92 protein-coding genes, 1 tRNA gene and 2 pseudogenes (2 of these 95 only partly in view) are annotated in these 115,343 nt (G+C 50.1%); 26 read left to right on the forward strand and 69 right to left on the reverse strand.

Going from position 1 to position 115,343, the window contains the following annotated elements; genetic code table 11:
* The 4 genes from ACO0K8_RS05675 to ACO0K8_RS05690 form a co-directional block, all read right to left on the reverse strand.
* Positions 1 to 207 carry the 5' end (the start) of a response regulator gene (locus tag ACO0K8_RS05675; protein WP_422945644.1) on the reverse strand. Its footprint begins 324 nt before the window's first position, so the window shows 207 of its 531 coding nt (coding positions 1–207); the start codon lies at positions 205 to 207; its stop codon lies beyond the left edge, outside the window.
* Entirely contained in the window at positions 207 to 1,520 is a 1,314-nt protein-coding gene (locus ACO0K8_RS05680; RefSeq protein ID WP_422945645.1) for an HD domain-containing phosphohydrolase, read from the reverse strand. The genes ACO0K8_RS05675 and ACO0K8_RS05680 overlap by 1 nt, the downstream gene beginning before the upstream one ends.
* Positions 1,517 to 3,082: an ATP-binding protein gene (locus ACO0K8_RS05685; RefSeq protein WP_422945646.1), complete on the reverse strand. Its 1,566-nt coding sequence runs from the start codon at positions 3,080 to 3,082 to the stop codon at positions 1,517 to 1,519. Before ACO0K8_RS05685 ends, ACO0K8_RS05680 begins: the two co-directional genes overlap by 4 nt.
* A gap of 61 nt (positions 3,083 to 3,143) precedes the next feature.
* Positions 3,144 to 4,472 (reverse strand): ATP-binding protein, encoded by a 1,329-nt coding sequence (locus ACO0K8_RS05690; protein WP_422945647.1) that lies wholly within the window; start codon positions 4,470 to 4,472, stop codon positions 3,144 to 3,146.
* A gap of 238 nt (positions 4,473 to 4,710) precedes the next feature.
* Between ACO0K8_RS05690 and ACO0K8_RS05695 the strand changes: the two genes are divergently transcribed.
* The gene (locus tag ACO0K8_RS05695) at positions 4,711 to 5,778 is read left to right on the forward strand and encodes a phosphotransferase (RefSeq protein ID WP_422945648.1); all 1,068 of its coding nucleotides are present in this window, start codon (positions 4,711 to 4,713) and stop codon (positions 5,776 to 5,778) included.
* A 98-nt stretch (positions 5,779 to 5,876) separates the two neighbouring features.
* Here ACO0K8_RS05695 and ACO0K8_RS05700 read toward each other — a convergent pair whose 3' ends face one another.
* Positions 5,877 to 9,668: an EAL domain-containing protein gene (locus ACO0K8_RS05700; protein ID WP_422945649.1), complete on the reverse strand. Its 3,792-nt coding sequence runs from the start codon at positions 9,666 to 9,668 to the stop codon at positions 5,877 to 5,879.
* Between the two features lie 179 nt (positions 9,669 to 9,847).
* On the opposite strand from ACO0K8_RS05700, the gene ACO0K8_RS05705 reads away from it, so the two are divergent.
* From ACO0K8_RS05705 to ACO0K8_RS05730, 6 genes are all read left to right on the forward strand, one after another.
* On the forward strand, positions 9,848 to 10,540 hold the full coding sequence (locus ACO0K8_RS05705; protein WP_422945650.1) for a glutathione binding-like protein: 693 nt from the start codon (positions 9,848 to 9,850) through the stop codon (positions 10,538 to 10,540).
* Positions 10,541 to 10,546: 6 nt separating this feature from the next.
* Positions 10,547 to 11,773 (forward strand): DUF2863 family protein, encoded by a 1,227-nt coding sequence (locus ACO0K8_RS05710; RefSeq protein ID WP_422945651.1) that lies wholly within the window; start codon positions 10,547 to 10,549, stop codon positions 11,771 to 11,773.
* 216 nt (positions 11,774 to 11,989) lie between these two features.
* Positions 11,990 to 13,192: an acyl-CoA dehydrogenase family protein gene (locus ACO0K8_RS05715; RefSeq protein WP_422945652.1), complete on the forward strand. Its 1,203-nt coding sequence runs from the start codon at positions 11,990 to 11,992 to the stop codon at positions 13,190 to 13,192.
* Positions 13,193 to 13,249: 57 nt separating this feature from the next.
* Positions 13,250 to 14,389, forward strand: a complete 1,140-nt coding sequence (locus tag ACO0K8_RS05720; RefSeq protein ID WP_422945653.1) for an acyl-CoA dehydrogenase family protein — start codon at positions 13,250 to 13,252, stop codon at positions 14,387 to 14,389.
* Positions 14,390 to 14,475: 86 nt separating this feature from the next.
* A complete protein-coding gene (locus ACO0K8_RS05725) occupies positions 14,476 to 14,973 on the forward strand; it encodes a MaoC family dehydratase (protein ID WP_422945654.1) in 498 nt (165 codons plus the stop codon).
* Between the two features lie 22 nt (positions 14,974 to 14,995).
* Positions 14,996 to 15,448 carry a MaoC family dehydratase gene (locus ACO0K8_RS05730; RefSeq protein ID WP_422945655.1) on the forward strand — a complete coding sequence of 151 codons (453 nt, stop codon included), beginning with the start codon at positions 14,996 to 14,998 and terminating at the stop codon, positions 15,446 to 15,448.
* A gap of 156 nt (positions 15,449 to 15,604) precedes the next feature.
* Here the strand turns inward: ACO0K8_RS05730 and ACO0K8_RS05735 are convergent, their stop codons facing one another.
* Positions 15,605 to 16,078, reverse strand: a complete 474-nt coding sequence (locus ACO0K8_RS05735; RefSeq protein WP_422945656.1) for a CYTH domain-containing protein — start codon at positions 16,076 to 16,078, stop codon at positions 15,605 to 15,607.
* 59 nt (positions 16,079 to 16,137) lie between these two features.
* Positions 16,138 to 17,262 (reverse strand): M14 family metallopeptidase, encoded by a 1,125-nt coding sequence (locus ACO0K8_RS05740; RefSeq protein ID WP_422945657.1) that lies wholly within the window; start codon positions 17,260 to 17,262, stop codon positions 16,138 to 16,140.
* A 219-nt stretch (positions 17,263 to 17,481) separates the two neighbouring features.
* Here ACO0K8_RS05740 and ACO0K8_RS05745 point away from each other — a divergent pair.
* Positions 17,482 to 17,558: transfer RNA gene (locus ACO0K8_RS05745), tRNA-Pro, on the forward strand.
* Between the two features lie 252 nt (positions 17,559 to 17,810).
* Here ACO0K8_RS05745 and ACO0K8_RS05750 read toward each other — a convergent pair.
* The 5 genes from ACO0K8_RS05750 to ACO0K8_RS05770 all read right to left on the reverse strand — a co-directional run bounded on the left by ACO0K8_RS05750 (position 17,811) and on the right by ACO0K8_RS05770 (position 20,779).
* Positions 17,811 to 18,440, reverse strand: a complete 630-nt coding sequence (locus tag ACO0K8_RS05750; protein ID WP_422945658.1) for a DUF6988 family protein — start codon at positions 18,438 to 18,440, stop codon at positions 17,811 to 17,813.
* A gap of 72 nt (positions 18,441 to 18,512) precedes the next feature.
* Complete coding sequence (locus tag ACO0K8_RS05755) at positions 18,513 to 19,562, reverse strand: hypothetical protein (protein ID WP_422945659.1); 1,050 nt, start codon at positions 19,560 to 19,562, stop codon at positions 18,513 to 18,515.
* Between the two features lie 194 nt (positions 19,563 to 19,756).
* Complete coding sequence (locus tag ACO0K8_RS05760; RefSeq protein ID WP_422945660.1) at positions 19,757 to 19,972, reverse strand: hypothetical protein; 216 nt, start codon at positions 19,970 to 19,972, stop codon at positions 19,757 to 19,759.
* Positions 19,973 to 20,078: 106 nt separating this feature from the next.
* Positions 20,079 to 20,402 (reverse strand): hypothetical protein, encoded by a 324-nt coding sequence (locus ACO0K8_RS05765; RefSeq protein WP_422945661.1) that lies wholly within the window; start codon positions 20,400 to 20,402, stop codon positions 20,079 to 20,081.
* The gene (locus ACO0K8_RS05770; protein ID WP_422945662.1) at positions 20,399 to 20,779 is read right to left on the reverse strand and encodes a hypothetical protein; all 381 of its coding nucleotides are present in this window, start codon (positions 20,777 to 20,779) and stop codon (positions 20,399 to 20,401) included. The genes ACO0K8_RS05765 and ACO0K8_RS05770 overlap by 4 nt, the downstream gene beginning before the upstream one ends.
* 211 nt (positions 20,780 to 20,990) lie before the next feature.
* On the opposite strand from ACO0K8_RS05770, the gene ACO0K8_RS05775 reads away from it, so the two are divergent.
* From ACO0K8_RS05775 to ACO0K8_RS05795, 5 genes are all read left to right on the forward strand, one after another.
* Positions 20,991 to 21,350, forward strand: coding sequence for a hypothetical protein (locus ACO0K8_RS05775; RefSeq protein ID WP_422945663.1), 360 nt, complete (start codon positions 20,991 to 20,993; stop codon positions 21,348 to 21,350).
* A 447-nt stretch (positions 21,351 to 21,797) separates the two neighbouring features.
* Positions 21,798 to 22,274, forward strand: coding sequence for a hypothetical protein (locus ACO0K8_RS05780; protein ID WP_422945664.1), 477 nt, complete (start codon positions 21,798 to 21,800; stop codon positions 22,272 to 22,274).
* 161 nt (positions 22,275 to 22,435) lie between these two features.
* On the forward strand, positions 22,436 to 22,822 hold the full coding sequence (locus ACO0K8_RS05785; protein ID WP_422945665.1) for a BPSL0067 family protein: 387 nt from the start codon (positions 22,436 to 22,438) through the stop codon (positions 22,820 to 22,822).
* Positions 22,767 to 23,276 carry an STY0301 family protein gene (locus ACO0K8_RS05790; RefSeq protein ID WP_422945666.1) on the forward strand — a complete coding sequence of 170 codons (510 nt, stop codon included), beginning with the start codon at positions 22,767 to 22,769 and terminating at the stop codon, positions 23,274 to 23,276. Before ACO0K8_RS05785 ends, ACO0K8_RS05790 begins: the two co-directional genes overlap by 56 nt.
* A 307-nt stretch (positions 23,277 to 23,583) precedes the next feature.
* Complete coding sequence (locus ACO0K8_RS05795; protein ID WP_422945667.1) at positions 23,584 to 24,108, forward strand: SOS response-associated peptidase; 525 nt, start codon at positions 23,584 to 23,586, stop codon at positions 24,106 to 24,108.
* A 721-nt stretch (positions 24,109 to 24,829) separates the two neighbouring features.
* Here the strand turns inward: ACO0K8_RS05795 and ACO0K8_RS05800 are convergent.
* Positions 24,830 to 25,486, reverse strand: a complete 657-nt coding sequence (locus ACO0K8_RS05800; RefSeq protein ID WP_422945668.1) for a PEP-CTERM sorting domain-containing protein — start codon at positions 25,484 to 25,486, stop codon at positions 24,830 to 24,832.
* Between the two features lie 241 nt (positions 25,487 to 25,727).
* On the opposite strand from ACO0K8_RS05800, the gene ACO0K8_RS05805 reads away from it, so the two are divergent.
* The gene (locus tag ACO0K8_RS05805) at positions 25,728 to 26,960 is read left to right on the forward strand and encodes a cyanophycinase (RefSeq protein WP_422945669.1); all 1,233 of its coding nucleotides are present in this window, start codon (positions 25,728 to 25,730) and stop codon (positions 26,958 to 26,960) included.
* A 295-nt stretch (positions 26,961 to 27,255) separates the two neighbouring features.
* Here the strand turns inward: ACO0K8_RS05805 and ACO0K8_RS05810 are convergent, their stop codons facing one another.
* The 6 genes from ACO0K8_RS05810 to ACO0K8_RS05835 all read right to left on the reverse strand — a co-directional run bounded on the left by ACO0K8_RS05810 (position 27,256) and on the right by ACO0K8_RS05835 (position 44,117).
* Positions 27,256 to 36,267, reverse strand: coding sequence for a putative Ig domain-containing protein (locus ACO0K8_RS05810; RefSeq protein ID WP_422945670.1), 9,012 nt, complete (start codon positions 36,265 to 36,267; stop codon positions 27,256 to 27,258).
* Between the two features lie 44 nt (positions 36,268 to 36,311).
* The gene (locus ACO0K8_RS05815) at positions 36,312 to 36,911 is read right to left on the reverse strand and encodes a hypothetical protein (RefSeq protein WP_422945671.1); all 600 of its coding nucleotides are present in this window, start codon (positions 36,909 to 36,911) and stop codon (positions 36,312 to 36,314) included.
* Positions 36,912 to 37,396: 485 nt separating this feature from the next.
* Positions 37,397 to 38,128 carry a transposase gene (locus tag ACO0K8_RS05820; protein WP_422945672.1) on the reverse strand — a complete coding sequence of 244 codons (732 nt, stop codon included), beginning with the start codon at positions 38,126 to 38,128 and terminating at the stop codon, positions 37,397 to 37,399.
* Between the two features lie 53 nt (positions 38,129 to 38,181).
* A complete protein-coding gene (locus tag ACO0K8_RS05825; protein ID WP_422945673.1) occupies positions 38,182 to 40,332 on the reverse strand; it encodes a hypothetical protein in 2,151 nt (716 codons plus the stop codon).
* 165 nt (positions 40,333 to 40,497) lie between these two features.
* A complete protein-coding gene (locus ACO0K8_RS05830; protein ID WP_422945674.1) occupies positions 40,498 to 41,937 on the reverse strand; it encodes an HlyD family type I secretion periplasmic adaptor subunit in 1,440 nt (479 codons plus the stop codon).
* A 29-nt stretch (positions 41,938 to 41,966) separates the two neighbouring features.
* The gene (locus tag ACO0K8_RS05835) at positions 41,967 to 44,117 is read right to left on the reverse strand and encodes a peptidase domain-containing ABC transporter (protein WP_422945675.1); all 2,151 of its coding nucleotides are present in this window, start codon (positions 44,115 to 44,117) and stop codon (positions 41,967 to 41,969) included.
* Positions 44,118 to 44,796: 679 nt separating this feature from the next.
* On the opposite strand from ACO0K8_RS05835, the gene ACO0K8_RS05840 reads away from it, so the two are divergent.
* On the forward strand, positions 44,797 to 45,219 hold the full coding sequence (locus ACO0K8_RS05840) for a hypothetical protein (RefSeq protein ID WP_422945676.1): 423 nt from the start codon (positions 44,797 to 44,799) through the stop codon (positions 45,217 to 45,219).
* A gap of 213 nt (positions 45,220 to 45,432) precedes the next feature.
* Positions 45,433 to 46,557, forward strand: coding sequence for a Fic family protein (locus tag ACO0K8_RS05845; protein WP_422945677.1), 1,125 nt, complete (start codon positions 45,433 to 45,435; stop codon positions 46,555 to 46,557).
* A gap of 528 nt (positions 46,558 to 47,085) precedes the next feature.
* Here ACO0K8_RS05845 and ACO0K8_RS05850 read toward each other — a convergent pair.
* On the reverse strand, positions 47,086 to 47,301 hold the full coding sequence (locus ACO0K8_RS05850) for a hypothetical protein (protein WP_422945678.1): 216 nt from the start codon (positions 47,299 to 47,301) through the stop codon (positions 47,086 to 47,088).
* 23 nt (positions 47,302 to 47,324) lie between these two features.
* The gene (locus ACO0K8_RS05855; RefSeq protein WP_422945679.1) at positions 47,325 to 47,741 is read right to left on the reverse strand and encodes a DUF2384 domain-containing protein; all 417 of its coding nucleotides are present in this window, start codon (positions 47,739 to 47,741) and stop codon (positions 47,325 to 47,327) included.
* Positions 47,742 to 48,230: 489 nt separating this feature from the next.
* Between ACO0K8_RS05855 and ACO0K8_RS05860 the strand changes: the two genes are divergently transcribed.
* The 9 genes and pseudogenes from ACO0K8_RS05860 to ACO0K8_RS05900 form a co-directional block, all read left to right on the forward strand.
* The gene (locus ACO0K8_RS05860; RefSeq protein WP_422945680.1) at positions 48,231 to 50,426 is read left to right on the forward strand and encodes a type VI secretion system Vgr family protein; all 2,196 of its coding nucleotides are present in this window, start codon (positions 48,231 to 48,233) and stop codon (positions 50,424 to 50,426) included.
* A gap of 11 nt (positions 50,427 to 50,437) precedes the next feature.
* A complete protein-coding gene (locus ACO0K8_RS05865) occupies positions 50,438 to 51,928 on the forward strand; it encodes a DUF2169 family type VI secretion system accessory protein (protein ID WP_422945681.1) in 1,491 nt (496 codons plus the stop codon).
* On the forward strand, positions 51,921 to 53,441 hold the full coding sequence (locus ACO0K8_RS05870) for a PAAR-like domain-containing protein (RefSeq protein ID WP_422945682.1): 1,521 nt from the start codon (positions 51,921 to 51,923) through the stop codon (positions 53,439 to 53,441). The genes ACO0K8_RS05865 and ACO0K8_RS05870 overlap by 8 nt, the downstream gene beginning before the upstream one ends.
* A gap of 2 nt (positions 53,442 to 53,443) precedes the next feature.
* Positions 53,444 to 54,418 (forward strand): WD40/YVTN/BNR-like repeat-containing protein, encoded by a 975-nt coding sequence (locus ACO0K8_RS05875; RefSeq protein WP_422945683.1) that lies wholly within the window; start codon positions 53,444 to 53,446, stop codon positions 54,416 to 54,418.
* A 13-nt stretch (positions 54,419 to 54,431) separates the two neighbouring features.
* Positions 54,432 to 55,292, forward strand: a complete 861-nt coding sequence (locus ACO0K8_RS05880) for a hypothetical protein (protein WP_422945684.1) — start codon at positions 54,432 to 54,434, stop codon at positions 55,290 to 55,292.
* Positions 55,289 to 56,293, forward strand: coding sequence for a hypothetical protein (locus ACO0K8_RS05885; RefSeq protein WP_422945685.1), 1,005 nt, complete (start codon positions 55,289 to 55,291; stop codon positions 56,291 to 56,293). The genes ACO0K8_RS05880 and ACO0K8_RS05885 overlap by 4 nt, the downstream gene beginning before the upstream one ends.
* A complete protein-coding gene (locus ACO0K8_RS05890; RefSeq protein WP_422945686.1) occupies positions 56,290 to 56,823 on the forward strand; it encodes a hypothetical protein in 534 nt (177 codons plus the stop codon). The genes ACO0K8_RS05885 and ACO0K8_RS05890 overlap by 4 nt, the downstream gene beginning before the upstream one ends.
* 455 nt (positions 56,824 to 57,278) lie before the next feature.
* Positions 57,279 to 57,878: pseudogene (locus ACO0K8_RS05895) on the forward strand (bacteriophage T4 gp5 trimerisation domain-containing protein); the annotation flags it as partial.
* Between the two features lie 53 nt (positions 57,879 to 57,931).
* A pseudogene (locus ACO0K8_RS05900) lies at positions 57,932 to 58,015 on the forward strand (bacteriophage T4 gp5 trimerisation domain-containing protein); the annotation flags it as partial.
* A gap of 764 nt (positions 58,016 to 58,779) precedes the next feature.
* Here ACO0K8_RS05900 and ACO0K8_RS05905 read toward each other — a convergent pair.
* Genes ACO0K8_RS05905 through ACO0K8_RS05915 form a run of 3 tightly spaced genes read right to left on the reverse strand, consistent with a single transcriptional unit; the run spans position 58,780 to position 70,992 of the window.
* Positions 58,780 to 59,883 carry an OmpA family protein gene (locus ACO0K8_RS05905; protein WP_422945687.1) on the reverse strand — a complete coding sequence of 368 codons (1,104 nt, stop codon included), beginning with the start codon at positions 59,881 to 59,883 and terminating at the stop codon, positions 58,780 to 58,782.
* A 38-nt stretch (positions 59,884 to 59,921) separates the two neighbouring features.
* Positions 59,922 to 63,389, reverse strand: coding sequence for a hypothetical protein (locus ACO0K8_RS05910; protein ID WP_422945688.1), 3,468 nt, complete (start codon positions 63,387 to 63,389; stop codon positions 59,922 to 59,924).
* Positions 63,379 to 70,992, reverse strand: a complete 7,614-nt coding sequence (locus ACO0K8_RS05915; protein ID WP_422945689.1) for an SdrD B-like domain-containing protein — start codon at positions 70,990 to 70,992, stop codon at positions 63,379 to 63,381. The genes ACO0K8_RS05910 and ACO0K8_RS05915 overlap by 11 nt, the downstream gene beginning before the upstream one ends.
* 794 nt (positions 70,993 to 71,786) lie before the next feature.
* Between ACO0K8_RS05915 and ACO0K8_RS05920 the strand changes: the two genes are divergently transcribed.
* Positions 71,787 to 73,370 carry a Fic family protein gene (locus tag ACO0K8_RS05920; protein ID WP_422945690.1) on the forward strand — a complete coding sequence of 528 codons (1,584 nt, stop codon included), beginning with the start codon at positions 71,787 to 71,789 and terminating at the stop codon, positions 73,368 to 73,370.
* A 511-nt stretch (positions 73,371 to 73,881) separates the two neighbouring features.
* Here the strand turns inward: ACO0K8_RS05920 and cysC are convergent.
* The 45 genes from cysC to ACO0K8_RS06145 all read right to left on the reverse strand — a co-directional run.
* Positions 73,882 to 74,493, reverse strand: coding sequence for an adenylyl-sulfate kinase (gene cysC, locus ACO0K8_RS05925; RefSeq protein WP_422945691.1), 612 nt, complete (start codon positions 74,491 to 74,493; stop codon positions 73,882 to 73,884).
* A gap of 17 nt (positions 74,494 to 74,510) precedes the next feature.
* Positions 74,511 to 75,725, reverse strand: a complete 1,215-nt coding sequence (locus tag ACO0K8_RS05930; RefSeq protein ID WP_422945692.1) for an HlyD family efflux transporter periplasmic adaptor subunit — start codon at positions 75,723 to 75,725, stop codon at positions 74,511 to 74,513.
* On the reverse strand, positions 75,715 to 77,925 hold the full coding sequence (locus ACO0K8_RS05935; protein WP_422945693.1) for a peptidase domain-containing ABC transporter: 2,211 nt from the start codon (positions 77,923 to 77,925) through the stop codon (positions 75,715 to 75,717). The genes ACO0K8_RS05930 and ACO0K8_RS05935 overlap by 11 nt, the downstream gene beginning before the upstream one ends.
* A gap of 3 nt (positions 77,926 to 77,928) precedes the next feature.
* On the reverse strand, positions 77,929 to 79,182 hold the full coding sequence (locus ACO0K8_RS05940) for a TolC family protein (protein WP_422945865.1): 1,254 nt from the start codon (positions 79,180 to 79,182) through the stop codon (positions 77,929 to 77,931).
* A 2-nt stretch (positions 79,183 to 79,184) separates the two neighbouring features.
* Positions 79,185 to 81,848, reverse strand: a complete 2,664-nt coding sequence (locus ACO0K8_RS05945) for a sulfotransferase (protein ID WP_422945694.1) — start codon at positions 81,846 to 81,848, stop codon at positions 79,185 to 79,187.
* Positions 81,849 to 82,071: 223 nt separating this feature from the next.
* Entirely contained in the window at positions 82,072 to 87,672 is a 5,601-nt protein-coding gene (locus tag ACO0K8_RS05950) for a beta strand repeat-containing protein (protein ID WP_422945695.1), read from the reverse strand.
* Positions 87,673 to 88,599: 927 nt separating this feature from the next.
* On the reverse strand, positions 88,600 to 89,151 hold the full coding sequence (locus tag ACO0K8_RS05955; RefSeq protein WP_422945696.1) for a hypothetical protein: 552 nt from the start codon (positions 89,149 to 89,151) through the stop codon (positions 88,600 to 88,602).
* A gap of 92 nt (positions 89,152 to 89,243) precedes the next feature.
* The gene (locus ACO0K8_RS05960; RefSeq protein ID WP_422945697.1) at positions 89,244 to 90,035 is read right to left on the reverse strand and encodes a DNA adenine methylase; all 792 of its coding nucleotides are present in this window, start codon (positions 90,033 to 90,035) and stop codon (positions 89,244 to 89,246) included.
* On the reverse strand, positions 89,983 to 90,192 hold the full coding sequence (locus ACO0K8_RS05965) for a Com family DNA-binding transcriptional regulator (protein ID WP_422945698.1): 210 nt from the start codon (positions 90,190 to 90,192) through the stop codon (positions 89,983 to 89,985). The genes ACO0K8_RS05960 and ACO0K8_RS05965 overlap by 53 nt, the downstream gene beginning before the upstream one ends.
* Positions 90,193 to 90,325: 133 nt before the next feature.
* Entirely contained in the window at positions 90,326 to 90,610 is a 285-nt protein-coding gene (locus ACO0K8_RS05970; protein ID WP_422945699.1) for a hypothetical protein, read from the reverse strand.
* Positions 90,607 to 90,990, reverse strand: coding sequence for a hypothetical protein (locus ACO0K8_RS05975; RefSeq protein WP_422945700.1), 384 nt, complete (start codon positions 90,988 to 90,990; stop codon positions 90,607 to 90,609). The genes ACO0K8_RS05970 and ACO0K8_RS05975 overlap by 4 nt, the downstream gene beginning before the upstream one ends.
* A gap of 12 nt (positions 90,991 to 91,002) precedes the next feature.
* Positions 91,003 to 91,530, reverse strand: a complete 528-nt coding sequence (locus ACO0K8_RS05980; protein ID WP_422945701.1) for a hypothetical protein — start codon at positions 91,528 to 91,530, stop codon at positions 91,003 to 91,005.
* The gene (locus ACO0K8_RS05985) at positions 91,530 to 91,847 is read right to left on the reverse strand and encodes a hypothetical protein (RefSeq protein WP_422945702.1); all 318 of its coding nucleotides are present in this window, start codon (positions 91,845 to 91,847) and stop codon (positions 91,530 to 91,532) included. The genes ACO0K8_RS05980 and ACO0K8_RS05985 overlap by 1 nt, the downstream gene beginning before the upstream one ends.
* Before the next feature lie 9 nt (positions 91,848 to 91,856).
* Positions 91,857 to 92,105: a hypothetical protein gene (locus ACO0K8_RS05990; protein ID WP_422945703.1), complete on the reverse strand. Its 249-nt coding sequence runs from the start codon at positions 92,103 to 92,105 to the stop codon at positions 91,857 to 91,859.
* 2 nt (positions 92,106 to 92,107) lie between these two features.
* Complete coding sequence (locus ACO0K8_RS05995) at positions 92,108 to 92,641, reverse strand: putative phage tail protein (RefSeq protein WP_422945704.1); 534 nt, start codon at positions 92,639 to 92,641, stop codon at positions 92,108 to 92,110.
* The gene (locus ACO0K8_RS06000; protein WP_422945705.1) at positions 92,638 to 93,693 is read right to left on the reverse strand and encodes a baseplate J/gp47 family protein; all 1,056 of its coding nucleotides are present in this window, start codon (positions 93,691 to 93,693) and stop codon (positions 92,638 to 92,640) included. Before ACO0K8_RS06000 ends, ACO0K8_RS05995 begins: the two co-directional genes overlap by 4 nt.
* A gap of 20 nt (positions 93,694 to 93,713) precedes the next feature.
* Complete coding sequence (locus tag ACO0K8_RS06005) at positions 93,714 to 94,097, reverse strand: phage GP46 family protein (protein WP_422945706.1); 384 nt, start codon at positions 94,095 to 94,097, stop codon at positions 93,714 to 93,716.
* Complete coding sequence (locus ACO0K8_RS06010; protein ID WP_422945707.1) at positions 94,097 to 94,666, reverse strand: phage baseplate assembly protein V; 570 nt, start codon at positions 94,664 to 94,666, stop codon at positions 94,097 to 94,099. The genes ACO0K8_RS06005 and ACO0K8_RS06010 overlap by 1 nt, the downstream gene beginning before the upstream one ends.
* A complete protein-coding gene (locus ACO0K8_RS06015) occupies positions 94,666 to 95,802 on the reverse strand; it encodes a phage baseplate assembly protein (RefSeq protein ID WP_422945708.1) in 1,137 nt (378 codons plus the stop codon). The genes ACO0K8_RS06010 and ACO0K8_RS06015 overlap by 1 nt, the downstream gene beginning before the upstream one ends.
* Positions 95,786 to 97,180: a DNA circularization protein gene (locus tag ACO0K8_RS06020; protein WP_422945709.1), complete on the reverse strand. Its 1,395-nt coding sequence runs from the start codon at positions 97,178 to 97,180 to the stop codon at positions 95,786 to 95,788. The genes ACO0K8_RS06015 and ACO0K8_RS06020 overlap by 17 nt, the downstream gene beginning before the upstream one ends.
* Positions 97,181 to 97,275: 95 nt before the next feature.
* Positions 97,276 to 99,318, reverse strand: coding sequence for a phage tail tape measure protein (locus ACO0K8_RS06025; RefSeq protein ID WP_422945710.1), 2,043 nt, complete (start codon positions 99,316 to 99,318; stop codon positions 97,276 to 97,278).
* 246 nt (positions 99,319 to 99,564) lie between these two features.
* Positions 99,565 to 99,870 carry a hypothetical protein gene (locus ACO0K8_RS06030; RefSeq protein ID WP_422945711.1) on the reverse strand — a complete coding sequence of 102 codons (306 nt, stop codon included), beginning with the start codon at positions 99,868 to 99,870 and terminating at the stop codon, positions 99,565 to 99,567.
* Between the two features lie 82 nt (positions 99,871 to 99,952).
* On the reverse strand, positions 99,953 to 100,324 hold the full coding sequence (locus ACO0K8_RS06035) for a phage tail protein (RefSeq protein ID WP_422945712.1): 372 nt from the start codon (positions 100,322 to 100,324) through the stop codon (positions 99,953 to 99,955).
* Between the two features lie 49 nt (positions 100,325 to 100,373).
* The gene (locus ACO0K8_RS06040) at positions 100,374 to 101,798 is read right to left on the reverse strand and encodes a phage tail sheath C-terminal domain-containing protein (RefSeq protein ID WP_422945713.1); all 1,425 of its coding nucleotides are present in this window, start codon (positions 101,796 to 101,798) and stop codon (positions 100,374 to 100,376) included.
* A gap of 2 nt (positions 101,799 to 101,800) precedes the next feature.
* Positions 101,801 to 102,055: a DUF2635 domain-containing protein gene (locus tag ACO0K8_RS06045; RefSeq protein WP_422945714.1), complete on the reverse strand. Its 255-nt coding sequence runs from the start codon at positions 102,053 to 102,055 to the stop codon at positions 101,801 to 101,803.
* A 49-nt stretch (positions 102,056 to 102,104) separates the two neighbouring features.
* Complete coding sequence (locus tag ACO0K8_RS06050; protein WP_422945715.1) at positions 102,105 to 102,665, reverse strand: phage protein Gp37; 561 nt, start codon at positions 102,663 to 102,665, stop codon at positions 102,105 to 102,107.
* Entirely contained in the window at positions 102,665 to 103,099 is a 435-nt protein-coding gene (locus tag ACO0K8_RS06055) for a gp436 family protein (protein WP_422945716.1), read from the reverse strand. Before ACO0K8_RS06055 ends, ACO0K8_RS06050 begins: the two co-directional genes overlap by 1 nt.
* A 5-nt stretch (positions 103,100 to 103,104) precedes the next feature.
* Entirely contained in the window at positions 103,105 to 103,350 is a 246-nt protein-coding gene (locus tag ACO0K8_RS06060; RefSeq protein WP_422945717.1) for a hypothetical protein, read from the reverse strand.
* 87 nt (positions 103,351 to 103,437) lie between these two features.
* Entirely contained in the window at positions 103,438 to 104,394 is a 957-nt protein-coding gene (locus ACO0K8_RS06065) for a phage capsid protein (RefSeq protein WP_422945718.1), read from the reverse strand.
* Positions 104,395 to 104,495: 101 nt separating this feature from the next.
* Positions 104,496 to 104,873, reverse strand: coding sequence for a capsid cement protein (locus ACO0K8_RS06070; protein WP_422945719.1), 378 nt, complete (start codon positions 104,871 to 104,873; stop codon positions 104,496 to 104,498).
* 77 nt (positions 104,874 to 104,950) lie between these two features.
* Positions 104,951 to 106,099 (reverse strand): peptidase, encoded by a 1,149-nt coding sequence (locus ACO0K8_RS06075; RefSeq protein WP_422945720.1) that lies wholly within the window; start codon positions 106,097 to 106,099, stop codon positions 104,951 to 104,953.
* A 290-nt stretch (positions 106,100 to 106,389) separates the two neighbouring features.
* Complete coding sequence (locus tag ACO0K8_RS06080) at positions 106,390 to 106,908, reverse strand: phage virion morphogenesis protein (RefSeq protein WP_422945721.1); 519 nt, start codon at positions 106,906 to 106,908, stop codon at positions 106,390 to 106,392.
* A gap of 176 nt (positions 106,909 to 107,084) precedes the next feature.
* Complete coding sequence (locus ACO0K8_RS06085) at positions 107,085 to 108,311, reverse strand: phage minor head protein (RefSeq protein WP_422945722.1); 1,227 nt, start codon at positions 108,309 to 108,311, stop codon at positions 107,085 to 107,087.
* Entirely contained in the window at positions 108,308 to 109,789 is a 1,482-nt protein-coding gene (locus ACO0K8_RS06090; RefSeq protein ID WP_422945723.1) for a DUF935 domain-containing protein, read from the reverse strand. The genes ACO0K8_RS06085 and ACO0K8_RS06090 overlap by 4 nt, the downstream gene beginning before the upstream one ends.
* Positions 109,790 to 109,846: 57 nt before the next feature.
* On the reverse strand, positions 109,847 to 111,466 hold the full coding sequence (gene terL / locus ACO0K8_RS06095; RefSeq protein ID WP_422945724.1) for a phage terminase large subunit: 1,620 nt from the start codon (positions 111,464 to 111,466) through the stop codon (positions 109,847 to 109,849).
* 3 nt (positions 111,467 to 111,469) lie between these two features.
* Entirely contained in the window at positions 111,470 to 111,718 is a 249-nt protein-coding gene (locus ACO0K8_RS06100) for a hypothetical protein (RefSeq protein WP_422945725.1), read from the reverse strand.
* Between the two features lie 4 nt (positions 111,719 to 111,722).
* Positions 111,723 to 112,223, reverse strand: a complete 501-nt coding sequence (locus ACO0K8_RS06105) for a DUF1804 family protein (RefSeq protein ID WP_422945726.1) — start codon at positions 112,221 to 112,223, stop codon at positions 111,723 to 111,725.
* 3 nt (positions 112,224 to 112,226) lie between these two features.
* On the reverse strand, positions 112,227 to 112,430 hold the full coding sequence (locus ACO0K8_RS06110; RefSeq protein WP_422945727.1) for a hypothetical protein: 204 nt from the start codon (positions 112,428 to 112,430) through the stop codon (positions 112,227 to 112,229).
* On the reverse strand, positions 112,427 to 112,729 hold the full coding sequence (locus tag ACO0K8_RS06115) for a hypothetical protein (RefSeq protein ID WP_422945728.1): 303 nt from the start codon (positions 112,727 to 112,729) through the stop codon (positions 112,427 to 112,429). Before ACO0K8_RS06115 ends, ACO0K8_RS06110 begins: the two co-directional genes overlap by 4 nt.
* Positions 112,719 to 112,949, reverse strand: a complete 231-nt coding sequence (locus ACO0K8_RS06120) for a TraR/DksA C4-type zinc finger protein (RefSeq protein WP_422945729.1) — start codon at positions 112,947 to 112,949, stop codon at positions 112,719 to 112,721. The genes ACO0K8_RS06115 and ACO0K8_RS06120 overlap by 11 nt, the downstream gene beginning before the upstream one ends.
* The gene (locus tag ACO0K8_RS06125; RefSeq protein WP_422945730.1) at positions 112,942 to 113,490 is read right to left on the reverse strand and encodes a hypothetical protein; all 549 of its coding nucleotides are present in this window, start codon (positions 113,488 to 113,490) and stop codon (positions 112,942 to 112,944) included. The genes ACO0K8_RS06120 and ACO0K8_RS06125 overlap by 8 nt, the downstream gene beginning before the upstream one ends.
* Positions 113,487 to 114,008: a transglycosylase SLT domain-containing protein gene (locus tag ACO0K8_RS06130; protein ID WP_422945731.1), complete on the reverse strand. Its 522-nt coding sequence runs from the start codon at positions 114,006 to 114,008 to the stop codon at positions 113,487 to 113,489. Before ACO0K8_RS06130 ends, ACO0K8_RS06125 begins: the two co-directional genes overlap by 4 nt.
* 107 nt (positions 114,009 to 114,115) lie before the next feature.
* Positions 114,116 to 114,460: a putative holin gene (locus ACO0K8_RS06135; protein WP_422945732.1), complete on the reverse strand. Its 345-nt coding sequence runs from the start codon at positions 114,458 to 114,460 to the stop codon at positions 114,116 to 114,118.
* 163 nt (positions 114,461 to 114,623) lie between these two features.
* On the reverse strand, positions 114,624 to 114,950 hold the full coding sequence (locus ACO0K8_RS06140) for an HNH endonuclease signature motif containing protein (protein ID WP_422945733.1): 327 nt from the start codon (positions 114,948 to 114,950) through the stop codon (positions 114,624 to 114,626).
* Positions 114,947 to 115,343, reverse strand: partial view of a hypothetical protein gene (locus ACO0K8_RS06145; RefSeq protein ID WP_422945734.1) — the 3' portion only. Its footprint extends 368 nt past the window's final position; only the last 397 of its 765 coding nucleotides appear in the window; its start codon lies beyond the right edge, outside the window; its stop codon occupies positions 114,947 to 114,949. Before ACO0K8_RS06145 ends, ACO0K8_RS06140 begins: the two co-directional genes overlap by 4 nt.

A 115,343-nucleotide genomic window follows, 5' to 3' on the forward strand; every position in this document is an offset into this window, starting at 1 on the left:
CCTTAACACCTCGACGCCATTCATGCCTGGCATGTGGTAATCCGAAATCACGAAATCAAACGCCATCTCATTGAGGCGCTGCACTGCCATTTCTGGCGCAGTAAAGGCTTCAATTTTAAGATCCATGTCCTTAAAAATTTGCCGCAAACTGCGTTGCAAAGCCTGCAAAACATTTTGTTCGTCGTCCAGTAATAAAATGCGCCGCATTATTTTCTCCTGTTAGTACGAATACGTACCGTCAATTTACCATTCCCGGATACGTCATACAACATCAGTCGCTCTATCACATGCGGCTCTAAGACATGATCCGCAGGCAATAATAGTAATCCTTCTTTAGAAATTACGTCGGCACACAGTATCATTCCGGGGAGTAAATTTTTCGCAGCGATTTCCTGATACTCAGGCTCATCGATGCCACCGTTAAAGACATGCTTAAAGGCCGCAACTACCTTCTCGTCGTAGCGATTACCGGCCCCATGAATAATCAAAGCCTGGGCGTCATCGGCATGCACCCGTTTCGCCGTCAAGCCGCCAATTTGTAAATTATCATAGTCACTAGCCAGCGCCAGTATGCGCGCCCCAAGCGGAATTGCCTCGCCCTGTAAACCATCCGGAAAACCCCTGCCGTCAAAGCGCTCGTGCTGGTAGCGCAGCATTTTCGCGGTTCCTTGCAAATCCTCTAGCGGCATCAGCAACTGCTCTGCACGTATCGTGTGCTTATGAAATACGCCCAGCTGATCGCCACTTAATTGACTGACCGGAGTATCTAGCAATTCATCCGAAAATCCAATTTTCCCTATGTCGGCCAATAAACCAGCGACAAAAATTTCTTGAATTTCACGCGCTTCCAGCCCCATATTTTTGGCGATCTTGCGTGCAAGATCTGCAACCCGGCGTGAGTGCCCGGCCAACTTACCGCCACGCATTTCTATAACATTCGAAAAGACTTTAATTGAGGTTAAAAAACTGTTTTTTAGTTTTTCGTTAACATGCAGCAAGGAGTCATGCGCCGCTCTAAGTGCGACGGTGCGCTCTTCCACCTTGGCTTCCAGACTCGCATTTAAAGATTTTAATTCTTCATTTTGCCTATGCGTGAGTTCTTCCAGTCGCTTTTTTTCTATCTCTAGCGCTTTGCGCTCCAGCGCCTGGCGTACCACCAGGATGATGTCGTTGTCATCCCAGGGCTTGGTGATGTAACGGTAAATTTCGCCACGATTTATGGCATCGATAATCGATTGCACATCGGAATAACCGGTCAATAACAAGCGTATGGTGTCCGGCCAGCGCACCCTGACCTGCGCCAAAAATGCGGCACCGTCCATGATAGGCATACGCATGTCCGAGATCACTAAATCGATAGGCTGCTCCTCCAACACCGCCAAACCTTCCTGACCTCCAAGCGCAGTCAAGACCTGATAGCCCTTACTGCGAAACAAACGCCGCAGCGAGGACAAAATATTCGGCTCATCATCCACGCAAAGAATTTTAGGTAGTGGATCCGTGCTGATATCTAGGCTCATGGGATAGCACTTTCATTGGCATCATCGGCAAACACATGTTTAATCGGCAGGCAAATCGTAAAACTTGTTCCCTTACCCAGTTCACTGGCAACGCGAATATCGCCATTATGTTTTTTAATTATTCCGTACGAAAGAGACAGGCCAAGGCCAGTTCCTTTGCCTATCGGTTTGGTGGTAAAAAACGGATCAAAAATACGCGTAACGATCTCCTTAGGGATGCCACTGCCGTTGTCGCTCACTTCGATATACACGTGGCTAGTATCGGCCGACGTGCGCACCTTAATTTGTCCTCTGGTCTCGCCTATCGCATGGGAGGCATTTACCACCAGATTCATAATCACCTGATTGATTTGCGATTGCAGACACTCAATATCCGGAATATCGCCATACTCTTTAATGACATCGGCTTTATACTTTATTTCGTTATTCACCACATTTAAGGTGGAATCGATGCCCTGATGCAGATTCGCCCATTGCCACTCAAGATTGGAATCGACACGAGAAAAATCTTTCAGATCCTGCACAATTTTCCTGACGCGCTCTATCCCCTCTTTCGATTGCAGCATCAGTTCAGGAATATCTTCTTTCAAAAAATCCAATTCAATTTTTTCTTTTATTTTTTTCAGTTCGGCAACCACAGTCGGCTGTCCGATATGGGATTCTATCGACTCATAGTATTGGATGATTTCAAACAAATCATCCATGTAGTTTTCCAGGGTGCCAAAATTAGAGAAAATATACCCGACCGGGTTATTAATTTCATGCGCGACACCGGCGGCCAGTTGCCCTATCGATGCCATTTTTTCAGATTGCAGCAATTGTTCCTGGGCTTTGGAAAATTGCACATTGAGGTCGGTCAGCTCGTTATTGCGACGAATTAATTCATTTTCTATCGCTTCTCTTTGCTTGATATCCGCTTCCAGTTTCTGATTGAGCTCACCCAACTGTAGCGTGCGCCTGACCACCAGTCCCTCCAGATTATCGTGCGCTTGACGCAAAGCTTCTTCGGCCTCGTACCGTTCCGTAATGTCTTCTAAAGTCTCGATTGCACCGATCACCTCGCCACGATTATTGTATAAAGGCGCAGCGGTAAAGTGTAACCACAAACCACTTTGACCAAGATTAGGAAAAAAATCAGTAGCCTCGTAGGCTCCTTTAATTAATTGCGATGTTTTAAATTTACTTTCATAAAATTGGCCTATGCTATTTTCAACTTGTACGTCCAGAATAAGATCGGCCAGTACAGGTCGGCTCATCTTATAAAACGGTTTCCATTGTCTTTGCGTGGAAACCATCGTCGCGGCCGAGTAACCGAGCATATACTCGCAGGCCTTATTCCAATGAGTGATGACGTGATTGGCATCGAGCACAAAAGTGGCCACCGGACTGCTGTCGAGGAATTGAGACAACTCTATACCCATCTTATCTAAAGCCTTGGTATCGGGCTTGTCTTCAGAAAACAATACGGTATGCGAATGATCGCTAGCTTCAATTTTGATACGTGCAGTATCTCCAGTGACGGATGCCTGTTCCGTTGGCAAGGACATATTCTTCTCTGACACGTCATTCCCTTTCACAAAAATACCTTGGTTGCTGCAGCGAAGTATTAGACGAACTTAAACATTATGAAACATTAGTCACAAGTTCGGGATGTAGCGGCAGATGGATAGTAAAACTACTGCCCTTCCCGACTTCGCTCTGTACTTCTATTCTGCCACCATGTTTTTTTACGATGCCATACGACAGTGAGAGGCCCAATCCAGTCCCGCTACCGACTGGTTTGGTGGTAAAAAAAGGTTCAAAAATACGGTTCAGGTTTTCTGGAGCAATTCCACCTCCTGTGTCGGCAATTTTGATCCAGATCCCGGCATCATTACTCCCCGTGCTGACTGTAATCACGCCTGTCTCTTTTATCGCATGGGCGGCATTCACCAATAAATTCATGAAGACCTGATTCAGTTGTGAAATAAGGCATTTCACTAGCGGCAATTGGCCATAGTCTTTGACTACACTGGCCTTGTATTTAATCTCATTCATGACAATATTTAAGGTGGTATCGATACCTAGATGAATATCTGCCTCAATTAATTCGGTTTCGCCCACATGCGAAAAATCTTTTAATGACTGCACGATATCCTTCACGCGCTTGAGTCCATCCATAGATTCGTTCACCAGATCGGCGACATCGTCTTTTAAAAATTCTATGTCGGCATTTTTTCTGATTTCTATAAATCGCTTGGTCACCTCATGCCCTTCGGGGAATTTTTTTACCAAGCCATCATATTGATCCAGAACATCAAATAAAGTGGCCACATAGGTTTTGAGCGTCCCCATATTTGAATTCACAAATCCAACCGGGTTATTGATCTCATGAGCGATACCTGCCGCTAATTGCCCAACCGATGCCATTTTCTCCGATTGCACAAGTTGTTCTTGCGCCTCCTGAAGTTTGCCTATCAATGTTTGTTGTTCTTCGCCTTTTTTTTGCAGGGCACTCTCCATTTGCTTACGTTCCGTGATATCGGTTAAGGAACCAACCACCTCGACCGGATTACCTGCCTCGTCACGTATTAGCCGCAACATATCGTGCATCCAGACATAATGTCCCGACTGGCTCATAAAACGATATTCGTAGGTGCGCTGCCCCTCAGAAAAGAGCATTGCTAAACTGGAAAAAATTTGCGCTACATCGTCAGGATGAATGTGGTTAAACCAAAAATTGGGATCAGAGACCATCTCTTCAGGGTGATAACCAAGCACGTGGTAAGCGTTACCGCTAACGAAGGTCATTTTAAAATCGCCAGTCGGGACGCTGGTATAGATAATTGCGGGAGTATTATCAAGCAGGTATTGCAAACGGTCGCTGTTTGATGTCGCAACGAGGCCATCTGAAATTAGGTGCGTTTCAGTTTTTGAAGCATCAAAACTAAAATCATCAAACTGATCAGCCATGCTTGGTGCCCCGATCCACATGTTAAAAAGAAATGTTGGAACAATGAGGTAATAACCAATACCAACTCATCATACCTAAGTTAAATCAAAATTTTGGGAAAATAATTACTTCCGTATGTTTTTTTAGAATTTGAAACACAGATCAAGAAATAAAATAGTACGATCGTACGATTTATTGTTATAAAATGCTCTAATATGATGAGAAAATAAGCCAACAAACCACCATAGCGGAGACACGATGTTTGAAGAATTCATGGGCACCATGGCAGTAAATGATAGACAAAAATTTGATATCGCGGCATTGGCAGACTATATGCGCCAGCACGTTGAAGGTTTTGATGCCAGCTCCGCCGATAGCCTGATCGTCGAGCAATTTAAGGGCGGCCAATCGAATCCAACTTTTAAGTTGACCGCAGGTGATCAACGCTATGTGATGCGTGCCAAGCCTGGCCCCAGCGCCAAGCTACTGCCCTCCGCTCACGCCATTGAACGCGAGTTCAAAGTCATGAATGCCTTGAATAAAGCCGGATTCCCGGCGGCCAAACAATATGCCCTATGTAGCGATGAAGCGGTGATAGGTCGCGCCTTCTACATCATGGAATTTGTCGATGGTCGTGTGCTTTGGGATCAGTCACTACCAGGCATGACACCGTTGCAACGTGGTGAAATTTATGACGAATTGAACCGCGTGATCGCTCAGTTGCACAACATCGATTACGCAGCGATAGGCTTAGCCGAATTCGGCAAACCCGGTAACTATTTTGCGCGCCAGATTGATCGCTGGACCAAACAATACCGCGCCTCGGAGACCGAAAAAATCGAGGCCATGGATAACTTAATTGCATGGCTCCCACATCATATTCCGCAAGGTGAAGATACCAGCATAGTGCACGGCGACTACCGTCTCGACAACATGATGTTCCATCCCACCGAACCGCGCATACTGGCCGTACTCGACTGGGAACTCTCCACATTAGGGCATCCTTTAGCAGATTTCTCTTACCATTGCATGAGCTGGCATGTGACACCAGGCCAGTTCCGTGGCATCGCCGGGCTTGATCATCAGGCATTAGGTATCCCTAGTGAACAAGAGTACATCGCCAAATATTGCGAGCGCACCGGAAAAACTATACGACCAGAAGATTTCAACTTCTATCTCGCCTACAATTTATTCCGTATGGCGGGTATTTTGCAAGGCATTATGAAACGCTACGTAGACGGCACCGCATCTAGTGCCCAGGCAAAAAAATCTGGCGAGGCGGCACGTCCGATGGCGGAATTGGGCTGGAGCTACGTGAACAAATAACAGCTTGCCCCCTTTTCCAGACGCAGGCAAAGGGGGCATTATCTGATGGTTTAGAGTGCGGATATTTATTGCATACCCTAACAAGTATCCTGCTATCGTCAATTAATTATGACGCTACTAAATATGACGAGTTTGCCGCTCGATTGCGAAAACTCCCCCATGCGACGCCATTTGAAATCGTAGTAATGATCGCTGATTTTAAACAGCACATCGGCACCCTCATCGGCCTCAGAAATTGCCTCGTCTAACTCAGGCAATATCAAGGCCAACTCTTCTCCCAACAATGATCCTATGCCGTCAAACAACGTCACGGCCGCATCATTAACAAAGGCCACGACATTGGCGTCATCCAAACCGATAACGGCCATCGGTGTATGTTGCAATACTTCCCTAACGATATTGAGACTCATGGCATCACGAGTAATTTGCTGTTGCTTTTGCTGCAACACCTCGGCTAAATGGCGATTTGCTATCGCCAATTCATGGTTACTAGTTCTCACCTTTAAAGAAAGCTGGCGATTATCATCCGCCAATTCTTTGTATCGAAATGCGTCTTTAATATTCTCTCGCAGTTTTTCATCATCCCAAGGTTTAGTCAAAAATCGGAACACTGCGCCTTCATTAATCGCATCCGTCACCGAATTAAGTTCGGTATACCCTGACAACACCATTCTTACCGTTTCTGGATAGCCTTCTTTTACATTGCGTAAAAATTCCACCCCTGTCATTCCCGGCATGCGTTGATCAGAAATAATGACGTCAACCTTGTTTGCGGCAAGAATCTCCAGCCCTTCTGCACCGCTATTCGCGGTCAAAATATGATAGCCATCTCTACGCAATAAGCGCTTCAATGAGGAGACGATATTTTGCTCGTCATCCACCAAGAGCAGAGTCTTTTCTGGTTTGCTCAGGCGTAACAAGTGCGGCGCCAAATGACGATCATCCTTCATAAGCAATTCGGCAGCGTCAAACGGGATCGGTTTGGAATAGAAATAGCCCTGAATCTCGTCCGCCATATTATCCCGTAAAAATTCGCATTGAGCTTCGGTCTCTACGCCCTCTGCCAGCACTTTAATACCTAGACTGTGCGCCATACCGATCACTGCGATCACGATCGATGCATCTTGCGTACTTGAGGTAATTTCACGTACAAACGATTGATCAATTTTAACTTTATCAAATGGGAAAAGTTTTAAATAACTCAGGGATGAATAGCCGGTGCCAAAATCATCCAGGGACAGCGTAATGCCCAATTGTTTTAAGGCCCGCAGGGTAATTTGGCTGACATTGGCATTTTCCATCAACACGCCCTCGGTAATTTCTATGCATAGTGCGCTGGCAGGAAGCTGATAGCGGTCGAGCGCCGCTTGTATATGCATGATTGCGTTCGGATTGCGAAATTGACGCGGAGAAAAATTAATCGCGATTTGCGGTACGGCTAGTCCGCGATCCATCCATTGTCGAATATCCTTGCATGCCCGATCTAAAACCCAGGCACCGATGGCGTTGATCACTTCACATTCTTCTGCCACAGGGATAAACCGGGTCGGGCTAATCGCACCCAACGTGGGATGAGTCCAACGTATCAAGGCTTCAAAACCGGTAATTTTTCCTGTTTGCAGATCCATCAATGCCTGATAATGCAAATCAAATTGATCCTCGCCAATTGCTAGATATAAAGCGTTTTCAAGTGCAACTCTTTCGTTGACTTGATTAGACATGGCTCCTTCGTAAAATTGAAAATTATTCCGTCCTTGTTCTTTGGCGTGGAATAAGGCGGTATCGGCACACTTAAATAAGTCGCCAAAATCAAGTCCATCATGTGGATATAAGGCAATCCCGATCGAGGTGCTTATTTTCAGCGTGTGTTGCTGAATGATGAAAGGCTCCCAGATTGCATCGAGAAGTTTTCTTGCGACTCGCGATGCGCCCTTTTCCCCGGCTCCAGGCAATAACACAATGAACTCATCACCGCCTTGCCTCGATAACACATCACCTTCACGCAGCAAGCTTTGGAAGCGTTTGGCGACCTCAATTAATAATAAATCACCTATGTAATGGCCTATGGTGTCGTTAACATCCTTGAAGTGATCCAAATCCAGGAACAGAACCGCCAAACTAGATTGATTTAAACTGGCAGCCTTCACCGCCTTAGCACTTTGATTTTGCATAAACAGCAAATTCGGCAAACCAGTGAGCGTATCAAAATTAACCAGACGCTCAATATCTTCTTCGGCTTTTTTGTGCTGGCTTAGATCGACAAACATACCTATGTAATTGGTAATTTCTCCCTCAGAATTGACAACCGCATTTATTTGCAACCATTCCGGATAGTGTTCGCCATTTTTACGGCAATTCCAAATTTCGCCCTCCCAGCGGCTTTCTTCTTTAATTTTTTGCCACATATCGGCATAAAAGCTGCGATCATGACGCCCCGACAAAAGCATATGAGGTTTGCGGCCTATCACTTCGTTCGCCTCATATCCGGTAACGTTCACGAAACTGGCATTCACCATCACAATGTTTTGCTCTGCATCGGTCACTGCGATGCCGTTCGGATTATTTTCAAATACAGCCTTAGCCAGCGTAGCGCGCGACTCTGCCAGTTTGCGGTGCGTAATATCATGGTGAACTGCCACGAATTGCTCAAATTCACCAATCGCATTTTTCACAGAATTGAGCGAAATCTCATTCCAAAAGGTAGTGCCGTCTTTGCGGTAACTGAGAACTTCGCCAAAAAACGCTTGCCGATTGCCTAAGCTAGCTTGAATTTTTTTCACCGCATCGGGCGCACTGTGCTCCCCCAAGACGACGCCGCAAGGCCGTCCGAGTATTTCGTCCTCGCTATAACCGGTCATCTCTTGAAAGGCCCGATTTACATAGACAATGTGGCGCTGATCGTCGCTGATTAAAATACCTTGGGAAATGGCATCAAGAGCCTGCCCTTTAGACTGCAACTCTTTGAGTTTCGAAAGCAAGGTGTTTTTATGATCAATCTGTTCACTGGCATAGAGTGCCAGCGACATCCCGAGAAAACAGGCAATAAATGTAAAGAAACCGTAATTACTTAAGCCAGTCAAAATCATGTCTTCGCCAAAAGCGCCGGTCCCGATGATAGAACCCCAAAACGATTGTATCGCTACAAAAAGCAAAACTACTGAAGTGATCCTGGCACCAAGAACAATCGCGATCCAGGAAATAAAAAGAAACATCCAGTACGATCTGGCGATGTTTCCCAACTCCAGTTGAAACCAATCAAAAAAGATCACCTGTCCAGCGAAAAAACAAATAGAACAAAAAATACATGCTTGTATCGTTTTTCGGACAGACGGTAATGACCATTTATCACGGAATACGCTCAAAACCACTGGTATCACTAGCACGCAGGCAACCGCATCGCCCAACCAGAGAGTCGAAAATCGAAGGAAGAAAAATTCTGATGAGAGATTGCCAAAGAAGAGTAAAGCAAGGGAGATGCAAACAGGGCGAATAAGGGTACTAATAAAGCAGACTAAAATAATTAAGAAAAAATAATCTTTTAATGATTTTAACGATAATGACGAGGTATTTTTTTTGCGGTAAAAACCATACAAATAAAAACCCAACAATGCCTGGCAGGTCGCGCCCACGGCATACGCGAAAATGACGAAGTTTGATGCGTCCAGAAAGATGAGCGCGACTATAGAACCAAGCAAAATCCCCATCGCATATTGAGCACCCCATAAAATGAGTACGGAAACTGCGAATCCGCTGGCTAAATAAGGAACGGCAACAAATTTCAGAACTGAAAAATAATGCAAGTTAAGGTAAGCGAACAAGGCATAAAATAATGCGACACTTGCTTGTTTTAACATTGTCTCGAAGGAAAATTGAATCTGTAAACGCGGCATATTGCATGTCCCCGGTATTTTCACTGCAAAATAGACAACGATCCATCTTAAAGATAGCACATTGTAAATTAAGAGTCATTGTTTTTTCCATGAAGCATTTTTAATAAGCATCACAACACATCTCGGAAAAATTCTGCATAATAAGCACAACATAATTTTCACCTAAGTAAGGAAACAAAATGATAGATGCTTACTCCTGGCCTACGCCTAATGGACACAAAATTCATATCATGCTGGAAGAATGCGGCCTGCCGTATCGCGCCATCGGTGTAGATATCGGCGCTGGCGATCAGTTTAAGCCTGAGTTTCTGGCGATCTCGCCAAATAACAAAATCCCGGCTATCGTCGATGCCGATGGCCCTGATGGCAAACCGATTTCGCTGTTCGAGTCGGGTGCAATTTTGGTGTATCTGGCTGGCAAGACAGGTAAATTTCTAGGCGAAACCGACCGTGAAAAATACAATGCATTGCAATGGCTCATGTTTCAGGTCGGCGGCTTTGGCCCCATGCTGGGTCAGGCCCATCATTTCCGTATTTACGCACCCAAAAAAATAGACTATGCCTTTGATCGCTACACCAACGAGGCTAAACGGCTGTATAGCGTAATCGAAACGCAGCTATCACAAACGCCGTATCTCGCCGGAAATAGTTACAGCATTGCCGATATCGCGGTCTACCCCTGGGCCCGTTCGGCCGACAATCAAGGGATAGACTGGGCCGATTATCCGCATGCCAAACGCTGGTTCGATACCATCAGCAAACGCCCTGCAGTCCAACGCGGCGTCAAAGTCTTGAGTGATTTACGCAAGCCCCTGAATGACGCTAAAGCCAAAGATGTCTTGTTTGGTAAAACCCAATATTCAAAAAAATAGAAACACATGCGACGATCACCAGAAAAAAAATCAAGTAAATTAGTTGCCGATGGTCTGCGACTGGCCAATCTGTCGCTAGCAGTAGCGCAATCGGCCAGCCGTATCGAAGATATTGCCTGGCAAGCACAGCTAGATACGCTAGTTGCCAAAAATTTACAGCAAAAACATCAAAGCGTGCTCGATGCTGCCGCCGAACATTTATTCAAGAACCATCCAAATGCCTATGAAGTGCTGCTCGAAACAATGGAGTCCATTTGCACCTCTAGCCGCATCGAGTATAAGAACGAACAATACGATGTATTGTTGATGGTGGCACCGGTATTGGCATGGAGCCGCTTTGAGATCGCCTCTGGCGCAATCCCTGCCGCCAAGATCGACGCCATCACCAGTTTATGGCAGCAACTTTTACTTTCTGAGCAAGCCCGTTTGCGGGTATTGCCGCATCTGTTCGCCATCGATCAGTTGCCGCCTACCCACTGCGACGCCTATGGCTTAATGGAAAAAACCGTATTTAATCTATTGAAGCAAGAAGCACCGATTGCACCGCAAGAATTACCGCAAACCGTGCCGTTTCTAGCCGATAGCCGCTATTTGCTAGGCGTGGTGGTAGTGCCAGCGGGCCAGCCACTATTTCGCTGGCAGAGTATCTCATCGCCGTTTGATTGCGCCCTGGCAAAGAGCGAAATTTTGGCCAAATGGCAGGAACAGGCTGCGCCCGTACTGATGCGTCTCTTGCCCGGATGCAGCGTAGAACTATTACTACCCGAGGCGTATTACACCGGCTGCCGCGAAGCCGATATACGGATACGCCCTATTTCTATCCGCTCTGCGGTGTTTTACCTGACCCAAACCCTAGGTGTAGAAGCAAGTGAACTCACTGCCATCGTGGCCGGCTTTGGGGTACAGGAAATGCCTGGGCAAATCGATGAATATCGCGTCAGTTTTACCCTGAGCGATGCCCCAGAAGTCATTTACGGTGTGGTATGGCCCTTATACCAGCAAGATGATGAGATCAACGCCATGGGCAATGCCGATGACGACAATTTACCGGGAGAGCTTCCTGCCATTTTGACCGAGTGCGGCGTCAGCAAACTCCTGCGCATTGCGGATATTTTCGCGATGGAATTTTGCGACGATTGCAGTGCGCCCTTGTTCTCCGATAAAGAGGGTGATCTGGTCCATACCGAAATGCCTGAGAGCGCCCCCCCCCAGGGTTCTGAGCATTTTCATTAAAAATCGATCAGATTTAATCCACTACTGATCTCACGGCAAGTACGAGAAAGAGCCGGCGATACTGTTGTATCTCCGGCTCTTTTTTATACCCAAATTTAAGAATCTCAATTTCTACTGGCATTGCATGAAATTTCTTGTACAATTCAATTCGAACGGTCGTGCTTTTATTTGTTATTGTCATACCTATTCAACGACCGCAATCCTAGTGGAGACGAAATGGATTTAAATTACAACGCCGAAGATCTGAGTTTTCGCGATCAGGTGCGCAGCTATCTGGAAGCTAACTTACCGGCCGACCTCAAACACAAAGTACTCCAACATAAACGCCTGCACAAAGAAGATTACGTGCGCTGGCACAAGATACTCGCCAAGCAAGGCTGGGTCGCCACTGGCTGGCCTGCCGAGTACGGCGGTACAGGCTGGAACGCCACCCGTCGCCACATCTTTGAAGAAGAATGCGCACGTGCCGGCACCCCGCCTATCTTGCCCTTCGGTGTTGCGATGGTGGCGCCGGTGATCATGGCCTTTGGCAACCAGGCGCAAAAAGACTATTTTTTACCCCGCATTTTAAATTGCGATGACTGGTGGTGTCAGGGTTACTCGGAACCTGGTTCCGGCTCCGATTTGGCTTCAATCAAAACCCGTGCTGAGCGCGTCAACAGTGATGAAGGCGATCACTATGTGGTGAACGGACAAAAGACCTGGACCACACTGGCGCAGCACGCCGACATGATCTTTTGCCTGGTGCGCACCGACACTGGAGTGCGCAAACAAGAAGGAATTTCCTTTCTGTTGATAGACATGAAAACCCCTGGCATCACGGTGCGCCCTATCATCATGCTGGACGAAGATCATGAAGTCAACGAGGTGTTCTTTGACAACGTCAAAGTACCTGTACAAAACCTGATCGGCGACGAGAACAAAGGCTGGACTTACGCTAAATATTTACTCGGCCATGAGCGCACCAATATTGCGGCGGTCGGCCGAGCCAAACGCGAGTTGCAATTTCTGAAGCGCTACGCCAGTGAGCAACAAAAAAATGGTGCGAGCTTACTGAGCGATCCGATTTACGCCAGCAAAGTAGCGACTCTTGAAATCGAATTGATGGCGCTGGAGATCACCGTCTTGCGCGTGATTTCACAAGACAGCGGCCGCCCCGGCCCGGAGGCGTCTTTGCTCAAGATTAAGGGTACCGAGATTCAGCAAAGACTGACCGAACTGATGATGGAAGCAGCCGGGCCGTATAGTCTGCCTTTTGATGCCGCGTTTTTAGACGGTGAGAACGAACACAGCATAGCCGGTGACGACGATGCTGCACCACTAGCCTCTTACTATTTCAACTACCGCAAGACCTCGATCTACGGCGGCTCGAATGAAATACAAAAAAATATCATCACCCAAATGATCTTGGGCTTATGAACGACCCGCGCACATTTAGCGCTATCAGCACAATGAGCCACATCAGGAGATAAAAAAATGGATTTCAATCTAACGCAAGAACAAAGCCAGTTTGCCGATGCGCTGCGCCGCTGGGTAGAGAAAGATTACAATTTCGAACAACGCAAACAGATCATCGCATCCGCGGCAGGTGTGTCGCAGCCAGCCTGGGAAGCGCTGGCCGAACTTGGTGCACTGGCCTTGCCTATTCCGGAAGCGCAAGGCGGCTTTAGCGGTAGCGCCATCGATATGCTGGTGATCATGCAAGAACTGGGGCGCGGCCTGGTGATAGAGCCGTATTTCGCCACCGTAATGGCCGCCGAATTTTTAAAACTCGCTGGCCAAAACGATCATTTACTTGAGCAAGTCGCCACTGGCGAACTACAAATGGCAGCGGCGCTTAACGAGAAACAAGCGCGCCACGAGCTGTTTAAAATCGCCACCAGCGCCAGCCAAACTGCCGATGGTTTTGTGATTAATGGCGTCAAAACCGTGGTGCTACACGGTGCGCAAGCCGGGCAATTAATCGTCTCGGCGCGCAGCAGCGGTGCGCAGCGCGACACCGACGGCATCAGTCTATTTGTGCTTGATGCAAACGCCGCAGGCATTAGCCGGCGCGAGTATCGCACCATCGACGGCTATCGCGCTGCCGACATCACGTTCAACCAGGTCCAGCTGCCACCATCGGCCTTATTGGGTATGCAAGGTGCAGGCTGGCCACTATTAGAGGCTGGCTGTGATTATGGCGTTACCCTTCTCTGCGCCGAAGCGATAGGCGTGATGGAAGCGATCTTCGCCGCTACTCTGGATTACTTAAAGACCCGCCAGCAATTTGGCGTGCCTATCGGCAAATTTCAGGTGCTGCAGCATCGTATGGCAGAGATGTTTATGGAACTGGAGCAGGCACGCTCAATGGCGACTTTGGCGGCCGTCAAACTAAGCTCAGACGACCCCGAAGAACGACGCCGCACGGTCTCTGCTGCCAAAGCACGCATAGGGCAAGCGGCACGCTATATCGGCCAGCAAGCGGTGCAACTGCATGGCGGCATGGGCGTTACCGACGAACTGCCGGCAGCACACATGTTTAAACGCCTGACCATGATAGAGTTGTCGTTGGGCGACACCGATCATCATCTGGCACGTTTTATCGCTCAGCCGGGCTTTAAGGCGGCCGCCTAATTTTGCTGTACGCGTGTCTGGCGCACTCAGTTGCAGAGTCTGCGCCAGATTATTTCTAGCTTCGCTTTTTGTTTCAGGAGTAAGGTATGTCTAACCATCCAGTAGTTCCAGAAAATCTCGCAAAACCGGCAAAAACTTATAAGTGGTATTTTGAAGACTTCATTCCGGGGCATGTTATAGAACTAGGCCAGCGCCAAGTCAGCGAAGCAGAGATCATCACTTTCGCCACTGCGTTTGATCCGCAGCCCTTCCACATCGATAAAGAAGCCGCCTCTGACTCCATCTTTGGCGGCGTCATCGCCAGTGGCTGGCACACTTGCGGCATGATCATGCGCATGGTGGTCGATGGCTTTTTAAATGATTCAACCAGTATGGGTTCGCCCGGTGTCGACGAAGTACGCTGGATCTTGCCAGTGCGCCCGGGCGACACCTTAAGCGTCAGCGCCGAGACGCTAGACAGCCGCCCCTCCACCTCCAAACTCGATAGAGGCGTGGTGTTCACCATGTGGCGCGCCGTCAACCAAGATGGCAAGCTGGTCTGCACCATCAAAGGCATGGGCATGTTTGGCCGTCGTCCAGAATAAATCCAACATTGAGGAATGCAGCATGCGTGAAATACACAGTCTGGCAGAACTCACATCCTTGGTAGGGCAAGAGGTGGCGGTATCGGACTGGGTAGAAATATCCCAGCAACGTATCAACACCTTCGCCGAAGCCACTGGTGACATGCAATGGATACACATAGACGTAGAGCGGGCGCAACGTGAATCACCTTTTGGCGCACCGATCGCACACGGTTTTTTGACCTTATCACTGCTACCTATGCTGATGCAAAATGCCATCCACATCAGCTACCTCAAGATGGGAGTGAATTACGGACTCAACAAAGTGCGTTTCCCTGCACCGGTTCCGGTAGGAAGCAAATTGCGCGGTCGAATGAAATTGCTGTCGGTGGAAGAAATTAGCGGTGGTGCGCAAATGGCCTGGGAAATCAGCATAGAACGTGAAGGCGGCGACAAACCGGTCTGCGTGGCAGAATCGATCGCCCGGATTTATTAGCCGAAATTAATCGAGATTATTCGAATTACTCAGCCATTTTTTAAAAACAGGCAAGCCAGAAGCGCATATTCCATGCGGGCAGCAGGCCAGGCATGCCGGAGAGCCGCATGGAATATGCGCTACCGGCCTATCGATATTTGAATTCTGCTGGAAAAATTACGCCTTATCCCAACGGCAGTAAGGATGCCTGAGCAAATTGGCGTTGGCGTAGCGCCTGTCATGGCTCACTTCTGCCCCTATCCAGTCAGGTTTAGTGAACTCTTGCGCCTCGGATTCCAGCTCTATCTCGGCCACTACCAGGCCGGCATTTTCGCCAAAAAACTCGTCAACCTCCCAGACAAAACCGCCAAAGTCTATCCGGCGGCGATTTTTTTCTATCAAAGGTTTTTCGCACATTGTCTCTAGCAATTGCTGAGCATCGGCGAGCGGGATCGGATATTCCCATTCGCTGCGCGAGATCCCCTCGCTCTTGCCTTTGATGGTGAGCATGGCACGCTCGCCCTCGATGCGTACGCGGACGATACGTGAGGCGTCAGAGCAAATATAGCCCTGGCGCATAAACACGCCCTGCCCTTGCTCACGCCAGTCATCGCCGACGACTAAAAACTTACGCTCGATTTCTACGCCCATGCTCACTCACTTTTCACTTAATAATCCACGCTTAACAAGCTAAGCGTAATACACCAAGCTTATTTATTCAAAGCAGTCAAAATTGGCTGCAACATTGCCTCGCCCAACTTCATACTACGCGCACCATCCCAACCGACTTCCAGATCCGGCAAGTTGGCATTGTCCTTGAATGGCAACTCCAGTGTCAGCGATACACACTTGTAATGATGACCTACGTATTTTGATGCCAGGGTCAGCACATCGTCATTGTACTTACTGGCCTCGTAACCAAATTTAGTCTGAAAATCCGGGCTAGCGGCAACAAAACTATCGACAAAAGCTTGCTGCTCTTTCATCTGGGTCTCGCTAAAGCCTTGCAGCATCTCGCTACCGGCTACAAACACATACGGCAAAGCCTCATCGCCATGAATATCTAAAAACAAATCGCAACCGGTTTCTTCGATTTTTTTCTTCACGTAATACACTTCCGGACTGGTCTCTATCGACGGCGTCATCCACTCACGATTCAGGTTAGCACCAGCCGCATTGGTGCGTAAATTACCCCGCACAGAACCATCTGGATTCATATTCGGCACGATGTACAACACCGCTTTATCCAGGATACTGCGGGCAATCGGATTAGCCGGATCGAGTAAGGCGTTCAGTGTGCCTTCAACCAACCATTCAGCCATCGTCTCACCCGGATGTTGACGGGCAATGATCCAGACTTTTTTCTCAGCCTCAGGATTACCAACTACCACCAGATTGAGATCGCGGCCATCGACGGTATTACCCAAATCGAGCACACGCGCCAAGCCGGTTTGCTCTACGCTGCCAAGCAAAGACAGATGACGCTCCCAGCTATACGGCTCAAAATAGGCGTAATACACGCTATCAAATTCAGGCTCGTGATGGATAGTCATCACCTTACCGTCAAACTCGGTATCGACCCTAAACCAGGTCTCGCGGTCATAACTGGCTACCGCACTATAATTTTCCCAACCCTTGGCATAAGTTGCCTCACCGGCATTTAAGATACTGATCACCGTGGCCTGATCGCGTGCCCCTTGCAAGCGGAAATAAAACCACTGTGCGATATCAGCGTGACTATCTTTACGCAAATTTAAACTGATCTCCGCCGCATGCTCAGCACGCACGACCTCGATCGCACCAGCGTCGAAGTTCTGACTAATTTTTATGCTCATACCCTGCCCCTAAAAAGCGAACCTATAGAAAAATGCCGACAACTAAGATGTCCAGCATAGCCCGCACATTGTCACCGCATTTCGCAAAATATGAAAATATTTTATTCAAATTTAAACCTATAACAGCACAATTATTTTCACATTTATTAGAGGCAAGCCCCTCCCGCACTTTTTTATGGATAATTTGCCACTTATAGTCTATAATTTTTGGCTCAGAGTCGGGGCGTAGCGCAGCCTGGTAGCGTACGTGCATGGGGTGCACGGGGTCGAAGGTTCGAATCCTTCCGTCCCGACCAATAAAATCAAGGACTTACAGTTTTTACGCTGTGAGTCCTTTTTTATTTTCTGGCACTTGATAAGAAGTTTGGTAAGAAAAAATCTCAGTCACTAAGCGTCAGCAATGAGCGACGAATTAAACACGAAACAAACACCCGGCCGCCATTAAGTCCACTGCTGCAAGCACGGCAAAGATTATCGCCTGTTGTTCTATATTCCAAGATTTAAAATCCTACGATTAAATAATAACAAGCAAAAAAACTACACTTGGGTTACACCTCAATCTCCGACGGCAGGCAACTCTTGTAAACGTTTCCTAACCTGCCAACGTCTCCAACCAATTGCTGACGACCAGTGAGCACAGCCGCCTGCATAGAGGCCATGACAGCAAGACCATTAGAGTTTCTAAGGCATTGCTCAATAATATGCACTGGATAGCCATGCTCATGCCGCTGTAGCGGATGAATGCCGGCGTGAACAAATGAGTTAAGGGCCTTCCATGAACTCTCTTTGAATCGGCTCAAGGCTTCGTACAGCTGAGCCGGCGCTTTGTTTGAGAGTAATGCCAACATCTCATTAGCAGATGGTAAATTCTTCGCCCCTTGTTCTGCATCCAGCGTCAGCGTGGCACCAAGTTTTTCAATTTGCCCATCCGTCGCGGCATAACAGATCCAGACCGCCCGCACTAGCGCCTCGAACTGCGCCCGCAACACCACCAGACTAGATGAAAATAATCCCACACCCAACAACGCCCGCGTAGCATGAGCGTGTTCAAGCGAGATCGAACACGCCAAATAACTCAAGCGATTACGGGCAGTATTATCATAGCCAGGGACGGATAACACCTCTGCTAGCCTGGCTGCCAATTCTTCAGAATCACGAATGATATTGTTTTGCTTCACTTTATTCTCCTGTCAAATTGACTATATGCTCACAACATTCGCCAGGCAATCACTAATCATTATTCACCAGCACTACCCACCAGCGCCTCCGGCGGTCAAAATATCAAAAACAACATTAAGAAACTTGCTCCCCTTCACAGGATCAGACAACAGCTGCATCATCTGATTCTGATGCGCTGCGCCACTGTCCATTATGGCGTCGTACCCAGCCTTAGAGAAATCACCTAGCATCGCTTGTTCCCGACTATTACTCATTAACTGGCGCATCACCAGTTCGTTCTCGCGTACCTTGTCGCTGATGGTGTTGGCGTAATTCACCATATCAGCCTCAGTCAGTTGATCGGTGATGAATAACTCGTTTAGGCGATACACGATCTGCGATAAGAATTCGACTTTCTTGTCTTTAGCCTTGGCCGTACCTAATGCGTCGCCGGGTTCCAGCTTGTATTCGTCCGACTCTTGCATAAGCAAATGTTGCTGGCGGATTTTGGATACGCGGTAGTGGCTTAGTACAATGCTACTCAGATCGACCTGATCTTCATCCTCGATGGTTTCGCGCAGCATGGGGCGCAGGTTGCGGGCGTACAGGCCTAATTTTTCCAAGTCTTTGTCGTCGTAATCGACGATCTGCGACATGAATTCATAAAAGCGTACAAAAGTACCGAGATCTTTTTTGAAGATTTCTAACGCGTCTTTTTCCTTCTTGCACTCTTTGAAGGCGTTTTCGGCGTTAGTGATCATGATGACGTCATTAAACTTTTTAGTTCGTTCAAACATATCGCGTGCTTGCTTGTAAGCCTCTACCGCCGACTTATAGCGCTTCTGCCAGCGTTCTACGGCGGGTTTGCAGATATTTGCAATTGCCGCATTGCTCTTACTCTTCGCAAAAAAAGCATCGCAAAACTGCTCAACTTCAGTCCAAGTAAAAATGCCGGCAGCACGCAGTTTGTCGTTCAGATCAAAAATCAAATCCGGGTCAGACACATCGGCCAGCTCTGCCGTCTGGAAGTAAGGCTGGAATGCTGCCAGGATTTCTTCCGGTTCGTTAAAGAAATCCAGAATAAAGGTGCCGGTCTCAGCCTTGCTCGGGTAAATGCGGTTCAGGCGCGATAAGGTTTGCACGCATTCCACTCCGACAACTGGGCAGGTTTAATGAAGCCATAGAGGTTTTGGAATCTGCCGGCGAAGAGGAGCAAAAGACACCACTCGCCACCAAAATCATGAGCTTAGCCAAGAGCGGCAATGCTGTAGTGCATGAGGTGTGAAATTTCAACTTTGCCGGAAAAGCCTGACTGCCAGAATAAATTCGCGCAGATTTACGTCATCTTTGCTGACAAGTAGGATCGTAGCAGGCGCAGGCCGTGTATCACAGCGCCAGCCATCAAAAAGCCCACACATAAAGTCTCGGTACCAGAAAGGCCGACAAACGATGCCTTTGCTATTGTCCACTGCGCTTGCGGCACCCCCATGTCGCGGTGATACATACCATCCAAAAACACATGCGAGTAAGTGCCAAATAGGCAGGGCAGCATCAGCACACTCTTGCCGGGTATTGTTTAGTGGTTAATTTTGATTCAGTGTGGATAAATTGAAATGATCATTTTTTCAGTTGTCGACTTTGTATTTCTATTTATTTGGTTAGGATTCACCGTCATATTGAAATTGGTAAAGCTTTCCATCTGGCAAATAAATCTCTATGTAAAATGTCCCTTCGGTAGTTAGATTAAAGATGGGGATTTTCTTCTGTGTTACTGAAAATTTAACTTGGCGATTTGGTGTCAATGCACACCAGAGCATCACTGTCTCACCAGAAACAAGATTTAATGCGTATTCGTTACCGAGGTTTTTTAGACCCGGAATCGATTCATGGTCAACCAAAGTCAGCTCGACAATCGGCGTCACAATGTCGAGTGTTCCCCCGCGCCAGGCACTTTCAATTGTCACCTTGAGTGTTGCAGTCATTTTGACCTCCATTCTTGCTTAACCCTATTTAAAACGTTGGGTATTGCCCAATGCGCTTGCGGCAATCCCATGTCGCGGTGATACATACCATCCAAAAACACATGCGAGTAAGTACCAAATAGGCAGGACAGCATCAGCACGCTCTTGCCGGGTACTGGCTGCGCATATCTGGCCGGCCGGTAGCGCTCCCAGACGCTCCACAGGCCTACCGTCGCGACGGCAATCAAGCTAGCGCCTATCGCATTGTGCGTAATGATGTGCAGGTCCGCCGCCGACCCCGTCAACATTTTGATACCCGGCTCCAGATCCATTACTACCTGCGATAAGGCAAATCCGGCAAAGCTGATACGCGTAGGTGCCACTGCCTTGGCAAGCACGCCCAGACCAAAATGAAAAGGGTTAAATGGAATGATGAATTCAATTCAAAATTGTTTCCGCACTCACAGTGCCAGGCTTGAAATATTTAGACAAAACACACAATGATTGTTTTGTTATGTATAAGGGTATTGTATAGTTTCTCTTATGAAATTAAATCTATATTTAGCTGATTTGCTACGCCCGTGGAAGCTCTTTACCCTTGCACTAGGGATGGCTTGGCTGATTTGGGGATCGTATTACTATCAGGCTAGTGATTGGGATATAGGAATTTGCTTCGTGATGGCGTTTTTCACCTACCTTAGCGCGCCCTGGTGCCTGAGAACGCTGTTGGACGCCTATCACTTTCGCAAACTGTCTTGGTCAATTCCCGGCGCGCTGTTTGCCTGGTATTGGTCGGTCGATGGGTGCTACTGGATCTATCACACGCTGGTTGGCAACGAGATGATCCGCTATGAAAACTTCTTTGCCTCGACCGGCTTGTATTTCATGTGCGCCATAATCTGGCTATTTAACGGCAGCTTAGCTAAACTGTGGCTGGAAATCCGCAATACCAAGATCACTATAAAGTGAAAATATATTCAGAAATTTCAAAATTTTCACGTGTAGGTTATCCAATACCGAGAACTTCTAGAACATGAGAATTTAGCGGTGTTCCACGTGTTCCAAGTGTTCTGAAAAACTCCAAATCATTGTATTCATTGATTTTACGAGTAAATTTAACCACGAGACACCCATTTTCACCTGGAGTGTATCGTGGTGTTCTTAATGTTCACATCAGTGTTTGAAAAATACGAGAAAATCGAAATTATTTACACTCCACGACTGTGTGCTCCGCCTAAGTCCTTGTATTCATTTGCGATGTGAGATCACAGAACACCTGGAACACCTAATTCCCATGCATCCCAGTTTTTTTTACAAAAGAATCTCAGGATATTTCAAGACTCCCACATTTTTGAAGTTAATACACCTTCATTTAAAGTGCTGGAGTCCCGTCTTTCAGCTTCACAGGAAAGGCGATTGACTTTTCCTGCCTATTTCCGCAATGCTATTGGAGTGTTCCCCATTTTGGGCTGCGTTTCTGGAGTGATGGGAAGCGTTTTGACTGCAAGTAAAGGTTCAATCGGTCTCTTAACAGGTGGAACGCTTGTTCTTGCTTCGTTTTTGTATCTTTTTGGCGCTTACTGTGGCATCGCTGCCATTAAGCGACGATTTGGTTGGTTTAGGTTAAATTTTCTCTTCTGGCTAATCCAGGTTCCAGTGCTCGCCAGTCAATTGGTGTCTTATCGTTTCGCGTCTGGATGGCTTTTTAGTATTTGGGTGAAAACTAGTCCAATCGGTGCTGGGTCTGACTTCTGGTTAGGCAGTACTTTTACCCTTAAGTTTTTTAATGCAGGGAATCTCGTTCTAGGTATGAACCTCGTGGCTTTTACGATCGTGATTTACATGCTACAAGTTGCGAGAAAACTGAACACTACGACTACTCAAGGGGGTTAGCATCAACTAATTCCTAATTGGTGCTGTTCCCTTTTGTTCTTTATTCGTAACAAACAATTACATTTGTTTTAAGAGGGGATAAATTTTTAACAATGTTAATGTCATATAATTAACGAAGTTTAGTCGGCAAGTGTTGTCGATACCTAAGAGTGGAAAGAGATATGGCCTATATTTATGCGAAAGTTGCAGACCTTGAGAAGACCGCACGAGTTGGTACTGGTGAATGCGTTGATTTGGTAAAACATTATGCCAGAGCGGGTCAAACATCAACCTGGCGCGAAGGCAAAGAAGTGAAGCGTAATACAATGATTGTGGTCGGTACCGCTATCGCGACCTTTGTCGATGGTAAGTATTTGAGCAGTAAGCATGGTAATCATGCTGCCTTTTATATGGGGCAAGATGCCGGTGGTATGTATATTATGGATCAATGGAATGGTTCGAATAAGCCCTTGGTTTCTAAGCGCTATATTCTCTTCTTGGGTAAGAATAAAGATGGCACATATCGCCAGTCTAGCGACAATGCAGACGCATTCTCAATTATTGAATAGTGAATATATGCGAAGAAATAGTTTGTCATCAATAATGCGCATAGCTTTGGCCTTGAGTGTTGGCGCATGTTCGGTTTCTGCGCTTGCGGTTGAGCAGCAGTTCACTTGTCCAGGAAAAGTCGACTCATCACATTTACAGTTTAGCTATTCTGCTGATGGATGGACGCCGTTTGTTGGTTCACATCTGCGGTTGAGCGGGGTGGGGTTTATGCAGGCCGCTCCTGAAAAAATGGCACACCTCAAACCTGAGGTCAGCTCAAAGTATGTAAAGAATGATTCTGAAACCTGGCGTTTTGAAGGTGAGTATCCCCAGGGGAAATGGCTTACTTGCGGATATGAGCAAAACACGGTGTCCCTCTCTAAGCGTATCGACGATGCTGTCTCTGAATGCACCGTGACTACGGTTATTGAAAAAAAATATCGGAATAAGAATTTTGAGATTCGGTGTAAATAACTTAAATTGTTAGAAAAATTTGCAGTTAAATCCACGCAGCACCTCTGAGGTTGAATGTAGGTAGAATATCTCGATCATCTAGAAATGGAGTCGCCATAGGCGCTCTTGGCGAGCCATATCACATTTTCCAAGATACTTATTGCCTCAAAAAAATCTATGTCTACGATTTTAGTCTGGTAGGACGGATGCAACCTTGGCAGATAGAAATGCAAATGACGCATTTCAATAAATTGCTTGACCTTCCTCATGCCTGCATGACCTCAAAATAGACTATATTTCCCCTATCTGAGAATGATAGGAAAAGTCCATGTGCTCGAACTATACGCCCGGCCGGAGGGAGAAAAACGAAGAGCATTTCGCTGTGCACTTTGATGTCATGGACGACCGGCCTAATCGGATCTTTGCCGGTGCATTTGCGCCCATCATCATCGCTGAGCGTGCCCATACGGGCATGGAAGTCGTGCCGGCCTGTTTCGGCATCGTGCCGCACTGGGCCGATATGAAATTGGCGAAGAGTACGTATAACGCCCGAGCCGAAACTGTCGATAGCAAACCCTCATTTCGCTATGCCTGGAAGCAAAAGCAATTTTGTATTGTGCCGGCAGAGTCATTTTATGAGCCTTGCTACGAAACTGGTAAATCGGTCTGGTGGGAAGTGCGTCACGCCAAGGACAGACCCATGGGGATAGCGGGCATCTGGGAGTGGAAGGCCGATGGTGTCGATGGCAAACCGATGTTTTCTTTTTCCATGATCACCATCAATGCCGATGGGCATGTAGTGATGACCCGTTTTCATAAGCCAGGTGATGAAAAACGGATGATCGTCATTTAGAGCCAGACCAGTACCAAACGTGGTTAGCCGGTGGATTGGTGCAAACGCCTGCACAATTCGAGCAATATCCTGCTGATCAATTAATCGCAAAACCTTTATCCCTGTGAAAAGTGAATAGATAATGAGAAAATTTAGTAGTTAGTGAGAAAAATCAATAGTGTAACAAGCACTAATTTTGACAATAACTCTATAAATTTCAAACACTTATCTACAATATTAGCCCTCCCAAAAGATGGAAAAAATTGGAAAATTGACTGGTTCGGAGAGATTGCCTTTCCGAACCGGTTAATACGCCGCACACAACCCTCAGTTCTAGTTCATTTGTCGCGCGTCATTGACGATCGCCACCAAGATGACCCATCGGTATTGCTTTCCCCAGACGCAACCACTCCCGCAAAATTTCAACGCAAAGTATGGATTTCAGTCGGCACGTTGCCGATGTTGCGTGTTGGCGATATCTGGTGCAACGGCAAACTCGCTGTCAGGCCGGAATACGAAATAGAGTATTTTTTGAATCTGCATATAGACAGATCAACTACCCATCTGATCAAAGCCGGATTGAACCTGGATGAACGTGGTTTTTTATTGCCAATGGCAGAACATCCTTGGCACATGCATTGCACACAATCGTACTGCGTAATGCTTGACTTGCCCGACAATCGACGCTTGATCATTCCCTGCATGGAATTGATTCGCTTTTATTTTGGTTCTTCCAGCCGCTTCAACCAAGGCCAGCGAGGCGAGCATGGTGGCCGTGACGCCGCCGGACAACACCTGCCAGCAATAGCAAACCGACCGCTATCATGGCATAGGTCGGCGGCTCAGGCACTTCAGCGATACCAAAGTTCAGCTTACCGAAATTCCAAATTCCTTCGGGCTCATCAAAGGCAAGGTCCTTATAACCATCATGAAATTCAAGGCGCAAAATGCCATCTATACCCAACTGGAACTGTTGTCCCAGATCGCTTAAATCCTGAAATCCAGCGTAGTATGTAGTGCCGGAAAAATCATCGCCATTGCCAGGTGTAAAAGTTACGCCGTTCCCTAGCGTATCGCCAAACGTAACTTTCATCTCGGACAAATAGCTTCCATCGTAGCTTGTCACATTAACGTCCCACTTGAGACTGGTAATGAATGCGCTGGCGCCGACGTAAAAATCCAGAAGGATGTTGCTAGCCGCGCCTCTTTCGTCGTCGTCAAGAATACCCGTCACATCTACTTGTAACTCACTCTGCGCAGAAGCCTGCCGGGTGATCATCCCAATCGGACTACCCGTGCTTATGTGGTTTGCCTGCGCCACACCAAACTCCATTGCCATAGCGGCGACAACGATCATTAATAAGCGCCGTATGTCCATTACATTCATCATCGTTTTCATTCTTCATCCTTCATCCGTCAGTAAAAAACCCGGCATGCGGGCGAACTCTGCCGCAAAACTGGGCTGCGCCGCACTTCTGCAGAGATTAGGGTAGATCAGCTAAGTAAAACAATTTCAGTGAAACCAATTTATTATATAGTTAACAATGTTGATAGAAAATATTTCAATAAAATTTATTTTACCAATTGATTGTTCGTCCAAAATTGATTATCTACCCATGGATCATTACCGGAGTTACACAATGTCAACACGCTCTTTCTTCCACTCATTCGCACGTTTTTTTCAGCAAGGGATGTTCGTGCTTATCCTGGCGCCGTTTGTGTCCACTACTTCAGCATTTGCAGACGCAACATTTGAGACCGCAAAACCGATCCCGCTGTATTCCTATTTCGCAACAGGTGACATCAATGCTGTGGTCACTGCGCCATCGTCCCTTCCTACGCCGTCATTTGTCCTGATGGGCGGCGGTCCTGACGTTGACCCGGCTTTTCGCTGGTTGATCAAGCGTGCCGGCATTGCGCCGGGCACCGGCGGACGAGTTGTCGTGATACGGGCAACTGGCACAGAGGCCTATAACCCCTATATCTACTATAGCGATGACGCCTTGACGACGTCGACCACGGTCTCCGACTTGTGGGTTGGTGGCGCGTCTCTTGGTGTGACATCGGTTGAGACGCTGGTTGTTCCCAGTGTAAAAGCGGCCAACAGTCCCGCCGTCAATGCCATCCTTTCCAGGGCCAATGTTGTCTTTATTGCGGGCGGCGACCAGAGTCATTACATCCGCTTCTGGAAAGGTACAGCACTCGAACAAACCTTAAAAACGCTGATGAATAAAAATGTTCCGTTAGGTGGTACAAGCGCCGGTCTTGCAGTGCTCGGACAATTCGATTATTCGGCGCTGTATAACTCTGCCACGTCGGAACAATCGATGCTTGACCCTTACTACAAGGACATTACATTCGACCCAAATCCTTTGAGTTTGCAGGGCGGCTTTTTGGCACCACCAACACTGGCAAATCTGATTTTTGATTCTCACTTCGACAGTCGAGATCGCATGGGCCGCTTTATTACTTTCATTTCCAGGATCGTTGCACCGACGACAAAACCAAGCGGCACGCTAGGCTGTAATGGTGGGGTGCTCCCTGCGGCCTCCAGCGGCAACATGACCGCGCGCGGTATAGGTATCAGTGTTGAAACGGCCTTGCTGGTTCAGGGAAATGGCAACGGAAATCCAGTCACCGCGACACGCGTGAGCAATGTGTCGACGACGACGGAAAGCGCAGTCTATTTTGTTCGCCCATCGGTAGCGCCAAGCGTATGCGCGCCAAAAACACCACTGAGCATCTTCGCTGTCGAGGTCAGAAAACTGAGTGACTCCAATACTGTTTTCAATCTTACCGATTGGAGTGGCGTCCCAGTGTATAAACATCTGGACGTCACCTCCGGTCAGTTATCTCCTGTAAACTGGTATTAAAAGCTGGTTGCAACAGCAGTCTGTTGTTGCGGACTGCCGGACGTAAAGTGCCATAGAAGTTGAGACCAGAATAGCGCAGAATTGAGCTTTTCAAGCAAATTTGCCACCTAAGGTGAGACTGACGGCCACGAAAGATGAGATTTTCCTTAATCTTGCCAAAGGAGATGAGACATTCTGAACTAGTCACTTCTGAATGTAAAACAGGCAGTAGTAGGGCAAACTAATTACATATATGCCACTTGCTTTATGGATCGCGATCAACTAGCCCCAGCCTAAGCCGAGGCTAGCTACCAACTTACATCAAGCGCGGTGATGCATCCTGCAAAGCAGCCACATTCTGCAGGCCCTGGGCATTTCCAAACTGCGGGCTAGCTAACAAGCTTTGCGCAGGCATGGCAGAGAAACTCGATAAATTGCCGTTCTTCGCATACTGATACGCCAGATCACCACCGATGGCGGCGGTATCGCTACCTGCCAAATAAAACTCCAGCAAAGACGCAGACAGTGCCCAACTTGTAATGGAAGGCGTGGCAGCCCTGGCTTGATCAAATTTAGTTACCAGGCCATCAAAGTTGAACTGTTCTATCTTCTTGTTATTGAGCTTATTGGTCGACGCTGCCACATAGTCGCTCGTTCCTTCGATGACGATTTGAAGATTGGCGATACTATGGTTGGCGCTGTTGGCATACCAATCTTTAACGGTAATCTGCTCGCTGGCACCAGTGACCAGAATCAAATCATTGGCCGACTTTTTAAACAACAGATCTGCATACTTGATGCCTTTGCCCAAAGACAGGCTATTGTCTTTGATGGTGCTGGCGTTGACGATATCCATGCCATCGCCACGGTTAAAGGCGATCACATCCACACCCTGGCCTGTCGTGATAGTGTCGTTACCGGTGCCACCGAGAATAAAATCATTGCCCACACCAGCCGTGATGATGTCGTTACCGGCACCACCATCGAGCACGTTATTGCCTAGCGTATCAGTTAAGGTATCGACACCGGCAGCACCTTGCAGAATGTCGTTGCCTGCCGCTCCATTTAATGTGTTGATGCCGCTGTTTCCCACCAGTAGATTGTCTATCGCATTGCCAGTACCGTTGATACTGCCAGTACCGGTGAGGAAGAGCGCTTCGATGTTCGCCGAGAGGGCGTAAGTAGCGGAAGACTGCACTTGATCACTGCCTTCCCCTGCGTTCTCGGTCACGATATCACTGCTGCTATCGACCAGGTAGCTGTCATTACCTGCCCCACCGATCATGGTATCGGCACCGGCACCACCATCGAGAATATTATTGCCGCTATTGCCGCTCAGGATATTGACCAAGTTGTTCCCTGTGCCGTTAATGGCGGCCGTACCCATCAAGCTCAAATTCTCCACCTCATTCGACAAAGTGTAATTTGCCCATGCCTGCACCAGATCAGTCCCGCCACTGGCAACTTCGGTCACTACATCCACCGTGTTATCCACCAGATAGATGTCGTTACCAGCGCCACCGATCAAGCTATCAATGCCCGCGCCACCGTCCAGGATATTGTTGCCGCTATTGCCGGTGATGGTGTTGGCCAGCGCATTACCTGTGCCATTGATAGCTGATGTGCCAGTTAAAGTAAGATTCTCCAGGTTTGCGCTCAGGGTATAAATGGCTGAGCTATTCACCAGATCGGTGCCTTCGTTGAGATTCTCGCTCACTACATCGGCGCTGTTATCAACCACGTAAATGTCATTGCCAGCGCCGCCGATTAGAGTATCGACGCCGGCACCGCCATCCAAGATATTCGCGCTGCTATTACCTATGATGATATTGGCGAGGCTATTGCCAGTACCGGAGGCAGCTGTGCCGGTTAGGGTAAGATTTTCTAAGTTGGAGCTGGCACCTAGGGTGTAATTTATCGCGCTTTGGACAGTATCGCTACCTTCGTTGGCAAGCTCGTTCACCACATCACTGGCACTATCAAGGACATAGATATCGTCGCCTGTGCCACCCGTCATGGTGTCGTTACCGGCACCACCATTGAGCGTATCGTTTCCGGCGCCACCAATTAAGATGTCATTTCCTGCCAGACCATTCAAGGTATCGTTACCAGCACCGCCGGTAAGTGTGTCGGCATTGGCAGTGCCATTCAAGCTCAGATTTTGAAGGCTAACGACCACATCAAAAATGTCAGTTGCGGCTAGGTTACTACTATCTTTTGCGACCACTTTTATACTGACAGTACCAGTGCTGGTCGGCGTGCCGCTAAATACACGCGTATTAGCATTAAACGTCAACCACGATGGTAACGCTGAACCATCTGCCTGCGTTGCGCTATAAGTAAGAACATCACCAGTATCGGGATCAGTAAAAGCTGCGCTTGATACGGTGTAGCTAAATAGCGCACCTTGACCAACGGCCTGGTCTGGCAAAGCCGTAGCAAGCACTGGTGCGCGGTTAGCAGCACCTATGTTCATCGTGACATATTCACCTGCAGAAGAACCATAGTTATCCGTGCCCCACAATGTGAGCGAAAGTGTGCCAACATTGCCCGCACCCGGAGTACCGGAGAAGACACGGGTACTCGCATCAAAGTTAAGCCACGCTGGCAAGGCGGAACCATCTTTCATCTTGAAGCTATAGGTAATCGAATCCCAGCTATCAGGATCAGTAATGGTGTTTGCTGCTACCGTATAGCTAAATACGCTATTCGCTTTCGCTTGCAAGGTAGGCAAATAGCTGACAACAGTCGGAGCACGATTGTTAGTCGCACGATCGACCACCGTTTGTATCATCGCCTGATTCCATACCGCGCCATTGCTAAATTCCAGCTTGTCGATCTTGTGGTCGGCAGCTTCCCCATTGATGGTTGTATCGGCAGCGTAGTAATTGACGAGAGCGATCTGGTCTGTAGACCCTTTGATCTTAAAGAACCAGTTATTGCCAGAGCGGAAGGCCTGCACGTCCGACTCGGCAATCCCGGCACCAAACAACAAGATGTCGACGGCAGCGAGAATGTCCGTATTGTCTATCGTATCCTGGCCATCACCGCGATTGAAAAAATAGACATCATTACCTTGCTCACCCGACAGGTAGTCTTTCCCAAGTCCGCCTTCCAACCTGTCATCGCCATCGCCTGCAAGCAATTGATCATCACCGTCGAAACCGCGCAGCAGTTCGCGACTTGCCGTGCCATTCAAATGATTCACTTGCGCATCGCCCGGTAACAGATCGTCATAACCCAGCCAGCTTTGCTTGAGTAGAGCCAGCACGTCTGACGGGCTCCAGACTATGCCATTGGCGAAGGCGATTTCTTTCACGCAATAATCGATAATAGCATCTTCATTATTGATATAGCGCAGGTAATTATCTACGATTAGCTGATCGGTGCTTCCCTTTATGCTGATCAGCAAGTTTCCTAGGCTATCTTTATTTAAGGTGACGTCGTCCGGCCGCAAATCAAGCATCTCGATGCGCCCCTCCATTTTTCGACCGTTACCTTGAGCCGCTTGAACGCCAGAACGTTGAAATGGGGAATTATCGACAGTATCGATCCCATAACCACGCCCGAATCGATAAGTATCGAAACCACTGAACCCTATAAGCAGGTCATTGCCCGTTCCGCCGTCGAGTATATCGTCACCATAGCCACCTTCTATGATGTCATTGCCTGCTAATCCAAGCATTTCCCTACCGTCAGGAGTAAAGTTACTGATGACATCATCACCATCAGAATTTCTCAACGCAGCTGCGATAATCATCTCGGAGGTTAATTTAGTGCCATCCGATAAACGGATAACTCCTTTACTCGGCAAATGCCTTCTGTAGCCTATTCCCGAATCCGAATCCAGATCAAATTCCACTTGATCATTCGTATTTCTACGGATTATGACAAAATCACTGAGCCAAGAAAAACTTTTTTTGAATACCAAATCAGCCAGTTTCACACCATTCCATAACTGAACCGTGTCGCCTGAACCAAAATCCCAAACTTGATCTCCCCCCCCTCCCTCCAAGGCAAAGGTATCGGCACCATCCCCGCCAAAATAGATGTCACTCCCAGCTCCACCGACCAAAACATCGTCACCACCACTTCCCTCCAAGTCTTGATCACTCCCATCCCCAATCAACACATCACTAGAGGCTGTACCGTAAATATACTTCTCCGATCGCACATCACCTGCACTGGCGCCGGCAATCAATTGATTGATATATTGGGCATTGATTTTATCCAAGCTCCAGGTCGAGCCACCGTCAAACACCAAGGAACTAATGCCGCCTGAATTCCAGCTAAAGAAATTGCGGATGGTGACGCTATCAGTGGACAGACTAAAGCCAAATGTTAAATCTGCGGAGTTAGCAAATCTGCTGAAGAATAAATTATTCTCTTGATACTGGTTTGCGAATACCACGACATCGGTACCATCTTCATAGCTATATCTTGTACTGGAAATCGTATCATTCCCGAATCCAGCCCCAAAGCGGTAAGTGTTATTTCCGTTACCACCATCCAAGGTATCGTTACCCGCACCGCCATCAATCACATCATCTCCGTCACCGCCCGAAATAGTGTCGTTACCTGTTCCACCATCGATGATGTCGGCTCTAGCTCTGCCGATCAACACATCGTCGCCTGCCGTGCCCGGTAGCTCGCCACTTAACACGACGAAATCAAAAGTATCTGCGACCGTTAAGCCATCGTTATCACGCGCGACTACCTGCACGCTCGTGCGCCCCAACTCAGGTGCCGCGCCGGAAAACTTCCTGGTCAGCGCATTAAAACTCAACCAGGATGGCAAAGCGCTACCGTCAGCCAAGGTAGCGCTATACGTCAAAATGTCGGCTCTATCTTGATCGACAAATACCCATGACGACAACGTATAGGAAATGATTTCGCCACGCGATACTTCAATATCAGGAATAGGCCCGCCTAATGTGGGTGCATGGTTTGCGCCAACTTCTAAAGTGGCATTGATGGCAGCCTCTAAACCATAGTTATCCCTACCCCAAAACACCATATCGAGATAACCATCATGCCCCTCAGCTGGCGTGCCGCTGACGGTTCTGCTTGCGGCATCAAAATTGAGCCAATCCGGTAAGGCTGAACCGTTGCTCATTTTTACGCTGTAAGCAATCGTATCACCCTGATCCGCGTCGATGAAAGCATCGAGAGGTAAGGTATAACTAAAATATTTGTTTGGAATTGCGTGCAAATTCAACGACGGCAGATTCCCCCCAGGTCCATTATTGCCCTCACCTAGAGCAATAATGCTTTGTATCCTGGCCTGGTCCCACACCATGCCATTGGCGAACTCAACCCGGTCAATTTTCTGATCCGACGTTATAGTGCCTTTGAGCACCTCCTCCGCGTAATAACCCAGAACCCCAACTTGATCGTTGCTACCCTTGATTTTTAAAACCAAATCGTCACCGGACCGATAAGCCGTCACATCAGTATCGGAAATGCCGGCACCAAAACGCAGCACATCGATCGCCGCCAGCAGTTCTGGATGGGCGCTATCATGCGAAAAATCGGTATTATCGATAGTGTCATTGCCGTCACCACGATTAAATACATACACATCGTCACCGCCAGCACCCATCAAATAATCATTGCCGGCAGCGCCTGTGAAAATATTATTCGCGCCATTACCAAACAAGCCATTGGCTAAGGCATTACCTGTCAGATTAATCGCAGCGCTACCAATCGCCTCTAATTTTTCAAGATTCTCGGATAGCGTAAAACTCACCGAAGTTTGTACGTAATCCATCCCTTCACCGACATTTTCTAACAAAATATCGCCGGTATTATCGACCACGTAATAATCGTTGCCGCTACCGCCGATTAAAGTGTCGGCACCAGCGCCACCATCGAGCGTATCGTTACCCGCGCCACCACTCAGGATATTAACGCCGCTATTGCCAGACATTAAATTATTGAGTTCATTGCCGCTACCATTGATAGACGCCGAGCCCTTAAGCCATAAGTTTTCTAAGTTGGCACCGAGGGTATAACTGACACTGGCATTGACATTATCAATGCTGGTTGCGTTAGGGGTGCTCATGGGAGCCGCATTCGCAGCCTCACTGCCAGCACCGTCGGTTTCAATAATCACGTCGCCCTCATCATCGACCACATAATTATCCTCGCCCTCACCGCCGGCCATATAGTCGGCACCAGCACCGCCGTCCAAATAATCATTCCCCGCACCGCCTTGCAGACTGTCTTTGCCACCACCGCCATAGAGGCTGTCATTTCCCGATCCGCCGTCAAGCAGGTCGTCGCCTTGATAGTTGGCTGCCAAAGTATCGCCATCGCCGCCATCACCATAAAGAACATCGTCGCCTGCGCCACCGATCAGCGTGTCGCGGCCGCCTTGTCCAAGCAACGCATCGTTACCGTCACCGCCATCCAAAACGTCATCGCCATGGAAACTGGCATCCAACGCGCCAGATCCACTATCCCCTTGCAATTCGTCATCGCCATCTCCGCCGTACAGCGTGTCGCTACCGCCCTGGCCGATCAAAAGATCCTTCCCCAAACCGCCAAGAAGTGTGTCCGCGCCATGCCGTTCGCCAGACAAATTAGTATTGTCGCCTTGCATTTCGTCGTCGCCACTACCGCCAATTAATTGATCGTCGCCGCCATCACCGAATAATCTGTCGTCACCGTCTCCGCCGTAGAGTTGGTCGCGCCCATCTTGATCGGCAGGTGAAGAGCTGCCGTCGCCGCTCAAAGTGTCATTCCCCTCGCCACCGTAGAGAATATCGTCACCTCCATTGCCAACAACTCTATCATCACCAGCTTCACCATCAAGGAAATCCATGCCACGTCCAGCATGCATTACGTCGTTCCCATCACCACCATAGAGCCTGTCGTCACCGCCACCACCCAGCAACCAGTCGTCACCAGAACCACCATCCAAGACATCGTCCTCGCCGACACCATTGACGCTAGAGAAATAGCCTGAATCATCAGCCAACGATACCATCGTGCCGTCAGTAGTATCGTATTTCCAATGATATATGCTGAACAATCCCGATTCTGACACGCTCACCGACCAGTCTATCTGAACAGTACTGGTGTACTTAGTCGAGGTATCACCAAACAGAAAATCGTTACCGGCGCCCCCCACCAGATAATCTTCACCGCGTCCGCCCAGCAACAGGTCACTACCTCCTGCTCCTATTAAGCTATCATTTCCGGCATTGCCATCTAAATAGACGTTAGCCACCGCTTGCCCCGGCACATCGCTGGCGATGAGAAAGTCACTACCGTTTTCGCCAAAGGCGCGATCACGCCCGCTGCCGAGTTGTAAAATATCGTCGCCATTGTCGCCGTAGAGTATGTCGTCACCTACACCACCATCAAGCAGGTCATTTCCCTCGCCTCCAGAGAGCAAATCGTTGTTATCTTCACCGTAAATTTGATCGTTACCGTCGCCACCGGAAATTGCATCATTTCCTGTACCGCCATAGATCTGGTCATCACCACCGCGTGAAGCAAGAATTTGATCATCGCCGCCCAGGCCCCTGATCAGGTCGTTACCGGCGCCATCGCGCAGGTAGTCGTTCCTGCCAGCAGCACTTCCATTCGTGAGCGGATTACCTAAGTCATCGCTGCCGGCACCAGCGTCCTCTATAGGTGCAAGATCACCGAGAATAGTCCTATCTTCCTTCACTGCTTGGGCTTCCTTGAATGTGATCCCCAGTTGCCCCGGCTCCCAACGCTTGATGATCATGCCGCCGTCCGGGCCTTGGATCGAGAGCCGCTTGAAGGTCTCCCCATTTTCTGTCCAGTCGGTGAGAAGATAGTTAAAGGTCTTCCCTCCATTTTTTTCTTGCCAGGCCTTGCCGGTGGTGCCGACCGCGTTACCACCGGCGAGCAACAGACCATCATATTTAATACGTCCGAGTCCGTCGGTATCGACGATCAGATCCGAACCATCGCCTGATTTAAACAAGTAAATATCATCACCCAGCCCGCCCATCAATATGTCATTGCCGGTGCCGCCCGTCAGCACATCACCAGCAGCACCGCCGATCAGCATATCTATCCCTGCGCCGCCATCCATCACGTCGACACCAGTGCCACCGATTGCGGCATCGTTTTGTGGCGTGCCATCGGCAGTCCAGTTCATCGCATCCGTGCCTTGCTGGATGTGCCAGGCGTTTTGTTTAATCAGCTGATCGGCATAAGGTTTTTCTGCGGTGCTGAGTAATTCTTTGACGGCTTTGGCCAACAGCGGCAGGGATTTGTAGCTGGTGGCGCCTATGTCGCTGTATTTGAAATTGAGGGTGCCGGTTTCTATTTTGAAGATGCTATTCGCGTCCGTTCCTTTTTTATAGAAATACTCCATCACGACAATAATCAATTCCTTTTTAAGCTGTGTTTGCGCCACACCAGCATCACCTTTAAATTTACCGATCTCATCGGCAAACTTATCCAGTATTTTGGCGGCTTTATTCCCCATTTCTGCGATCAATAAGCCATCTAGAAAATTCATATCTGCTGAATATTGTGGATCAGTCGCATAAAGTTCTGTATCAAAAAATTGCTTTAGCGAGTCCGGGGTATTTTTTACCATATCCCGAAATTTTTCTGACATCAACATCTCGGTCAACAAGGTCATCGAATGCAAGCTAATCATTGCACCGGGCAAACCAGTCGGTCCGACTTCTAACAAAGTTTGCCGGCCGATAGGAGTAACTTCGTGGGAGCCTTCTATAGTTGCAGAGGCGGCTCGTAAAGGTTCCAAAATTTCACTCTCTAATGAGTATCCTTTGATTTTTAGTTCACGCTGATTAAATAGTGTGCCTGACGCGTCTCGCGTGTAATCGTTAAACGCATCATCAGAAAGGCCTCGGCGCGTCATTTCTATCTGATAAAACCCAAGTGTCGCCATATTACGTGCGGTAATCTCAAATGGCGCCGGATCGAAAATCGTTGCCTCTTTATTGAAAAACATTGCCATCAATGAAGCTAAGCCGCCACCCAGAGAGTGGCCTGTAAAAGTGATATTCGCAGCAGGGTATTTCGCCTTGGTTTCGAAATACAAAAGCATCGCCTCGGTTACCTGCGCAGAAGGAAGGCCGAGCCCAATCGGGATATTGCCAAGTACAAAATCTGCCGCTTGTTTTTCATTCGTACCAGTATAAGCAATGACGATCTCACTACCGTTTTGATAGATGCCGGCGGAAAAACCCGACAAGCTGGCATTTCCGGTGTAAGCGACTTCGCTCCAGCCGTCGGCAATCGGAGTACGGTTTTTTCCTGTTCGCAAATAGACGCGGGTGGATAGTTGGGCGTATTCTTCTTTGGTAGGCATATTAAATTCTCTCTAAGTTGGTCAATTTTAAATGGATAATTATTTCAGCAACCTGTGGACCAGTGATCTACGATTTTTATATATTCGTCAGCAGTTCGTGGGTCACTCATACGCTCACGTTTAGTCGCCAACGTATGCAACGGCAGTTCCTTTTTGTTACTAATTCTCGTTAATACGTTGGCCGCCCTGCCGATATGAAGTGGAGAAAACGGGACGGATAACCACTGCCCATTGCGCAACCTAAATTCGGCATAGGGCAATTTTGGACGTCCTAATTGGTACCAAGCCTCACAGGAATAAAACGTCGTAACGACAAACCATTCTTTAGTTTGGCTATCTTGATCGAACAAGATAGGAATCAAGCCTGCATCTGATTGCCACATCGGTGGGTTATCTGCGCGAACTGGTTTGATGATGACCATACTATTAAATTTTGCTTCCCAACCGCCAGGCCCGCCTAGTTCACTGAAAGCTTCCGTCTTGAAGGCACGGGCAACTTGAATGATCTCGCCAGAGGCAAGCTGCACCTCTTCTTTAAAACGCAAACTGTTGTCACGTAATAAGTAGTACGCTGCTAGAGCTAGCGTTACCGCAACAAGCGACAATAAAAATTTGCTACGTGTCTTCATAGGTGTCGTGCTCATGCTGATTTCCTTTTCAGTGTAATTACATAATCTTTATCGTTAGCTGTAATCAAACGGGGCAGCTTAACAATACCTTTTCCTGCATTCAAATCCATATCAGTCTCCAAACCAAAGGGGGCCAAACCAACGCAAACCATGATAGGTTCCTGAATTCGGAAACCAAAGGCGAAACCAACGAACCAAAGGGCAGCATCGCATTCCGCTTGAAAGCACCAGCACTCAAATTCATTTAAACCTCCATACAATTAAAGTTAAAATCCAAAATCCGTTTGCGCATCTTTTACGACCGATTCAGTTACAAGTTTCGCTGGCCTTCCGCGCTTAGTTTGCGTTCGCCTTACTCCGCTAGCCACACTCATCGCCTCTTTAAATTTTTCACTTCCGACCGAATCTGACCCAAAGGGGTCTGACCCAAAGGGGTCAGCATCGCATTCCGTTTGACAGCACCAGCACTCAAATTCATTTAAACCTCCATACAATTAAAGTTAAAATCCAAAATCCGTTTGCGCATCTTTTACGATCGATTCAGCTACAAGCTTCGCTGGCCTTCCGCGCTTAGTTTGCGTTCGCCTTACTCCGCTAGCCACACTCATCGCTTCTTTAAATTTTTCACTTCCCACTGCTTGTCCTTGCTGTAATGCGAGTCGCAAATCGCTGATGGCTGCGTCATCTAGTTGTGCTCTGAATAAATCCCGGTAGGCTGCTTGCCGTCCATCTGCCTCTCTTCCTAACGCCAGATACTGCTGATGCGGATGCAATCTCGTATCGCGCTGTCCTAAAGCGTGATGCCGGTAGCTGGACCATCTGTAGTGCCCAGGGTCTTCCACCATGTTGGCTCTGACAGGATTGAGTTCTATGTAACGCTGACAGAGTAAAAAATAGTCTTCGGTTTGCACCAGGCTGGATTTAAAACGTCCCTCCCATAAAGTGCCGCTGCGCTTATAAAAACGATTCACATATTGCACATAGCGTCGCCCCACCGATTGCATCAGTTTGGCTAATCCATCCGGTGTCGCTGGCGTAACAAGCAGATGCACATGGTTAGTCATGAGGACATAGGCGTGCACCTGACAACGCCAATCGACAGCTGCCTTAAATAACCAATGGAGATAACACTGATAATCTTCATCGGCAAAAAAGCAGGCCTCTCGATTAACGCCTCGTTGTACAAGATGCTGCGGAATTCCCGCTAATTTAATGCGTGGGCGACGTGGCATGGTTTAGTTTTAGATTTGATTGGGAAAAGAATGCGAGGCTGACCCCTTTGGTTTTAAGGCAAGGTCAGTTTGAGTATTGCGTTACCACTGGTTAGCGCAAGTGTTTTTGGCCCCAACATGACTAGACTGTGAACCTTATCAAGTAGCCCCAATCTACCCAATTTATTGCCAGAGAGACCCGCTACACCCGCTACGGTGGTGAGCATGCCAGACGGCGTTAACTTACGTATGGTGTGATGGACAAAAAAATATACATTCTCTTGCTCGTCAACTACCAGCCTGTCTGGTGGGGCGGTATAACCGTTGTTATCCGCATTGAGAAATACATCGGCGTAATTTCCTAGGGTCGTCACTAGCCCGGCTGGGCTAATTTTACGGATGAAATTATCATCAATCACATACAAATTATCTAATTTGTCTATCGCCATACTCCTGATCATTTCAAAACACACCTCACGACCTATGCCATCTTTGTTCCCTTCCATCCGACGGCTGAAGCTATCTTCGCAACCTGCAACAGTACTGACCACACCCGTGGTGTCGATCTTGCGGATTTTCTCGTTTGAATTGGTATAAAGATTGCCCGCTCTATCTATCACCAAGCGCGCGGGACGATGAAATTTGGCCAATGTGCCTATGCCATCCACATCGCCTTTTTTTCCAACAGTGCCAGCGATGGTAGTCACTTCACCAGCCTTGCTAATTTTACGGATCACATGATTATCCATATCAGCAACAAAGAGATCGTCTTTGGAGTTCAGCGCAACCTCTGCCATTGCATAGAACTTCGCCGATAGGGCAGTGCCGTCTCTATGCTCGACTTCCTTGTCATCCGTGGTACCGGCTATCGTACTGACGACACCGTTAGCATCGATCTTTCGCACAAGACCATTTTCTCTGTCAGCGACATATAAATTACCTTGTTTATCCCTTGCGAGGCCGATGGGATTATTAAAGCGCGCTGCCGCACCGACGCCGTCCGTTTTACCTGTTTTTTCTGATTGCCCGGCAATCGTCATGACATCGCCTTGCGCAGTAATCTTACGGATGAACTGATCGTCGGTAAGATATAAATTTCCAGCCTGATCAAAGGTCACATTGCCAGCCGCGTTAAAACTTGCTGTGGCTCCAGGGCCATCTCTGTATCGATCTTGGTACGCAATGTCTTCCTGCCCGCCCAGCACCGTTACTACGCCATCTTTATCGATCTTGTTGAGGACGCGCATGCTAGAGACATAAAGGTTACCGTTTTTATCAATTGCAATGCCATCTGGGCTGGATATTTTCGTCAAGGAAAAAGAGCCCGTGCTATCTGCTGTAGGAGTGAGCTTTAAGCTAGTGACTACACCGTCAGGAGTAATGCGGCGTATGGCGTCATTGCTACCATCAGCCACATACAAAATACCATTGGCGTCTACCGTCACACCCTTGGCATAACCAAAGCGCGCCTTTGAACCTGTCGCATCGACATACTCACTTCTGCCCGGTCTACCTGCGAGGGTAGTGACAATACCGTTTGGCGTGATCTTACGGACGCAGTAGTTAGCGGCATCCGTCACATAAACATCGCCTTGCGCATTCACGGTAATGCCAATTGGGCGACGGAAGCGAGCAACAGAGCCTGTGCCATCCGCCCACCCCAGCATACCGGCAGTACCAGCCAGTGTGGTGACCATGCCCGACGAACTGATTTTGCGCACGGTGTAATTGGCAGAATCGGTAACGTAAAGCGCACCTTTGGCGTCGATAACGATACCAGTCGGAAAGTTGAATCGCGCGTCTAATGCAAGTCCATCCGCACTACCAGGGTTGCCGGCTTTGCCTGCAATGGTGGTAACTACTCCTTTAGGTGTGATTTTACGGATAGTGTGATTGGGCGAATCGGCTACATACAAATTACCTGCAACGTCTGAAGTGATGCCTTTAGGATTGACCCCTACTCCAGGACTTTGTGCTAACCCGAATTGCGCATTCAAGCCGATACCGTCATCTGCGCCTGGCCCATCTATGCTTCCCGCGATCAGACTCAATACGCCAGGCGCAACAACTGGCACTTCTTTTGGCACTATCTTGGCAATACCGTCTGCGTTACTCTGGCCTGAAAATAAACTTAAACATAAGATCAGAGCTAAAGGAACACCAACCAAAGGGTTCAGCAAGCCTTCATTTTTCACCGTCAAAATACCAATTAATTTATTTTTCATTTTCCCGTTTCCATTCATCACTCAACAAAATAGACATCTCGTTTACTTCCTTCAAATCCCAAAACACACCTAGCCCAGCGCGCATATTCCATGCGGTTCTCCAGCCACTCTGGCCTGGAAGGCGCATGGGCTATGCGCGCTGGGCCAGGTGCTTTTTTATTTTCATCAACGCTCGCGCCCCGCCTCACTAACTGCTTTCTGCACTGGCGAGAGCAGGTATTCCAGTACGGTGCGTTTTCCCTGATTAATCTCGGCCACCACTTGCATGCCGGGTGCGATCAAGAGTTTGTTGCCTTGTGCGTCTAACAGGGTTTGATGGTCTAGCTGTATGCGCGCTTTGTAGGTGGCGATACTGGTCGCTGGGTTGCTGTTGTCGGTGGTGCCGCTGTTGGCGTTGTTGGCATTGCTGTTGGGCGGATTGCCCTTGTTGAGTTCGGTGGCGTCGGCGCTCAGGTGGGTCAGTTTGCCGGTCAGCATGCCGTAGCGCTGGAACGGGTAGGTGGCGAGCTTAATCTGTACTTTTTGGCCGATCTGGGTAAAGCCTACGTCTTCATTCTTGATGTTGACGTCGGCATATAAGAGCTCGTCTTTCGGCACCAGGGTCATGACTACGCTGCCCGGTTGGACTACCGCGCCCACCGTTGTCGTTGCCAAGTCTTTGATGATGCCGTCTTGCGGGGCTTTGAGTTCCATCAAGCCTTCTTTGTACTGGCTTTTGTCTAAAGACGGTTGCAGTTGCGCGATCTTTTGGCGGATATCGGCTAGCTCTTTTTGTAGCTCGGACTGGTAATTGCTGCGGATCTGGCTGAGCTTTTTTTGTTGCGCCAGAATGGTGGCATTGAGGGCGGCCACGCTCGCTTGTTGGGCATCGAGATCCTTGCCTTTTTCTATGGCGTCGCGCTGCTTTTCTGCAGCGGCCAGATTGCCGAAGAAGCCTTCTTTCTCTAGCTTGCCATAGGCGTCGGCGGTCTTTTTGTAGCTGGGCAGGGTTTGCTCTAGTTTGCTGAGAATTTCTGTCGCGCTTTTACGCTCGTGTTCGGCTTTTTGTAGCAGGGCCTGTTCTTGCTCCAGACTGTCCTGCATGGCTTTGCGGTGCGCCAGATATTGGTTGTGGATTTGGCCAAACAGAATAGCGTCGTCAGCGGCTTTGCCTAGCATGGGTTGCTCGCTCAGTTCGGCGCTGACACGGCGCTCTTGCATGCGCTGCGCTTGCAGATCGTTGCTGATGCCGGTCTTGTCGGCACTGGCGACGGTGGTATCTAACTTGGCCAAGACCTGGCCTGCTTTGACGCTATCGCCTTCATTCACGAGTAATTCTTTAACGACCCCGGCCTCGGCCGGTTGCACGATCTTGACTAAGGTTTGCGGCACTAACTTACCTTCGGCAGTGGCGATGATGTCTAGCTTGCCGAGCGCGGCCCAGATGATCATGATGAATACCAAGATAGAGACTGACCACAGCACGATACGGCCAGTCTGGCTGGGCGGATTGTTTTGTATCAGCTGCAAAGGGTCATGCCAGCGACTGGGTGGGCGTAGCGGGATGACTTGGGCGGTGGCTTGCGGTGGTGTTGCGTTTGTGTGGTTTGGGCTTGTTTGGGTCATAGCGTTTGCTTTTTTGTTTTTCTTATTTCTTATGCGGCGGTCACAGCCGGTGCCAAGGCCACGCGTTGTGCGCCGTTTTGCCCTAGGCGGTAAATTGCATCTACCTGCAAGCCTTTTGGTAAGCCGTGTGTGATGAACAGCATGGTGACCTTGCCGCGTAAGCTATTGATGGTGTGGGCGAAGTGCTCGGCCGTGGCTGCATCTAAGGCGCTGGTGGCTTCGTCGAAGACTAAGATGCTGGGGCGCTTGAGCAAGGCGCGGGCAATCGCGATGCGCTGCTTTTGCCCACCAGAGAGGCCGGCACCGCGTTCGCCGATTTCGGTCTGGTAGCCTTGCGGCAGTGCTTCTATGGCGCTGTGGATCTCGGCCATCTTGCAGGCGGTAGTGATTTGCTCAAAGCTGGCGTCGGGGCTGGCCATTTGCAGATTGTCGTAGATGGTGCCGGAGAACAGCGTGGTCTCTTGCGGCACCACACCGAAGTAGCTGCGTAACTCATTGGCGCTCAGATAGCGGATATCAACCCCGTCGATCAAGATGCGACCGGCGCTGGGCTGGTAAAAGCCTTGCAGCAGTTTAGCCAGCGTGCTTTTACCGCAACCGGACGGCCCCATGATGCCTATGGTCTGCCCTGGCTGTATCGCCAAGCTGAGGTTTTCATAAACTAGCGGCAGGTGTTCGGCATATTTGAAGGCGATGTTATCGATCTCGATGTTGCCGACTTTTTTGGTGTCGCGGGTCGGTATCAGGGAATAAGGTTCTACCGGCGCATTCATCAAGTCGCCCAAGCGGTCTACCGAGAGACTGGCTTGCTGGAATTGCTGCCATAGCCCGACTAACCTGAGCATAGGTTGCGACAGGCGGCCAGAGAACATCTGAAAGGCGACCAGCATACCGATAGTAAATTCTGTGCTGTGCATGACGGTGTAGGCACCAATCGCTAAAATCAGCAGCGTCATGATTTGCTCTAGCAGATTCGAGACCGTGTTATAGGTATTGGCCAGTTGTTTGGTCGAAAAACCGGCTTTGAGATAACTGGCCAGATAGCCGCTGTATTTGCTATTGAGCTGGGGTTCTAGTTGCAAGGATTTGACGGTTTCCAGGCCGACTATATATTCAGTCAAAAACGCCTGATTGCGCGCGCCCAGTTGAAACTGTTGCTGCAACAGAGTCTGAAACAAGGGGGCGACGATGGCGCTGAGCGTAACGATCACCGCCAGTATCGCCAACACGATCAGAGTCAAGGTCACGCTGTAGTAAAACATAATGGCGACAAAGATCAGCAGAAAGGGTAAATCTAAGATCAAGGTGACGGCGGCACTGGCGATGAATTCGCGTATGGTTTCTACCCCGTGCATGCGGGCGGCGATAACGCCGGTAGAGCGGTGCTGAAAATACAAAGGCGGAAGTTTAAACAGACGTTCAAACACGGCCGAGCCGAGTACCGCATCAACCCGGTTGCCGGTATGCAGTACCAGATACTGACGCAACCACGACAGACCCGCCGAGAAGATCATGAAAACCAGCATACCGATCGCAATCACGATCAGGGTGCTTTGGGTACGGTGCACCACCACTTTGTCGATAATCGCCTGGGTAAACAAAGGCGTGGCGAGAGCGATCAGTTGGATGACCAGGGAGGCCAACAAGATTTCTTGCCAGAGCTTTTTGTACTTGAGTAATTCCGGGATGAACCAGCTAAAGCCAAAGCGCCGTGCTTGCTGTTCTTGCTGGGCGCTGTCGGCATCCAGACCGGGATCAGCCAGCGGCGTGACGCGGGTGATCTGGCCGGTGTAACGCAGGTTTAATTCGGCCAGCGTAATGGTGCGCGGCGTGGTATCGGTATTTTCTACTACCAGCACATGCACGCCATCGGCTTGCAGGATCAGCGCCGGCGCTAATTGCTCTGGTGCGATGGTGAGTTGTTCAGTCTCTTGCGCGGGTGCCTGTACTTTTAACCAGACCAGTAGCGGAAAAGCTTCTTTATGCAACTTGGTGCTCTTGCATGGCCGGGTCTGCGCACTAAGACCATAGTTTGTCAGCGCAGTAACCAGAGAGTGATTGGTATAAGGGGCAGCGAGTTGTTGCTGGGCTAGTTCGACGGAGAAAGGCTTACGATGCAGCGCGCACAGGCCTTGCAATGCCCAGAAAAAGGCATTGTTATTGAGTTCTTGATGGGTCATTAAGTGGATTGCGGTAGAGAAATTAATTGGTTTTGCGGCAATGTTGACATATTATCAGTTTTGATAATATTTTTGTCAGCATTTTGTGGGGTCTTGCTCACGTTGACGTGCAACCAAAATTGACCTTTGATCATTTTTCAATGCGGGTCAACAGCAGAGGCATGTGTGTAGAGTCTTTGTTTGCACCTGGAATAGTTTGATCCATCCATTAAATTGTTTTGATCTACAATCAGACTATGAGATCGCTCCAACAGAAAAACGACATCCAATAAACCCCGAAAATGTGTCCTCCATCCTTCTGCGAGGAATCGCCTTGTATCGCGAATCTAACGGTGGACGAACAGATTTCAATAAATTGATATGGGGATTAGGTTTGATTGGTTGCGGATCTATCGCCTTACGCGACACGCACAAATGCGTATTTTGCCCGCGTAGAACGCTGCCCAGAAATCGATTTTGCGCGGACCACAGCCAAGCGGACGCGAGTGACGTTGGGAGAACAAAATCAAAACAAGCATCGAACTACCGAGTCGGAAAGAGAGCCTATGACATTGCGCAAAGATTAGGATTCGTTGATGGCCCCGTGGCCCAAGCTTACGGTTATTAGATAGGTATAGGTAAAGTACGTATCAATGCCTCTGCTGCCAATATAGAACAGATCCTAAAGGTCGCAGAAATTATGCTTCCGACTTATTTTACGTGGGATGAGCTAGTAATTTGGATGCTGCGAGAGGCTTTAAAAAAATCGCCACATGTCCAAGAGTTATTTGGCGGGATGCAAATTTTTAACTCGACGTATATCGACATGGTGGATGCCATCCGAGAAAAATTAAATTTGTTTGAAACCGGTGACGGCATGCTCTCATATAGGGTTCTATGTTTTGAAAAATGGTTGGAATGTGAGGCGCAAGCGCAGCCTGGCGTCCGCGGCGTAGGCGGACTTTCAACACAGCGTATAAAAGAAGCTATTACCTTAGCGAATATAGGAAACAATAGAAAGCAGATCGAGGAAACACTAGGGGTTGCACCGTCGACCATCACGCTTTGGACAAAAAAGAGCAACGTATTAGCTCATTTGTTAAACCAAAAACCCATCAAATAGCTCATCCAAAAGAAAAGGTCGGCCATAAGGCCGACCTTTCACGATTTTATAGCCTCAACTATCACGGCAAAAATCTCAGTTATCGCGACAAATATCTCAGCTTCTGTGGCACTTTAAGCTAACGCACTCCTTGCGGTGAATCTTATTCTTTATCACCGCATTGGATGCGGTAAATAACTTGCGCATGCGGAGAATGCGGCTCATAATCTCCGCATGAATAGCGGTGATTACAAATACATCTGGCAGGACAAAGACTGGCCGAACTGGCATTTTGATCTTGCAGCACTGGCTCAACCAATGGCCGAGGTCAGTCGCGCCCAAGGTTTATTGATCGGGCGTCTGACTGATGTCGGCATGGCGTTAAGAGATCAGGCCTGCCTGGCCGCGCTAACCGAGGAGGTCGTCAAAACCAGCGAAATCGAGGGCGAGACCCTCAGCGTAGAATCGGTGCGATCATCCATCGCCCGACGCTTAGGCGTGGACATCGGCGCTCTCGCCCCATTGGATAGACATGTCGAGGGCGTGGTTGAAATGGTGCTCGATGCCACCGTAAACTGCCAACTGCCGGTGACCAGGCAGCGCTTGTTCGGCTGGCATGCCGCGCTGTTTCCAACCGGGTACTCAGGTTTATCCAAACTCAATGTCGCCACTTGGCGTAACGATGCCAACGGCCCCATGCAAGTCGTATCTGGCCCCATCGGTCGCCAGCGTGTGCATTTCGAGGCGCCGCCTGCAGACCATTTGGAAGCCGAAACTCACCGATTTCTTCACTGGCTCAACGACACGCAGAACGAGTCGCCCCTTATCAAGGCTGGAATTGGTCACCTGTGGTTCGTTACCTTGCACCCATTTGAAGACGGAAACGGTCGTATTGCCCGTGCCATCGGTGATTTGCTACTGGCACGGGCAGACGGTAGCCCGCAGCGTTTTTACAGCCTGTCAGCGCAGATTCAGCGGGAACGCTCGGCCTACTACGACATACTAGAACGGACACAGAAACGGTCTATGGATGTTACCGAGTGGTTGGCTTGGTTCATAGAAACCCTGCACCGTGCCGTCAATCATGCGCAGCACACGCTCGACGCAGTGTTGGTTAAAACAAGGTTTTGGCAACAATGGGCGAGCACGCCATTGAACGAGCGTCAGGTAAAGCTGCTCAACAAATTGCTTGATGGCTTCGAAGGCAAGCTCACCAGCAGCAAGTGGGCAGCCATCGCTAAGTGTTCACCCGACACTGCCCTACGTGACATCACCGACTTACTGGTACGTGGCGTGCTGCGCAAGACCGATGCAGGCGGACGTAGTAGCAGCTATGAATTGAACGACTTACCCCGGTAGTCTCGATTTCGGGAATTTTGATTGATCAAGCACTGAATAGCCTACTCGATAGCTAGAAGACGCACCAACAAATACCCATTTAAAAGTTACTTACCGGCCCAATCCTGAACCTCGTTTTGCACTAAAAAAGCGTTTAATATCAATTTTTTAGCCACCGTTACGGATGGAAAGTTACATTTAATTTTTCACTGTATATTAAACGCTGCACCGATAAGAGCCACATGTAAAATAGCTCAAAGCAACTTTAAGCCGCTGCAGTTGAAGCCGGTGTATGAGGCAATTTGCGAATTGATGACGCCGCCCGAATCTGAGCCAGTGAAGAAACGTTCGATAGGATTTGTAGAACATGACGAGAAACCGGGCAAACCGTGAGCGGCTAAAACAAAAAAATAAACCTCCTTTTTAGCCGCTAAAAATAGAAGCCACCGGGATACCGGAGGGAGTGGCTTTCTTATTTTATAAAACAAAAAGTGATTGAGCATTCAAAAATAAAGCAACGACGACCTTTTGATTCTTTCAGCCGAATAACTAAATAAGTTCACTTGGTTTCAAATCTGGATGCTGTTCATAAATCGGATTCATTACATCCAAAAGCATCACTGTCATGATTTCGCTCATAGCATCACGGTATTTATTAAATTCAATGTCAGAACAATTGTTCATCACAAGAGTAATTGACTGGTTAAATTTCCCGCTACATTCCAACATCAATTCGTTAATTTTCTCGGCGATTTCTTTATTCATAGCTATTCCTGCGGGGGGGGGGATCATCCGGTGTATCCGGACTGGAGCGACTGGATGTACTTGATGAGGGCTTCCGTGTGTTTTTCTGAAACCAGGTCCTGCGGCGTCTTGTAGTCGAAAGTCGGCAGCGGATGATTCTTGAACCAGTAGATCGCCTTTTCGATGCTGCCGGAAGTATCGGCAGCAGCGCGCATCACTCGCACCGATTCACGCAGGTGCGACTGGATGGTCTCGGTGTCCGGCGCCAGTCTGATGGTGTTCCTGTGAACGTGTGCCTGCGCCGCGAGGGTCTGCATATCTATCCTAAAAACAAGTCCGAATCGTTTTGGAGAAATCGATGGGCTCGCCTCGGAATTGAGGAAATTCATGAGCCCGTCAAAGTTTCGATCAAATACGGGAACTGCCTCGCCGGTTGGGACGGTCATTTCTGCGGTAGCCATGTCTACTCCTATATGCACATTGTATGCACTATTTTTGGAATTATTTAACCTCGCAATGCAGGCACCAGCGAGGGAGAATATCGGCCGCATCGCCTATTCTCCCAAAGATGAGCTGCGGCAATAACCAGTTAAGGCGCGTCCAGATCCGTTCGGGGTTTAGTCGACTCCTACATTCGGTGGTATAAAGAAAAGCGCATCTAGAATTCCCTTCCTTCGCCCAGCCCCCAAGAGCGAAGAGATAGTCTCGGTATTGCGACATAAACCAGTCTAAGTTTTGGTCAGCCCCCTCATAATCAATTTTCATTGCGCATCTACGTTGACGCAGAGCAATTACGCGCTGGAGAAGGTAAATTACATATAGTAACAATTTAACCATTTAAAAACAAATTTACATGCAATAATAGCAATCTTTGTTTTTACATTGGCCTCTTAATATTGAGCAACACGCTCCTGGTGCACGGTGTAAATTCGCCTCGATCGCTATTGACCATGAGCACTTCACTCGACGCCGTTCTCGCCACTCTCTTTACCTCCCGTCAAACCAATCGTCTGTTGCGTCTGTCTTTTCCCAAGAAAGACGGCCCCAAGGCCTTGATGGTGGTCAACCGGCTTGATGCCAGTGAAGGCGTGTCGCGTGATTTTAAATTTACCGTCGAAGTGATCTCGAATGATCCCGGCATCGCACTTAAACAAGTACAGGGTAAGCTGGTTAGCATAGAGTTGACGCGCGAAGACGGTAGCCTGCGCTATTTTTCTGGCTATGTGTTTGAGTTTCGCTTAGTCAAAGCCGATGGCGGTCAGGTGTATTACGAGATGGTGTTACTTCCTTGGTTGGCGTATTGCCGTCTGCGTCGCGACAACTATTTATTCCACGATAAAACCCTGTTAGACCAGACCGAAGAGATCTTTGGCGATTACCCGGTCAGAGATAGCGAACTGCGCATCAGCAACGATCCGGCGTTTACCGACGCCATGCAGTTTGACGAAACTGACTACAATTATTTGCACCGCCGCTGGGAGCAGCAAGGCTGGTTTTACTGGTATGAGCACAGGGCCGACGGCCACACCTTAATCCTCTCGGACGATTCCACCCAGGCCGCACCGATTGATGGTTTTAAGTCGGAGATCCCTTTTCAGCGCGCCGCCGGGTCACAAGAAGACGACGCCATCGGAGACTGGAGCCCGGTACGCCATATTGTGCCGGGCAGTGTCGCCTTATCCAGCTTTGACTTTAAAAATCCTAACCCCAAGCATGCCAGCCTGCCTAGTAGTAACGTGCAAGGCGAGGTGCTTGAATTAGAATCTTACGAATACAGTGGCGGTTTCGGTTTTAAGGATGCCGCCGATGGCGATGCCCAATCGCGTCTGCGGATGGAAGAGATCGAAGCCAGAGGCAAGCACTTTGAAGGCAGCGGCAATGACCGCACCGCCCAACCGGGGCGTTGGTTTAAGCTCACCAATCACTTCGACAGCGGCGTCCAGGGCAGCGATGACAATGCCGATACCTTCCTGATTCTGGAAGTACGCCACAGCGCCAGTAATAACTACCAGATGGACAGCGCCACCCCGGCCCACTACAGCAATCATCTTAGCTGCATCCGCAAGATCATCCCGTATCGCCCGGGGCGCGGCTTTAACAGCACTGAGCCCAAAATTTACGGTCTGCAAACTGCCTTGGTTACGGGCCCCGCCGGAGAAGAAATCCACACCGACGAATACGGCCGCGTGCGCGTGCAGTTTCACTGGGACAGGGTCGGCAGCTATAACGAAAAAAGTTCGGCCTGGATACGCGTGGCCACCGCCTGGTCTGGCCCAAGTTTTGGGATGACCTCGATCCCGCGGGTAGGCACCGAAGTGATCGTGCAGTTTTTAGATGGTAACCCAGACCGTCCGTTGATCACCGGCATGGTACCCAACGCGGCCACCAAACCGGCCTGGGATTTACCGGCCAACAAGACCCAAAGCGGTATTCTCAGCAGATCAAGCCCGGGCGGCAGCTACAGCAACGCCAACGCCATCCGCTTCGAAGACAAGATGGGCAAGGAGCAGCTCTGGCTGCATGCAGAAAAAGACCAGCTCACCGAAGTCGAACATGATGAAGACAAATGGGTCGGCAACGACAGACGCAAGACCGTCGATCACGACGAGACCAACCACATCAAGCATGACCGTACCGAAACGGTAGACAACGACGAAACCATCACGGTACACAACAACCGCAAAGAACGCGTTGATCATAACGAGACCATCAGCATCGGGGACAATCGTACCGAGGATGTGGGTAAGAACGAGACGATTAGCATAGGCGCGAATCGCACCAAGACGATAGCTAAAAACGAGAAAGACAGCATAGGTAAAAACTGGTCGATCAACGTCGCCCGCATGAAAACCGAAACCATAGGCATGGCCTACATGCAAAACGTCGGCATGGGCCGGATGGAAAACGTCGGTATGGGGTATAGCCTGAATGTCGGCTTGATCATGTCGACGATTGTGGGGATGAATCAGATCACCAAGGTAGGGCAAAAAATATCAGTCACTGCGGGTGAGGAATTATCCATCACAGTGGGTAAAGCGAGCCTAGTGATGAAAGCGGACGGCACTGTCATTATTAATGGCAGCAAATTTAATTTTGAAGCGACTGGGCCGGTACAAATCAGCGGCAAAGATGTCGATATCAATTAAACAGAACCGCTATGGAATTTCGTAACCACACTCCCTTTCCGGCGCTAGCGTTTGAAGGTATTGATCAACATGATCAGACATTCCACGTCATCGTCTTGCGGCAGACGCTTAGCTTCGCTTCAGGCAAGCTGGAATACGCTGACGAACAAGCCCCTCTTTGTGAGGAAGATGAATTCTTTGGCGAAATGAATCAGAGTAGCGTGCGTCAGGAGTCAGATTTATGTCAGTACAAACCAAAATGCGATGTGATCGTCAATGCTACGGCGTACGCCCCGCAGGGCAAACCGAGCAAGCGTTTTGAAGTGCGTTTGCTGGTAAAGCAACCGGATGTCCCAATGCCATTACCAGATGCCCCACAAGGGTTCAACCCGTGGCAAGGTCCAACACATCAGCAACTGCAATTATGGCGTGATCAACTAGCGCAGGCAAAAAATAGCAAAATGCCTGGCGCAACTTTGATCGATAAAACGCTTTCAGTCACGGGTGAACGTTATTTCAAACGGCATATTTGGCCAGTGCGTGCATTAACTACTTTATTAAGTTGGGGCACACTAGGCATCATTGCACCGATAACCTGGCGACTGACCAAATCTAAAGTAAGTAGTGCCGTACCGATGCGTGCCGAATATGCTTTTGGTGGACAATGTATCGTTAATGTGTCGGACAAGGCTGCGCGACGTATCCGGAAAAAATATAGATTGACAGCATCACAGTTAGAAAATCATCCAAGCGCTGAACTGCCTGCGGATCAGCGTGCGATTGCTCATACAGCGTTTGATGTTAATCCTGTCGGTCGTGGTTTTGCCGAAAATTGGTTTGTCTCAGCGACTGGCCTCTCAAAAATACCAGCGCCACAAATTGCTTACCCCGATAACCCACCAACACTAGGGCAGTTTTTAAAATGCCTAAGAAGAAAACTTCCTGACAACGCTAGTGTGCGTATGCACGCTGGATTAGGGGTACGTGCCAAAGGGCATCCAGAACGCAGAAAACTTACGGGAACGATCGATGCCAACTTTATCAAAAGTGACGCATGGTTACCACATGACTTTGATTTTGCAGTGTGGAACGCCGCAACAGTTGATCAACAAACCGATCTTCTCAAAGGAGATGAAATTATCACGCTGCACAATTTATGCGCACCAAATTCTGCTATGAGCACGAGCAATCAGCAAGGTGACACATTGCTGACTTTAACTCTGCCAAGCAATGAGTGCCATGTCCTGATCAGACTAGAAAGTGGTGAAATGTTCTTGCATCCTCTGGTCATTGACACGGTAATAATTGAACCCGATAGCATGCAACTCTCACTGGTGTGGCGTACGGTTTTGGCGAAAGACGATGAAGTACCTATTCGTGTAGTCGAAGCGCGCATGCACAGTTTTGAAGAACGAGACCGCTTACTTCAAGAGATAGACGAGATCAAGGCACAGATGTCTGAGGCTGATCAAACATCAAGCGATGCATTGCCAGAAGCGGCTGGGGAAATGGCCTATGTCTAATCCCATTGGTGCCCGTAAAAATGCCAATTTCAAGGCAATTTCAACCGCCCCCTCATTTAATAAAACGCCAGTCGGCAGCGCTACTCCGCCGTTACCGTATCCTACGGTACAAGACTTGGGCAATAGTGTCAGCGTCGTAGCAAGCGTGAAATTTAACGGCAATCCCGCTTATGTCCTGAATAAAAGTACACAACCTAAAGGCAAAGGCGACAATCCAGGTGTAGCCAAAGGGGTTAAAAGCAATACAGTGAATGGTGAAGTAAAACCTGTAAAAGGGTCAAGCACGGTGAACGTTGATAAGCAACCTATTATCCGTGACAAAGATCCCAATACCATGAATAGCGGGAATAATCCGGGCATTTACACCACGACCCAGATGCCAAGCGGTAATGCACCTAAGCATGCTGCGAATAATTCCAGCCCCAAAGCCAAAGCAGAAACCAAACCAGAAAAAAGCCTAGTCGATAAAGCGCTGGACGCTACAAAATCGGCTGCACAAAAATACAAAGATACAGTGTCAGATAGTCTGCATGACTTTGCAGGTAGCGCGATGGATAAAGGTGGCACCATTGCAGCAGCCGGTGGCGGTACTGCGGCAGTTGGCGGCGCAATGGTCTTAACCGGGATCGGTGCAGCACCGGGAGCGGTCGTCGCTGCCGGTGGCGGTGTCGTGGCAGCGATAGGCGGCGGGGTCAGTGCTGTTGGTGGCATCGTAGAATCAGCCGCTACTGTTGTGGATGCAGGGGCAGCATTTGTTGTCAGCGGCAAGTTACCTAACATGGTGGGAATCGTGACCTCCTATGGGGAACGCATGATCATGAGTAAGGTTGATAAACTGACCAAGCTCATTCCAGGCATGGGCAAGAAGCAAGCACCTAAAGCGAGCAAGAAAAGCCCAGAGAACGACAAAAAACCGCCGACGCCTGACAAACCTAAGCCTGTCAGCGATGGAATGAAAGTAGTCGGAAGTGGTAACGACGGTGGTCGATGCAAGCTTCGCCCGTATAAGGACGGATGCCCAAGCGGTACGCCACATCATGTCGTTCCAGATCACTGCTTTAAGCAGCCAGGCGAGAATGGCGCTTATTATCCTGGCGCAGTCAAGCATGCTGATGGACTAAGTATTTGTGTGGAGGGAGCTACGAAGAGTTCAGCTAAAGATGGGGCAAGGGTTAAGAAGGGCAAAAATTCTATAACCAGCCACGTGGAGGCACTTGCCCAGCACGGCCAAATCCATGTGTGGATGGATGCGGCCGAAACGGCATTAGGTGCAGTTGGGAATCCCAAAAATACAGCCACTTTAGGCCAATTGGAAAATGCCGGTGCAGCGTCAGTTGCAAAGGTCACGGGTTGTGACAAAGAAGATCTTAAGAAGCAATTACGCCAATATCATCAATCCAAAGGGATGGGATCTGAATCCAAGTTGCGAGCCGATCCGTTTGGTAGGGCGAAAGACCTTGATCCAACTAAATTAGGAACCGCTACCAGAAGTGGTGGAGCTGGAATCGACTAGAAATGGAGAGTAAATTGATTAGTAACTTTTTGAATGAAATAACGTTCATTGACGGATGCATTGTTGAAAATGATTATATTTATCTGGCGTCATTCGCGGATGAATATGATCCCAACGAACATGTTTTTAGTCGTCTTTTTGCATATATCGGTCGTCTTGACGACAAGTGGTTTCACCACGACACCAAAAGCAATGTTGTATCCGTTTGCGTAAAAAAAGCCACTGCAACTGAGGGGCGTAGACTATGCGCATTATCGAAGGAAGGTGAAGTTGAAATTTACTCCAATAAAGACGGCAGCTCAATTACTGAAAAAATTCCTGAAAGCGGGTTGCGATTAGGGAGCCGAGGATACCTTACTCAAATCCGTGAGATTGGCGACACGCTTTTCGCGTGTGGGGCCAATGATCAGGTTTATAGGCATCACGATGGCGGATGGGTGCTAATAACGTCATCACCACTTCAGATTCTCAATGCACTTGACCCTAATTATGGCGTCTTAAATAGTATAGATGGCAACAACGAAAACGATATTTATGTATGTGGTTTTGACGGTAGACTTTTTCATTTTGATGGAAAGAACTGGAAAAAAATTCCGTTGCAAACCGATGAACATCTTAATTATGTGAAATGTATTTCAGCCGACGAAGTTTGGATTTGTGGTTATAACGGCACCCTTCTTAAGGGTAACGTTAAAACAGGCTTTCAAGACATAAGTACAGTAGACGACAACTTCACATTTTGGTCATTGGCAAAATTTGGAGAATCCGTTTATTTATCGACCGCGAATCAAGGGTTGTTTGTTTATGACGGAATGTCTATTAAGAAAGTATATACGGGTCTTGAACCTGAAATTGACACATACAAACTGGATGCAAACGAACAGACGATATGGTCATTTGGCACAAAAGACCTATCATTTTTTGATGGTAACAAATGGACACGTATCGATCATCCAGATAATCCTCCAATCCGATAATTAAAAATAATGAATGATCGGCGCAGCACCGGGGGCGATCATCGCCGCTGGTGGCGGCGCTGTGGCAGCGGTCGGCGGCGGGGTCGGTGCGGTCGGTGGCATTGTGGAGTCAGCCGCGAATGTTGTGGATGCAGGGGCACAATTTGTTGTCAGCGGCAAGTTACCTAATATGGTGGGAATCGCGACCTCCTATGCAGAACGCATGGTCATGAGTAAGATTGATAAACTGACCAAGCTCATTCCAGGCATGGGCAAGAAGCAAGCACCTACAGCAAACAAAAAAAGCCCAGAGAACGACAAAAAGCTGCCGACGCCTGACAAACCTAAGCCTGTCGGTGATGGAGTGAAAGTAGTCGGAAATGGTAGTGATGGCGATTGCGGTATTAAACCGTATAAAGACCAAAAATGTCCAAAGGGACAAGATGCACATCACATCGTGCCTGACTATGCCTTGCGTTATGGGAATCGTAAAAATGCCCAGGCACGTATTCCTGGTATGCCCTCGCAAGCTGATGGCCCGAGTATTTGTTTAACGGGTAATCATCAAGGAAAAAATAGCGAACACAATCAGGCGCATGAAGCTACTGACCCCAAAATCGCCGCCGCCGGTCAACGTACAGATAACGGACCAAATGGTTTAGCGACCATGGGTGAAATTCTTGATATTTCTACCGATGAAGTTGGCAAAGTTAAGCCACACTGCAAAGAGGAAATCAAGAAAAAAGTAGATGAAGCTTTTAAAGGGGTAGATAGAAATAAATACGGGCGCACTACGCAGGCTTTGCCTAAGGGGGATGCACAAGGATCGCTGTCGCGTGGCGATACGCATGATGCTGGTGATTCCGGAATTAAGAGAAAGAAAGGTCGGAAATGATGCGAGCTGAAGTTACGTTCACTCAAGGGTTGGTATATACCAAAGATCTCGTTATCTTGGCAGGCGCAGGGGATTCGCTTGGCGACTTTGCTCCATTTACGCGCATTTTTCAGTGGGCAGATGAGCCTCCACCTAAATGGTGGTCACATGATGTCAAGTGGCGAACAATGGCATTGGCTTATTTTGGTCCGTCGACTGAAGACTTAGACGATTTTTTAGTTCTTTCTGATGAAGGACAAATCGAATTTAGGGGCGAACACGGCCCTATGATCGAAAAAATTCCCGGCGCAGGTGTGTTCAGCGAAGACGCCAAAGGCTGGGGTTATATGCGCACGCTGCGTCAGATAGGTGATCATCTGTATGCGGTGGGTGGTGCAGGACAAGTATACAAGCGCCTCGGCGCAGACCATTGGGAGCACATGGACGATGGAGTATTGCAAGCGCCCGATGTGGAAGACCGCTTGCTCTTAGCCGACATTAACGGCGCGACTGAAGACGATATTTATATCTGCGGAGGTATCCCTGGCGCATACGGTTTGGAAGGCAGGCTGTATCACTGGAATGGCAAGCAGTGGTCTGGTCTCGCACTGCCAACGACTGAACGCCTGACGGCGATCTATGTTGACGACAATAAAAATATCTGGATATGCGGTGCTAATGGCACGCTACTGCTTGGCAATTGGATAGATGGCTTCAAAGACCTCAGTAGCATCGACGACAACCAATTATTTTATTCGCTCACGAAATTCAACGACACGATGTATCTCGCCAGTAATCTCGGCTTGTTTTTTTATGATGGCAAATCGATTCAGAAAGTGCAAACAGGCTTACATTCTGAATTGCAAGATGCCAATGTGATCGATGCTGCTGATGGCGTACTCTGGTCAATCGGATTCAAAGACATCGCCCGTTTCGACGGCATAAAGTGGGAGCGTATTCATCACCCGGATAACCCACCTATTGGCGGTAAAACGGGCAGCGCGGCGGCAGGAAAACCATGACAGAGATTCTCGACTCGGTGGCGCTGCCCGATGCGATTTGCCAGCGCATTAATTGCCGCAATATTGGTGCATGGCTGGAGCAATTGGCATTAGACTTAGGCGTTAGCACTCAAGTAATCATGCCGACCCCGCCTGTAGCACGCCACGAATTTTTTGCACCTGAACGTGGACTACGCTTAGTGCTCGGTCACCCGCACGCAGGCTATGTCGAAGAAGGTGATATTGATCGCTGGATCATCTCTGAAGCTCAGTTTATCGTACCTGCTCAAACCCGTACCGCCAATGTTTGCCAGCTTCCATTTGATCTGGATGCGGAAAATGAAACACCACAGACAGCACAAAACAAACTGGATGGTGACAGCGTAGGCTTATCCGCCCGTAGCCTTGCACAAGGCAATCGTCGTCAAAGCTATTTTTTAGACAACGCGTTGATTGTTGAGATTACGTGGCGAGCAGAACTATGTGGAATTGAACGCGTCTGGGTCGTGCGTATGGGGAGTGAGATGTTAGAGCCGCCACGGACATCATAATTGGGCGCTGCCACCACACACCATTAATGCGCCTCGTGGCAGTATGTGTTCGCAACATGGAGCATGCGCGATATACCGATGCGCCAGCACAAGCAATCGATCCTAAACATGATAAAGATACGTCATTGGCATTGTTAAATCTGCCTGATGGTCGCGAGCAAGATGCCCTTGTTGATCGAATCAATCTTCATGAACACTTCTTCTCGAAGACCTAGTTCGCGAATCCCAAGGGTCTGGTCAAGTGTCTTTTTGAATCTCTTTAGGGAAAATATTGATACTGGTTAGTGGAAATCAGGATCAAATCGAACGTTCCAACATTTAACTGAAGAAAACCTCAAATACGACACTGCCACTACGCACTATCCACGCGCTTTGTGGCAGCACGTGCTTGGAAACCTACATGGACAGTGCGTTGCAAGCCGGTGTCTTTGAAAATTCACTTGCTAGACCAAACCAAAGTCATTGTCCAATTTCTAGATGGCAACCCAGACTGTCCGCTGATCACCGGCATGGTGCCCAACGCCATCCGCTTCGAAGACAAGATGGGCAAAGAGCAGCTCTGGCTGCATGCAGAAAAAGACCAGCTCACCGAAGTCGAACATGATGAAGACAAATGGGTCGGCAACGACAGACGCAAGACCGTCGATCACGACGAGACCAACCACATCAAGCATGACCGCACTGAAACGGTAGACAATGACGAAACCATCACGGTACACAACAACCGCAAAGAGCGCGTTGACCATAACGAGACCATCAGCGTCGGCGATAATCGTACCGAGGATGTGGGTAAGAACGAGACTATCAAAATCGGCGATAACCGCAGCGTCACCATAGGTGGAAACAAATCGGAAACGATCAGCCTGCTCAAGACCGAAACCATAGGTCTTGCCAAGATGCTGACCATCGGCGGCTTGTTTCAGACCACGGTAGGTGGTGCGATGAACACCACCGTGGCATTGATGCAGAGCGAGCAGGTCGGCATCTCGGTCTCACAAAAGGTGGGTCAAAATAAATCCGTCGATATAGGCGAAGACTACAGCATCACGGTCGGTAAAAAATTGGCCATCACTGCCGGAGAAGAACTATCGATCACCGTCGGTAAGGCAACAAATGGGTCGGCAACGACAGACGCAAGACCGTCGATCACGACGAGACCAACCACATCAAGCATGATCGTACCGAAACGGTAGTGGGAAGCATAGTGGCTTACGCCCGAAAGAGGTTCCGGCTGCCAAGCACTCCTCACTACATGGCTACAACGCCAACTTTCCGATAACAGTTAGTGATGACACTGTGTATCTTCCGCGTACCGGTGGAACGTTTGCATCCAGCGAATCGCAATTGGACTGGGTCAACTGCAATAAGATTTTTTAGAGTTCGATTATTGGCAAATCGTCATTACTCAGGAGGCTCTAACAATACATACGGCGCTAAATATACCCGTCTAAAAAAAAGTCGCTTGTCCGTATGGATTACGACAACCGTGATTGCTGATTTTACGAACCCACGCGTGCAATCCGACTCGGCGGGTTCGCCTCCTTACGGCCTTGTAAGCCAGAACCGCTGATTTTCCCCACTCCTCACTTTTTTCCTATCGAAAACCATTTGCTTGACAATAACTTGCGCCGGTACAGGATTTTAGCTCTTGCCGGAAAAATCAGCGGTTCCGCTTACACTCCCCACAAGGAATTGCCGCGTAAGCCGGTTTTCCGTTCTCCACACCGAGCGGGTAATGTCCCGAAAACGGCTTACCGTACTATTTGTTCCGTTTCCCCTGTTCTTCCCATCTTGCCCAATGTCCCAAAACTGTAACAGCGCGAAAGCCTGAGCAGAAAAGTACTAACATTAAGCCCTTAATATGCGCTCAAAAATGTCTATTTAGCTCTCAATTAACTCCGTTTAAAAGTTAATTTTACCTTTTTGGCACATTAGGCAAGAATAGCCAGCTTGCTTTTAATGTTGATCCAATTGAGTGACGAATACCTCAACCCGGCGATTTGGCTGTAAACAAGTGTGCAATACAGTACTCTGACTGATGCCCTTGCATGCAATGATCTGGTCTTGCAAGCCACGTCCATTAACGGAAATTGGCACGCTTACACCATGCTCTTGCAAATACACTTTGACCGTATTTGCCCGTGCCTTACTTAGACGAAAATTGTACGCAACAGCACCTAAGCGATCGGTATAACCAACCAAATCAAGGCTAATAACGCCAGTTCTTCCTGCGCTGATTTTTTGCGCCAGATCATCTAACTCGACACGACCTTTTGGCAATAAATCGCCATTGCCGGATTTGTCAAAATAAAACAAGGCATCTGCCGACAAGACAATTTTTTCTTTAATCAGGGTTGCTGGAACCGGAAGAGCCGGCGTAACTGCCGGTGCCAGAATTACTGCTGTTGGCACAACTGCAGGCACGCAACTGGCAGCTGCTTTTTCCGCCGCACCTATCAGGTCTTCTGCAATTTGCACATAGGGTTTGGCGTGACGCCAACCGGCTTCATGGATTTCATTTCCGGCATGCACCAACTCGACTTCCGCACAGGCGGTTTGTTGGGTTGCGCATTGATATCCTCCGTGTTTCTTCAAGAGCTCGTAACGCGCCCATAAATCGAGACGCAATTTTTCTGCACCATTGACCAAGGGCGTTTCCTGACCAGCGTCTTGATTTTTTTCCAATGTGCTAATAATGCGTTGGCTCTCGCTCAGAGCTTCTTGAGGAAAGTTACCGCGATCATTGCGGCTGTACTCGTGAAACGAAACGTCTAGCCAGCATTGTGCCTTGGACAATTGATAGTCCGCCACGCGCCGTCCACCGTCATTCAGTTTTTTGATGCGTTGCTGAGTATCGCGATACACGCCGTTATCGCGATGAATTGCACCATCGCTGGTGCGCTCCTCTTGCACTACCAACTTCGTTGCTTGCGCACCGCTATCGGCGATAGCGCACACTGGCATTGTCGCTATCGCGGCCATGGCAATGGCCAGCAATATCATTTGCTGGCGAAAACCGACGCCTACTTTGGAAGTCGTCAAAGCTACATTTTTAGTCATAATATTTCCTCTGAAATACATCATAATTATTGTGCGAACTACCGCGCCAAGGACGGATTGCTAGCAGGATTACGCGCAGCAAACAAGTCTTCATCAAATTTAAAACGGATACGCAAAAAGACGCCGCGATTGGTGTAGTCATTGCCTATCAAGTCACGATCACTGTAGCCGCGCCAGTTATAGCCGGCAGATAACCACAAATTGTCTTGCAGCTGATAGCCTAGCTCTACACCGAGCGCACGCTGCCTTGCTTTGCCTTGCGGGCTATACATATTGGAGGCAAGTCCACTGATATCCCAACGTTTGGCAATGTCATAAGTCGCCCGGCCGCTGATCAGATAGGCGCTATAGAATGCATCGCTAAGCTCATAATGATCACGCTGCCATTTAGCTGCCGTACGTCCGCTCAACCACCATGGCCGGGATGGATGATATTCGCCTTGCAGCGAAACGATATGTTTGTCAAAACCCTGACTGGCAGTTGGATCGCCTGGATAAGCGCTTAAGCCATCACTACCGTAAGGTGGCAAGTAACTATTGCTACCGCTCTTGTCACGCTGTACCCAATATTCATAACGTGCCAGAGCGCTGAAGCGATTGGTATCGGTATCGCGATAGGCCAGACCTAATTGCAACTTGTCTTCCCAGCGGTTACCACTATGGCCACGATTGTCGGTATCGAGCAAGTAATTACGCCCAAGGAAAGTCCAGTCGCGATTGATCTTGCGCGCTGCAGTCAGCGTAGACATCCAGGTATCGTTGCCCGCCAAGAGAACGGGGATGGCTGGTGCTGTAGGTGTAATACTGCTATTGGACTTGCTTTGGCTGGCGGAGCCATCCTTCAGGCGACGCCATTCCAGACGCGCACCCAACATCCACAATTCATTCGGCCGCCACTCCACTCCACCGGTCAGCGCATACGCGTCTTGAGTCTCACCACGATAGATGCGCAGGTATTCGGCTGACGTCGATAATTTGACGGTATCGCTCAGGTTCCAGGAATTCCGCATTCCGTTCGCCCATTGCAATTGCTCGCCGCTGACAGCATCGCGCATACGATATTCGGAAAATACTTTTTGGTTAGGCAGATATTCGGTATCCAGGCCTAATACAAAAGCATTGCTGTCGTAGATGCCATTCACCGCCTGTGGCGATGACAGGCCCGTGGTCCATTCATACTTGGCGTAGACGCGCCCCACTTCACTAAAACGATATGCGGCACCGAGTGCAGCACGATGATATTGAGCGCCGTCTACACCATGTTCATATTCACCGAAGACATCTACTTTTTCGCTTACACGATAAGTAGAACGCAGACGCAAACCTGTGCTGCTATAACTGACGCCAGCCAAGCCATAGTTACCACCATCGAGGCCATATCCAGTCTGCGGATTGATAAGGCTGGAACCGTAGCCAAAGCCTAGCTTCGATTGTGGATCGACTAACAAACCTGATCCCAGACTCAGCAAAGCACCAGCGTAATTGCCCGCTTCTTCCTTGGTATGCGTGAGACCCAGATCGATATCCCATGAAGAATTTACCGCGTAGATCGCACCCGCAGAAAAAGCATCGCGTGATGCATCGGCGATTCTTTGCTTGCTATGGGTACCTTCGACATACGCCGTCCATTGCTCATTAAGTGTATCCGTGACTTTTAACGCAGCTTCTTCGCGACCCTGACTGAGCGACGCTGCCGCATTATTAAAATATGCATCGCTTCTACCCAAAAACAAGCGCGCTTTCAAGGTGTTATCCTGATGCAAAGCCTCTATGCGCCAGGCATTGCCTTCTACCTCTTGCAAGCTGCCGCCCGCCGGAGCAGGCTGACCATACGCTGGTTGAAGGCTATAGGCACCACCAGTAGTTGATGCACCCAGCACACTATTGCTACGCGCAAATTCAGCAACAATGCTGGAATTCTCGCCAGGTTTATAGCTCGCATTGGCACTCATCAAAGTGTAAGGCGCATACGGATTTTTGTCGGAAACATAACTGGCACCAAACTCGGTACGCTCACCCGCTTTGATCTGGCCGTCCACCCCCACTACCCAAAATGTCTCGCCGCCAGAATCGACTTCATAAGTCACACGCAGAGATTTAGGATTGCCGTTCATATCAACCGAAGGCAAAGGCTGATTCAACAATATGCGGCCAGAAAATGGTTCAAAACTATAATCTGCGTAGCGTTGCAAAGACGTAGTAGAAAGTATTACTGACGGTTGATAACGATCACGCGTAATGATTTCTACTTTCTCTGATCCTGCTACCGCATCATGTTTGGAGACCGCGAAAGGTCCCGAAATGCCTTGTGCGGGAAATTCCTCAACCAATTGCACCAGATTATCTTTAGTCGCAAAACCATTGAGTAAGATGCCATCCTGATCGTAGTGAGCGCGTGCACCGTTCATGGAACGACTGTAATTACCCAGATCGCGCTTGCGGATATTTGCCACATTACCGCCACCGGTTTGCTGACTAAATCCGTCACCGGTATTAAAGTCGCCCCAGAGCAGATACGATTTATCTTTATCGACGCGTACATACATCTTCGAACTCGATTGCGCGTCAAAGCCACGTAGCGATGAATCGCCATACACTGCGTAATATTCATCAGGACGAACAGAACGGAACAAACGCGAATAAGTATCTTTATCGGAATCGTAGGCCATGGTCAGCAAGGCATCGCCCTTGATCTTCCCTTTCAGGAAAAAAGCGCTGCGCAATGCACTGTAGCGTTTGCCCTCTTTACTACTATTGGCAAAATTGTGTATCTCTTGTTCAAAACCATCATCACGACGTGCACCCGTTAATTGCAGAGGTGATTTTGCGTCGAAACGAATGATACCTTCCACCAGACCGACTGCCAGCATCTCACGCAATTCGGGTACAAAGCTGATAATGCCTTCGGCACGCACGCGCCCCGCGGTAATACGCACAGTCACATCTTGCGGCAGCGAAGGTGCTATCAACAATAAGTCAGCTTTACCGTCGATGACTTTAACTTGTGTGCTGCGTGTCACTTTATCTTGATCCAAACTGCCAGGACCGAATTCATCAGTACTCGCACCGGGAATCTGGATACGCCCGGCACTGGTTTCCACCGTGAGGTAGAGCGTGCCCTGCAATAGCTCACCGTCTTGACCGCGCACACTAATAGCCAGGCGCGCTGGCGTTTGACCATCGGCAGGCAGGCTATTCTGCGCAACGGCAACGCGGATCAAAGCCACTTTACTATTAAGAGAGTAGTCCACTTCAGCAACTTGGGCCGCAAACACACGGGGAGAATTGGCAGGCAAATTACTATTGCCGCTGCCAAGTAAATTAGCTGGCTGGCTATTGAAACTGGTTTGCGCCCACAAAGGTAAGGCGCTGGCAATCGCCAAAGCCAATGCCGAATAGCGCAAGCCACGACTGGCAAACTTCCGCGCTGGCGAGCGAGCTGTACGCGGGGTGTTAGAAATTAAATGCATGGCGGAGTTCGTCTTGAAATTAAGTTTAGTTAGCACGGCGTGCTCCCTGGTTGATTTCCAGTCGCTGCACAGGTGTATCGCGCTCGCTATCGGTTTCCAACACTGCTTTCTTTGAGCTGGCGCTATCTGTACGCGGCTTGACAATGCGCTGATTGGCGCTGTCACTTCCCTCTTGCGGGTGATTAGCGGCCTTGCCCTCGAAGATCAAAGCGTCGCCACCTTTTTTCTCGGTATGCGGAGCGCTGATTTCACCCTGAGTGCGGCGCGCCTTCACTTGCTCCAGCACCGTGTTGGAACACGAGCCCTCGATAAAGTCAGCGCGTTGCAATTCGCCATTCTTGAGGTCAAGGAACAGGCTATTGGCATCGCCCACATTGCGATTGCTACTAGTGACCATACGGCTACCACGCGGCAAGGTGGTCTGATCCACTTTCAGTACATGCGTTTTTGGCGACAGGCCACAATAGCTGTATTTACCTTCGCTATCACTGATGAGGAAAGTACCATCCTCGACATACATACGCACACCGGAAATACCCAGCTCTTCCTTATCCTTGATCTGATTACCATTGCAATCAACATAAATGGCACCAGTGATACAAGCGTTATTAGTGAACACGCCACCCGTTACGCGCACTCTGGCACGTGCTTCGTTCGAGCAATTTTGATTGCTGTTGTATGGACACTGCGCGTAGACACGGTTCACACCATCGCCTTGCATCGAGCCCACACCTAATCGCACGCGGTAGCTAATCGTCACACTCTTACCTGGATTAATGCTATCGAGTACGTAAGTCAGTTGCGCGCCAGGTGCACCTTGCAACATCATCAATTTGGCACCAGTGACGTGCGAGCTGTTGTCGATCAGACGGAAGCCCGCAGGCAAGCGATCAATAATATTTGGTTGCGGCACTGGAGAATTACCGATGTTCGCAATCGTCACGGTGTAAGTCACCATATCGCCCAGCTCTGCTTCCGTTTTGCTGGCCGTTTTACTGATCGTCAACATCGCATTGCCAGTCACGGTTGATGGCGCATTAGCGCAGCGCAAATCAACACAATTGACACCCGGATTCGGCGGATTGCCGTTATCACGAGGATCACCGCCACCACCCACTGACGCATAGTTAGTGATAACACCGGAGATCGTTGTCAGCCCTACCGAGACGGGTACCGTAATACTGTTGATTCCATTAATCGCGATCAAAGGCTGGCTAGGCGTGAAATCAAAATGCAGCAATACACCGTCCGTCACATTACCGCTGCTTAAGACATTGGAGATTACGCCATCTTTACTCGTCATTGCTGCATTCAGGCTCAATCCTGCTGGCAATTTTTCGATTAAGTGCAAGACACCGTCAGTCGCTGATTCACCTTGATTTTTGATGGTCAGGACATAGTCACCCGTACCGCCCAAACTGAACACGGCTGGAGCGGATTTAGTCAGCGTTAATACTGGGGGTCCCTTGATCACCGTCGCATCGCTGCTGCAATGTTCAACGTTGCCACACGCTGGTCCAGGCGGCATATCGACCAAAGGATCGTCGTTCAAACTGGCATAATTAATCACGTTGCCGACCGCGGCAGAAGCCACATTGACGTTCACCGTGATCGCTACGCTCTTGCCTGCCTCAAGCGCTACTGTGGGTGTGAACTCAAACTTCACGAGTTGACCATTGACAGTCAGCTTATCTATCGCACCTGCAACACTGATGATAGGATTAACACTGATCAGGCTCATGCCATTTGGTAGCAGATCACTCAACGTCAGGGAACCTACACTAGCAACGCTACCGGTATTGGCTATCGTCAGCACATATACACCAGGTTTACCGACCACCAAAGAACCGCTACGTGTTTTTGTCAGCTTGAGAGTTGGTTTGATCGCCGGCGGAATCGGCGGAGCTATCGTCACAGGATCTTTACTGCAATGATTCACATCGTTACAAGCTGGACCTGCCGGAAGCTCTACAAAAGGTTCTCCGCCACCACCGACAGCAGCATAATTAAGCAAAGTGCCGCTAGCCGTCGCTGCAACATCAACGTTGACCGTGATAGTCAGGCTTTGACCAGCCGTTATCGGCGCAATCGGCGTGAGCCAAAACGTGACCATCTGGCCGTTCACAATCACGCCACTAATAATGCCGGACGAAGCAAGCAGAGGATTACTTGCACTTAAGCTCATGCCAACGGGCAGCAAATCACTGAAGTGCAATACATCGGTACTTGCGCTACTGCCGACATTCGTTAGCTTCAGCGTATAGACAGCAGACTTACCACTCTGAATATCGCCGAGGTGATTTTTAACGATCTGAAATGAAGGTGGGGCGATAGGCTCTGGTCCATTGGTTACGGCAAAATTAGTTCGCGTGACCTTAGTACCGGACACTAAAGCTATCGCCGTAATTGTGTTGTCATTCAGACGCGCACCACGCACTACATTAGCGACATCTTTACCGGGAAAGGCACCACCGACTTCGTTAATGACCGCTGGAGACGGATTGGTTTTCAAAACTTGATACACAGTGCCAGGACGCAGATTATTAAAAACGTAGCTGCCATCACCCAAAGTAGTCGTAGTCAGACTGACCGCTTGGCCCAAGTCATCAGTACCAGTGAGTGTCAAACTCACACCCGGAAACGGCCAGTCACCGCCCAGTGTGTAATTAGAGTTAAGCACTCCTCTTTCTGTGTACACCACACCAGCGATACTGGCTGGCAAAATTTCACCGAAATTATTATTGATAGAAATAGCCGCGCTATTGTTTATCACCACGTCGCGTAACTGGCTGGCGGCGACCGTGCTATTTACTTCTTGCAATACACCGGCTGTACCGCCGACGTTGCTAGCGGTGGTGTTGACCTTGCCACGGGTACCGCCATCATTACTGCCTGGCGGACTAGTTACCAGGCCAACAGTACCCGCCGTAGTTTTGCCGCGCAAACTAACTACACCCGCAACTGCCGGCTGTGCAGCTTGCTGAATCACGGTGTAACGACCAGGCTCATCGAGGGCAAATTGATAGTAACCTGCGCCATAAGTTGCATCGGTTGCAGTGACCAGTGTTTTGCTCACGACTCTATCGTCGCCGGCACAGACCGCGGGCCCGGCACCTATCGGGCCTGGAGTATCCAGCACGCCATTCGGACCTGAGGAACAGCCGATCAGGGTCATGGTCACGCCATTGATACCTGCATCGGCCGGATCTTTCACACCGTCGTTATTCGCATCCAGATAAACGAAGCCAGATAAATAAGGACGCTGAGTTTCCGGAAAATCGAACTGCACGCCATTGGCGCCACCTGCCAGCACTATACCGCTCAATACACTGGTAGACGCCGTGTTACTCGCACCATAACTCGCACCGTTAGGCGTCACATTGCTACTGGTTGCATTTCGGACAGCTCGCGCCGTATTTGCTTGCGGTGCGCCATTGCCGTAGGCAGCAGGCTGCGTTTCGGTAATGGTGTAACCGGCAGCATCAGATGGTGTCAAATTATCAAACAGATAGTCACCACGCAAAGAAATTGGGCCCGCCGCAACGCTACTACTCGTTACGCTACGTGACACGGCATTTCCGTACTTGTCAGTACCCGTCAAAGTTATTGTCACGCCACCGATACCCTGATCAGTGATCAGCGTCGTATCGTCCTGATCGCCGTTATTGTTCAGATCCAGGAAAACACGGCCGGCGATTTTAGCGCCTTGCACTTGTACCGTAGCGGTCTTGGTATTGTTGGCCGGATTATTATCGACAGAAATTTCAGTTCCGGTGGCGTCTTTACCTGGGAAAATACTGGCGTTATTCGTGCGGTTCACCAGGTAAAGCGCGTTCGGCGCAGAACCGTCATACAAACCTGGCTTGGCACGCGCAAATAACTTCAGCGTAATAGTGTTGGCAACACCCGGCGGGAAAATACCGCCGATATCACAGGTAATGTCTTGTTGTTGCGCCAGCGTTGTGACATTGATGATGCCGTTAGAGATAAAGCAAACATTGTCTGTACCGTTTGCTGGCACAGCATTGGCAACAACCAAAGCACCGCTCAGCGTAGCGGCGCTACCTGTCGTGACTGATGCAACGGGCAATTGCGCACCGCTGTTGATCCATTCAAATCCGGTGGGTAAGGTATCGACCAGACGCATTTTCGGTGTTGTGGCAGTACCGTTGTTGCGCAGGACGATAGCATATTCAACTGGCTGGGCAATATCTACCGGCGATGCTGTCACAGTAGTTTTGCTAACGACTTCCAGATCAGCTTTTGGAAACACTACATTATTCACGGCCCCCAGATTATTACCAGCCAAAGCCGGATCGGAAGAACATTTACCTGAGCTTTCATACACATTGGTTTCATCGGCACACACAAATACTTTATTACCGAAAGTGACGGGACCGGTGGCGGTACCGCTCATATCCATCGCAATTTCAAAATTTACTTCCTGGCCTGCATCGAGAAAACTTTTGGCAACGACGGCGTCCAATTTGCAAATCACATTGGCGTCAGCGGCAGATTGTGTACATACGACAGCCTTGCTGACCAGCGCATAACCAGAACTTGCAGGAGCCAAATTGAGTCTGTCCGGCATTACTGCAGCCATAGAGACATGAAAGCCAGCTGGCACCGTCAAAATATCGGTCATGATCACATCTTCAGCACGCGAAGGGCCGGCATTGCGCACACTGAAGCGATAACGTAATTGATCACCAATCAGGAATTGCGATTGCCCTGCTGGATAAACAGCGACCTTCCCTTGTTGTAAATCGATCGCGGGCACCTTGATATCAAATGTGACCGACTTGCTGTTATTGGAGGTCGACGCCGCATCATTACAGGCAGCAGAAACCGATCCATTCGTTGCGGTCTCGGTTTTGAATTCGCAATAACTTGGATCTAGCGTGACGAACGCGGTATTGACTACATTGGAGTACAGAACGCTATTTGCCGCACCGCCTATGCCCGCTGGTTTCTTCACGCGAGCCTGAATGCTGATCGTCTGTGTTTCGTAGCGGTTGATTTGTGCCGTGTTAGTACAGCTAATTGCACCTGTGACGATGTTACTTGCAGCACAGCTGATCTTTGCCGGGTTAGATGGGGTAACACTGATGATGTCATAAGCGGGCACCACTAATGTAGGCACACCCGTATTCAAGGTATCGGCAATGGTGAACTGACTATTGCCGGTAATATTGGCAAGGCCAAGATTTTGTGCGGTAATCGTAAAGGTAATGATCTGTCCGATCGAAGGTACGGCCGGTGTCACGGTCTTGGTGGTGAGGGCCACATCAACTACCGGGACCACATTAACCGCCGCATTATCATTCAACTGCCCACCCGCAGGCGCAGTCAGGATTGCGTTCGGCGACGTCAACGTTGCTGTATTGGTTAAGGTTCCACCAGTCAGCGCGCGTGATACCGGTACATCGATCACGATCGTAGTGCCTGCAGGTACATTCGAAAAATTACAGGTCAGCGCGGCGCTACCGGCAGCGATATTGGCGCAACTGCCAAAAGTATTCGGCGTTGTCGTCACAGTGATAGCAGGCGTCTGATAACTTGGCGCCGGCGAACCTGTAGTGACGACATTCACGATGCCTGGAATATTGTCAGTCACGAATAAGGTAGGAATAGTTTCCTGAATCGCATTCACTGCCACACTTGGTGTTGTGACCGTTATGCGCCAATACAAAGTTGTAGCAGGGCCAGCCAAAGTTGGTGCATTCGCGACCAAATCAAAGTAAGTTGCGTTATCGACTGAGGACTCTTTTTTAATGCTGACCTGCGCTTTACCGGATACCACTGGCGTGGCAATCAGGCCAGTGCCTGCATCGGCACAATCATTCGCAGTACGGCCACCGTCGGGCGGTTGCGGGCCATCCGTATCAGCCAGACCAAGCGCAGTCAAAGCTTGCGAACCTGTACAAGCGCGATTGGTCAATTCAATCGGTGCAGCGACCGGAGCTATTGTAGAAGTAAAACTAACCGCATCGGATGCGCCGATTGCCAGGCTACCAGGTCCGGCTTTTTCGCAGGCGATACGCGTCGTCTTATTCACGTCAGCAATAAATACGGGCGCTACGATGCCAGTGGCGACAGTACAGATCCAACCGGGAGTCACACCTGAAACAATGCCGCCATCGACTTCTTCAGGACGCGCGTAATCGACGATACGCAAAGGATGGGTCGCATCGTAAGCCGCGGCGCTTGGGCTGGCCCCATCGTTATGTACGGTCAATGTGCTGGTGACTACCGTACCTGAGGGTTGCGGACCACCTGGCGATTTACTTTTGGAGGCGCGTAAATCGGCAAAAGGATTCACTATTTGATAGGGCAGCAAAATACTATTGTTGCCCATATTGGTATCGGCACGACCAGGCGGCGGCAATACCACGACTGGGAAACTCGATGCTTCAGGTGCTGCCGGCATGGTCAACGGAATAATAAAACTTTGCTGGGCGCCGACCAGCAAAGCGCCTACGGTACAGCTAACCAAAGTGCCGTTATAAGTAGTAGCTCCAACAGTAAGTGATTGTGCCGCGGTCTGTGTGCAACCGGCGGGCAACACGCCTATCGTAAATGTAGCCGGCACTATCGTTTCAACTATGCCATTGGCGGGGCTATTGAGCGGGCCATTATTCTTATGTGTCAAGGTAAGCGATTGCGAACTTCCGATGATCTGCGCCGCGGAAGGGAAGCTGCCGAGCGCCTGAATATCCGTACCGGGATCAACCACGTAGTTGACATTGGCAATATTATTTGAAGGTTCGGCGTCGAAGTAATTGCTATTACCGGAAGCGATGGACACGGTATTGGTAAACGAACCGTTATTCCCTGGCGTGCCTGTCAGAACAATAGAACTGGCGTTCAATTGAGCCAGGGTAAAAGCACCGCTGTAAGTACAGGTAAGGGTACGCGTTGTGTTAGCACTGACTGTCGCATTGCAACTTGGTGAGAGCCCGGTAAAGTTCACTGAACCTAAAGAAAAATCGGTCGAGGTGCCAGGCAAATTGTCGGTAACGATGACGGATGCGCCGATCGGCACATCGTCGCCAGAGTTGATTCTTGGCGTCAAGGTAAACACTATCGTGCCGCCGGTAATCGGATTACCTGCCGGTGAGGTTTTCGCTTTACCGACAACGATGTCACCCGTGCTGCGCACCGTGCCTGAGAACGTCGCCGCTGGCGGAGATGTACCCGTTGCAGTCAGGTTAAAGCCGCCTAGCGACAAGCCCTTGACTGAGAAATTAATCGTCCCGTTGTCACCAGAAATACCGTCTGGCACATCACACACCATGCTAGGCGCAGTGTAGACACAGCCCGCTGGGGGACTAGGTGGATTGACCGTCAGTTGCACGGGAATAGGTATGATGATCTTGTCACCGCTGCCTGCCAAGGTACGCGACCAATTAATGCTCACATTAACGATCTGGTCACGACCAAGATCGGTCACCGAAGTGACAGAAGTCGCCACCACTTGCGCTTGCGCTTGCGCTTGAGTGATACCCAAAAAACTTGTCGCTAGCAAGACACTACAAAAGAAGCCATAACTGCGCATGCGCTGCTCTCGCCAAATATTCGATCCAAAAGAAAAATTAAAGGTACGAATAAAGTTAAGAAAGTAGGCAATGGTATTCATGATTTCCTATTCGCCCACTCATGACGGACGACAGCGGTTGGTATTAATCAATCTGCGACATATCCAGTTCAATCCCACCTGCAGAATTGGACGAAAAGACGAGGTCGCATTACTTTGGTACCCTTAAGATCCGGTCGGAACTCAAGCGAAGCCGAAGTCTAGTTAATATCCAAGTAATTGTCTTTAAGAAATTGTTAAATAATTAGATTTGAAATGTAAAATCCAAAACAATTCGCTTAACGATGAGGAGGAAGATAGGAGACCACTTCATGCAATCGCCCTGATTATTTCAGGCTTTAGCTTACGCATTTTCTGGAAATGTACCTGCACCTTGCTTCGATGCTGCATAGTTACGTTTCTTCATGAATTGGAATTAAATTTCACCAATTTATCCAGACGCCACTTACGACCGATACCTCTCGTTTCATTGTTATTTATAAGCTGCCTGAGCGGCAGTGGACTTGCAGCATCAAGGATCACGCGCATAAATGCTGGGCTAACAATGGGAAATAACCGCAACATACAAAAAAAACAACACTTATATTAAAGGTAAATTTATAGTTGAAATACGTTTTAAATATAGAATTCCAATCATTTTTTTATCAAGATAATCGGTTTTTTGGTTTAAATCGACTTCATGACGCTGATAGTTAGATCAACATCAAATGTTGATCTCGCGTATATTTGTAATTGTTTTTTTGAATTTCACTAATTTATAATCATTTTTTTGCTTCGTAATTATTTTTGATAGTTACGGCAAGAAATGTGGCGAGTTTTCAGATAGCGAGCGCGGTATGGATGCAGTCGGAGGGAAATGGTTAAAAGAAAGCTTCAAGTTGCGCTTGGTACAACCACTGCGCGTCGAGAGCTATATTGCCAGAAGTCGTAAGACCATCACGACATTAGCTCATAAAGAGCAATATTTTCCGGAGTCCTTTCGCCCGGACCCGAGCATTTCCGGTCACTTGACCTTCATGTTCAAGCATGAGGAAATTCATCTTGAACTCTTAGCGCGTCTGTTTGATGCGATAGATCCAGTCCACCTGGAAGAGTGGGTACGCAGAGAATCAACAGGCAGTTATGCCCGCAGATCCGGGTTTTTTTTCGAATGGCTGAGCGGGCGCCGCTTAGATGTCGACGATGTCACCCAGGGCAACTATGTAGACGCTCTCGATCCCGCTCAATATTTCACAGCCGCCCAGATCAATCAGGTTCGTCGCTGGCGCGTGCGTGACAATATGCCAGGCTCACCAGCTTTTTGCCCGGTTGTCGTTTTGAGCGAACAAGTGCGAAGCACACAGGACTATGATTGCAAGACCGCCCTACTCGGCTTAGAGCAGGAATTTGGCGCGGATCTACTCTTGCGTAGCAGCGTTTGGCTGACCATTAAAGAAAGCCGCGCCAGTTTTGCGATTGAGCATGAAGAGGATCAGGACGACAGGATTAAGCGCTTTGCCATGGTAATGGAACACCTGTGCGGTGAAATACCCAATCCTTTATCGTTACCTGACCTAGAAGGCTTACAGAAAGAAATTCTCGGAGAAAATTCCTTAAGTTATGGCGTAAGAAAATCTCCTGTGTTTGTCGGTCATTACGCCGGATACCGGAATGTAGTCGACTATATCGCCCCACACTGGGAATCCGCGCCTTTATTACTTGCCGGCCTGAGTGCATCTTTGTCACGCACGAAGGGGCACGCACCGATATTACGCGCGACCATCGCCTCATTTGGCTTTGTATATATACACCCTATGTCGGATGGCAATGGCCGCATATCGCGCTTTCTGGTTAATGATATCTTGCGCCGCGACGGTGCAGTTCCCAAGCCTTTTATTTTGCCGATCTCAGCCACCATCACGCACTCAAGTTCAGCGCGTGTAGGCTACGATCAGAGCCTGGAAGTTTTTTCAAAACCACTAATGAAGCAATACACTAGCAATTACCGCTTTGCTGACTCGCAGACATATGAGGATGGCGTGGATTCCAATTTTCATTTCGACGCCTATGAAGACGCTGCTTATGCATGGCGCTATCCGAATTTGACTTCTCACGTTGAATATATGGGCAAGGTCATCAAGCAGACGATAGAAGAGGAAATGCACAATGAAGCGCTGTATATCCGCAACATCCATCGTGCTAGGGTAGCTTTAAAGCAAATTATGGAGGGGCCAGATCCCTTGCTTGACACGATCATTAGCAGCGTCTGGCAAAATAAGCAACTATCCAAGGCACTGCGCAAGCGCTTTCCAATACTCGACAATGAAGAGCGCGCAGCGCGGATAGTAAATGCAATTACGAATGCTTTTCGCGATAACCTAAGCAAAGCTGCACTTAATGGTGAGGATGAGGACAATGAATCCGTCGGCTTGAGTAAATAGCTTGCTATCAAACAGCGTGAAAAGCAGGAATTTGCACGCTGTTTGTATGATTTAGGCATTCCGGTTAAACAGTGCATTAACCGATATCAATGCTCAGTAAACCGCCACTTACCGAATACTTCCTGAACCTCGTTTCCCCCTGAAAAAGCGTTTAATATCAAATTTTTCAAGCCAGCTTTACGGATGAAGAGTGGCATTTACCTTTTCACTGGATATTAAACGCTGCACACATAAGACCCGCATGTACAATAGCGCTAAACCACTTTCAGTCTCGGCTGGGGTGCACGGGGTCGAAGGTTCGAATCCTTCCGTCCCGACCAATAAAATCACTACAAATCAGATACTTACAGAAGCAGTCAACAAACCAGTGTATATTAAACGTTGTTTAATATAGGTGCATCAAAAAATGGTCACGATATAGAAAAGCTCCAAATTTGGAGCTATTTTTTTGCCTATTTTCCAAATAGCGAAGCCCCCCCCTTATTTTCAGTACTCACAAAAAATAGGGCAATTACCCTGCCACCAATCTATGCTTCAGATAATTTGTAAGCTGCGAAATCGAAGTATTGGCATCGTCAACGCCAGTATACAAAATCAGTTCCGGCGAAATTGGTGCTTCATATTCAGCAGAAACACCCGAAAACATGCTAATTAAACCCTGCTCAGCCTTAGCATACAATCCCTTAGTATCCCGCTCCTTACAAATATCAATATCACAATGGCAGTAAACCTCAATAAAATCGCCATGTTCCATACTATTCCGAATATTCTGGCGAGCAGCAGCAAATGGTGAAATCAAGGCAACAATGACGACCATCCCCTGCTCTAACAGTAGTTTGGCCATCTCACCCACTCTGCGGATATTTTCTTGCCTGTCTTCAATAGAGAAACCTAAATCAGCACAAAGGCCATGACGAACATTGTCCCCATCAAGGCGTACGGTTTGAAACCCTTCTTGATACAGGTTGTATTCAACCGCAGATGCAACCGTCGATTTACCCGAACCTGATAAACCCGTAATCCAAACAACGGTGCCCTTGTGCTCGTTACGTTTTTCACGTTGCGAGCGGTCTAATAATCCGTTCTGCCAGAACACCTGATTTTTTTGAACATCAAGTTTCATGTTGGAATTCATAGCTCTTAACGCTCGCCAAATGATTCTGTCAGTGTTTTTCTGATTGGCTTTAACAGGTAGTCCATCAGAGAACGCTCCCCAGTGCGAATATCCACCTGAGCCGTCATACCCGGTAATATTTCCAGCTTCTTCCCGGTACTTGTTATCGCAGGATAAGATTCCGCGGCCAAATGCACCCGGTAATAGATGTCTTCACCGCGAGATTTTTCCTCTTTTAAGGTGTCAGCACTAACATAGGTAACCTTGGCAGGTACGCTACCAAAAATTGTATAGTCAAAGGGATCAAAGCGAATACTCGCAGCTAAACCCGGCCGGATGTGTGCAATATCCACAGGGCGAATCTTGGCTTCAATAATCAACTGATCATCAATAGGTATGATCTGCATAATTTCCTCTCCTGCGCGCAACACGCCGCCAACGGTAGTCACTCGAATATTTTTTACGATACCTGCCACTTTGGCCTCAAAAACGCTGTCCTCTTGTTCTTGCTTGCGGCGAGTTACAATCTGTGCATTTTGCGCAATTTCATCTTCGGCTTTAGACAAATCGATCCGGGCGTCCTCAAGAAATTTATTTTTCCGGTTTGCCAAGCGTGCTTCGGCCTCATTCAGGGATCGCTCGACTCGCAGCACTTCGGAACCGCTGACATCACCCGATTTTAAGAGTTGTTCAACCAGATATTTCTCTTTACGTGCAAGATCAACCCCCACCTTCAAGGTTCTGATTTCTTCTCCAATACCAATTCGCCTCTGAGCAAACAGAGCACGCTCGACATCAACAATCTCCTGATGGCTGGCCGGAATTTCCCCGGAAAATACCAACACAGGTGCTCCGGTCACCTCCGCCCTTAAGCGAATCGCCTTGGACTGCAAGGCAAATAACCGAGCTTCAACCTCGGCAACGACAGCTCCTATCCGCGTTTGCTCCAACCGGGCCAGCTCTTGCCCAATCTTAACGTGATCTCCCTCTTTCACCATTAGTTTGGATAAGGCTCCCCCGTCAACCGCCTGAATCACCTGCACCCGCTTGCTCGCAATCACTTCGCCGCTGGTACGGGTGACTTCATCAATTTTAAAATTCATCGCCCATATAATGAAACCAACCATGGCGAGAGCAAGTAAGCCAAACAGGGCGCCATGACTGCGGGAATGATAGTTTTCCAGCCGAGCTACCTTCGCCTGCTGCGAAGAATCATCCGTATCACCACGATTAAACCCCATTGTGCGGCCCTCCGATTTGCGGCATACCTGTTGGCCGCGGGGCAAGCGGTTTTCTTGTAAATAATTGAGGAATCACGTGTTCAGGCTTTCCATCTTTAATAATTTCACCTTGCTGCATCAGAATTACCCGCGTTGCTAACTTAGCTCCCAACATGGGCCGATGAGTGGACACGATCAGAATATCCTCTGGCAAAACAAACTCTTCCAAAACGGCCCAGACTTTTTCTTCACTCTCAGCATCCAGCGATGCGGTAGGTTCATCCAGCAGCCAAATCCTGGGCGCACCAATAATCACCCGCGACAAAGCCACCAGTTGACGCTGTCCGCCGGATAACCCTTCCCCCCCCTCACTTATTCCAAGATCCATGCCAGATGGATTATTTGCGGCAATGGCATCGACGCCGAGAGCCCGGATCACTTTCAGGAGTTTTGAGTCACTGCCTGTGCCGGAGAGCGTTAAATTGGTGCGCAAAGTCCCTTTAAAGAGATGTACCATTTGTGGCAAATACCCCGTCTGACTGGCGACCAGCTGTGGATCAACTTCCCATAGATCCGCATCGCCCAAGCGAATCCGGCCCTCATTCGGGCGATATAAACCCGCCATTACCTTCAACAGAGTAGACTTACCACAACCAACCGCCCCCACCAGTAAAACCCGCTCCCCGGAGTGGAACGCCAGTTTCGGAATATTAATTTGTTGGATGGGAGAATCAGGGTAAGCAAACCGAACCCTGTCTAATTCAATGCTCTCAGGTAAATGCTCAGGCAATAATAAGGTTTGATTTGGCCGGCGCTCTAAATCCAAATCAAGGACTTGATTAACCATCTTCAATGACTGACTGACACCTTGCCACTGAGTAATATATTGAATCCCCTGCGCAATCGGCGCAATGACCCGTCCGCCCAAAATACTGCAGGCAATCATGCCTCCCATCGTCAACTGGCCCAGCTCAACCTGCCAGACCCCGACCACAACTGCAGCCACATAAGCAATATTGGATAAAGTGCTTGTCGTTACATTAGAGAAATTGTTAATCGCTTTTTGCTGAATATTATAGCCATCAATCGAAGCGGTGATTTTTTGCCATTCTTCAGAAAACCGCCATGTGGCGTTACTAGAACGAATCGACTCAGCACCACGGATAGCATCAACTAGCACCCCTTGTCTTTCGTTGCTACGTATCATTTGTTTAAGCAATAAATCACGCAGTTGAATCTGCGTTACAAAACCTAAAATAAGCGCGATCGGTAATAAGCTGGCATAAACCCATCCCACTTTGCCGCCGATCACACCAATCACGCCGATAAACATCAGCGCAAAGGGCAGGTCAATCAGTCCAAAAATAACTCCCGATGAGAAAAACTGCCGCACAGAATCAAGGCCACTGACCTGTGCCGCCAGCGTTCCCAGGCTTTTAGGCTGAACATCTAATCGCAGATGGAGCAAATGATCAAAAACTTGCTGCGATACCTGCTTATCCACTTTCACAGAGACACTATCCAAAATCCGTGCTCTAACCACTTTCAGGCACCAATCAAGACTAATAATTAATGCCATTCCAACCACCAGCGTCGTCAAAGTAGAATAGGCCATCGTTGGCACTACCCGGTCATATACCTGCATAGCAAACAGCGAAGTGGCAATGGCAATGACATTAATAATCAAGGTTGCAATCACCACCTTAATCACCCAGGATGAATCACGAAACAACTCGCGCCACACCATATGGGCGGCCTGATTATTTCTGAATTCCGGCGTGATCGACTTCGAGCGTTGCGCTGTTGCACGAAGCCATACAACCAGCGAATTTTGCAAGGGTGCATCGCTGATTTCCTGCGTCTGTCCAGCTTGATCTGTCAGGCAGATCATTCCAGTCTCACCCTGCTCTGCCAGATACCATTGGTCTTCGTACCAGACCAATGCCGGTAAACGCCGTAAATCCAGCCGGCGCCATATCAGCTGAACCGGCTGTACTCCTTTAAGCAGCGCCTGAGCCAGAATATAACGAGCCTGATCGGCAGAATTAACAGCAGATAAATGATCCGCTTTGGCACATGCCGCAATCAGCAATGGCAGCTCCGCCGCCAAGCCCAGCTTGAGTAATAATTGATGCAAAAGTACGGCAGAGATTACTCTGACTGGAGAAGATTCCTTAGCTGTTAACTCCACATCCACGGATTTATTTGAATCAGGCACCATTATTTATCTCTCCGGCTGGTCAATAACATAATCAAGCCCGCCAATTAAAACTTTAAGTTTGAGCGCACTGACTTGCCCGTCATTACTTGCCTGTACCTGCAGCAAGCGCTGCTCAGTTAATTCACGTTGCATATTTAAAACGTCCAGCCAGCTTTTAAACCCGGACTCATACTGCCTTTGATAAGAGTCTAAAATCGCGTTCACCTCAGTGACCGACTCGGCCTGTGATTTCTCCAGGTTTTTCTGCAACTGCAGATTGCTTAATAAGCCAGTTACCGTACGGCGAATCTCGTTTCGCGCCGCATTCAAATCATCGGTACTCGCCTGTACCCGCGCATCAGCAGCCCGGGTTCTGCCTATCGTTGAAAAACCCATCCCGTCCAAGCTGGCTTCAAGCACAATACTGACGCGTGCTTTATCCGTTACAAAAGCTTGATTAAAAACATGATCGCCCTGCAAATAAACAGTGGGCATTGATGCAGTCAATTCCCGGGCAACCAAGGCTTGGGCCAGCTTGATACGCTGTAATTTCAACTGCACAACAGCACTCTGCTCCTGCGCAAGGGGAGCCAGATCGGCCGCAACTGGTAACTGCAAGAGGGTAGCGGGAATAGCTGGTTTTGCATCCACCGGAACCAGTGTCAGGGATAGTAAATCTTCCATGGCGACATCCAGCTCTGTGAGATACCTATCCTTTTGTGATTGCGCCTGCAACATACGAGCTAGCGCAAGCCGGACATCAGCAACTGAAGCTAACTCGCCTCGCTGGCGGCGTTGGATTTGCTGATAGAGTTTGGTCAGACTCTGTAAGTTGTCTTCCGCAATCTGTAACCGCGCTTTCGAGCCCTGCACGTGCGCATAAGAGGTAACGGTCAAATCCATGACTTGACGCATCAATTGAATATAATCGGCCTGATTGGCCGTTAATGACGCATCTGCAAAATTAATACTGCTGTCGATCCGCCCAAAGGCCCACAATGGCTGTCGTAAACGTACGCTGCCAGGCCGGGTATGATCATCATTAGCTGCCCACTGACCGCTTAATGATGGAAAACGCTGTGCTCTGGCCACATCACCATCAAAACCTGAGGCTGTTACTTCCGACAATTTCGCCTTCAGCGTCGGGTTTAATTTCACGGTGGCCCGCAATGCACCTTCAATGCCACTCATTTCACCGGCAGCAGATAAATTCGCCATAGCAAAACTGCATAGCAGCCCAAATATCCACGTTTTTTTACTCGTTAAACAGATTGTCATACTCAAGCCTGTGCTCCGTTTATCTGCATTGAAGACAGGCCTGAGTTCTGGCGCCAGTCAGCTTCCGCGGAATGATCTGCCAGTGGCTCGCGGGACTGTCGAACCCCTGCCGCTTTCTCGGGCAAACCAGCCAGCTCATAGGCTTTGGCTAAATCCTCACGCCAATCGGCTTTCCAGGGGCACTGTTGAAGAGCTTTCTCCATCAGCTTGATGCCATCATGGATATCATCGGACTGCACATAGATCAGTCCCAGCATATAGTTGGCTGCAGCGTGGTCTGGAATATGATGCAATAACTTCTTGAAGCTCAGCTCAGCCTGGGCAAATTTCTGCTGTTTATAATGCATAACCCCATCGGTCAGTAAACCAGCCTCTGGCAAAGTCACCATCTCGATCGGCTCCCATGTAATTTTGCGATTCGTGCCCTGAATCAAAGGCGCAATGTATTTTTCGTAATGCATCCATTTGGCTTTGGATGTTTTGTAAATCGGCTGGCGCACCTGCCAGACACTGGCGGTTTTAACGGGGCGATCCAGTTCACTGAAGTTCAGCACCTGCGTCTCCCAGTCCACGCCAATATAATCCAGCATTTTGCGTGCCATTCCCTCAGTATCCTCAACCACATCCTCATAATTTATTTCCAGGATTTCACCCGGAAAAAGCTGATGCCAGTGCTGCATCAGTAAATTATGGTCAGCTAACTGCTCACCAATCCACGTTAAATCGTAGGCAAAACCCATACCGCCAAATTTGGCCTGATAATCCATAAAATAATTGGAAATCGCGATATCACGCGGATCACGGCGCACCGAAATAATCCGAGCATTCGGAAATAAAAACTTAATCAGACCAATATTTTCAAAATTGTGTGGCAGCTTATCCACCACATGGCGGGCATCCGGATCAAAAACCTGCAATTCCTCCAGAATGCCATTGGCAATCCCTTGCGCCGTGGTGGCATTTAAATCATCAATGCAATCGGGATAGCTGCGACCCGAGCCGGTATTCCTTTCCCAGCGGTTTAACCCTTGAATACGGGCTGGAATAATGCCCAGTTCGCCTGCCCCGCAAATCTGGCTGTGGCCGGCTAAAATCTGCTCGATCAGCGTGGTCCCCGAACGCGGCATGCCCAATACAAACACCGGCAGGCTGGATGCCACGCCACAACCCTTGCGGTGCTCATACAATTCTTTGCAAAAGGCATGGCGGATCTGTGCACAGCTTTGCCGGTGCACTTTTGGATCGTAAGAGAGGAATTTTTTACTACCCAGATTGGCCTCAGCCGCCAGAGCAAAGCCCTTTTCGTAATTTTTTTGCTTTTCCCATGCACTGGCCAGCTGCAATAAAAAACCCGGCTGGCTGCGTCCCACCAGGCTCGGCTGTCTGGCCATCCATTCCAGCCGGTCCAGCGTTTTTTTATCTTCAGGAAACCGGCGGGCATTAATCAGCGCCGAATAGCCCTTGGCAGGGTCAATTTCTTTGATCCGCTCAAATAAGGTAATGGCCTCTTCAATTTGGCCGCATTGCATTTGTTGCTGGCCCAGCCCCTGTATTGCCGGCAAGAACCATGGGTTTTCTACCAGAATTTCCCGGAACAGGATTTCGGCCACCGCAAAATGCTGATCCTGGCTTTCCACCTGTGCCAGCGCATTTTTAGCCTGCCAGCGCAACACCTGGATCGCCTCTGCAGAGGCGCGCTCATCCTCTTGCAGAGCCTCTGCCTGCTCAAGCGCCGTTTCGGCCGCCTGGCGGGCCAGCTGATCCATCTGATGTACACAGGCACCTGACAACCTGACCCACCAGCTGATTTCTGGCTGACCTTGCTTTCTGGCCAGAGCAATACCGCGGCGCAATAAATAAATGGATTGTGGAATCTGCCCCTGACATTGGGCAAGTTCGGCCATTTGCGAAATCAAATCCAGGTTTTCAGGATAATATTTTAGTGCGGCGCGTAAAAAATCATCGGCGGCAGCATGCTGATCCAGCCCGGCCAGCTGCAGGGTAAACCCCTGCACCAGACGCACCCAGGTGGCTTCACTTAAAGAGGCGACATGCGCTTCCAGCCATTGCTCAGCCTTAGCGATCTCGCCGCCGGCAACTTGAATTTCAAGCTGCAAAGCCTGTAATTGAACAGTAAATTCTGCAGCAACCTCTGCACGCAATGCATGGGTATCCACACAGGCAGAGTCGTGGGCTTCTTGCGCTGCAAGCAGATCGCCCTCCTGCAGACAAAGCCGGGCCAGCGCACTCCACACGGAAAACCGCTGAGGCTCAAGCGCAGCCGAACGAGCATACAGCTGCCGAGCCTCCGCCACCCGGCCCTCACAGATACGACACCAGGCCAATCTTGCCAATGCCAGAGCATGTTCCGGCTGTTGTTCAAGCACCGCCTCTAACAGGGGCAAGGCGATTTGCCAGCGCAATAAAACACAATAGGCACCCGCAAGATCGACCCGGGCATCTAAGTCCAGCTCATCCTCATGCGCGGCGGCCTGCTCGCACACCTCGCTGGCCTCGGTGTATTCACCCAATTTTGCATGGGCCAGCGCCAGCAAAGGCAAGGCAGCCAGCTGACCATTTTCTGACCATAAAGCCTGAGCATTGGCTTTAAGCTCGTTAAATTGCTGCTGATCTGCCAGAGAGCGAAGAATATTTAAATAAACCATCAGGAGGAAGTTGATTCCAGGAATATATTTAAAAAAAAGAAACCGCTTGCAGGAGAAGCAAAAGGGATCCTCCCGGCCCTGAACCACAGAGCCAGAAGGCCGATAAACCGGGGCGATCACGCCACAAAACCTCTTTGTATTAAATAAACGTGAGCTTCCCCAGTGCTGACTATTTAAAAGGCGCCAAACCAGCGCGGCGGCCTTACCCCTGCAAAGCACGGTTTTATGAGGCCAATCCCTGCGTAGTCAGTACATTGGCCGGCAAGGCATTCATCCACAGCGCCCCGGTCGCTTTTCCAGGGAAGCCATGAACATTCGACCATGGCCCATTATTGGCCACCCCATTGGCATGCCACAGATAAATCCCATTAGACATCGTTGCGCCCCCGACAGGGTTGCCGCTGAAATTGCGCCGGAACAAACCGGTATTGGTCAGGTTCGCCGCCCAGGAGGACAAACCACCCAGTCTGCCCCACTGAATCGTTCCCGGGCCTGAGCCCTGACCGCGGGCATTGACGGCCTGTCCGCTGGCAATATTGACCCCAGAACCCGTGCCAACCAGGATCACTTTGTCATTGGCATCCAGATTATTCGCCCCGGTCCATTGCCCCCATGTGTCCCCGTGTGCTCCGGAATGCGCCAGCGGTACATTGCCGCTGTTCACACGAATATAAATCGTGTAATCCACTCCGGTAGCAAAGGTGCGGGAGCTATGGGCAGAAGTAACCCCCTGCACCAGATCAAAGATCACGATTGATGAATTGAGCGATGCAGCCGTATCAAAATCACGGGCATTCTGCGCAATGCCAGTGAAACTATTACCGGCGGTATCGGTAATCACCCCTGAACTCATGGTGACATCGTAGTGCGTGCCCCCCGCCAGGTCCGCAGTAGGATTAATGGTCACCACCCCGCCGCTGATCGAAACCTGACTGGAGTCAGTAATACTGATGGTACGGACATCCGCGCCGCCATTACTGATCACAATATTGCCACTGCCCGCCAGCACATTTTCATTAAAGGTCAGCACAATATTACTGTTAACAGCAACGGCAGTTGCATTATCAGCCGGTGTGCTGCTGGTTAAAGTGGGCGCACTGGTGTCGCCGGTTACCGCAAAATTACTGGTGTGAGCGCTGTTATTACCCGCCGTATCGGTTTCTGACACGTTGAATAAATAACTGGTGCCATCCGCAATGGAAGCGGTATAAGTCCAGTTGGTTCCGCTGACCGTTCCTGCGCCAATCAGGGATGCACCGTCGTAGATATAAACAACCGAGCCGGCTTCGCAGGTCCCCGCCAACACCAGGCTGGAATCATCTGAGCGCGAACCACTGACCAGCGCCCCCGTGATACTGCCCACATTGTCAGTCACACTGTTCAGGTGAGCCGTCACGGAGGTGTCGCCCGTGATGGTAAAGCTACTGGTGGCCACACTGGTGTTACCTGCAGCATCCGTTTCTTTTTCATTAAACTGATAGGTTGCGCCATTCGCCAGCGTGGCGGTATAGCTCCAGCTGGTGCCGCTGACCGTGGCCGCCCCCAGGAGGGTTGCGCCGTCATAAACATTCACGGTGGAACCGGCCTCGCAAGTACCGGCCAAGGCCAGGCTGGTATCGTCCGTGCGGCCACCGCTGATCAGCGTTCCTGTGAGCGAACCCACATCATCCGTTGCACTGGTAAAGTGAGCGGTTGGCGCGGTGGTGTCGCCAATCACCGTAAAGTTACTGGTCGCCGCGCTGGTATTGCCGGCAGAATCCGTTTCCTTAGCATTAAACTGATAAGTGGTGCCATCGGTGATGGTGGCACTGTAGCTCCAACTGGTCCCGCTGACGGTCGCAACACCCAACAGTGTGACTCCGTCATAGATATTCACATTGGAGCCGGTTTCGCAGGTGCCGGCTAAAACTAAGCTGGTGTCATTGGTTCTGTCACCACTATTTAATAAGCCCGTCACCCCAGCCACATCATCGGTCGCGCTGGTAAAGTTAGCAGTTGGCGTGGTGGTGTCGCCAATCACGGTAAAGTTGCTGGTGGCCGCGCTCGTGCTCCCTGCGATATCCGTTTCTTTGGCATTAAATTGATAAGTCGTGCCATTTACGATCGCCGCATTGTAGCTCCAGCTGGTGCCACTGACCGTGGCAGCCCCCAGGAGCGTTGCACCGTCATAAATATTTACGGTGGAACCTGCCTCGCAAGTGCCTACCAGCGCCAGGCTGGCGTCATCGGTGCGAGCGCCGCTAATCAGCGATCCCGTCACACTGCCCACATCATCCGTCACGCTCGTCAAACTTGCGGTAGGCGCACTGCTGTCGCCAATCACCGTGAAGTTGCTGGTCGCGGCACTGGTATTTCCGGCTAAATCCGTTTCCTTGACATTAAACTGGTAAGTGGTGCCATCGGTGATGGCGGCACTGTAACTCCAGCTGGTTCCGCTGACTATAGCGGCTCCCAGCAGAGTTGCGCCGTTATAAACATGAACGGTCGAGCCGGCTTCACAAGTACCGGCTAAAGCTAAACTGGTGTCGTTGGTTCTGTCACCACTGCTTAATAAGCCCGTTAACCCTGCCACATCATCTGTTGCACTAGTAAAGTTAGCCGTGGGTGTGGTGGTATCAACCAGGAAGCTTGCATTATCCGCTACTGCAATATGAGTCAACATCGCAGCATTTCCGGCAGCATCCCGCAATGTACCTCCATTGGCACTGAGACTATTTGCATCAATACTGATACCGTTTATATCGCTTTGTCCTGCCTGAATGCCATACTGAAACAACAAAGCCGTTGTTCCGGAACCCGATATATAGTTGGCATAAACAGAGGCTCCACCAATATTTAAAGCAATTCTTGGCGTACCGCCGCCTGTATTAACAACCGTTGCTTCATCCATTGTCACTGTCACTGAAACAACGTCACCGGAATTAAGGATACTGTTTTGTGCTCCGGTTGCACTACTAATCCCAACGGAGCTAACCTGCGGTGCGATTTCATCAACAAGATCATTAATCGCCAGAGTGACGGCCTTTTCGCTGGCGTTGCCGGCCGCATCCGTGGCTACCACGGTAAAGCTGTAGCTCGCTTTGGTTTCAAAGTCAGGATTGCCGGCCAGCGTCACTGCCCCCGTGCTGCCGTTAATGCTGAGCAGCGCCACATCGCCGGTCGCCGCTTTCAGGCTGTACACCGTAGCACCAGTGGCAATATCGCCGCTATCGGTCGAAGTCGCCGTATAAATGAGCTGCCCGGCACCGCTGTTTTCGTTGAGCGCCGTGGCCGTCGCTGCCGACGTGATACTCGGCGCCACTTCATCGAGATTGTTCACCGCCAGAGTGACGGCCTTTTCGCTGGCGTTGCCGGCCGCATCCGTGGCTACCACGGTAAAGCTGTAGCTCGCTTTGGTTTCAAAGTCAGGATTGCCGGCCAGCGTCACTGCCCCCGTGCTGCCGTTAATGCTGAGCAGCGCCACATCGCCGGTCGCCGCTTTCAGGCTGTACACCGTAGCACCAGTGGCAATATCGCCGCTATCGGTCGAAGTCGCCGTATAAATGAGCTGCCCGGCACCGCTGTTTTCGTTGAGCGCCGTGGCCGTCGCTGCCGACGTGATGGTCGGCGCCACTTCGTCGAGGTTATTCACCGTCAGCGTTACCGCCTTTGGTGTGCTGCTAGATTTACCATCACTGACAATAACATTAAAACTATAGCTGGACTTTGTTTCAAAATCGGCCGCAGCAATTAAAGTAACGACACCCGTAACTGAATTAATATTAAACGCTGCGGCATCCTGGCCGCTGAGGCTATAGCTTAAGACAGCTCCGACATCCGCGTCGCTGGCAGTGGCGGTATAGACGACCGCACTAGTGGCGGCATTTTCAGCTACAAAAGCCGCTGTGCCAGAAGTGATCAGTGGCACAGCATTGCCGGTAGTATCAACGATTAAGGTAAATTCGCTTGCGGCTAAATTCAAATTTCCGGATGCACTGGTAAAGCTGCCGCTCAACACATTGATGGTTGCAGGCGCGTTACTGTTTGGCGTTGGCGTAAAAGTCGCAGTATAGGTTTTTCCGCTGCCCGCAAAATTACTCAGGACGCCACCTGTAACAATAATGTCATTTGCAGCAAAATCATTAGCGGCATCACTAAGCGTAAATGTCAGCGTTGCGACATCACCCAGAGTTAATTGGATGTCATTACTACCAATCAGCACGGTTGGCGGAACGGTATCGACCACAATACTGCGCGTCGCTATCGCCGTTTCACCGGTGGTCAGTGTGGCGATCGCAGAAATCGTCTCCCCGCCTTGCCCCATCGCATTGATATCACTTCCGGTAACGATGTAGCTCCAGGTTGTTCCCGTAACAATAGCGACTTGATTATGACCACCGATACTCAAGGTAACGGTGGCCCCGGCTACCGTCGTGCCGCTAATGACAGAATTGGGTTCACCAATTGTGATTACATCATCGATAGCAATATGATTAATGCTCACAGAAGGACTGGTTTTTACGGTTAAACCAGAGATCACAGCACTTAAACTGGCGCCCCCCGTTCCATTGGCATTCACTGCTGCAGCTCTCGCCCCGACAATCAGGCTGTCCAGTACCTCCGTATTAAGTACCGCTGTGCCGCCCGTAACATTAAGCCCGGCGGTCACATTATCTATTGTCGCCTGCATATTGCCACCATTGCCGACATCCATGCCGGAGAAGGCCGCGAGAACAGCGCCATATTTTTCTGCCGCACTTAACGAATCCGGGGTAAAACTGGCATTAGCAGAGCCTAAGGTGTTTACGGTCGTAACAACCGGACTCTCAGCAAGATCCGCTAATCCAAAGGCATTGGCTACGGCGGCATTCGTTTGAACAACAGAATCTACGGTAATAGCTTTGGCACTAGCACCATCAAACACCGCCCCCGCCTTGGCAGCCGCAATCGTGGTCAAAACATTAATATTGAGGTTTGCAATACCAGTATTAACCACGCCCACTGCCATCAAATTGGCAGTTAAGTCACGTGCTTGTCCGGTTGCCTCGTCGATATAGTCATTTGTATTGGCACCGCTATCGTTATCTCGTACCTTGGCAATAACCACACCTGTATAACTACCGACGTCAAAGATGAATGTACCTGTTGCACTCAGCTTTCCGGTACCAAGCAGCGTAGTGCCATCTGACTGATAAAGACTCACCGTCAAGCCATTGGTTTCGATAACGGGACCTGCCACTACCGAAATATTCACAATATTGTGTACAAGTGTGGGTGGCGCTATGACAGTTTCATGACTGCTCCCCCCGTTTACCATTGCAATACCACCAAGAGCAAGCGCAGTCCCGCCTGCCCATGCGACAAACGCATGAGTATTTCCTGGTGGAATATAGGTAATTTCAGTTCCGCTGATACCGGATAAAGTAGATAGTAATGCGGTATTGCTTTGCGCCATATCCATCACAACATCATGGGTGCCATGGACATAAACAAGATGACTGCCATCGCCCAGATCGGCCCCCTCTGCACTATCTCCGCTCAATTTGAATTCGCTTCCGCGGTCTCCCGGCAGGGTGATATTACAAGATGCACTATCACATTCTTTAAAGTAATTTACAAGGTGAACCTGAGTGCCGTCTGCATAATCGAGTTGCAGATCATTGCCCGATTTTTTTGCAATAAGATCATCAACCAGTTGCCCTTCCTCGCCTTCCCGGTGCTTGAAAATGCGGTAATGCTCTCCGGCTTTTGCTTTAAATGTATTGACTTTCCCCATGATCAATAACTGCGATGACTTACCGTCAAACAAAGACATGTTGTCAATTTTCGTAGCCACATTGCTCATGAAGAACTCCTATTTGTAATTGGATATTTAACTCGGGATTAACTAACGTGATTTTAAAAAGTGAACATAACTGTACACTGAGCACACGTTAACTCCAAGTAAAACATTTGCTTCTCAGACAATGTTGCACTCACAAAAAGATGCGAAGACTCCAGTAATAATTACTGGCGGCTTGAATCGCCTAGGAAGTGCGAGGAAAACGAGGATATGAATGGCCCAGTCCGAAAGTTCTTTATTTACTAAGAGTGAGGATGAGAATCTGGCAATGAGCCCCTCAGTTTAAGTACTAGCTTGCAGACAACACGCAAATCGGGGGGGGATGCAGCCAATAATGCTTAGACATCTCGAATTAACAACACATCAACCGACATCAATACCCATTTGAAAGCTACTTACCGCATCCATCCTGAACCGCGCTTTTCCCTGAAAAAGCGTTTAATATCAATTATTTCTAGCTACCGTTACGGATGAAAAATTACATTTAATTTTTCACTGTATATTAAACGCTGCACCCATAAAGCCCGCATGCACGATAGCTCTAAGCCACTTTAAGTCGCTGCATGGGGTGCACGGGGTCGAAGGTTCGAATCCTTCCGTCCCGACCAATAAAATCAAGGACTTACAGTTTTTAGACTGTCAGTCCTTTTTTATTTTCCGGCTCAGTGTCCGGCGCGTGTCGGGATTCTCAAGAACACACATTACTGACCTCAGTGTAACGCCGCGCCGATTTTGGCACTCATTTGCAGCTTATTTGGCGCTGAACACCTCGGCATTTTTGCGGGTTATTTGTCCCTCTGGCGTTAAAATTGGCACAGGGAGCGTATTAGGTTTAACGCTGCTTTGAGGTGGATGAATTAGCGGGCATGGCACTTGCGTTAAAAAGGGGCTAGCCGCCCCTTTGTTTTGTCTAGATCATTGATTGCCAGTTCAATTCTTTATATATGCTTCAGGCTGATCGAGAACGCTATATGTCCACTCAAGACCATTTGGAAACTGAACCGCCACGACTTGACCACCTTTTAACGTGGCGTTTTTTCTGATGACGATTGCTTGTTGTGCTGGTTGATCCAAGCACTTTAGAACATTGTATCCCTCTGCCTGTATATGGCTGCAGGGCTGGAAACTAAAAATCACTTCCGCATTCTTATCAAAACTGGTTTCAAAAGAGCCTACAGGATATTCTCGGGTCACAATTGCACTACTACGATCATTCATTAAAATATTCGTCGACATCGCTGATTTGTGACTTAACGCTGATTTGTACATCTGAGCTTGTTGTGCAAAGTGCTGATATTCTGACACGCTACCAGCTCCGAATATTTGCTTTCCGTCTTGAGTAATGCGATCAGATTCCCCTACATACCTGGGAATTGGTTTGCTTTGTACAGAAGCAGGTGTTGATGCGCAGGCACTTAACGCTACTACAGCCATTACCAAAGCCATTTTTGGAAGTGAAAATTTAGTCGGGATAAAATTCATTATTGCTTTCTTTTAGATAAATTGCAGGAGTCGAGTGCCATTTGGGCTATTTATTATAGTGTCATCAAATGGCTTTTATATAATATATTCGATCAGAACAGGCTGTCCATGATCGTCGGCTCCCAGTTCAATATCACCAGTTCCTTACTGGTTTCAGGCTGGCCGTGGGTGTTTGATACGCTGTATTTGATGTCCAAGCCCATCATGTGCAGACCGTTAAATGCTTCCCTGATGGCTGGATGGTCGTTGATGCTGACCATGACTTTGCCTTTGCAGGTGCGCATGAAGTCGGCCATTTGTTGGTATTGCTCAAAGCCGAAGTCAACGCCATAGCCTTCGGTTTCCCAGTACGGTGGATCGCAGTAGAAGAAGGTATGCGGCCTGTCGTAGCGCTTCATGCAGTCTTGCCAGGTGAGGTTTTCTACGTAGGTGCCGGACAATCTGAGGTGGGCGGCGCTTAGGGCTTCTTCTATGCGGCATAGGTTGATCGGTGAGCCTGTGGTGGCGGTACCGAAGTTTTGGCCGCTGACTTTGCCGCCGAAGGCGTGCTGTTGTAAGTAGTAGAAACGGGCAGCGCGCTGGATGTCAGTAAGAGTTTCCAGCGGTGTGTCTTTCTGCCATTTGAAGATTTGGCGGCTGCTGATCGCCCATTTGAATTGCCGGACAAACTCTTCCAGGTGGTGCTGTACCACTCTGTATAGGTTCACGAGTTCGCCGTTGATGTCATTGATGACTTCGGTGGCCGCTGGGAAGGGGCGCAGGAAATACAGGGCTGCGCCACCGCAAAACACCTCTACATAGCATTCATGTTTTGGGAATAAAGGAATCAGTCTATCGGCTAAGCGGCGCTTGCCTCCTAACCAGGGGATGATGGGGTTTGTCATTGTTGATTGCTTCTAATGACGCTCCTGGGCGTTCTGGTGTGGCGCTCTCGGCGCTCAACATATTTAACGTGCGGCATCGTGGGCATTTGATATTGAGCCTGCGATAGTCGCCTTCACCTAGCTTTTTATGGCAATTGCCACATCGTATTTCCTGCATTTAACGCCCCTGTGCTAAGATTCGCCGCCTCCGTACGGGGTGGCAGAGCCTTGGTTTGTGCGCAGGTACTGACTGCAATCGAACGACCAGAGTGATGTTGACGCATCGCCTTGGTCGCTCTGTTCTTTTTAAATCAACTACCTTCAGATTTAACGCAATGCCGCTTATCTAGGCGATCCAGCAAGTGACATAACAAACACCAGCCACGCCTGCCTTCCTGTGTCCCTCTGTAGGCTCTGCTACTGATCGTTTCATCTTCGCTGCCACCCGTGGCCGCGTTGGCTAACTGGTCGTAGGAAACGGCAATGCGCCAGGCGCGTGGGCTACCCACGATGATGGCCAGCAGCATCCAGACTGAAGCAAGAACATGCGCCACCTGGCACAGCAAGAACAGGGCAAAAAGTATTAATCGGCTCATCCTGTAAATGCCTCTCTTGGTGTAATCGCGTTCGTTAGGATTTCAGTGACGCGTGTTGAGGTATAGATGCCCGCCGTTTTCATTAAATTGAGTCCGGCGATTACCTCTGGGTCAGTCAGATCAATACAATCCGCCGTTAGTACCTTGTCTCTGTAAATTTGTACTTTGACGTTGCTCTGTGCCAGCGTGTAAATCGCCTCCAGCTCATCGCCCAGTCGAATTAGATAGGCAAGCCGCGTGATTTTAGTGTTGGGCACAACTACGGGAATGACATCTACAGCCAGGCGGTAGGTGCCTGACGCGTAGTTCGCTGTCATATATTCTGCGCTGGCCAAGATGGTGTTAATCACATTCGCACCGTTTAAAATTTCGTATCTCATTTTGTGCGCCTCTTAATATTCAACAATGACCACGCCGCCGCCTTCGATGGCGGTGCCGCCGCCGATCCCATACGGAAGAGAAGGAAAGCCGCTACGAGCTGGGCCATAAAAACCAACCTTCGCACCGTTACCAGTTGAGTCTCCCTTGGAAAGCAGCGTTCCTGTTGTGCCAGAGCCGCCAGAGTTCCAGCCAGAAGTGGCGGCACTACCATTGCTGCCGCCACCTGCATCGACCAGATAGGCTCCCGTTCCGAATGACGAAACGCCACCTGGCTTAGCGCCAACAACAATGTTGATGTTGCCGGACGGTGGGGTCACTATCGCCGATGCAGCGCCAGCACCAGCGCCGACGGACGATGCCGCGTCATTACCCGCACCGGCGATCACATACACCCTTACTTGTCTTCCATCGCTGACAAACGTGCCGGATGAAGTGAAAATTTGCCGTATACCGGAGCCGAATACAGGTACACCAGGGATGAGCGGTGCAATGACGGAGGTTGCACCAGGCGCAGGCGTGGCGGTGACATAGCGTCCCATTAAGCTGGCTCCTCAAAGCCGTGCGCACGGGCGGAAACTGTTGCCAGTACCGTGCGCGCCCATATCTTCTCACCGGCAGAAACGGCGATGCCTGTGCGCTCCAGTACGCCAGGCCCAGGCAGCGGTGTTTCGTACTCCAGATAATCCGTTACTGCAGGCGCTCCGCCAGTGCCAACGGCAATTCGTACGGTGGTGGGCACCGCACCTCGGTTGCACAGACTAATATTCACGGTGGCCAGCTTAAGCGCTGGGCATGTGTAAAGTAAGGTATCAACGCCAGCGCCAAGATCCGCCGAACCTAATTTTCCTGAAGCCATAAGTAGTCCTTAAAATTGTCCAAAAAAGTAACGTTTTGGCTTGCTCTCGACAAAGGCAAGGCGAGCCAGCATATGCAGTAATGCCTGGTAGAGCTGAGTGTTATCAAGCGGATCTAAAACCAAGGATTCCGCTTCGATCACAAAGGCAATTTCTTCCTGAGTTGAGTTCAAGAACGCCGCTGTCACCGCCGTGCCCTGGATTTGATTGAATGGGTCTCCATCATGAAACTGATGATCGGTAGTGTTTATTCTTTGCATGGTTAATCTTCCAAATCGACAAAGGAAAAGGCGGCTTTAAAATTATCTAACCAGGCACGTACCTGGCTGCGATTGGCCGCTGAGATGACTTGGCCATTACGGCGCAAACGCACCCGCCAATACCAACAGACTGCCGGAGGACTGTAGATGCGGTCACCGCAACGATTGACGCCTGCGAAGAAGCCACGCGGCTCGTCAATGATGACGGTATAGCCTGCTTGCTCCAGCAGCGACTGGAAGTAGGCTTTTGACAGGCCGCCTGTTTGCAAGACCTTGGCCGTCAGCCGCGCCTGGCGCTCTGCAATAGTGGTCGCCGTCATCAAGCCCTGATCTGGCAAGCCGTAGACCCGCTCCCAATCCGACAAGAGTTGCACTGTAGTGCGCGGATCAATCTCCAGCAACATGGCCATAACACTGGCTTGGAAGGCATCAAGTTGATTCGCTTCGGCGCTTAACTCGGTACTCAGGAACTGCGCGGCCTTGTCATAGGCGACAGGCGGGAGTAGCAGTTTTAAAAAATCAATATGCGTATTCATGAGAGCGTGACTGTCCCCATGGTGGCGAGTTGAATATGCGTTGCATCGATCAAGGTGACGACGCTAGTCGCGGGACTAGTTAAGTTCACGTCGGTGACACCTGAGACATCGGTAATGCTGGCCAGAATGCGGCTGCGCATTACGGTGTCGCCAGGCTGGAGGCTGGCAATATAGGCCGTTAAAACATTTAACACGCTAGCCTGGACATCGGCCAGTACGACACCGGATAACACCACAGTGGCGACAACGTTAATGGTGACCAGTGTAGGTGTGGAGACCTGGCAATCGCCGCCCGCTGGATTGACGGTTTCTATGTAGTCTCTGACAGTGTTTTGCAGTACTTGTGGCGCAGGAATGCCGTTTGACAAAATCGCCACGTCGGCAGTACCGACACCGCGCCGTAGCGGATAACACCACGCGGCGCTCACGCCTGGCACTTCCAAAGCCCAACGGCGATAGTCAAATTTATTGCCGCCAGCCGGAGGATGACGCAAGCGATCTAAAAGACGTGACAGCAAAGAAGCGCTGGTTTCGATGTCGCTGCCAGATAGCATGGTGACAATCAGGGCAGCAGATGAAACGCCTGCAGGCGCAGAGGTCAAGGTTAGTGCAGTATTGGCCGCCTGATTCCCTACCAGGCCTGTGGCGCTGGCGACTGCGGCCAGCGTGATACTGCCGCCTGCCGCAATGTTGCCGGATGCGGTAGTCACATAGGCTTGACCATCGAGCGATTTACTTTCTACGCCCACATTGATGGTGACGCCTGGCGTACCAGTAAAAGCAATGCTGCCCGTCGCCGCTGTTGCTGGTTTTAAGCTCAAACCATAGAGCGAGGCATACTGCAGCAAAATATCGTCGTCTGCGGTATCGGGCATGATCTGGCGCGACATCCATGCCTGGTATTGATACAGACCTTCGACGGCAGCCGCAGAGGAATTGGCGCGCAAACGAAAATCGGAATCAGCCCCGACCACCGCCTGGGGATTCTGATTGACGATGTCGCGCAGTATGCCATCGCGGATTTGTTCAAAGGTTTTTACACTAAAGCTCATGTCGATTCCGGCGAATTAATTTATATAACTTTGAGTGGCAATTGAAAGCTTTTGATTTCACCTGAAGCTGCTAGGATCTCAATAGACAATTGATGGCGGCCAGCGGCAGAGGCATCTTTAACGCGGGTTACGCCTACTGTAATGCGCAAGGCGCGGCCATCGTCAAGCAGCGGTTTTAACGCCGACTCGGAATACTGTTTGGCCAGTACCGCGATGCGCGCCACATCTTTTTCACGCTGCAATTCATGCAGCCGACTTCCTAATAATGGGTCAGCCCAATAGCTCCCTAGTGGCACCATCAAGCGCAGGTAGGCGGCATTGGCCAAGCCTGCCATGGGATCGCGCACGGGCGCACCATTGACGACCTGGTAATCTTGTTGAAGTGGGTCGAGGTAGATATCCATCACATCGGCGCATCTGGGGTGGGAGTGCTGCCATGGTGGTGACCGTTATACGCGGCACGCATACCCGCCATTGACTTGCTGGTGTGGTCGCTCACATCACCAACGGCGACGATGCTGCCGTCGACATTCAGATTGCCGGTGAGATGGGTGACAGGTGTATCGATGGTGACGCTGGGCGTATTGGTAATGCGCACGGGCAAACCTGCACCTTTGATGACGATGCCCTGGCGCGTTAATACGATGGACTGACCCAGGTCATCATACAAAGCGACCTCGCCCGTTTTTAACGCCTTTAAGCGATATTTGACATGCTCAGTCGCAATGATGATGCCGTGCGCAGTCTTGCCACCCAAGGGCAGTACAATCATTTGTGTCTCGGGCAAAGGCACCGAGGTAAAACCGTAGTGCTGCATCAGTTCGTTATCCTGCAGCTGCTCGCCAGCCATACCATCGGCTTGCACCAGTTGGATAGGTGTACCGCTTTCGGTCTTGGTCAGCACGGCGCGAAATGCCAGGCGCACCCTAGAAAACGCTTTATGAATGGCGCGGTTAACGATCTCGTGATTCATTACACGTCATCCATATTAATCACTTCACCCGTGAGCGCATTTTTGCCACGGCGGTGTTTGCGCTTGTGTGGATGTGCTTCCACCACCCATACGCCATCTTCTTTTAAGGTCAGTTCTGTGGTGGTGCCTGTTCCTCGGCTGCGCAAGAACTTGCGCGCCATGATGAAGTACACGGCATCGACGCCGATCAAGTCGGACACCACCCGCACGCGCTGGCCTGGTGCCCACAAGCTGCCATCGCCTGGCTCACCTGGCGCGACTATCCTATGACCTTGCACGGTAATTTGCATTTCAAAACCTTTTAGACGCGAGTCGCCCATCAGTTTGGTGGCGCGCTCCTGGCATAGTGTTTGGGTGTCTGTTTCGTGATCGATGACGATCTTCGGGCGTGGCCAAAAAATGCCAGAATCCTTGGCAACGCCTTTGAAATTATGTTTTCCGCCTTCGCCATGAGTTGCATGGGTTTGACCTAACACCGTGATCTCAGAAAAGCGCTCGGCGATGTTGTCGGTACGGCTGATGCTTTCAACGTTGCTGCCGTCCGTATTGCAAATCAATACTGCCACCGCAGGCGTGCTGTAATCAGGGCCACCTACGACCAGCGTGCCGTCTGGATCAAACCACGGCCACAGCCCCTCGGCTTCTGCTGAATTGCGCAAGATCTCCCAGGCGGTGTCGCCTGGCTCTACGTTGATCTTTTCGCGGGTGCTGGTAGTTGAGGTCGTTTGCAAACGAATTTTAGTGATGCCCAAGGGGCGCACTATCGACGCGATGATTTCTTGCAAGGTGGCCATCTTGCGCACAAAGATGGGGGCTGAACAATCCACCAGTTGCGCCGCCATGTCACGCCCAGACAATTGATAAGTGTGGTTGCTCTTGCGGATGATGTGTTTGATGCTATCGATACGCCCTGTTAAAACACAGTCATTACCTACGCGCATTTCAATCTCGGCACCTGCGACTACATTCGATGGCATGGCCGCACTTCCGGTGGCGATCACGCATTGCCAGGCATCTGCAGGGATCAGCAGATCGGAGTCAATCTCGTAAGCCTCCCAGGTGGAATGCGCCTGGCCACCGATCAATAAGGAGACGATCTCATTGTCCTGTACCGCGTAATCATTTTGCATAGGCATTGAGCTTGTCTCCTGTGCTGATGCTGTTCGGCCTACGCAAATTGTTGAGACGTTGCAGCTCCAATGATCTGGCGTGGTTGCCATACCAGAGATGGGCAAGGAGGCGCAGCGGTGCGGGGGAGTCGACCAATCTGACTGTCAAAGGTGGACGTGCATTAAGGATGCTGCGGCCAGACTCTTGGGCGGTGAGCGCCAAAGTCTTTAAGGGTTCTGTGATGGCTCGCGCTTGCTCGACGTTGTAGCGCGCTCTGACCGATGTAATAGCATTATTGACGGAGGTACGGATAGTGCTAACCAGTTGTTCCACCTGACCAGGCGTTAAATGTGGCTCAGCCGATTCCGATGCCATGACCGTGGCCAGCACATGGGATTTAACGACCGCAGATTGCACCTTGAAGTAGGTGGTTAAGACTTGCGTATCTAATGTGCTTTGTGCTGCCGACACCAAATAGGTGGACGACGCTGGTATGAATAAGCCCGCGCTGCCAGAACCTGAACCAGCCCCCGCGCCTGCGCCTGGAATAACAGACGGCGTTAAACTGATGGCATTGGCCGTCGTGGTCGCTAACCATGCCTGATAGCTGGCAGGTGGATTGTTGGCGCTGGCGACGACGGGCACTAAAGAAGAGGTAGATAATAAGCGGTCAACTTTATTGAAACTGCTAGTCGCAAAGTTTTGCAAATACTCCAGTTCAGTCGGCACGATATCGACCATGGATTGGCAAGCTGAAGTCACGTCGGCCACAAAACCCAGCACGTTACGGATAGGATCGCTGATCGATGTGACTACTCCGTGTACTTCATTATTGACCGTCAGTAAAAAACTTACCGCTTGCTGGCGCATAGCGCCAATGCGGCTGAGCGCTTCCATAGAACCACCGTTAGCAGCCGTTTCGATTTTGTTGCACTCGGCGGCTAGCACTGCAGCATTGGCCGCCTCTACATTATTTGCAGCCGCATCGACGGCATCGGCTTTTTGACTTGCCAGATTGCGGTCAAAGAAAGGTTCGGCGGTGACCGACTCTTCAAATTCGATACTGATTGTGCAGGAATCAGGTGTGTCTGCTACGTGAGAAGTGCGATAGCTGCTGACCTGCATTTTTTGCATGACACCATACACAGGATGCACCAGAACGCCAGCGCCGCGCATATCAAGCGCGATCAGGAATTCTTGCAGACGCTGTTCATAGTCATCGCCAAAGAAAATCGCTTTGACTGAGACCTTGCGGGCTTCGCGCCCCATGTCCTCTACGTCCGCACCATCCGTGTACGGATAAGCGTGCCGTGCTAATGCGCGTGTCGCTTCGTCATCGACGGATAACATGTCGAATTCAATAGTGCGAAAGCTCGCTGGTAGAAGATTATTTGCCCAAGTCATGCGCGCAGCTTACGCGTGCGCACGTAGGGCTATAAGGTGGATGGGGTTCGGTGGTAGCGGCTGTTACGCTTAGCGGGAATGCTTAGTCGCGTAACCTAGTTGCGCAAAGATTGACGTTGATTACTGCGGTCTATTTCTGCTGCGATATTGCCGTTTTCTACGGTAATTTTAACGTCTAGCGGAATCGATGCGAAACGGCGCTCCGCCTCTATCGATTCACGCGCTTCCTTGCTTCCCATCGCAGCCATGGCGATGGCGATGCTGCGCCCGATGGCGTCGGCTAATGCTGTCCCTTCGATGGCCTTATTGATCAAGGAACCGACACCGTAACCAGCCGCTCCGGCAGCGGCCACACCACCTGCAGCGACCAGCGGCGCTCCAGCGATAAAACTGCTGGCTGGCATGGAGGCTGCGAAAGCGCCGGTTGTTAGAAGTCTGGTCAAGGCACCTCCAGTCGAGGCCATGATACGTGAAAGGATGCCGCCACTTGCGGCAGCGCCAACGACACTACCCGCCCCGCCTTTGGTCAAGATGCTGGCCAAGCTGGCAGCACCAGCGGCAGCGGCCAATGCAGTCAGCGCCGTGGTGGCCACGCTCATGGCTGCGGTAAAGGTCGGGTACTCACGCGACGAAGCGATCAAATGGTCGAGCACTGACTTGAGTGGACCATCGAGTGCGCTAAAACCTTTGTAAGCAGCGATTTCGCTTTCCTGTTCTTTTTGCTGCTTTTTGAATCCGACTTCGTTGGCCATGACTGCAAAATTCTTGTCTGTCGTACCGTTAGCCAGTTTAGTTTTACTTTCTACATTCTTGACGTATTCGCTGTTGTTCATCATAGCGACCAGTGCCATCAAGGCTTGTCTATCCTGGATCAATTTGCCAATCACTGAACCTTGCAAAATATCTGCCTGTGATTCAAAGTTGGCGCGTGCATCGTCGCCTTTTGCACCTGCGGCACCCTTGCGCAAAGCTTGATATTTTTTATCCTTGCCCACCGTCATATCGGTAAGGCGCACGAACGCATCCAGCGAATCTATCCCCTTTGTACGCGCTGCAGCTAAAGTGCCTGGTAAATCTATCCCCAGTTTCTGGGCATCTTTGGCGGTGTCCTGGCTGTTGATCTTTGCCAGCAAATTGACCAGGTTATTACCCGCTTCATCCTTAGTCCCCGCCGTGATGACGGATGCCTGGTTGGCCGCGAGTATCTTGGCCAGGCCATCGATACCAGACAGTCCAGAGAGGCGACCTGCTGCCATTTGCTGAGGCAACCACTTAGACATATCCTTTAACTCGAAACCGCCTTCCTGTCCTGCCGTGGTGGCCATGTCAAAGACTCTGGGAATATCCTTGGCGCCAATCTTAAAGGTCGCCATCGCCCTTAATGCGATATTAGCTAGCTGCGTAGGATCAGCGCCAGAGGCCGTGGCTGATTTGGTAATGCTAGGCAGCAAGGCCATTGCATCTTTAACGCTCATGGTACCTGCCGCAATCAAAGTATCCAAGGTGCTGGCAGCCTGGTCGCGGGTGCCGCCGCCTTCCCGCACCGACTTCTCTATCGATGTGTTAAGTTCTGTCTTGCCTGCGATGCGGCCTTCCTTGTCACGATCAGAAAAAGCGGTGTTAGCCATGCCAGCCAAACGCATACCGAAGTCCATGGTCTTGTTGAGCGGTTCGGCGACGATGAACTTGGCCGCTGCCGCACCAGCGAAGGCACCAGCGGCGAGCCGCCCGGCTGTTTTTAACTTGTCTAGGGCGGTAGTAGTTTTTTCAGCTTCATGACCGGCGCGGCGCACGCTATCGGCCAGTTGATCACCTGGGCGCTGGCGGCTTAACGTCCAGATTCGACCTAACAAGGCGTCGTAGGTACGACCCAGCACTGTGGTACTACCCTCTAGCTTATTTGTGCTATCGATGAGACGCTCGAAGGTGCTGCGGCCAGTATCACCGGTTTTCTGTTGTTGATGCCCCAGGGATCGGTTTGCTAGTTCTATTGCACGAGTGCCGTCAATCAGCCGGGTGGAGGTACTTTTGCCGACATCGGCAGTGTGCCGCAGATCGTCTTGTAACTGAGAAAGGCCGGTCTTGACCTCATTGCCACGCCAACGTAAGACCATGGCAAGTTCTAAATTGGCGCTCATAACAGATCCTACTTTACTGAGGTTGGTGGAGTGATTCCAGATGCTGCTTTTATTTTTTATTACGGCGCAGACGCGATTGGCTAATGTGGGTCGTGGTTCCGGCTGGCGCAATTTCCGCATTATTGCCAGCGTTTGGCGGCGCAAGGTGGTTGATGTGCGAGTGTAGTTCCGCCTCGCTCATGTCTATCACCGACTGCGGGTCAAATCCCGCCCGTCCAAGCAGGATTTGCGCCTGACGAACCCACTTTATGGCTTGCTCTGCGCCGAGAGCTTTTTTTCAACCTCGTCGATGGCGTCGGTCAATGCACCATAATCTTTATCACACAGACCAAGCACCAGGTCTGTACCGTGCGCCTCTGGCGGAATGCCATCGAATGTCACCTGGCGCGCCTCAATCGCGACACGCAGACGCGCTTTGGAGCAGCCCGCGCCCAGCTCTTCTATCGATTCTATGCTATCGCGCACGATTGCCGGACGGACGGTAAAGTCTTTGATGAGCTTGCCATCGAATTCGATACCAATGGATAAAGCAGTTTTAACGGTAATGGTCATAGTCACTCTAATGAGGTTTAATGAGAATAAATGTAGAAATAAATGCCGTGCGAACGCGGCATTTATTTGCCTACTCGATTGTTTACTCGACAACCTTACGCAAGGCAGACATCGACAATTCCTGCATGGCCTCGCCATCGACCTTGTATTTCTTCCCAATCTCTAGCGTGAAACAGTCGAGATAGCTGGTACGTGCGCCGCCGCCGACTGGGTAGACGGTGATCTTTGCCCCCACGATGGACACCCAATCCAGATCACCAGTGACAGGGATCACGGCTGACACCTTGATCGTGATTTCGCTGATGCCTTTGGAATAGCCGCGTGGCCGTCCGGTCTTGTTCATCGTTTTAACCAGCTTGCGGCCAGTCTTTTCGGAAACATCTAAGGATTCGATGTCGATCTCCTGACCATCGACCTCCATCACGATGCAGCCTTGATATTCTGTGAGTGCCATGTTTCAGACTCCTATTCGTTTGGTAAATTCGTTTAATTAAACAATTTCGTTACAAGATCAGGTCAATACGACCACCGAAGACATGCAAGCCATTGACGACATCGGTAGGTATCTTGGCGTTGAGACGGTTGGGATCTTGGCTATCGCGCTCAACGATCAGACCTGGTTTCCACTGTTCGACGTTTTCTATGATTTCCAGCTCTTCCAGTTTGACCATGACATCGAGCAGCTCGCTACGCACTTTGTCTGCCGTGCGCGCAGAGAGCTTGTCACGCGGGAAGCGCAGCGAGATGCGTTCACGCATGGTCTTGCGTACGTAATCCAGAGTGCGGATAGTCGTGATATCGAGCATAGAAATATCGGGGATGCCATTGGCATCTAGCGTGTAGGTGGTGATCGCACGTACTACCTGCACCTTGTCACCTGGGCCAATCTCAAAAGGTGTTACGCCATTGACCAGCGCGTTTTCTTGCTCGGTGCGAGACAGGCGATTGGCCAGCGGGATGATGCCTATACCTTTTAACGGCAAGGTATTTAACGGGCGGGCTGGATCTTCTTCCGAGGATGCCATAGCGGCAAATGCTGCCGCCACTTCAAACGGCAACGACAGTGTAGACGGCGTTAAACCTAGGCAGATACGACCGCTATTGACAGTGACCGCCAGCGTTGTGGATTGGGCGAGTGTGCCAACATGGCCAGCATAGCCAGTGACACCACGCTGCTCTAAGGCACCGGAGACGCTATCAAGGTGGTTGCGCAAGGTTTGCAAATTGGTGGTGTCGTTAAAAGCCGTGGCAATAATCGTATGTCCTGCGGTGAAGACGGCGGCCAATACTGCTGTCAGTACAGGATCTGTGACACCTGCCGACATCGCCCCTACGGCGGATGCGATACCTGCGGCATTGGTCACTACGGTAGAGACCTTAATCTGATTGCCCAGCGTGCCTTTGTTTTTGGCGGTCAATGTGACCACACCTACGGCAGCGGCAGCCGTGACCGGAATATCAGGGCGTGCAGTGATGGCGGCAACCAAACTAGCGGCGACGATGGTTGGCGTATCGGAAGCGGCAATCGCGACGTTGACAATATCGTTGGCGATATAAGCGGTCAGCACACCGCTGGCGGTGGCAGCACCAGTAATGGTGACGGTGCCAGCCGCTGCAACACTGCCGCCAGCATCATCGACAGCAATAGCTTGCAGCGCAATGTAGGGGTAAGTGCTAATGGCCGCGCTGGCCATCATGTGTAGTTGCGAACCGTAACCGAAATATTTACCCGCTTCGGCATCGCTGAATAGATCCGTCAACACGCCCGCAGCCAGTGTGCCAGCGGCAGTACGTTGACCGATCAAGAGCACTTTTTGCGCGTTGGCGGCTAAGGTGCGGACAGCAAGCGCGGTGTTGAATTCAAAATATTTACCTGGCTTGCGAATCGACGATGGAATCGTCGCAAAAGAGACATTAGGACTAGACATGCTTACTCTCCGGTGGATTTAGAGTTGCGGGATTTTTTGCCATCTGCTGCAGGTGCAGCATCAACAGTGGCGACGCTCGCAGCGGTCTCTGCTGCCGGAGTTTCTTCCAGCAGTACTAAATCACCATCCGACAGGCGGCGCTGGTAGTAGGTGCTGTCCGGCACGGAGACTGTCTCTGCATCGGTGATATAGCTGCGTGGCTTATCCTCCATAGGGACAGACAGGCCAGAGGCTGCTTTGACTTGTAGTAGTTTCATTGTTACTCCTGGTGGTTGATTCGATTGCACATTCATTGCTGATCAATATTTATAACGGGCGCTGCACCAGATCGCTGGCATCGGTCAGGTCATCGCCTGGCTTGATTCGATAATTCAGTCCGATGCGCAATAGATCAGTCTCAGTCTCTGGCGCTACGGTTTCGATATACTTGGTATGCCACTCCTGGGCAAACACAGCTAAGCCGTTACCGCGCATTTTTGTGTTGTAGAGTGTACGCACTGCGCCTGGCCGCAAGTGGTCAATGGCTAAGCCCAAATCTTGCATCAGCAGTAGTTGTTTAACGTCGCGCAGGATGCGGTACACGCCGACCTCGTTACCTGGGCCATCGTGGCGCGTGGTTTCTTCACTGCGGACACTGCGGGCACAGCACATGACGGCAAAACTGGCAGGTGTCATGAAGCGTTTTTCGCCCGTCTGCACGGGCTTGCCCGATCCGGAAAACGTCACCCATACCGCTGGCAGTGTGCGAACCACGTCAAAGGTATCGTCATCAAACTGCCCGCCATAACTCTCTACCGAACGCAGGTAATTTAAGCCAGCTGCAGCTTTGATGGTGGCGATGATGGCGGTTTCGATAGCGGCTAACATCAATATCCCGACATGCTGTCAACGTTAAACTTGCGCGCACCTGCCGCCAGACGTACTGCATTGCCCGTGGCAGAGACACCGCCGACTACCGCGCCATTCGCATCGACACCTAAAGGGATCTCACCGCGACCCGCCATGGTTAAATATTTGATCGCCTGGTGATAGCGCGCCTGGATGTCGTCGGTGCAGGTGACCTCAGTACCCGTCAAACGATAACGGGCAATGTCGCAGGCGTAGCCCACCAGCACCGCTGGCACGACGGCAAACGGCAAGGTGTAGCGCCCCGCCAGATAGCCTGCGATTTCGGCATCGGCAGCAGTCAGACCTTGCTGCAACACAGCGTCATTGATTGCGCCGGTAAAGTCACGATCTGTCAGCGCGATGACCTCTCGGTCACCGAAGCGGTTGCGCATGTCGGATTTGCTGGCGAACATTATGCTTAGACTGGCTCGTCAGTGTCGACAGGGTCAGTGATCGCACCGCAGGTAAGCAAAGCTGTGGCCTGCTTGTCCGTCAATGCGATGACTGCGCCGATTTCATAAAGTTCATCATCGTGGTTGATGACAACATTGACGATGTAGCGCTTCGTATCGGCTGCCTGGTTCATTTCTGTATTCACGTCGGCGGACGAGGTATTGCTCTTTGCCAGCGCTGGTGCTTTATTCTTGGGTTGCGTGGTTGCCATGATGGGCACTCCTTTAGGTATTGAAGATCAGTGCGGGCGGTATTTGGGTAAATGCCGCCCGGTCTTTGGTCTTGGCCGGACTAAGGGTTAAGGGATGATGTTTTGGAAGTAGTAACCCACATCCGGCGCGCAGATCACTTCTTTGACCGACTCACCAGAACGAATACGGATACCTCCGCGCAGCCCTTTGGTTGGCTCCGGGATGTCGCCTGCGATACGGGCACCGAACTGGGCGGTGAACCCGAAGGTAGGCTGACCAGACATGGCCGCCTGTGTATTGGAGTAGATCAATGCTGCATTCTTACCCCAGGCGCGTTGATAGGACGCGACCTGACCTTTGCGAGCAGTATTGACGAAGGCGGAACCGATACAGATTTCTTCCAACTCCAGCAATTCTGCCAACTGTTCACGCGAGATGGTACCGGCGCTTTGCGCAGACTTGTAGACAGCTTGCACCACTTTAGGATGCTGACGCAATGCCGTCCAGCCCAAGCGACCAATCACGAGTTTATTCGGGCGTACCAGCGGTGTATCCAAAGCAGCTAGCAAGGCACTTAAAGGATTGCTATTGACGTAATCGCTCCATTGCGAGGTGCCTGACAAGGTCTGCTGTTGACTGCCCAGGTAGTTGGCAGTATTAAATACGGTAGACGCGACGCGTACTTCACGATCCAGCAGGATCAAGTTGGTGAGCAGCATGGTGCTGATCGCTTTTGGATCTATCGGGCCACCTGTGGCGGGCTTGGGCATTGCGTTGAAAGCCTCTATCTCGCTGTTAGGAATTAAATCGTCCAGACCATAATCGGCACACTCATCGGTGACATCTGTACCGCCGAAGTCGACCATATTGGGATCAGACTTACGGCCTACCTTGGTCGACGGGACGGTATAACCTTGCGCCGCATCGTACTTGGTGTACTTGAATTTCATCGCCGTCGGTACGCGGGGTAAGGCGGAGTCGGCGATCAAGGAATCGGCGCTGTTTCTGTATGCAATCGCGATAGCGGATAGCTCAGGGTTAATGGGAAAGCCAGTTGTGGACATAAAGTCTCCTGATTAAAAAAAGGATGGGCGTTACTAACTAAATAACTAACTCAAGCGATACAAACAATGATGTGCCGCGCCTGAAAAAAACTCTGAATCTATTAACCCTGGATCTGGCCGATGGATTGCATGATGCGGATCACGTCACCAGCAGCGGTTGCCGTTTCTAATGCGCGGCCTGCTACGGAAGCGTTCACACCAGCTGCAGGTGCGGCAGCAATACCGCGCCCGGTAGCATCGGCAGTGATAAAGGCACCTCGGGTAATCGCTGCACCGGCTTCGACGTAGGCAATTTCTGCCAGTTGCACATCGCAACGCTCGCCAATGGCGGCGGCAATGTCGGTGGTGGTGCCGATCAAGGCATCGGTGGAGGCCGTGGCTAGCGTGATGCGATCATCGGCAGTGCCAGGCTTGACCAGGCGAAAGGCGGGAATGGCAACGTCAGCGACATAGTTCTTGGCTAATTGCAGATTGGACATGAGTAACTCCGAGTAAAAATGAGTGATTGTGGATTGCTGTATTGCGGTACTTGCGGCGCTCGCTCAGGACTTAGCGATTACGCCTGGCGCACAATGTGCGCGACTGCTTCGGCAGAACTGATCGTCCGGCCTGCCTTTTGCTCGGCTTCCTGGAACTCGACTGCTTTGCGTGCAAGTGCAGACGGATCTTCGATATCGACAATGCCTTTGCGCACACCAGCTGCTTCGCCGAAGTCAACAATCTTGGGTTGTGCCTGGAGTAGTACCTTGAGTGCATCGGCGAATGGCAAAGTCGACTTCTTCGCACCTTCAGAAAATTCGACTACGGCATCTGTATTTGTCGTCACGCTTGTACTGAGGCCGTTTAACAGAGCGATAGCATTGTCTTTTTGAGCTGGGTGCAACTGCGCACTGGCGACTAGCTGTTCGCAGAAGGATGCATTGCCTTGGTGGCGTTGTGCTTCTTCCTGGCTTGCCAAGGTGGCGCTACGTAGTGCGACTTGATCTGCTTCGGTTTTAAGGCGCAGGTTTTCTGCCTGCATGGCGGCGATTTGTTCTGGTGTCATGGATGCTCCTGTGGGTAAAACTGCTGGGTCTGAAAAGGAAGGCGTAACAGTGGCGGCATCGATCTCAGTTTCCTGAGTGCGGATTTCGTCGGATGTGCGTTGCAGCTGATCGATTTGCCAGTTGGGAATGAGCTGGTCGGCTTTGTCGGCACCGTCTTTGCCGATTACGTATTCCCGCAAGGCGCGGAACATGCCTGCCAGATTCGACCAGCTGTAACTTTGCTCATTGAAGTCGAACGAAACTATTTTTTCATCTGCCTCGTTAAATTCAGGATTGCGCAAGCCTTTGACCGCTGGTGGCTGTGCGCCCAGGAAGCCGACATGGCGCAAGTAGTACACACCTGGCACGGGATTGCTCGGAGACTCAGGGTGATAGAAGCTTGCCGAGATTTTTTTGAAACGCCCATTGCTGACCATCTCAGAGAAGTCGGGATCAATTTGGTCTGGCTCGGCCTGGATGACGCCATCGGCAAATGCCAATGACTTGACCCAGCCATAGGCAGGCAGATCGTGCTTGGGATGCCCTACGACTATCGGCGCTTCATGCGTTGCCGGATTGTAGGCGGCTACCATGGCGCTCACGTCTGATTCAGAAAAGTTATAGGCATCGCCACTTGCTGCGATGTGCTGACCGGGTTTGAATATTTGGATAGGTTTCATGTTGCCCATTGTGGGCAAATGAAATAAAGCAGTTAAGGCGGATAGGGTTCGGGGTGAGCTGTGGGGAGGTGCTTTTTTAGTCTAGCTGACATTGAGTACTAATGGCAAGAACGATGTTTTTACGCAAGTGCGAAGCGGTGTTGGCTTATTGCTTCGATTTAAACCGCGTTAAACCCCCGTTAAAACAAGCGGCGGCGCTTTTTTGGTAGTCTGGCTTAACTATGGCGTTAAAAAGCGCACTGCGGGGCGCACGTCGATTTTATATAAATCATTCCCGAATTACTCCCGAATTATTCACCAATCACGGATCGCAAGTAGATTTGCACTACCGATTCTATCGCGCTGACGGCCTCGGCTTGCAAGTTGCCATGACCATCCACTGGCAGAAATGGACGGGCTGGTATTTTTGATCCAGGGTGATTCACCTTCTTGGCATAGCGGCCATTAAACTTGAGCGCCTTACCATTTTTAGCAGCGATGACATGCGGCTTGGTTTGTCCGCCGAACTGGTGAATGGCGGCGTACACCACGTTGCTACCAATAGTGGCGCTGGTATCGGTATGACTTCCGACTATGGAATCACGCAGGCGGCCTGTGTCTTGCAGGATCATGCCGCCTTTGCGTTTATCTGATGGCTTTTTCAGCCCCAACCAGTGCGGCCTGCCTTGGGCTAGGAAGTTTTGTGCGGTGACGCTGACCAGGGTGGCGGCGACGCTTTCCATGAGCAAGGCGGGTTGCGCTATCTTGCTCATGGCCTGATTTAAGGCTGCCTCAAGCTCTTTGCTATTGATATTAATGTCGGCAACCATGTTGAGTCCTTAAACAATTTTCTACATACCGTTTTTAATTCAGGCGCTATAATGGAGTTGACGCGGTAGAGCTATATTCGTCTGCTTTACCCAAGCCCCTGCGGCTTGATGAGGTAATCGGGGATGACGAACCGGCACCGCGTCTTTTCTATTGCAACGTTCCTAAAGCAATGTCTCTAGCGCAACTGCACCAGTTTCTTGCGCACCTGCCGCCCGGCATTGTCATCATTCGATTTAAACAGCGTTAAAAAATAATTCTCGCCACCGTCCTTGGTTCGCTTGAGTGCTGCCCGATATAGCACGCCATCTTCCGCCAAAAACACCAGCCTGGCATCGCCCTGTTGGTAGACCTCGCCCTTGTCGATGATGTCCGGTATTTTTTGATAGTCCGTTAAGCTGATTTCTGGATGCTTGGCGACATGACTTGCCAGTGATTCTGCCGAGAGATAGACCGTTTGGGTGAGCGCGCCGATGGCTTTCATATCTTCAGGCTTTAACACTGCCACCGGGAAGTTCTCTAGCGACGCACCGTTAAAGAAGCGCTCGAATGCAGGCCCTTTTAAGGCACCGCGCACGTATTGATGCGCTACCGGATAGGCGTACTTATTCAATTGCGGCTGGTAGGCAGCGAGCGCCTGGTTACTGCTCCAGCCCGGATCGGTGCGGAAAGCTCTATCCATTCCTGGTAACTTCATTTGTGTGACGGTGGCGGTACCTGCTTCAGGGTTGCGCTTGGAGACTGGCACCTCTACTTGCTTCACATAGCCACTGGAATCAGATAGGGCATGGCCTTGTGCATCCATATCGGTTTGCATCAGGTTAATGACGGTACAGCGGCAGCGAAAACCATTCGGTGGCCAGATGCTTTGCCATACCGTATCGTCATGTTTGAACACCCGACCATGCAGAGAACGGTGTGACGGACGGGTGCGTCCGTCCAAGATCGCCGTGTACATCCAGTAAGGATGCGTTAGCGTAGTGCGCTTGAACTGCGTGTACTTACCCGCCATGTAGGCGCTGCGCACGTTGCTATCAAAAATCAATTGCAAGCGCCGTGGCGAGCCGTATTGGATGGGCTTGGTTGAGTTTGGGTAAGTGGCCGTGATCTCGCCCGTCTTCGGATCTATCGCCTTACCCCACCAGCCTTTTTGCTGTAGCAAGGGTTTTAAGGTGTCTTGGAATTTTGCATAGGTTGTGCCGTTCTTTAACGCGTCTGTCAGCGCCGTATGGATGTCTTGCAAGACATCGAGCTTGTGGCAATTGGCAACGGTGAAAGTGCGCGCATGGGCTTCTTGCCAGATCTCTTGCCAGCCGCCGCTGGTTTGCAAGCCCTTCGCGCCCAGGAAGGCCATGGCACGCTCTGGCGGTAGGTTGAACGCGACCTTAACGTCTGTCGATTTCATCCGGCCTCGCCTACGATTTGCGCGACGAACTCGGCCTGACCTAGCAATTCGGTCAGCTTGTCGCTGTCCATCATGGGATAGGCTTCGGCGATTACGTTAAACGCAGCCTCAAACGAATCGGCCTTTTGTAAGGCATCGATCAGGGGCTGCAACAAGGAAGCGGCCAAAGGCTGCAATTTACCGGCAGCGCCATCGATGGTGGACGTGAGCGCGCCTTCTAAGGCAATTTGGCTTGCCAGGCGTGCGAGATCCGATTCGGCGAACTCAGCTAAGTCGTCGGCCAATGGCAGCGCGGTGGCAGGTTTGCCGAATGCCGAGGGCACCGGTTCCCATTCGCCGCCATAGGTCTCATGCACATATTTTAATGTGGGGCGATAGCCTATCGCGTAGATGTTTTTGTCGCGCTCAGACTTGGCCAGCAGATCGGTGGGTTCGTCGACAATCCGGGAAATGCGCGGCACGCCTGCGCCTGGCATGTTCAGATCGACCAGCCATTGCGCGATGCTGGCGTTTAATGTATCTGACAAGAGATCGGCATCGGCCTTAACCAGCTCTATCCTGACTTCTTTCTTGGTGATTGCAGCTGCCGCGATGGCTCCGCCGCCGCCTTTGCCACCACCACTGTCGCCCAGGATGATCTCTTCGATCTGCTCATCCATATAGCGCGCCATGCGCTCGTAGGCATCGCTGCCTCCGGTGCGCGAGGCTTCGAGAAACTCGACCAGCATGTTTTCTGGAATGGCAATCGAAGTCTCTTGCGCGATGGATTGCATCGCCTCCATCAGTGCATCGATATCGGACGCTGGCGCGCCTGAGGGATATTTGCCGACAGCAGTTGGGCTGGCGAACTTATCCAGAAACACCAGCCAGGCCGAAATGTCCTGGCGCTTGAAGAAGGCTGGCCAGAATAAACGGGTGCCCAAGCCAAGGCCGAACGGGCTACCGTCTTTGCCGCCAAAGCTGTGAATGATAAATTTACGCTCGGGCAGCGCCTCACCGACCATCAGGTTTTCCCAGGTCAGCATGCGTGGCTTGTAATCGAGATCAAAGGTAAAGCGCCGCGCATTGCGTGGCATGATGCGGTTGATCCCAAATTCTTTACCGTCCGGCTGCCAGACGATTTCGCTAACAGAAAAACCTTTAAGGATGGCATCTAGGGCATTGAGCGTGACGGTATCAAAGTTGATGCGCATGAGATTGCGCTTAACCATCTCTGCCGCTGCCTTGTCCCTGGCGCTGTTACTGGCGGGATCTACCTGCCATGGCCTGCCGATGACGGCTAGCTTGCGTTTTTGCAAGGCGGAGAATACTTTGGCATCGCGTTCGATCTCATCATAAATTTTCAGACCCTTGTTACCGCCACGCTGTAACAGGGTGTCGTCTTGCTGACGCAGTACGCTGGTGAAAAACGGGTGTGTGATGTCGCGCTGTACTGTCGCGATGACACTGGTGAGGGATGATTTGTCTACTGCTGTCATGGTGCGTCCTGTCTTGTTTTACACTGCGTTTAAAGTAGCTGCGAGCGGTAGCTACGATTAGCCATTCACATAATCGGACATGGCAGACCCGGTGCGGCGCTGCCCGCTGGAACGATGCTCAAAGCCCCCCATACGCGAAATGAAGGCCATCCACAACATGTGCAGCGCATCAGGGCCATCGTCATGATCGGCTTTGGGGAAGTGGCGCAGCTGCTCTATCAAGGTGTTTTGTGAAGGGTGCAGACGGATCAAGCCGTTTGCCATATGTGGCTGTAGCGTCTCTATGCGCAGCAACTTGTCTGAATGTGGGATCACGGCGGTGGCAGGCACGGGAATGCCTCTGGCCGCGCTACGCTTGACCAGCTCGGTACGCAGGAACTCCTGAAACTGGACGGTCTCGATTACCCACGAGACACAGCGGTATTCCAGCTGCAGGGCGATGATGTCTTCAATAATTCTATCGGGTAGGCGCTTGGCAATCTTGGCCTCGACTACGTCGAGCACACCAGTAAAACGGTTACCGCCGCCCACCAGTAAGGCGGAGGGATCACGTGACGCGCCATGCTTACCCAGGGAGGGATCGCAGGCACCGTAGAATACCCATTCATTGAGGCGATTGACCCAGAACTGGATGCAGTTAGCGAACGGTGCGTCATCACCACTGACCGGATCATTCTGCTGCTCTGAGTCGAAAGCGGCTCTACCGTCACGCGCCCGCTTGACCATGAGTTTGTAAAACGTGGTGCCACCCGGCCAGCAAATTTTAACGCCCAGCTCCATCTCTGGATGGCTGTCATGGAAGGCTTTGGCGACTGCCTCACCATCGTTTAACAGTAGTTCTGCCCAGCGATCCCATAAGTCCATGCGGGCTGGCCACTGCTCAACGGCGCGAAATTTAACGCCGCGCCAGAGCGGGTTTTGTATCAATCGGGCGAGTACGGAATCGTAATGCAGGATGGTGCCGATGATGAACACGTCCAGGCTATCGTCGGCATAGCCTAATGACAGCAAACTTTTTAACACCCAGGTCATGAGCTTGTCGCGTTGATCAGGGCTGCGCACGTTCTCATCATTTTCCAAATCGTCGCCGATCACCAAATCAGGACGATATGGGCCATGGCGACGGCCACGCACTTTTTTGCCGGAGCCGAACACTTCGACCTTGACATCATTGGCGGTGACAATCACGCCGACTTGCCAGACGCGGCCTTGCCCGGTAGCTTCCGGAAAATCCACCAACAAGCGCGGGTTAAACTCTAGCTCTGCCTTGATCGCTTCCAACATAGGCAAGGCTTGATCCAGCGCATCCATGACGATGAGGGGATATTTCTTGCGCCCGGTAACGATGCACCAGAGCGTGCCTATCTGCGTGATGATGGTGGACTTGGCATGGCCACGCGGGGCAGCTACCGCATCATGGTCGCCAATCTTGTTATCGACCACTTCCTGAAAGCGATCAAACAAGTAATCATGCACCGTAGCGGGCGTATGCTTGATGTAGTGCGGAAAATATGTTTGCGCGAAATAGCGAAACGAAGCCATGGCCTGCAAGCGCCGCTCCTGGCGCTTAGCTGGATCTGGATCAAAGCCATCGCACTCGGCCTCAATCGCCAGGCGCATGCCGGTGGCTAGTTGGGCAAGCTGTTCCTTGAATTCTTTTTTGGTGATCTTGGCCATCAGTTATTCATTTTCATCGTCTTCACTTGCTCGCGAGGGAATGTTTGCCACCAGCGCATGAACGGCACCAACGACGTCAACAATTTCAAACTCTCGACGCCCATCTCCGAGCGCGAACCAAATGCTGCGTATTGCAGTTTCCCATCGATCTTTGCGCACCACTTTCCCGTCAGCACGAAACTCGTAATCCTCTGGTTCCATCCCACGGAACTCCGGCATTCGGAAGTCCTCTTCGGTCACCGCTCTTTTCATTTTTTTACCCGTAAGCCTTGACCAGCTCATCGCCGAACGGCTCCAGCAGTTCGGCAAATGCGTTGGTGTGTTGTGGGTAGCGCTGGCGGACAAAGCTGGCCAGCTTTTGCACCACGTCCATTGCCGTGGCCAGCTCTGAAGTTTCGGGCAGGATGCGTTTTGAGGCCGAGACTGTTTTGTTAAACGCATCGGCCAGACTGGCGAGCAGCTGCACTTTGACGACAGGGTTGATGTTGGCATCGCGTGTCAGCTCATCCATGCTGCTTTGGTATTGCGTGACCAGACCGGCCAGCATTTGGCGACCTATGTCTTCAATGCTGCCACCAGCTAACAATTGCGCAGACTGGGCTTTGTCCCAGTTATCGCCTTTCTCGGCCGACTGTGACTTCCAACGGCTGGCAGTGCCATACGAGACACCACACTTTAACGCCGCCACTTCTAGTGACAGCCGATCAAAGACATAGGCGCGACGTACTTTGTCGCGGATTTCTGCTGGATGCGCCATTGCTTACAGACCCAACTTGATTTTTGCCGCCATGATGCCGCCAGCGACTATTGCGCCAGACAGGCCACCGGCAACGGCACCGTACAAAATAGCTTGCTTCTTCATACCCGCCAATTGGGAATCAATGCCGTCCACCTTGTGATCAATCTTGCGTAGCAGGCGCAATTCTTCGCTTACTTCTGTGGTGGTGTTGTTCTGGTTGCTCATTGCTTGTCGGCTTTCTTATCGAGTTTGTCAAAAATACGGTCTACCTTGGCTTCAATCTTGTGCATCGCCTCCATCATTTCCAGCCGCCCGTTGCTGATCTCTGACTTCTGTGCAAAGTCGCGGGCGCACTGCAATTGGTACAGATGGAACTCTGTGGCTTTCTCTTCGTGCTTTTTTTTAACGCTATCGATATCTGTCTGGAGGCGGCTAATCCAAAGCCTGACAAAGAAGCCCAGGCACAAAAGTAAGCAAGTAAAAACACCAACAATGATCTGCGCTCCGGAAAGATCAACGCTCATAGAAAGCTTTCTCGCGTTGCGTCTGGCAGCTGATACAGAACTGGCAACCCGGCATGGCAAGGCGGCGATTTAACGGTATCGGCTCAGCACATTCAGTACACTCTAGTGCGCTGTCTGAGATGGTCTTGCCAGTTAGATTCGCCCGACGTGCTTGCTCTTGCAGCGCCAATTTTCGGTCTTGCGCTTCCTGTTCGGAGGCGCGGTCAATAAAATCAGTCATGCGTGTTTTCTAATGAGGTGATAGGGCTTTCCCAATCGATCAAGGTGTCTAACCTGGCGCGGCAGACTTCGTACTGGGCTTTGGTGTCGTTGATCCAGCTGGCGACGTCGGTATCGGTGGCAATGGCGGCATCCGCTTTAATAGGCTTGCTGGCGGGCGTGGGCAGGGTTGCAACTTTAGCTCTTGCGACTTCATCGTTAAGCAGGCGCACAGTGGCACTGTTAAGGCAAGCATTGCCAGTAGTCGAACGTTTGATTTCATGTTGTTTCTCCAGTTTGGAAGTAGTCAAGCGTTGCTCGGTGGTGTCCAGGGCGACCTGTAGGCTGTCTGCCCGCTCATTGGCTGTCACGATGCGCTTAAGTGCGGCACTGGCCGCCTGCGCTACTTGTTCGCTATGTTCAGCTTTGAGCGTTTCGTTATCGCCCTTGGCCAGCGCTAACTCGCCCGCGTTAAACCAGCTGGTGAAAAAGCAGCCGAGCAATAATCCAACTGCAAGCATGGACAGTTGCGACCGATAGGTTTGAATGAGCAGGCTGATCATGTGGCCACCACGACTCTGCCCCAGGCGGCATAGCGCGGCTGGATTCGATTGAGAATGCGGTCTGGATAAGATAGATTTTCAGCGCAATGGACAGGGTTACGGCTGGCGCGGCCACAAGCGGCATCGATAGCGATCCGGTTAAATCCGGCGTTTGCTATGGCGGCTTCTTTTTGCCAATGACCGAGACCGCCGTTATAGGCGCGTAGCGTTGCCCATAGGCGGTCAAACTCTTCGCCACCACCGACGCGCTGGTAGAGCCATCGATCATAGCCAACCAGCGAGCGCATAGCCCAGACCGGGTTACTTGGCTGGCACTCGGTGGCGGACAGTTTATTTAACGCACACCACCACTGCGCCGTGGCGGGCATAAACTGCGCCATGCCAGTAGCACCAACGCTGGAGACGGCTTGCGAGTTCCATCCGCTTTCTTGCCGGATCTGTGCGGCAAACATCGGCACTGGGGCGTCTAAACCCCAAGCTGCATGGGAAATGCGCGTTAAATCGGCGCGGTGCTGCACGGCAGCGCGGGGTATCTCTTGCGCTTGAGCTGGACTGCAACATGTGATGACACAAGCCATTGCACACATGCAGTACAAAAGGATAAGGCGAATTTTATTGAACATCATTACGCCCCCAAACCCACGGCGATCATGCTCGCTGCGACGATAATCGAACGGCGGATCTGTGCGGCGACAAACAGCAAGTCGTTTTGCACAAAACATTCCAGATCAAAGATCAGGCCACCGCCGTCGATGCTGTTGTCTTGCGGGGTCTCTGCGGCTAAAAAACTATCCGGGCGCGCATAGGGGAAGAGTGAACGATCCAGCCAATAGCCAACCACGCCCGCCAAGGCGATCAAGTTGATTTTGTACAGACTGACGGGCACCTGCTGCGGTGCCAGGGCGAAGATCAAGATGGACAGAGCAAGGGCAAAGATCAGCCAGTCCGTCATGCGGGGGAAAGCTTTCATTTCATAACACTCCTAATAAGGGTCAACGGGTTTCTTGAAAGAACGTTGCCAGCTTACGCGTGCGCGTGGAGGTGATTAAGGGGTAACGGGTTCGGGGGGGATTAAAAAAGGCCGCGAGTGCGGCCTTGGATGATGGTGTCTGTATTTCAGGGTAGAACTGTTCTTACCGCTTCGTATTTCTTTTTAAGCGGCAAATTTCGCGCTCCCAGATATCCTTCTTCTTCGCATCGACAATAGTTTGCCATTGCATATTGCTAGAAGCATCTGCACCGCCATTACAAAGCGGATCGATATGATCAATCACGTATCCTGGGCATTTGCCACGGGCTTGATTATTCGCTGGACATGGAACAGTTCTTTGAAATTCATGTTTTGCCGCAGTGCTGCGCACCTGTTTTGCTTGAGCACTATAGGAAAGCGAGACGCCTGCACAAATAACGAGAATGACTATTCGTCTTAAATTTCCGGCAAATATTCCAGTAAACTTCATTGTGGATAAACCTTCTTGTACAAGACTATAGACTGGGCATTTGCTACCTCTAGTTCCAAGGGAGACAAGGAATCGCAATACACTTTAACGTTATTGACATCGGTGTTATTCACTTTTTCATTTCCGGATTTGATGATCAGCTTATACCAGGCACATCCCACTATCGGATTTTTATCTTGACCTTTGTATGCATCACTAACATAGCCAAAGGCGAGATTGCGCTGCGCCTGATAGTTACCTTTCATCGCCAGATCTTTAACGGCTTCAAAAGTCTCCGGCTGGTACTCTGGCTCAGACTTATTCTCTTGTGCTTTGCTCTGCAACACAGACACTCTACATTGCTTTAATTCCTCTTTATACGCCTTTAGCCATACATCTCTTTGTTGGCGCAAA

This window comes from Undibacterium sp. Ren11W (assembly GCF_049340485.1).
Taxonomy (GTDB): Bacteria; Pseudomonadota; Gammaproteobacteria; order Burkholderiales; family Burkholderiaceae_D; genus Undibacterium.

Coding starts and splice junctions, on each gene's coding strand:
- ACO0K8_RS05680 (WP_422945645.1), bottom strand. CDS start 1,520: ATGAGCCTAGATATCAGCACGGATCCACTACCTAAAATTCTTTGCGTG.
- ACO0K8_RS05690 (WP_422945647.1), bottom strand. CDS start 4,472: ATGGCTGATCAGTTTGATGATTTTAGTTTTGATGCTTCAAAAACTGAA.
- ACO0K8_RS05695 (WP_422945648.1), top strand. CDS start 4,711: ATGTTTGAAGAATTCATGGGCACCATGGCAGTAAATGATAGACAAAAA.
- ACO0K8_RS05700 (WP_422945649.1), bottom strand. CDS start 9,668: ATGCCGCGTTTACAGATTCAATTTTCCTTCGAGACAATGTTAAAACAA.
- ACO0K8_RS05705 (WP_422945650.1), top strand. CDS start 9,848: ATGATAGATGCTTACTCCTGGCCTACGCCTAATGGACACAAAATTCAT.
- ACO0K8_RS05710 (WP_422945651.1), top strand. CDS start 10,547: ATGCGACGATCACCAGAAAAAAAATCAAGTAAATTAGTTGCCGATGGT.
- ACO0K8_RS05715 (WP_422945652.1), top strand. CDS start 11,990: ATGGATTTAAATTACAACGCCGAAGATCTGAGTTTTCGCGATCAGGTG.
- ACO0K8_RS05720 (WP_422945653.1), top strand. CDS start 13,250: ATGGATTTCAATCTAACGCAAGAACAAAGCCAGTTTGCCGATGCGCTG.
- ACO0K8_RS05725 (WP_422945654.1), top strand. CDS start 14,476: ATGTCTAACCATCCAGTAGTTCCAGAAAATCTCGCAAAACCGGCAAAA.
- ACO0K8_RS05730 (WP_422945655.1), top strand. CDS start 14,996: ATGCGTGAAATACACAGTCTGGCAGAACTCACATCCTTGGTAGGGCAA.
- ACO0K8_RS05735 (WP_422945656.1), bottom strand. CDS start 16,078: ATGGGCGTAGAAATCGAGCGTAAGTTTTTAGTCGTCGGCGATGACTGG.
- ACO0K8_RS05740 (WP_422945657.1), bottom strand. CDS start 17,262: ATGAGCATAAAAATTAGTCAGAACTTCGACGCTGGTGCGATCGAGGTC.
- ACO0K8_RS05760 (WP_422945660.1), bottom strand. CDS start 19,972: ATGCTGCCCTGCCTATTTGGCACTTACTCGCATGTGTTTTTGGATGGT.
- ACO0K8_RS05765 (WP_422945661.1), bottom strand. CDS start 20,402: ATGACTGCAACACTCAAGGTGACAATTGAAAGTGCCTGGCGCGGGGGA.
- ACO0K8_RS05775 (WP_422945663.1), top strand. CDS start 20,991: ATGGCTTGGCTGATTTGGGGATCGTATTACTATCAGGCTAGTGATTGG.
- ACO0K8_RS05785 (WP_422945665.1), top strand. CDS start 22,436: ATGGCCTATATTTATGCGAAAGTTGCAGACCTTGAGAAGACCGCACGA.
- ACO0K8_RS05790 (WP_422945666.1), top strand. CDS start 22,767: ATGGCACATATCGCCAGTCTAGCGACAATGCAGACGCATTCTCAATTA.
- ACO0K8_RS05795 (WP_422945667.1), top strand. CDS start 23,584: ATGTGCTCGAACTATACGCCCGGCCGGAGGGAGAAAAACGAAGAGCAT.
- ACO0K8_RS05800 (WP_422945668.1), bottom strand. CDS start 25,486: ATGAAAACGATGATGAATGTAATGGACATACGGCGCTTATTAATGATC.
- ACO0K8_RS05805 (WP_422945669.1), top strand. CDS start 25,728: ATGTCAACACGCTCTTTCTTCCACTCATTCGCACGTTTTTTTCAGCAA.
- ACO0K8_RS05810 (WP_422945670.1), bottom strand. CDS start 36,267: ATGCCTACCAAAGAAGAATACGCCCAACTATCCACCCGCGTCTATTTG.
- ACO0K8_RS05815 (WP_422945671.1), bottom strand. CDS start 36,911: ATGAGCACGACACCTATGAAGACACGTAGCAAATTTTTATTGTCGCTT.
- ACO0K8_RS05820 (WP_422945672.1), bottom strand. CDS start 38,128: ATGCCACGTCGCCCACGCATTAAATTAGCGGGAATTCCGCAGCATCTT.
- ACO0K8_RS05825 (WP_422945673.1), bottom strand. CDS start 40,332: ATGAAAAATAAATTAATTGGTATTTTGACGGTGAAAAATGAAGGCTTG.
- ACO0K8_RS05830 (WP_422945674.1), bottom strand. CDS start 41,937: ATGACCCAAACAAGCCCAAACCACACAAACGCAACACCACCGCAAGCC.
- ACO0K8_RS05835 (WP_422945675.1), bottom strand. CDS start 44,117: ATGACCCATCAAGAACTCAATAACAATGCCTTTTTCTGGGCATTGCAA.
- ACO0K8_RS05840 (WP_422945676.1), top strand. CDS start 44,797: ATGCTTCCGACTTATTTTACGTGGGATGAGCTAGTAATTTGGATGCTG.
- ACO0K8_RS05845 (WP_422945677.1), top strand. CDS start 45,433: ATGAATAGCGGTGATTACAAATACATCTGGCAGGACAAAGACTGGCCG.
- ACO0K8_RS05850 (WP_422945678.1), bottom strand. CDS start 47,301: ATGAATAAAGAAATCGCCGAGAAAATTAACGAATTGATGTTGGAATGT.
- ACO0K8_RS05855 (WP_422945679.1), bottom strand. CDS start 47,741: ATGGCTACCGCAGAAATGACCGTCCCAACCGGCGAGGCAGTTCCCGTA.
- ACO0K8_RS05860 (WP_422945680.1), top strand. CDS start 48,231: ATGAGCACTTCACTCGACGCCGTTCTCGCCACTCTCTTTACCTCCCGT.
- ACO0K8_RS05865 (WP_422945681.1), top strand. CDS start 50,438: ATGGAATTTCGTAACCACACTCCCTTTCCGGCGCTAGCGTTTGAAGGT.
- ACO0K8_RS05870 (WP_422945682.1), top strand. CDS start 51,921: ATGTCTAATCCCATTGGTGCCCGTAAAAATGCCAATTTCAAGGCAATT.
- ACO0K8_RS05875 (WP_422945683.1), top strand. CDS start 53,444: ATGGAGAGTAAATTGATTAGTAACTTTTTGAATGAAATAACGTTCATT.
- ACO0K8_RS05880 (WP_422945684.1), top strand. CDS start 54,432: ATGATCGGCGCAGCACCGGGGGCGATCATCGCCGCTGGTGGCGGCGCT.
- ACO0K8_RS05885 (WP_422945685.1), top strand. CDS start 55,289: ATGATGCGAGCTGAAGTTACGTTCACTCAAGGGTTGGTATATACCAAA.
- ACO0K8_RS05890 (WP_422945686.1), top strand. CDS start 56,290: ATGACAGAGATTCTCGACTCGGTGGCGCTGCCCGATGCGATTTGCCAG.
- ACO0K8_RS05905 (WP_422945687.1), bottom strand. CDS start 59,883: ATGACTAAAAATGTAGCTTTGACGACTTCCAAAGTAGGCGTCGGTTTT.
- ACO0K8_RS05915 (WP_422945689.1), bottom strand. CDS start 70,992: ATGAATACCATTGCCTACTTTCTTAACTTTATTCGTACCTTTAATTTT.
- ACO0K8_RS05920 (WP_422945690.1), top strand. CDS start 71,787: ATGGATGCAGTCGGAGGGAAATGGTTAAAAGAAAGCTTCAAGTTGCGC.
- cysC (WP_422945691.1), bottom strand. CDS start 74,493: ATGAAACTTGATGTTCAAAAAAATCAGGTGTTCTGGCAGAACGGATTA.
- ACO0K8_RS05930 (WP_422945692.1), bottom strand. CDS start 75,725: ATGGGGTTTAATCGTGGTGATACGGATGATTCTTCGCAGCAGGCGAAG.
- ACO0K8_RS05935 (WP_422945693.1), bottom strand. CDS start 77,925: ATGGTGCCTGATTCAAATAAATCCGTGGATGTGGAGTTAACAGCTAAG.
- ACO0K8_RS05940 (WP_422945865.1), bottom strand. CDS start 79,182: ATGACAATCTGTTTAACGAGTAAAAAAACGTGGATATTTGGGCTGCTA.
- ACO0K8_RS05945 (WP_422945694.1), bottom strand. CDS start 81,848: ATGGTTTATTTAAATATTCTTCGCTCTCTGGCAGATCAGCAGCAATTT.
- ACO0K8_RS05950 (WP_422945695.1), bottom strand. CDS start 87,672: ATGAGCAATGTGGCTACGAAAATTGACAACATGTCTTTGTTTGACGGT.
- ACO0K8_RS05955 (WP_422945696.1), bottom strand. CDS start 89,151: ATGAATTTTATCCCGACTAAATTTTCACTTCCAAAAATGGCTTTGGTA.
- ACO0K8_RS05960 (WP_422945697.1), bottom strand. CDS start 90,035: ATGACAAACCCCATCATCCCCTGGTTAGGAGGCAAGCGCCGCTTAGCC.
- ACO0K8_RS05965 (WP_422945698.1), bottom strand. CDS start 90,192: ATGCAGGAAATACGATGTGGCAATTGCCATAAAAAGCTAGGTGAAGGC.
- ACO0K8_RS05970 (WP_422945699.1), bottom strand. CDS start 90,610: ATGAGCCGATTAATACTTTTTGCCCTGTTCTTGCTGTGCCAGGTGGCG.
- ACO0K8_RS05975 (WP_422945700.1), bottom strand. CDS start 90,990: ATGAGATACGAAATTTTAAACGGTGCGAATGTGATTAACACCATCTTG.
- ACO0K8_RS05980 (WP_422945701.1), bottom strand. CDS start 91,530: ATGGGACGCTATGTCACCGCCACGCCTGCGCCTGGTGCAACCTCCGTC.
- ACO0K8_RS05985 (WP_422945702.1), bottom strand. CDS start 91,847: ATGGCTTCAGGAAAATTAGGTTCGGCGGATCTTGGCGCTGGCGTTGAT.
- ACO0K8_RS05990 (WP_422945703.1), bottom strand. CDS start 92,105: ATGCAAAGAATAAACACTACCGATCATCAGTTTCATGATGGAGACCCA.
- ACO0K8_RS05995 (WP_422945704.1), bottom strand. CDS start 92,641: ATGAATACGCATATTGATTTTTTAAAACTGCTACTCCCGCCTGTCGCC.
- ACO0K8_RS06000 (WP_422945705.1), bottom strand. CDS start 93,693: ATGAGCTTTAGTGTAAAAACCTTTGAACAAATCCGCGATGGCATACTG.
- ACO0K8_RS06005 (WP_422945706.1), bottom strand. CDS start 94,097: ATGGATATCTACCTCGACCCACTTCAACAAGATTACCAGGTCGTCAAT.
- ACO0K8_RS06010 (WP_422945707.1), bottom strand. CDS start 94,666: ATGAATCACGAGATCGTTAACCGCGCCATTCATAAAGCGTTTTCTAGG.
- ACO0K8_RS06015 (WP_422945708.1), bottom strand. CDS start 95,802: ATGCCTATGCAAAATGATTACGCGGTACAGGACAATGAGATCGTCTCC.
- ACO0K8_RS06020 (WP_422945709.1), bottom strand. CDS start 97,180: ATGACTTGGGCAAATAATCTTCTACCAGCGAGCTTTCGCACTATTGAA.
- ACO0K8_RS06025 (WP_422945710.1), bottom strand. CDS start 99,318: ATGAGCGCCAATTTAGAACTTGCCATGGTCTTACGTTGGCGTGGCAAT.
- ACO0K8_RS06030 (WP_422945711.1), bottom strand. CDS start 99,870: ATGACCATTACCGTTAAAACTGCTTTATCCATTGGTATCGAATTCGAT.
- ACO0K8_RS06035 (WP_422945712.1), bottom strand. CDS start 100,324: ATGGCACTCACAGAATATCAAGGCTGCATCGTGATGGAGGTCGATGGT.
- ACO0K8_RS06040 (WP_422945713.1), bottom strand. CDS start 101,798: ATGTCTAGTCCTAATGTCTCTTTTGCGACGATTCCATCGTCGATTCGC.
- ACO0K8_RS06045 (WP_422945714.1), bottom strand. CDS start 102,055: ATGAAACTACTACAAGTCAAAGCAGCCTCTGGCCTGTCTGTCCCTATG.
- ACO0K8_RS06050 (WP_422945715.1), bottom strand. CDS start 102,665: ATGTTAGCCGCTATCGAAACCGCCATCATCGCCACCATCAAAGCTGCA.
- ACO0K8_RS06055 (WP_422945716.1), bottom strand. CDS start 103,099: ATGTTCGCCAGCAAATCCGACATGCGCAACCGCTTCGGTGACCGAGAG.
- ACO0K8_RS06060 (WP_422945717.1), bottom strand. CDS start 103,350: ATGGCAACCACGCAACCCAAGAATAAAGCACCAGCGCTGGCAAAGAGC.
- ACO0K8_RS06065 (WP_422945718.1), bottom strand. CDS start 104,394: ATGTCCACAACTGGCTTTCCCATTAACCCTGAGCTATCCGCTATCGCG.
- ACO0K8_RS06070 (WP_422945719.1), bottom strand. CDS start 104,873: ATGTCCAATCTGCAATTAGCCAAGAACTATGTCGCTGACGTTGCCATT.
- ACO0K8_RS06075 (WP_422945720.1), bottom strand. CDS start 106,099: ATGAAACCTATCCAAATATTCAAACCCGGTCAGCACATCGCAGCAAGT.
- ACO0K8_RS06080 (WP_422945721.1), bottom strand. CDS start 106,908: ATGGTTGCCGACATTAATATCAATAGCAAAGAGCTTGAGGCAGCCTTA.
- ACO0K8_RS06085 (WP_422945722.1), bottom strand. CDS start 108,311: ATGAAATCGACAGACGTTAAGGTCGCGTTCAACCTACCGCCAGAGCGT.
- ACO0K8_RS06090 (WP_422945723.1), bottom strand. CDS start 109,789: ATGACAGCAGTAGACAAATCATCCCTCACCAGTGTCATCGCGACAGTA.
- terL (WP_422945724.1), bottom strand. CDS start 111,466: ATGGCCAAGATCACCAAAAAAGAATTCAAGGAACAGCTTGCCCAACTA.
- ACO0K8_RS06100 (WP_422945725.1), bottom strand. CDS start 111,718: ATGAAAAGAGCGGTGACCGAAGAGGACTTCCGAATGCCGGAGTTCCGT.
- ACO0K8_RS06105 (WP_422945726.1), bottom strand. CDS start 112,223: ATGGCGCATCCAGCAGAAATCCGCGACAAAGTACGTCGCGCCTATGTC.
- ACO0K8_RS06110 (WP_422945727.1), bottom strand. CDS start 112,430: ATGAGCAACCAGAACAACACCACCACAGAAGTAAGCGAAGAATTGCGC.
- ACO0K8_RS06115 (WP_422945728.1), bottom strand. CDS start 112,729: ATGAGCGTTGATCTTTCCGGAGCGCAGATCATTGTTGGTGTTTTTACT.
- ACO0K8_RS06120 (WP_422945729.1), bottom strand. CDS start 112,949: ATGACTGATTTTATTGACCGCGCCTCCGAACAGGAAGCGCAAGACCGA.
- ACO0K8_RS06125 (WP_422945730.1), bottom strand. CDS start 113,490: ATGATCAGCCTGCTCATTCAAACCTATCGGTCGCAACTGTCCATGCTT.
- ACO0K8_RS06135 (WP_422945732.1), bottom strand. CDS start 114,460: ATGAAAGCTTTCCCCCGCATGACGGACTGGCTGATCTTTGCCCTTGCT.
- ACO0K8_RS06140 (WP_422945733.1), bottom strand. CDS start 114,950: ATGAAGTTTACTGGAATATTTGCCGGAAATTTAAGACGAATAGTCATT.